This window comes from Niallia oryzisoli (assembly GCF_036670025.1).
GTDB classification, from domain to species: domain Bacteria; phylum Bacillota; class Bacilli; order Bacillales; family Cytobacillaceae; genus Bacillus_BD; species Bacillus_BD oryzisoli.
Window position 1 is genome coordinate 2,261,272 of record NZ_CP137640.1, and the last position, 115,343, is coordinate 2,376,614.

At 36.6% G+C, this 115,343-nt stretch carries 100 protein-coding genes, 6 pseudogenes and 2 riboswitches (1 of these 108 running past the window's edge); of the genes and pseudogenes, 74 read left to right on the top strand and 32 right to left on the bottom strand.

From position 1 onward, the window contains the following. Nucleotides 1–106: 106 nt before the first annotated feature. Both R4Z09_RS11415 and R4Z09_RS11420 read left to right on the top strand, forming a co-directional pair. Nucleotides 107–313, top strand: a complete 207-nt coding sequence (locus tag R4Z09_RS11415; protein ID WP_338452432.1) for a hypothetical protein — start codon at nucleotides 107–109, stop codon at nucleotides 311–313. An 817-nt stretch (nucleotides 314–1,130) separates the two neighbouring features. Beyond that, complete coding sequence (locus R4Z09_RS11420) at nucleotides 1,131–2,105, top strand: NAD(P)-dependent alcohol dehydrogenase (RefSeq protein ID WP_338452433.1); 975 nt, start codon at nucleotides 1,131–1,133, stop codon at nucleotides 2,103–2,105. A gap of 174 nt (nucleotides 2,106–2,279) precedes the next feature. Here the strand turns inward: R4Z09_RS11420 and R4Z09_RS11425 are convergent, their stop codons facing one another. Next, on the bottom strand, nucleotides 2,280–2,897 hold the full coding sequence (locus R4Z09_RS11425) for a TetR/AcrR family transcriptional regulator (protein WP_338452434.1): 618 nt from the start codon (nucleotides 2,895–2,897) through the stop codon (nucleotides 2,280–2,282). A gap of 169 nt (nucleotides 2,898–3,066) precedes the next feature. On the opposite strand from R4Z09_RS11425, the gene R4Z09_RS11430 reads away from it, so the two are divergent. Further along, nucleotides 3,067–4,260: a YhgE/Pip domain-containing protein gene (locus R4Z09_RS11430; RefSeq protein ID WP_338452435.1), complete on the top strand. Its 1,194-nt coding sequence runs from the start codon at nucleotides 3,067–3,069 to the stop codon at nucleotides 4,258–4,260. 248 nt (nucleotides 4,261–4,508) lie between these two features. On the opposite strand, the pseudogene R4Z09_RS11435 reads toward R4Z09_RS11430, so the two are convergent. After that, nucleotides 4,509–5,366: pseudogene (locus R4Z09_RS11435) on the bottom strand (alpha/beta fold hydrolase). Nucleotides 5,367–5,624: 258 nt separating this feature from the next. After that, a complete protein-coding gene (locus R4Z09_RS11440; protein WP_338452436.1) occupies nucleotides 5,625–5,765 on the bottom strand; it encodes a YvrJ family protein in 141 nt (46 codons plus the stop codon). Nucleotides 5,766–6,205: 440 nt separating this feature from the next. On the opposite strand from R4Z09_RS11440, the gene R4Z09_RS11445 reads away from it, so the two are divergent. Together R4Z09_RS11445 and R4Z09_RS11450 are read left to right on the top strand one after the other, a co-directional pair. Then, complete coding sequence (locus tag R4Z09_RS11445; protein WP_338452437.1) at nucleotides 6,206–8,572, top strand: bifunctional YncE family protein/alkaline phosphatase family protein; 2,367 nt, start codon at nucleotides 6,206–6,208, stop codon at nucleotides 8,570–8,572. A gap of 125 nt (nucleotides 8,573–8,697) precedes the next feature. After that, nucleotides 8,698–11,829 carry an efflux RND transporter permease subunit gene (locus R4Z09_RS11450; RefSeq protein WP_338452438.1) on the top strand — a complete coding sequence of 1,044 codons (3,132 nt, stop codon included), beginning with the start codon at nucleotides 8,698–8,700 and terminating at the stop codon, nucleotides 11,827–11,829. A gap of 1,004 nt (nucleotides 11,830–12,833) precedes the next feature. On the opposite strand, the gene R4Z09_RS31040 is transcribed toward R4Z09_RS11450, so the two are convergent. The 3 genes from R4Z09_RS31040 to R4Z09_RS11460 form a co-directional block, all read right to left on the bottom strand. Next, nucleotides 12,834–12,971 (bottom strand): YvrJ family protein, encoded by a 138-nt coding sequence (locus R4Z09_RS31040; protein WP_422392262.1) that lies wholly within the window; start codon nucleotides 12,969–12,971, stop codon nucleotides 12,834–12,836. An 85-nt stretch (nucleotides 12,972–13,056) separates the two neighbouring features. Further along, nucleotides 13,057–13,275 carry a DUF2922 domain-containing protein gene (locus tag R4Z09_RS11455; protein ID WP_338452439.1) on the bottom strand — a complete coding sequence of 73 codons (219 nt, stop codon included), beginning with the start codon at nucleotides 13,273–13,275 and terminating at the stop codon, nucleotides 13,057–13,059. 34 nt (nucleotides 13,276–13,309) lie between these two features. Further along, on the bottom strand, nucleotides 13,310–13,528 hold the full coding sequence (locus tag R4Z09_RS11460; RefSeq protein WP_338452440.1) for a DUF1659 domain-containing protein: 219 nt from the start codon (nucleotides 13,526–13,528) through the stop codon (nucleotides 13,310–13,312). Between the two features lie 349 nt (nucleotides 13,529–13,877). On the opposite strand from R4Z09_RS11460, the gene R4Z09_RS11465 reads away from it, so the two are divergent. Continuing rightward, a complete protein-coding gene (locus R4Z09_RS11465) occupies nucleotides 13,878–14,399 on the top strand; it encodes a hypothetical protein (protein ID WP_338452441.1) in 522 nt (173 codons plus the stop codon). A gap of 239 nt (nucleotides 14,400–14,638) precedes the next feature. Here R4Z09_RS11465 and R4Z09_RS11470 read toward each other — a convergent pair whose 3' ends face one another. Next, nucleotides 14,639–16,072 carry a purine-cytosine permease family protein gene (locus tag R4Z09_RS11470; RefSeq protein ID WP_338452442.1) on the bottom strand — a complete coding sequence of 478 codons (1,434 nt, stop codon included), beginning with the start codon at nucleotides 16,070–16,072 and terminating at the stop codon, nucleotides 14,639–14,641. Between the two features lie 981 nt (nucleotides 16,073–17,053). On the opposite strand from R4Z09_RS11470, the gene R4Z09_RS11475 reads away from it, so the two are divergent. The 6 genes from R4Z09_RS11475 (at nucleotide 17,054) to R4Z09_RS11500 (ending at nucleotide 21,769) form a co-directional block, all read left to right on the top strand. Beyond that, entirely contained in the window at nucleotides 17,054–18,310 is a 1,257-nt protein-coding gene (locus R4Z09_RS11475; RefSeq protein ID WP_338452443.1) for a HAMP domain-containing sensor histidine kinase, read from the top strand. A gap of 373 nt (nucleotides 18,311–18,683) precedes the next feature. Then, entirely contained in the window at nucleotides 18,684–19,142 is a 459-nt protein-coding gene (locus R4Z09_RS11480; protein ID WP_338452444.1) for an NAD(P)H-dependent oxidoreductase, read from the top strand. 265 nt (nucleotides 19,143–19,407) lie between these two features. After that, nucleotides 19,408–19,656, top strand: coding sequence for an amidohydrolase family protein (locus R4Z09_RS11485; protein WP_338452445.1), 249 nt, complete (start codon nucleotides 19,408–19,410; stop codon nucleotides 19,654–19,656). A gap of 185 nt (nucleotides 19,657–19,841) precedes the next feature. Then, nucleotides 19,842–20,810 carry an aldo/keto reductase gene (locus R4Z09_RS11490; RefSeq protein ID WP_338452446.1) on the top strand — a complete coding sequence of 323 codons (969 nt, stop codon included), beginning with the start codon at nucleotides 19,842–19,844 and terminating at the stop codon, nucleotides 20,808–20,810. Between the two features lie 91 nt (nucleotides 20,811–20,901). After that, entirely contained in the window at nucleotides 20,902–21,507 is a 606-nt protein-coding gene (locus R4Z09_RS11495) for a substrate-binding domain-containing protein (protein ID WP_338453254.1), read from the top strand. Nucleotides 21,508–21,553: 46 nt separating this feature from the next. Further along, nucleotides 21,554–21,769 (top strand): hypothetical protein, encoded by a 216-nt coding sequence (locus R4Z09_RS11500; RefSeq protein WP_338452447.1) that lies wholly within the window; start codon nucleotides 21,554–21,556, stop codon nucleotides 21,767–21,769. Between the two features lie 17 nt (nucleotides 21,770–21,786). On the opposite strand, the gene R4Z09_RS31045 is transcribed toward R4Z09_RS11500, so the two are convergent. Beyond that, complete coding sequence (locus tag R4Z09_RS31045) at nucleotides 21,787–22,287, bottom strand: IS3 family transposase (RefSeq protein WP_422392263.1); 501 nt, start codon at nucleotides 22,285–22,287, stop codon at nucleotides 21,787–21,789. 665 nt (nucleotides 22,288–22,952) lie between these two features. On the opposite strand from R4Z09_RS31045, the gene R4Z09_RS11505 reads away from it, so the two are divergent. The 9 genes from R4Z09_RS11505 (at nucleotide 22,953) to R4Z09_RS11545 (ending at nucleotide 32,078) form a co-directional block, all read left to right on the top strand. Then, a complete protein-coding gene (locus R4Z09_RS11505) occupies nucleotides 22,953–23,960 on the top strand; it encodes a LacI family DNA-binding transcriptional regulator (protein WP_338452448.1) in 1,008 nt (335 codons plus the stop codon). Nucleotides 23,961–24,423: 463 nt separating this feature from the next. Continuing rightward, nucleotides 24,424–25,602: a Gfo/Idh/MocA family oxidoreductase gene (locus R4Z09_RS11510; RefSeq protein ID WP_338452449.1), complete on the top strand. Its 1,179-nt coding sequence runs from the start codon at nucleotides 24,424–24,426 to the stop codon at nucleotides 25,600–25,602. Then, a complete protein-coding gene (locus R4Z09_RS11515; RefSeq protein ID WP_338452450.1) occupies nucleotides 25,599–26,570 on the top strand; it encodes a sugar phosphate isomerase/epimerase in 972 nt (323 codons plus the stop codon). Before R4Z09_RS11510 ends, R4Z09_RS11515 begins: the two co-directional genes overlap by 4 nt. Nucleotides 26,571–26,654: 84 nt before the next feature. Further along, a complete protein-coding gene (locus tag R4Z09_RS11520) occupies nucleotides 26,655–27,977 on the top strand; it encodes an MFS transporter (protein ID WP_338452451.1) in 1,323 nt (440 codons plus the stop codon). Further along, complete coding sequence (locus R4Z09_RS11525; RefSeq protein ID WP_338452452.1) at nucleotides 27,974–28,267, top strand: putative quinol monooxygenase; 294 nt, start codon at nucleotides 27,974–27,976, stop codon at nucleotides 28,265–28,267. Before R4Z09_RS11520 ends, R4Z09_RS11525 begins: the two co-directional genes overlap by 4 nt. 86 nt (nucleotides 28,268–28,353) lie before the next feature. Continuing rightward, on the top strand, nucleotides 28,354–28,533 hold the full coding sequence (locus R4Z09_RS31050; protein ID WP_422392264.1) for a hypothetical protein: 180 nt from the start codon (nucleotides 28,354–28,356) through the stop codon (nucleotides 28,531–28,533). A 338-nt stretch (nucleotides 28,534–28,871) separates the two neighbouring features. Next, on the top strand, nucleotides 28,872–29,693 hold the full coding sequence (locus R4Z09_RS11535; RefSeq protein ID WP_338452453.1) for a sugar phosphate isomerase/epimerase: 822 nt from the start codon (nucleotides 28,872–28,874) through the stop codon (nucleotides 29,691–29,693). A gap of 66 nt (nucleotides 29,694–29,759) precedes the next feature. Further along, entirely contained in the window at nucleotides 29,760–30,947 is a 1,188-nt protein-coding gene (locus R4Z09_RS11540) for a Gfo/Idh/MocA family oxidoreductase (protein WP_338452454.1), read from the top strand. 147 nt (nucleotides 30,948–31,094) lie between these two features. Next, nucleotides 31,095–32,078, top strand: coding sequence for an ROK family glucokinase (locus tag R4Z09_RS11545; RefSeq protein WP_338452455.1), 984 nt, complete (start codon nucleotides 31,095–31,097; stop codon nucleotides 32,076–32,078). Nucleotides 32,079–33,004: 926 nt separating this feature from the next. Here the strand turns inward: R4Z09_RS11545 and R4Z09_RS11550 are convergent. Then, a pseudogene (locus R4Z09_RS11550) lies at nucleotides 33,005–33,922 on the bottom strand (DMT family transporter). A 441-nt stretch (nucleotides 33,923–34,363) separates the two neighbouring features. Between R4Z09_RS11550 and R4Z09_RS11555 the strand changes: the two are divergent. From R4Z09_RS11555 to R4Z09_RS11580, 6 genes are read left to right on the top strand one after another with little or no spacing between them, the layout of a single operon-like run. Next, nucleotides 34,364–35,452: a long-chain fatty acid--CoA ligase gene (locus R4Z09_RS11555; RefSeq protein WP_338452456.1), complete on the top strand. Its 1,089-nt coding sequence runs from the start codon at nucleotides 34,364–34,366 to the stop codon at nucleotides 35,450–35,452. After that, nucleotides 35,449–36,885: an acyl-CoA reductase gene (locus tag R4Z09_RS11560; RefSeq protein ID WP_338452457.1), complete on the top strand. Its 1,437-nt coding sequence runs from the start codon at nucleotides 35,449–35,451 to the stop codon at nucleotides 36,883–36,885. The genes R4Z09_RS11555 and R4Z09_RS11560 overlap by 4 nt, the downstream gene beginning before the upstream one ends. Before the next feature lie 12 nt (nucleotides 36,886–36,897). Continuing rightward, the gene (locus tag R4Z09_RS11565; protein ID WP_338452458.1) at nucleotides 36,898–37,644 is read left to right on the top strand and encodes an ABC transporter ATP-binding protein; all 747 of its coding nucleotides are present in this window, start codon (nucleotides 36,898–36,900) and stop codon (nucleotides 37,642–37,644) included. Beyond that, entirely contained in the window at nucleotides 37,641–38,390 is a 750-nt protein-coding gene (locus R4Z09_RS11570) for an ABC transporter permease (RefSeq protein WP_338452459.1), read from the top strand. The genes R4Z09_RS11565 and R4Z09_RS11570 overlap by 4 nt, the downstream gene beginning before the upstream one ends. A 2-nt stretch (nucleotides 38,391–38,392) precedes the next feature. Then, nucleotides 38,393–39,406 (top strand): ABC transporter substrate-binding protein, encoded by a 1,014-nt coding sequence (locus tag R4Z09_RS11575; protein WP_338452460.1) that lies wholly within the window; start codon nucleotides 38,393–38,395, stop codon nucleotides 39,404–39,406. After that, nucleotides 39,403–40,170 (top strand): SDR family oxidoreductase, encoded by a 768-nt coding sequence (locus R4Z09_RS11580; RefSeq protein WP_338452461.1) that lies wholly within the window; start codon nucleotides 39,403–39,405, stop codon nucleotides 40,168–40,170. The genes R4Z09_RS11575 and R4Z09_RS11580 overlap by 4 nt, the downstream gene beginning before the upstream one ends. Before the next feature lie 1,014 nt (nucleotides 40,171–41,184). Here the strand turns inward: R4Z09_RS11580 and R4Z09_RS11585 are convergent. From R4Z09_RS11585 to R4Z09_RS11595, 3 genes are all read right to left on the bottom strand, one after another. Continuing rightward, nucleotides 41,185–41,343, bottom strand: coding sequence for a DUF1540 domain-containing protein (locus R4Z09_RS11585; protein WP_338452462.1), 159 nt, complete (start codon nucleotides 41,341–41,343; stop codon nucleotides 41,185–41,187). Between the two features lie 279 nt (nucleotides 41,344–41,622). Beyond that, nucleotides 41,623–42,264, bottom strand: coding sequence for an isochorismate family cysteine hydrolase YcaC (ycaC, locus tag R4Z09_RS11590; RefSeq protein ID WP_338452463.1), 642 nt, complete (start codon nucleotides 42,262–42,264; stop codon nucleotides 41,623–41,625). A gap of 187 nt (nucleotides 42,265–42,451) precedes the next feature. Beyond that, the gene (locus tag R4Z09_RS11595) at nucleotides 42,452–43,009 is read right to left on the bottom strand and encodes an NADPH-dependent FMN reductase (RefSeq protein WP_338452464.1); all 558 of its coding nucleotides are present in this window, start codon (nucleotides 43,007–43,009) and stop codon (nucleotides 42,452–42,454) included. Between the two features lie 264 nt (nucleotides 43,010–43,273). On the opposite strand from R4Z09_RS11595, the gene R4Z09_RS11600 reads away from it, so the two are divergent. From R4Z09_RS11600 to R4Z09_RS11675, 17 genes and pseudogenes are all read left to right on the top strand, one after another. Then, a complete protein-coding gene (locus R4Z09_RS11600) occupies nucleotides 43,274–44,410 on the top strand; it encodes a low temperature requirement protein A (protein ID WP_338452465.1) in 1,137 nt (378 codons plus the stop codon). A gap of 441 nt (nucleotides 44,411–44,851) precedes the next feature. Further along, the gene (locus R4Z09_RS11605) at nucleotides 44,852–45,133 is read left to right on the top strand and encodes a hypothetical protein (RefSeq protein WP_422392265.1); all 282 of its coding nucleotides are present in this window, start codon (nucleotides 44,852–44,854) and stop codon (nucleotides 45,131–45,133) included. Between the two features lie 628 nt (nucleotides 45,134–45,761). Beyond that, entirely contained in the window at nucleotides 45,762–45,848 is an 87-nt protein-coding gene (locus R4Z09_RS11610) for a nucleotidyltransferase domain-containing protein (protein WP_338453255.1), read from the top strand. Nucleotides 45,849–46,011: 163 nt separating this feature from the next. Further along, nucleotides 46,012–46,215: riboswitch (cobalamin riboswitch) on the top strand. Nucleotides 46,216–46,394: 179 nt separating this feature from the next. Continuing rightward, nucleotides 46,395–47,396 carry an ABC transporter substrate-binding protein gene (locus R4Z09_RS11615; protein WP_338452466.1) on the top strand — a complete coding sequence of 334 codons (1,002 nt, stop codon included), beginning with the start codon at nucleotides 46,395–46,397 and terminating at the stop codon, nucleotides 47,394–47,396. Then, complete coding sequence (locus tag R4Z09_RS11620) at nucleotides 47,359–48,429, top strand: iron ABC transporter permease (protein ID WP_338452467.1); 1,071 nt, start codon at nucleotides 47,359–47,361, stop codon at nucleotides 48,427–48,429. Before R4Z09_RS11615 ends, R4Z09_RS11620 begins: the two co-directional genes overlap by 38 nt. Beyond that, nucleotides 48,426–49,895: an adenosylcobinamide amidohydrolase gene (locus tag R4Z09_RS11625; protein ID WP_338452468.1), complete on the top strand. Its 1,470-nt coding sequence runs from the start codon at nucleotides 48,426–48,428 to the stop codon at nucleotides 49,893–49,895. Before R4Z09_RS11620 ends, R4Z09_RS11625 begins: the two co-directional genes overlap by 4 nt. A 200-nt stretch (nucleotides 49,896–50,095) precedes the next feature. Continuing rightward, nucleotides 50,096–50,932, top strand: coding sequence for a cobalamin-binding protein (locus tag R4Z09_RS11630; RefSeq protein WP_338452469.1), 837 nt, complete (start codon nucleotides 50,096–50,098; stop codon nucleotides 50,930–50,932). Between the two features lie 589 nt (nucleotides 50,933–51,521). Next, nucleotides 51,522–51,647 (top strand): annotated as a pseudogene (locus tag R4Z09_RS11635) (IS1595 family transposase); the annotation flags it as partial. A gap of 87 nt (nucleotides 51,648–51,734) precedes the next feature. After that, nucleotides 51,735–52,172 (top strand): VOC family protein, encoded by a 438-nt coding sequence (locus R4Z09_RS11640; protein ID WP_338452470.1) that lies wholly within the window; start codon nucleotides 51,735–51,737, stop codon nucleotides 52,170–52,172. A 946-nt stretch (nucleotides 52,173–53,118) separates the two neighbouring features. After that, on the top strand, nucleotides 53,119–53,478 hold the full coding sequence (locus R4Z09_RS11645; protein WP_338452471.1) for a hypothetical protein: 360 nt from the start codon (nucleotides 53,119–53,121) through the stop codon (nucleotides 53,476–53,478). Between the two features lie 214 nt (nucleotides 53,479–53,692). Then, nucleotides 53,693–53,818: a hypothetical protein gene (locus R4Z09_RS31055; protein WP_422392297.1), complete on the top strand. Its 126-nt coding sequence runs from the start codon at nucleotides 53,693–53,695 to the stop codon at nucleotides 53,816–53,818. A gap of 28 nt (nucleotides 53,819–53,846) precedes the next feature. Further along, nucleotides 53,847–54,338 carry a thermonuclease family protein gene (locus R4Z09_RS11650; RefSeq protein ID WP_338452472.1) on the top strand — a complete coding sequence of 164 codons (492 nt, stop codon included), beginning with the start codon at nucleotides 53,847–53,849 and terminating at the stop codon, nucleotides 54,336–54,338. 438 nt (nucleotides 54,339–54,776) lie between these two features. Then, a complete protein-coding gene (locus R4Z09_RS11655; protein WP_338452473.1) occupies nucleotides 54,777–55,334 on the top strand; it encodes a glycosyl hydrolase family 18 protein in 558 nt (185 codons plus the stop codon). Nucleotides 55,335–55,872: 538 nt separating this feature from the next. After that, a complete protein-coding gene (locus tag R4Z09_RS11660) occupies nucleotides 55,873–56,892 on the top strand; it encodes a hypothetical protein (protein WP_338452474.1) in 1,020 nt (339 codons plus the stop codon). 885 nt (nucleotides 56,893–57,777) lie between these two features. Further along, nucleotides 57,778–57,921 carry a hypothetical protein gene (locus R4Z09_RS11665; RefSeq protein ID WP_338452475.1) on the top strand — a complete coding sequence of 48 codons (144 nt, stop codon included), beginning with the start codon at nucleotides 57,778–57,780 and terminating at the stop codon, nucleotides 57,919–57,921. 748 nt (nucleotides 57,922–58,669) lie between these two features. Beyond that, the gene (locus R4Z09_RS11670) at nucleotides 58,670–58,924 is read left to right on the top strand and encodes a DUF1292 domain-containing protein (RefSeq protein ID WP_338452476.1); all 255 of its coding nucleotides are present in this window, start codon (nucleotides 58,670–58,672) and stop codon (nucleotides 58,922–58,924) included. Nucleotides 58,925–59,186: 262 nt separating this feature from the next. Then, complete coding sequence (locus tag R4Z09_RS11675; RefSeq protein ID WP_338452477.1) at nucleotides 59,187–59,423, top strand: hypothetical protein; 237 nt, start codon at nucleotides 59,187–59,189, stop codon at nucleotides 59,421–59,423. A 637-nt stretch (nucleotides 59,424–60,060) separates the two neighbouring features. On the opposite strand, the gene R4Z09_RS11680 is transcribed toward R4Z09_RS11675, so the two are convergent. Beyond that, nucleotides 60,061–60,873, bottom strand: a complete 813-nt coding sequence (locus R4Z09_RS11680; RefSeq protein WP_338452478.1) for a DUF6161 domain-containing protein — start codon at nucleotides 60,871–60,873, stop codon at nucleotides 60,061–60,063. A 119-nt stretch (nucleotides 60,874–60,992) separates the two neighbouring features. Here R4Z09_RS11680 and R4Z09_RS11685 point away from each other — a divergent pair, with 119 nt between their 5' ends. Beyond that, the gene (locus R4Z09_RS11685) at nucleotides 60,993–61,181 is read left to right on the top strand and encodes a hypothetical protein (RefSeq protein WP_338452479.1); all 189 of its coding nucleotides are present in this window, start codon (nucleotides 60,993–60,995) and stop codon (nucleotides 61,179–61,181) included. A 1,052-nt stretch (nucleotides 61,182–62,233) separates the two neighbouring features. Here the strand turns inward: R4Z09_RS11685 and R4Z09_RS11690 are convergent. Both R4Z09_RS11690 and R4Z09_RS11695 read right to left on the bottom strand, forming a co-directional pair. Continuing rightward, nucleotides 62,234–63,508: an IS110 family transposase gene (locus R4Z09_RS11690; RefSeq protein ID WP_338452480.1), complete on the bottom strand. Its 1,275-nt coding sequence runs from the start codon at nucleotides 63,506–63,508 to the stop codon at nucleotides 62,234–62,236. 213 nt (nucleotides 63,509–63,721) lie between these two features. Beyond that, entirely contained in the window at nucleotides 63,722–64,183 is a 462-nt protein-coding gene (locus R4Z09_RS11695; RefSeq protein WP_338452481.1) for a GNAT family N-acetyltransferase, read from the bottom strand. 829 nt (nucleotides 64,184–65,012) lie between these two features. Here R4Z09_RS11695 and R4Z09_RS11700 point away from each other — a divergent pair. The 3 genes from R4Z09_RS11700 to ltrA (R4Z09_RS11710) all read left to right on the top strand — a co-directional run bounded on the left by R4Z09_RS11700 (nucleotide 65,013) and on the right by ltrA (R4Z09_RS11710) (nucleotide 67,562). After that, nucleotides 65,013–65,354, top strand: a complete 342-nt coding sequence (locus R4Z09_RS11700; protein WP_338452482.1) for a hypothetical protein — start codon at nucleotides 65,013–65,015, stop codon at nucleotides 65,352–65,354. Continuing rightward, on the top strand, nucleotides 65,297–65,800 hold the full coding sequence (locus tag R4Z09_RS11705; RefSeq protein ID WP_338452483.1) for a reverse transcriptase domain-containing protein: 504 nt from the start codon (nucleotides 65,297–65,299) through the stop codon (nucleotides 65,798–65,800). Before R4Z09_RS11700 ends, R4Z09_RS11705 begins: the two co-directional genes overlap by 58 nt. A gap of 517 nt (nucleotides 65,801–66,317) precedes the next feature. Beyond that, entirely contained in the window at nucleotides 66,318–67,562 is a 1,245-nt protein-coding gene (ltrA, locus tag R4Z09_RS11710; RefSeq protein ID WP_338452180.1) for a group II intron reverse transcriptase/maturase, read from the top strand. A 1,417-nt stretch (nucleotides 67,563–68,979) separates the two neighbouring features. On the opposite strand, the gene R4Z09_RS11715 is transcribed toward ltrA (R4Z09_RS11710), so the two are convergent. After that, complete coding sequence (locus R4Z09_RS11715; RefSeq protein WP_338452484.1) at nucleotides 68,980–70,152, bottom strand: ABC transporter permease; 1,173 nt, start codon at nucleotides 70,150–70,152, stop codon at nucleotides 68,980–68,982. A gap of 197 nt (nucleotides 70,153–70,349) precedes the next feature. On the opposite strand from R4Z09_RS11715, the gene R4Z09_RS11720 reads away from it, so the two are divergent. The 3 genes and pseudogenes from R4Z09_RS11720 to R4Z09_RS11730 all read left to right on the top strand — a co-directional run bounded on the left by R4Z09_RS11720 (nucleotide 70,350) and on the right by R4Z09_RS11730 (nucleotide 73,277). After that, on the top strand, nucleotides 70,350–70,955 hold the full coding sequence (locus tag R4Z09_RS11720; RefSeq protein ID WP_338452485.1) for a TetR/AcrR family transcriptional regulator: 606 nt from the start codon (nucleotides 70,350–70,352) through the stop codon (nucleotides 70,953–70,955). A 476-nt stretch (nucleotides 70,956–71,431) separates the two neighbouring features. Further along, a complete protein-coding gene (locus tag R4Z09_RS11725; RefSeq protein ID WP_338452486.1) occupies nucleotides 71,432–71,821 on the top strand; it encodes a VOC family protein in 390 nt (129 codons plus the stop codon). A gap of 173 nt (nucleotides 71,822–71,994) precedes the next feature. Continuing rightward, a pseudogene (locus R4Z09_RS11730) lies at nucleotides 71,995–73,277 on the top strand (IS110 family transposase). Between the two features lie 713 nt (nucleotides 73,278–73,990). On the opposite strand, the gene R4Z09_RS11735 reads toward R4Z09_RS11730, so the two are convergent. Further along, entirely contained in the window at nucleotides 73,991–74,500 is a 510-nt protein-coding gene (locus R4Z09_RS11735; protein WP_338452487.1) for a hypothetical protein, read from the bottom strand. 292 nt (nucleotides 74,501–74,792) lie between these two features. Between R4Z09_RS11735 and R4Z09_RS11740 the strand changes: the two genes are divergently transcribed. Beyond that, nucleotides 74,793–74,948 (top strand): hypothetical protein, encoded by a 156-nt coding sequence (locus tag R4Z09_RS11740; protein WP_338452488.1) that lies wholly within the window; start codon nucleotides 74,793–74,795, stop codon nucleotides 74,946–74,948. A gap of 557 nt (nucleotides 74,949–75,505) precedes the next feature. Here R4Z09_RS11740 and R4Z09_RS11745 read toward each other — a convergent pair. Beyond that, nucleotides 75,506–76,780 (bottom strand): IS110 family transposase, encoded by a 1,275-nt coding sequence (locus tag R4Z09_RS11745; RefSeq protein WP_338452480.1) that lies wholly within the window; start codon nucleotides 76,778–76,780, stop codon nucleotides 75,506–75,508. A gap of 235 nt (nucleotides 76,781–77,015) precedes the next feature. Here R4Z09_RS11745 and R4Z09_RS11750 point away from each other — a divergent pair, with 235 nt between their 5' ends. The 5 genes from R4Z09_RS11750 (at nucleotide 77,016) to R4Z09_RS11770 (ending at nucleotide 83,007) form a co-directional block, all read left to right on the top strand. Continuing rightward, the gene (locus tag R4Z09_RS11750) at nucleotides 77,016–78,311 is read left to right on the top strand and encodes an IS110 family transposase (protein WP_338452489.1); all 1,296 of its coding nucleotides are present in this window, start codon (nucleotides 77,016–77,018) and stop codon (nucleotides 78,309–78,311) included. Between the two features lie 507 nt (nucleotides 78,312–78,818). Continuing rightward, nucleotides 78,819–79,136: a hypothetical protein gene (locus R4Z09_RS11755; protein ID WP_338452490.1), complete on the top strand. Its 318-nt coding sequence runs from the start codon at nucleotides 78,819–78,821 to the stop codon at nucleotides 79,134–79,136. 86 nt (nucleotides 79,137–79,222) lie between these two features. Continuing rightward, nucleotides 79,223–79,864 (top strand): 5,6-dimethylbenzimidazole synthase, encoded by a 642-nt coding sequence (gene bluB / locus R4Z09_RS11760; protein WP_338452491.1) that lies wholly within the window; start codon nucleotides 79,223–79,225, stop codon nucleotides 79,862–79,864. A 187-nt stretch (nucleotides 79,865–80,051) separates the two neighbouring features. After that, nucleotides 80,052–81,338, top strand: a complete 1,287-nt coding sequence (locus tag R4Z09_RS11765) for an IS110 family transposase (protein ID WP_338452492.1) — start codon at nucleotides 80,052–80,054, stop codon at nucleotides 81,336–81,338. 524 nt (nucleotides 81,339–81,862) lie between these two features. Further along, a riboswitch (cobalamin riboswitch) is annotated at nucleotides 81,863–82,052 on the top strand. 154 nt (nucleotides 82,053–82,206) lie between these two features. Further along, nucleotides 82,207–83,007, top strand: coding sequence for a sodium:proton antiporter (locus R4Z09_RS11770; RefSeq protein ID WP_338452493.1), 801 nt, complete (start codon nucleotides 82,207–82,209; stop codon nucleotides 83,005–83,007). 435 nt (nucleotides 83,008–83,442) lie between these two features. Here the strand turns inward: R4Z09_RS11770 and R4Z09_RS11775 are convergent, their stop codons facing one another. From R4Z09_RS11775 to R4Z09_RS11785, 3 genes are all read right to left on the bottom strand, one after another. After that, nucleotides 83,443–83,652 (bottom strand): hypothetical protein, encoded by a 210-nt coding sequence (locus R4Z09_RS11775; protein WP_338452494.1) that lies wholly within the window; start codon nucleotides 83,650–83,652, stop codon nucleotides 83,443–83,445. 108 nt (nucleotides 83,653–83,760) lie between these two features. Next, nucleotides 83,761–83,970: a hypothetical protein gene (locus R4Z09_RS11780; protein ID WP_338452495.1), complete on the bottom strand. Its 210-nt coding sequence runs from the start codon at nucleotides 83,968–83,970 to the stop codon at nucleotides 83,761–83,763. 571 nt (nucleotides 83,971–84,541) lie between these two features. Then, nucleotides 84,542–85,816, bottom strand: a complete 1,275-nt coding sequence (locus tag R4Z09_RS11785) for an IS110 family transposase (protein ID WP_338452496.1) — start codon at nucleotides 85,814–85,816, stop codon at nucleotides 84,542–84,544. Between the two features lie 696 nt (nucleotides 85,817–86,512). Here R4Z09_RS11785 and R4Z09_RS11790 point away from each other — a divergent pair. The 5 genes from R4Z09_RS11790 (at nucleotide 86,513) to R4Z09_RS11810 (ending at nucleotide 90,698) form a co-directional block, all read left to right on the top strand. Next, the gene (locus tag R4Z09_RS11790; RefSeq protein WP_338452497.1) at nucleotides 86,513–86,722 is read left to right on the top strand and encodes a hypothetical protein; all 210 of its coding nucleotides are present in this window, start codon (nucleotides 86,513–86,515) and stop codon (nucleotides 86,720–86,722) included. Nucleotides 86,723–86,727: 5 nt separating this feature from the next. Then, a complete protein-coding gene (locus tag R4Z09_RS11795; protein ID WP_338452498.1) occupies nucleotides 86,728–87,270 on the top strand; it encodes a reverse transcriptase domain-containing protein in 543 nt (180 codons plus the stop codon). 518 nt (nucleotides 87,271–87,788) lie between these two features. Beyond that, nucleotides 87,789–89,033 carry a group II intron reverse transcriptase/maturase gene (gene ltrA / locus R4Z09_RS11800; RefSeq protein WP_338447887.1) on the top strand — a complete coding sequence of 415 codons (1,245 nt, stop codon included), beginning with the start codon at nucleotides 87,789–87,791 and terminating at the stop codon, nucleotides 89,031–89,033. A gap of 304 nt (nucleotides 89,034–89,337) precedes the next feature. Then, nucleotides 89,338–89,682, top strand: a complete 345-nt coding sequence (locus tag R4Z09_RS11805; protein WP_338453256.1) for a group II intron maturase-specific domain-containing protein — start codon at nucleotides 89,338–89,340, stop codon at nucleotides 89,680–89,682. Between the two features lie 743 nt (nucleotides 89,683–90,425). After that, the gene (locus R4Z09_RS11810) at nucleotides 90,426–90,698 is read left to right on the top strand and encodes a stage V sporulation protein S (RefSeq protein ID WP_338452499.1); all 273 of its coding nucleotides are present in this window, start codon (nucleotides 90,426–90,428) and stop codon (nucleotides 90,696–90,698) included. A 263-nt stretch (nucleotides 90,699–90,961) separates the two neighbouring features. On the opposite strand, the gene R4Z09_RS11815 is transcribed toward R4Z09_RS11810, so the two are convergent. The 5 genes from R4Z09_RS11815 to R4Z09_RS11835 all read right to left on the bottom strand — a co-directional run bounded on the left by R4Z09_RS11815 (nucleotide 90,962) and on the right by R4Z09_RS11835 (nucleotide 96,366). Next, nucleotides 90,962–91,963 carry a DUF3231 family protein gene (locus R4Z09_RS11815; RefSeq protein ID WP_338453257.1) on the bottom strand — a complete coding sequence of 334 codons (1,002 nt, stop codon included), beginning with the start codon at nucleotides 91,961–91,963 and terminating at the stop codon, nucleotides 90,962–90,964. A gap of 50 nt (nucleotides 91,964–92,013) precedes the next feature. After that, nucleotides 92,014–92,469, bottom strand: a complete 456-nt coding sequence (locus R4Z09_RS11820) for a hypothetical protein (RefSeq protein ID WP_338452500.1) — start codon at nucleotides 92,467–92,469, stop codon at nucleotides 92,014–92,016. A gap of 153 nt (nucleotides 92,470–92,622) precedes the next feature. After that, complete coding sequence (locus R4Z09_RS11825) at nucleotides 92,623–93,462, bottom strand: tyrosine-type recombinase/integrase (protein ID WP_338452501.1); 840 nt, start codon at nucleotides 93,460–93,462, stop codon at nucleotides 92,623–92,625. 302 nt (nucleotides 93,463–93,764) lie between these two features. Continuing rightward, a complete protein-coding gene (locus tag R4Z09_RS11830) occupies nucleotides 93,765–94,760 on the bottom strand; it encodes a DUF3231 family protein (protein WP_338452502.1) in 996 nt (331 codons plus the stop codon). Between the two features lie 370 nt (nucleotides 94,761–95,130). Next, the gene (locus tag R4Z09_RS11835; protein WP_338453258.1) at nucleotides 95,131–96,366 is read right to left on the bottom strand and encodes an IS110 family transposase; all 1,236 of its coding nucleotides are present in this window, start codon (nucleotides 96,364–96,366) and stop codon (nucleotides 95,131–95,133) included. A 368-nt stretch (nucleotides 96,367–96,734) separates the two neighbouring features. On the opposite strand from R4Z09_RS11835, the gene R4Z09_RS11840 reads away from it, so the two are divergent. Beyond that, nucleotides 96,735–96,923 (top strand): hypothetical protein, encoded by a 189-nt coding sequence (locus R4Z09_RS11840; protein ID WP_088087141.1) that lies wholly within the window; start codon nucleotides 96,735–96,737, stop codon nucleotides 96,921–96,923. 316 nt (nucleotides 96,924–97,239) lie between these two features. Further along, the gene (locus tag R4Z09_RS11845) at nucleotides 97,240–97,827 is read left to right on the top strand and encodes a GrpB family protein (protein WP_338452503.1); all 588 of its coding nucleotides are present in this window, start codon (nucleotides 97,240–97,242) and stop codon (nucleotides 97,825–97,827) included. 205 nt (nucleotides 97,828–98,032) lie between these two features. Here the strand turns inward: R4Z09_RS11845 and R4Z09_RS11850 are convergent, their stop codons facing one another. Next, nucleotides 98,033–98,800 carry a hypothetical protein gene (locus R4Z09_RS11850; RefSeq protein WP_338452504.1) on the bottom strand — a complete coding sequence of 256 codons (768 nt, stop codon included), beginning with the start codon at nucleotides 98,798–98,800 and terminating at the stop codon, nucleotides 98,033–98,035. A gap of 1,143 nt (nucleotides 98,801–99,943) precedes the next feature. On the opposite strand from R4Z09_RS11850, the gene R4Z09_RS11855 reads away from it, so the two are divergent. Beyond that, nucleotides 99,944–101,446 (top strand): phospholipase D-like domain-containing protein, encoded by a 1,503-nt coding sequence (locus tag R4Z09_RS11855; protein ID WP_338452505.1) that lies wholly within the window; start codon nucleotides 99,944–99,946, stop codon nucleotides 101,444–101,446. A 744-nt stretch (nucleotides 101,447–102,190) separates the two neighbouring features. Here R4Z09_RS11855 and R4Z09_RS11860 read toward each other — a convergent pair. Beyond that, nucleotides 102,191–103,465: an IS110 family transposase gene (locus R4Z09_RS11860; protein WP_338452506.1), complete on the bottom strand. Its 1,275-nt coding sequence runs from the start codon at nucleotides 103,463–103,465 to the stop codon at nucleotides 102,191–102,193. A gap of 166 nt (nucleotides 103,466–103,631) precedes the next feature. Between R4Z09_RS11860 and R4Z09_RS11865 the strand changes: the two genes are divergently transcribed. The 6 genes and pseudogenes from R4Z09_RS11865 to R4Z09_RS11890 all read left to right on the top strand — a co-directional run bounded on the left by R4Z09_RS11865 (nucleotide 103,632) and on the right by R4Z09_RS11890 (nucleotide 108,979). Further along, the gene (locus R4Z09_RS11865) at nucleotides 103,632–104,270 is read left to right on the top strand and encodes a DUF3885 domain-containing protein (RefSeq protein WP_338452507.1); all 639 of its coding nucleotides are present in this window, start codon (nucleotides 103,632–103,634) and stop codon (nucleotides 104,268–104,270) included. A gap of 305 nt (nucleotides 104,271–104,575) precedes the next feature. Next, complete coding sequence (locus tag R4Z09_RS11870; protein ID WP_338452508.1) at nucleotides 104,576–105,058, top strand: DUF2975 domain-containing protein; 483 nt, start codon at nucleotides 104,576–104,578, stop codon at nucleotides 105,056–105,058. Between the two features lie 11 nt (nucleotides 105,059–105,069). After that, the gene (locus R4Z09_RS11875; protein WP_017153334.1) at nucleotides 105,070–105,285 is read left to right on the top strand and encodes a helix-turn-helix domain-containing protein; all 216 of its coding nucleotides are present in this window, start codon (nucleotides 105,070–105,072) and stop codon (nucleotides 105,283–105,285) included. 48 nt (nucleotides 105,286–105,333) lie between these two features. Further along, entirely contained in the window at nucleotides 105,334–106,581 is a 1,248-nt protein-coding gene (locus tag R4Z09_RS11880; RefSeq protein ID WP_338452509.1) for a DUF4153 domain-containing protein, read from the top strand. 222 nt (nucleotides 106,582–106,803) lie between these two features. Further along, a pseudogene (locus R4Z09_RS11885) lies at nucleotides 106,804–107,484 on the top strand (IS607 family transposase). Further along, nucleotides 107,426–108,979 (top strand): IS200/IS605 family accessory protein TnpB-related protein, encoded by a 1,554-nt coding sequence (locus tag R4Z09_RS11890; RefSeq protein WP_338452510.1) that lies wholly within the window; start codon nucleotides 107,426–107,428, stop codon nucleotides 108,977–108,979. The pseudogene R4Z09_RS11885 and the gene R4Z09_RS11890 overlap by 59 nt, the downstream one beginning before the upstream one ends. Nucleotides 108,980–109,623: 644 nt before the next feature. Here R4Z09_RS11890 and R4Z09_RS11895 read toward each other — a convergent pair. The 4 genes from R4Z09_RS11895 to R4Z09_RS11910 all read right to left on the bottom strand — a co-directional run bounded on the left by R4Z09_RS11895 (nucleotide 109,624) and on the right by R4Z09_RS11910 (nucleotide 112,124). After that, nucleotides 109,624–109,824, bottom strand: a complete 201-nt coding sequence (locus tag R4Z09_RS11895) for a cold-shock protein (protein WP_150442733.1) — start codon at nucleotides 109,822–109,824, stop codon at nucleotides 109,624–109,626. A gap of 1,083 nt (nucleotides 109,825–110,907) precedes the next feature. Next, nucleotides 110,908–111,117 (bottom strand): hypothetical protein, encoded by a 210-nt coding sequence (locus R4Z09_RS11900; protein WP_338452511.1) that lies wholly within the window; start codon nucleotides 111,115–111,117, stop codon nucleotides 110,908–110,910. 113 nt (nucleotides 111,118–111,230) lie between these two features. Further along, nucleotides 111,231–111,440: a hypothetical protein gene (locus R4Z09_RS11905; RefSeq protein ID WP_338452512.1), complete on the bottom strand. Its 210-nt coding sequence runs from the start codon at nucleotides 111,438–111,440 to the stop codon at nucleotides 111,231–111,233. A gap of 474 nt (nucleotides 111,441–111,914) precedes the next feature. Next, complete coding sequence (locus R4Z09_RS11910; protein WP_338452513.1) at nucleotides 111,915–112,124, bottom strand: hypothetical protein; 210 nt, start codon at nucleotides 112,122–112,124, stop codon at nucleotides 111,915–111,917. A gap of 636 nt (nucleotides 112,125–112,760) precedes the next feature. Here R4Z09_RS11910 and R4Z09_RS11915 point away from each other — a divergent pair. The 3 genes and pseudogenes from R4Z09_RS11915 to R4Z09_RS11925 all read left to right on the top strand — a co-directional run. Continuing rightward, complete coding sequence (locus R4Z09_RS11915) at nucleotides 112,761–113,351, top strand: molybdopterin-dependent oxidoreductase (RefSeq protein ID WP_338452514.1); 591 nt, start codon at nucleotides 112,761–112,763, stop codon at nucleotides 113,349–113,351. A 686-nt stretch (nucleotides 113,352–114,037) separates the two neighbouring features. Continuing rightward, entirely contained in the window at nucleotides 114,038–114,460 is a 423-nt protein-coding gene (locus R4Z09_RS11920) for a hypothetical protein (RefSeq protein ID WP_338452515.1), read from the top strand. A 403-nt stretch (nucleotides 114,461–114,863) separates the two neighbouring features. Continuing rightward, a pseudogene (locus R4Z09_RS11925) lies at nucleotides 114,864–115,343 on the top strand (IS110 family transposase) (it continues 808 nt past the right edge of the window).

Sequence of the window (115,343 nt, forward strand, 5' to 3'; positions counted from 1 at the left end):
TTCACATACTTGTCAGCATACAAGGATTTTTTCGTTCATATATTATATCAATGTGTATAAGGAGTAACAATCGTGAATGAAGTATAGACAAATCGGGGGTATATAATTGAATAACAGGGAAAATAATTCTAAAGGCACTACCGAAAACAAGAACGATATAAATATTAATAACAACTTTAGTCTATCTATTAATTTTGGTGATTCACTAAACTTATTTGCCTTAATTGTAGGTTTCTTTATCATTAAAAGAATTTCTAAACAATACAAAATAAACAAGAAATTGCTGAAAGAGAATAAAGAAAAGAATGATTAATGGAGGAACAGATAAAATCTGTTCTTTTAGCCGTTTTAGCGCTTGATATTTCTTTATATTTGACATAAAAGAAAGATAGCTTTTTCGTAGTCTATGTAATTCCCTCTTTCACTATCTTGCTTCTTTATTTCAATAAAAAGAACTTTTCTCCTTCTTTTCTAAATTGAATCAAAAAAAATAAGAATACGAATGTGGTAATAATATATGAATAAGTTTAAGAGGGAAAGACTAATAATGTGGAAATTCAAATCCATAAATAAACGAACGGGTGCGATTGTTTTATGAGCAATCGCTTCTTGTGCTAAAGACGCAGTATAGTTTAAGAACATTTATTGGACTGTCGGTCTACTAATTCGTAATATTCGTATGATATTAAGGATTGAACTACTCCACCTTAATTTTCTAACGAAAATTTGAAGATGGAGATTCCTGCGAACACCGAGGTATCCCTCAGTTATTTAGCAGGCTATCCCCGTCGCACCGACGGTTAGCAGTACAAGTGGCGTGAGCCTCCTGCAAGTGTTGCAAACTTGTACGTTGAATTCGCCACGCACCCTACTTTAGCTTGGTTTTCGCAACTTCGGTGTGCGTGGAGGCGAATGGTGCTTGGATATTTTACAGTGAGAAGCCTTTCTCGCACTAACCCTTTATATCCAGTTTTCAAAGAACAACTAACAGGAATGTTATACCATACGAACAAGTGTTTTTACTATCGCCAACCGACATTCATCTTCGACTTATTTTTGGGCTACGCCCTGCACAAAATTGAAGTGTGAGTCTTCTGTAGGAAAAAGATAAAACTAATTTGAGGTGGATAATGAAAACCATTGTGTACAGAAGGTATGGTCCCCCCGATGTTCTTAAATTGAAAGAGGTAGAAAAACCTATTCCAAAAGAAAATGAAATCTTAGTTAAAGTAAAAGCCACAACCGTAACAGTAGCAGATATTCGGTCACGGAGTTTTACAGTGCCTCTTGCTTTTTGGCTGCCTGCGCGTATAACACTTGGTTTGATACAACCAAAAAAAGAGATATTAGGAATGGAGTTAGCTGGAGAAGTGGAGTCAGTTGGAAAAAATGTAAAAAGGTTTAAGCAAGGAGACCAAGTTTTTGCAGCATCCTTGACTGGATTTGGTGCTTATGCCGAATATAAGTGTTTGGAGGAAGATGGACCTGTAGCTATTATGCCTTCCAATATAACTTATGGAGAAGCTGCTGCCATTCCTATTGGCGCTCGTACAGCATTGTATTTTCTTAGGAAAGCAGGTATAAAGAGTGGTCAATCGGTTTTAGTCTATGGTGCTTCCGGAAGTGTAGGAAGTTATGCAGTTCAGATCGCCAAATATCTCGGAGCAAACGTAACAGGGGTATGCAGTACCAAAAATTTGGAATTAGTTAAATCTCTGGGAGCTGATAAAGTAATTGATTATACAGCAGAGAATTTTTCTAGTACAGACGAAACATATGATGTCATCTTTGAAGCGGTAAACAAGAGTTCCTTTTCAGCTTGTATGAAATTGTTAAAGAACAAGGGTACCTATATAAATGTTACTGAACCGCTACCAAGTGTTCAAATGCTATGGACTCTATTAACGAGTAGCAAGAAACTCATATTGAGCCGAAATCCACCTGAAACTTCAGAAGCATTAAATTTCCTGAAAGAACTTGTTGAGATGGGGAAATTAAAAGTGGTCATTGACAGATCTTATTCGTTTGATGAGATTGTGGAAGCTCATAGATATGTCGAGAAAGGACACAAGAAGGGAAATGTAGTTATAAATGTAGAAACATAACAACTAATATAAGATGTCTAAATAGATACCTCCTGGAAGAATGAATTTGTTCGAGTCAAATAATGTATCACCCTATTATTATGTAAAGTTACTGAAATAATGTACTTAAAGAGTAGTGTTTCTGAATAATCATAATAAAGGGACGGTTTTTTAGGTACTGTCCCTTTTACTAATTTATTTTTTTAATCCAGCAGCAAAGAAGGGACCATTAACTGTAATAGTCGATAGAATTCGTGCCATTTCTTGAGGAGATTCTTTCCTGCCACTATCCAACCATTGTTGAATTACTCCTATATGTGCAGATGCAATGTAGGAAGTTAAATATTGTCCTGGAACAAGTAAATTCTCCTTCTTTAAAAGTGCATCTGTGTTATTTCCAAACATTACTTTCCAAATAAAATCTTTCAGCCTTGCTTGAAATGATAAATCTCCTTTTGGACCTAACACTGCTTTCATAAAACCACTATTTTCATTTAGATATTCAAAAATTGAAACTGCAAAGGGAAATGGTGTTAAAGTCGGAGAATTGGTTTCAAGTATGGCAATAACTCCAGGGATGTTCTGTTTTGCAATTCTGTACATCTCAAGCATAATTTCGTCTTCACATTTAGTTATTAAATCGAACTTGTCTTGATAGTGTGCATAAAATGTTCCTCGATTAATCCTCGCTCTGGTTGTTATGTCTTTAACTGTAATTGCCTCAAACCCTTTTTCATTGATTAATTCTACTAGGGCATCTCGGATGGATTCTTTTGTTCGAATGACCCGTAAATCCGTATTACTTTCACGCAAGGTACTTACCCCCTAACTTTTATCCAACACATTTATAAAAAGTGTTCCGTAACCAACACATCCGACATTTTTGATTATTGAGCAGAAAAGAGTTCAATTATAAAATCAGAAATATAATAAACAACGGGTTGTTTATTATCATAACAAAAAAAGAGGGAGGAATAAATATATGTTCAAGAACAAACTGTTATTAGTTTCACCAATCATTGCATTGGCAGTTACTTTTATTTTCTCACTTACATTATTTCCATCGGTCCAGCCACAACCTAAAAACCTGCCGATTGCAATCGTAAATGAGGATGAAGGAGTGGAAATTCCTAATCAGCCAAAACTGAATATGGGTCAAACGATTGTTGAAATGATGCAAAAAAATACAAAAGCAACAAAAGATGAAGATCCTGCTGTGAAATGGGTTGAAGTAAAAACAGCAGAAGATGCACAAAAAGGAATGAATAACCAAAAATATTATGCAACATTGGTCATTCCGAAAGATTTCAGTGCTAAACAGGCATCATTAAGGACACCAGCACCTTCTTCTCCTGAAGTTCAAATATATATCAATCAGGGAATGAATACAGCAGCTTCAACAATGGCAGGACAGGTATTGAATGGGATAGTTGACAATATGAACAACAATGTCCGTAAAGAACTCCTTGATGGTTTTGAAAAACAAGGAGCAACCCTAACAGCAAAACAAGCTGCAAGCTTAGCAACTCCAATTACAAAAACAATTACCAATGTGAATGAAATTGGTACTAATAGTGCAAACGGCAATTCTCCTATTTCCTTATTCCAGCCACTTTGGATTGCAAGCTTAGCTAGTGCAGCTATTATCTTTATTGCTGTTAGCAAATTACCAATTGCTAATCGAAAAGAGAACCTTGCTACAAAGGCAGTACAAATTTTAATGGGGGCAATTGTTTCACTTGTAGTCGGATTTGGATTAACGTGGTTAGCAGATGGAATGGTAGGATTAAATATTCCGCAATTTACGGATACAGCTTTATTTCTAACGATTACATCCTTTAGCTTTTTCCTAATGATTTTAGCTGTATTTTCGTTGTTAGGCATTAGAAGTATCGCTGTTTTTGCCTTGATGCTCTTCTTTGGCGCACCATTGCTTGCGATGGCTCCAGAAATGATGTCCCCATTTTATCGAGAGTGGATTTATTCTTGGTTGCCAATGCGTTTTATGATAGAAGGTTTGCGTGAATTGTTCTTCTTCGGAAAGGGACTATCTTGGAGTTCACCTTTATCTACCCTTGTATGGATTGGAGTAGTCAGTATGGTAATCATACTAGCTTCTGCTTTAAAACTTAATTCACTAAAAGAGAAAACACAAACCGAAAAATTAGAGATATAACAATAAACAAGCCGTTTCCTTATGGGATAACGGCTTGTTTTAGAAAAAGATTGTGAACAAACGTACTTAAACTTCCTCAGATAGATACACTTTACTCTTGAATGGTCGCTGACAGGGTGCTAGAGTTAAACCAGTTAAGGCTGTTTGGCAGCCTTTTTCATAAATACATTAAATAAGACGCTATCCTTGTTCTGGATAAGCGCCATATTCTTGAATAAAAGTAATCCAATGTGACTAAATTAAGAGTTTTAATAAGATCGTAGAAAATTAATAAGATTATGGTTAGTTTCATTAGACGATCTGCCGAGCCAAATCAAATGTCCCCACGAGTCTATCAGGCAAAGCTTTGAAGAGGGAATGTTTTCTTTCGCAAAATACGCATGTTCTATAGGCACCGAACGATCATAATTACTTTGCATGATAAGAGTAGGACATGATACAGCTTTTAGATCTTCAATTGTTATTTCATTGAACTGTTCCAGATCTATATAGAACCCATAACCAGACCTTTGACGATCGTTCATTTTTCTAATGGCTTCTATATCATAGCTATCTATTTTACTTTTTGCCTCGCTATATTTTAAAGTACTGAATGAAGAAAACATCTGTTTAAAAATAAACAAAGGAAATCTATTATTCATAGTAGAAATTAGTTTCCATGTAATTTTCTCGAATCTTGGATGAAATAAAATCTTTGCCATTCTATATTCTTTATCCTTGGGGGTAAGCCATTCTGTTGTAACTGCTGATTGTAAAATGAGTGTTTTAACGTGATCCGGATAGTTAGCTGCAAAAATAATTCCACTGGGACCTCCCGCAGAAATGGCTAGAATGTGAGCTTTTTCGATGTTTAATTGGTTTAATAATTTTGCATAATATTAACACTCTATTGGAAGACTTTCCCCAACTTCTTTTGATGTTTTTCCATAGCCCGGCCTTGAAGGTGTAATTATTGAAAAACTATTTTCAAAAAGAAAATCGTACCCAAATTCTTCATAACAATTTGAATGACCACCGTGCATGACTAATATTGGTTTCCCTTTACCGATTATCGAATATTCAATTGTAATACCTTCTGTTGAAAAGACTTTTATTTTTCTTTCCATAAAACAGCCCCATTTTAATGTACTGAATTCTTTCTATCTATTACTAAAAGAATTAAATACTACTTCTGTCTCCTAAAGAAAATTTCCTGCTTATCCAACAATATGGCTCGATTGTTCAATAAGCACAGTGTAACATAATTTGTATAAATATTAATTGCCAGAAAATAGTCTAGTTTTCGTTCATGTTAACTGCTTTTGTTGGTTCAGCTGAGCTTTGATATTTTAATAGAATTTGAATAAAAGAGATCACATCGGTACCTATTTTCCGTTTAAGCGTTCCTGAAGGCTTTGGATCGATTGAACAACGCTATCCAGTTTTGCTTCAATTCGATAAAGCAAGAACAGGGTAACGGCATTCGGAAAGCCGACCTCACTTATGAGGGGAATGAATTCTTCCACGATGGTCACCTCATTTCTTGATTAATAGTAGAAAGGGCTGCCTCCTAAAGGAAAGCAGCCCTTATGTTTTCAACGTTTATTAAATAAAGGTGCCAGGCACCTTGTCTAGTGGAGACGAAAAAAGGATTTCTAAAAGAAATCCCATGTACTAACTTGTGTTTCACTTCTCCAAATTAGCTAATAATCTATTAGAATTATAAATATAAAAAAATTAAAAAGTTGGAAATTCAATTTCCGGGATAAGAACCCTAGTCGTTTTCTCCTAAAATAGTCTATTTTCTGTTAAAAATCTCTCCTGTTTACTCCTAATAATTGAAAAATTCAACCCTTATATATTCCTAATATTGTTAATATTAATTTATTTAATCTTTACTGACAATTTACATAATAGGAGTAATATTATTTTTGCAATTAATCTATATGTAAAAGGGGATATCTTAATGAAACGGAAAAAGGTAATTGCGGCAGTTTCACTTGCAACAGTTCTTCTTGGATCAACAACTGGGTATGCTGCCTACACAAACTTAGTTGGACCTAAAGGAGATGGAACGGCTGTTACACCACATGGTTGGACAGTTACTCCTACTGGTGATCAAGTAACACTTGGAGATTTTCCAATGGGAGGTGTATTAAGCCCTGATCATCGGTATCTTATTGTTTCAAATAATGGACAAGGTGAGCAATCTCTTCAAGTTGTGGATGTTGACAGTCAAGAGGTTGTCCAAACGATTCCTTACAAATCACCAGAAGCACTTTATTTTGGAGTTGCATTCTCTCCAGATGGAAAAACGGTCTATGCATCAGCAGGGGGCAACAACAAAATCCGGGTTTATGGATTTGAAAACGGAAAACTGACTGAACAAGCACCAATATTGCTAACAAATGCAAGCAAAACGAATTTTTACCCAGCTGGAGTTTCAGTTTCAAAGGATGGAAAATCTCTTTTTGTAGCTAATAATTTAAACCATTCTATTTCAAAAATTGATCTTGCTTCCAATCAAATTGTCAAAACAATGGCTGTGGGTAAACACCCTTACGCAACGGTTTTGAGTAATGATGGAGGCTCACTTTATGTCAGTAACTGGGGCGAAAGTAGTATTAGTGTAATTGATCCAGAAACATTGGCAGTCAAAAGTACCATTGCTGTAGGTCTCCACCCGAACGCAATCGTGGAAAACCCTGCAAACGGAACGATCTATGTATCCAATTCCGACAGTGACTCCATTTCTGTTGTAGATCCAAAGCTAGGAAGAGAAATCAAAACGATTTCATTAATTCCTAATGAAGATGGACTTACAGGAAGCCAGCCAAATGCCCTTTCGTTAAGCGCTGATGGTAAAACATTATATGTTGCTAATGGTGGAAATAACGATGTGTCTGTTATTGATCTGACAACAGGTGAAGTCAAAGGATTGATCCCAACTGCTTGGTATCCAAGTGGTATCTACTTAGATGAAGACAAACTAATGGTTCTTAACGGGAAGGGACTAGGTGCGGGCTCGAATCGGGAAGGCCAGTATATTGGGAATATGATTAAAGGAACCATGTCATTTATCGATGTTCCTAATGAAAAACAGCTGAAAGACTATACAAAACAAGTAGAAAAGAATAATGAAGTCTATAAGCCAACCGGTTTCAGTGCAAGCGAAAAATTTCCAATTCCTCGCTTTGAAGGAGAGGAATCACCAATCAAACATGTGATCTATGTGATCAAAGAAAACCGAACATATGACCAAGTTTTTGGTGATATGGAAAAAGGAAATGGTGACCCAGAATTGACGATTTTTGGTGAAGATATTACTCCAAATCTCCATAAGCTGTCCGATCAATTTGTATTATTGGATAACTTTTATGCGAACGCTGAAATCAGTGCACAAGGACATAACTGGTCAACAGCAGCTCAAGCTAACGATTATGTAGAGAAAAACTGGTTTGCAAACTACTCAGGTCGAAACCGCGGCTATGATTTTGAAGGAGGAAATGAAGCAGCCTATCCAAAAGCAGGATTCTTATGGACAAACGCAGCTCGCTCAGGAGTATCCTTCAGAAGCTATGGAGAATTCACGCAATATGACAAAAATACAGGGAAATATGTGGCCACTGAAGCTAGTTTAGGAAATAATTATGACCCTGACTTTCCTTCTTATAATCTCAAAATTTCTGATCTCACCCGCTATGATGCATGGGAAGAAGAATTTAAGCAATATGTAGAGAATGAGAATCTTCCTCAGCTGCAAATTGTTCGTCTGCCTAACGACCACACACTAGGAACAAAAACGGGAGAACTAACTCCACAAGCGATGGTGGCACAAAATGATTATGCACTAGGAAAACTTGTTGAGACGGTAAGTAATTCTCCATATTGGAAAGAAACGGCTATTTTTGTAACAGAAGATGATGCCCAAAATGGATGGGATTCTGTCGATGCTCACCGTACAACATCACTTGTGATTAGCCCATATACACAAACAGGAAAAGTAGATAGCACACTCTACGATACAACGTCTATGCTACGTACAATGGAAATGATCTTAGGAATGAAGCCAATGACACAATATGATGCTTCTGCAGTTCCAATGGTTAATTCTTTCACCCATAAACCTAACTATAAACCATTTAAGGTGGAAGAACCAAGATATCCGCTTGATCGAAAAAATGGGGAAAATGCACCAATGGCAATGGAATCTGAAAAACTAGATTTCACAGGAGTTGACCATGCTGATTCTGATAAATTAAACAAGATACTTTGGAAATCTGCAAAAGGAGATAAACCTTATCCAGGTAAAAATAATAACTCAAATAAATAATTAAAAACGGGGGGGACAATAGTATACCTCATGCCTGAAAAATATTTATATTTTTTCACTAGAGACACTATTGGCCACCCTTTTCTTATACGAACTCATCTTATTTAAAAGGCAGGTTTTCAAAAATGATGCGATTGATTGAGGGAACAATGAAACGATCAGTTTTAATCCTGACGTGTGTTGTTCTCATTTTAACATGGGGTGCCATGTCTGCATTTCAAATGCAAAGAGATTATCTTCCACCTATTAATAACACTGCACTTATGATTACCATTCAAGCAGATACATATCAAGCTGAACAGGTTAAGCAAATCATTACAGCTAAAGTGGAAGAAGCTGTAGGAACTGTTGATAATCTTAACTATATTGAAGCAAACTCATTTGACGGCGGTTTAATGGCGAGCCTTTATTTTCCTGGGCATACCAATCTGGAAAAAGCGGAAAATGATGTAAAAGCTGTCATGGAAAAAATGAAATGGCCTGACGGTGTGAAAACACCTCAGATCACTCGTGTCAGTACCAACTCGTTTCCAATCATGAGGTTAAGTTTGACGAGCGGTTCAAATGACATAAATGAAAATCAACTGCGCACAACATTACAAGAAAAAGTAGCAAATGAAATAAAGCATGTTCCAGGTGTAAGGGAAGTGCGTGTCACCGGGGCAGGAAAAAATGGATACCTTTTGACACTCAATGACGATGCCCTAAGCCAATATGGCTTAACGATAAAAGATGTGCAAAATGCACTTTCTTCTATACATCCAATCATGCCTCAAGGAACCATCCAGGAAAACGGGGGACCTGAAGGGAAAGTAACTATGCCGATCCGCGTGACAGATTGGCCCATTAATAGTGTCGACCTGAAAAGTGTACAAATTCCTACTAAAGACGGCGGGACTGTAAGTGTAAAAGAGGTTGCGAAAATTGACAATAGCATGATTGACTTACAAACCATTTCTAGAACAGGTGGACAACCAAGTGTTATTCTCGATGTTTTAAAAACTCCTTCATCAAACATTACAGATGTGACGGAACGGATAAATGAACGAATCAAAGCTATACCGGAAATCCAATCAGAAACGATCAAGCTTTCTGTGTTATTGGACCAGGGTGATGAAATTAGTTCTGCCTTAAAAGGCCTAATAAAAGAAGGGTTAATTGGGATTGTTTTTTCGATCCTTTGTGTATTTTTGTTTTTCAGGAATGTTCGTTCCACATTGATCATTGCCTTGTCTTTGCCCATTTGCCTTCTTTCAACTACCGCAATCCTAAATGCAATGAATGTAAGTTTAAATATCTTAACCATTTCTGGACTAATTGTGGCAATGGGTCGTGTGGTCGATGATTCCATAGTTGTCATCGATAATATGTATAGAAAGCTACTGAAAGAATCAGGCGGCCAAGTGACCAAGCAGCAGTTGGCAGAAGGAGTAGTAGAAATGATCCCTGCTATTTCTTCCTCCACTGCAACCACTGTGGCTGTGTTTTTGCCAATTTCAATTATCGGGGGAATGATTAGCTCTGCTTTTTCCGGATTTGCCTGGTCTGTTGTCATTGCCCTTATCACTTCACTTGCGGTTTCGATCTTTGTTGTGCCAACATTGGCCTATATACTTTGGAGAAAAAAACCTGTTACCAAGTCAGTTGAAATAGAGACGAAAGCGAGGCACATACTTGAAAAGGTCTTTGTAAAGAAAAAAACGATTGCCATTCTGGCTGTGGCTTTGTTTGGGATTACGGTTGCTCAAGCTGTGTTTTTACCAGTAAACTTTTTTCCAAGAGGAAATGTGAAAGATGTAGCGATCCAGGTTGAGCTGCCAGAGCAAGCACAGCTTTCAGATGTAGATGCTGAAGTGAAAAATATTGAAACCATCTTAAAGGACATTCCTGAGGTGAACACATTTTCTTCCACACTTGGATCGTCATTTACACCGATGTTTGATGACGTTTTTGATGAAGGCGGAGGCTGGATGCAGAAGCAAAATATCGCAAATATTTCGGTTGGAATTAATGATCAAAACGATATCGACTTATTTGTGGAACAATTGCGTAATCAGCTGGGCTCATTATCAACAAACGCTGTTTACACGGTGTCCAATCAAAATATTTCTGGAGATGATTCCAAGTTAAAAGTCATTTTAACCGGAGCAGACCAAAGGGAACTTGCAGCTGCTGCCATTTCAGTAAGGAGTAAACTTCAAATGATTCCAGGTCTAAGTATTGAAGGGACAGCGAATGATGCGGATGCACCCGTCAAACACTATCTCTCACTCAATCAGGAAAAAATCCAGAGCTTAGGTATCAATGTCGATGAGGTTCTCAACCGAATCAATGGTTATTTACCTCAACACGTCAGAATGGATATTTCTGCCAAATACTATATCACCCCTGTTGTACTTCAGATGAATGAACAGGAACGTTTTGAATTAGCCGGAGATCTACAGCCGGAAAAGACCATTTTATCAAAAATAGGAAATGAAACATTTAAAGCACAGGATGGGTCACAAGTGTCATTAGCCGAAATATCATCATTGGAGACAAGCACCCAGACTGTGATCAGTGAAAGAGATGGACTTCCATTTGCTGCTGTAACAGGAAATATTATTACAAGAGATATCGGAAAGGTAACAAGCCAGGTGAAAGACACAATGGAGAATTTGGACCTGCCTCCAGGTGTTGAATATTCTATCGGGGGGATCTCCCAGCAGGTAAAACAAATGGTGATGGAAATGGGCCTTGCTCTATCCTTGTCCTTTCTCCTTGTCCTCATGATTGTTAGTGCCGTATTTCGCGGCTGGTATGCACCGATTGCTGTATTGATTTGTATTCCAATGGCATTAATTGGATCCGTGTGGAGTATGTCTATTTTAAGAATGGAGTGGAATCTGGCAGCATTGATTGGATTATTAATGCTCACTGGTATTGTTGTCACGAACGGAATTGTGCTCGTTGATAAAATTGAAAGAAATCTTGCAGAAGGAATAGAAACAAAACAGGCCATTCTACTTGGAACCGCAACAAGGGTTAGACCAGTGTTAATGACAGCGGGAACGACCATCTTAACCTTACTTCCACTTACATTCTCAAATAACGGAAACACGCTTGTTTCTCAAACACTTGGTGTTGTCGTGATAGGTGGAATGATAAGTTCCACGCTTATCTGCCTCATAGTCATTCCCATCATCTATCAATGGCTGAGTGGAAAAGCGACGAAGACAAAAACAAAAACTACTGTACAAAAGGAAGTATCTGCTTAATGGGGCAGAGGAATAGGTTTATTTCACAATTAAATACGAAGAAAAGCTACTGGCATGTTGCCGGTAGCTTTATCAATGTTAAAGAATCAGGTAATGCCTATGATTAATATTATTAATATTTGTACGATAAATTATAAAACTAGTAATAATTTTTTCTGATTTGTACTCTTTTATTCCTAAACTGATTGTGATAGAAATTTGCTTATAATGATAAAAAAACTCTGATTCTTCTACGGCTTTACGAATGCGTTCAGCAAAAGTTTTACCCGTTCAAATAATTAGTTCGGGGTTAAAAATATGTTGTTTAGTTTTTGATGTAAGATACTTCTCTATGATAAAAAATATGACAATAAAGTCCTTTGAAAATCTAAGTTTTATTTAACAATAGCTTCCTTTAATGGAATAAATAAAATATGATCCGAACCTAAAAAACCAATTAATTCTTCTTTCACTAGAGCACCCCGTTTGTTTAAGTACATTTCTGCACAAACTTGTCCCTAGTCATCACTTTAAAGAAATTTATTCTTTCTTTTTGAAAACTTATCAAAACAATTTATTATCAATGACACAAACTGGATTATTAAGCCAATACAAAAAAGTACACGAATGTATATTATCTCTATGACCCAGATACCGAAAACAATGAGGACTATAACTGTTAAATTAATGTACCAAGGAATTTTCAATTTTCCCACTCCATAAACTATTTGATTACATTATACCATTAATAGTGAATATTAAAGGCAACTCAATTTTTGGGAGAAACTATGCTTATTTCTTCGATTAACTTGCCCGTTAACTTAAGTAGATTTTTTCACAATCTTTTCGGTATACAATCTAAATTATTATTCAATAAGCACAGTGTAGCAAAATTTATATAAATATTAATTACCAGACACATCTAGTTTTCATTCATTCATGTTACCTGCTTTTTTTGTTCAGCTGAGCTTTGATATGTTTATGGAACTTGAATAAAAGAGATCACATCGTTATCTATTTTCCGCTTAAGCGTTCCGGAAGGCTTTGATTCGATTGAACACGCTATCGAGTTTTGCTTCAATTTGATAAAGTAAGAACAGGGTAACGGCAATCGGAAAGCCGACCTCACTTATGAGGGGAATGAATTGTTCCACGATGGTCACCTCATTTCTTCATTAATAGTAGAAAGGGCTGCCTCCTAAAGGAAAGCAGCCCTTTTGTTTTCAACGTTTATGAAGGGAGATACACTTACACAATCTCGTAATCTGTTACGTTATGCTCGACAAGACGTGCTTCTTTTGCACTGACAAAGCTTTGATTGCCACCACCGAAAATGTTGGCTGCAATAATCAAATCCATCACCTGTTTTACAGCTGCTTTATCGACCGGCTCCTTCGGAAAGTCAATCGTCAGCTTTGAAGTTTTCCCCAAACCAGTTGTAAAATGCAATTCGAGTGTTTTTGCCATATCCGTCATCCTCTCCTATTAACTTCGTTCTTTCTTAGGCAAGTACTTCATACAAACCATTCTTTTCGACTGTTGCAAGCGGATGGATCGAAAGGGAAGCCAGTGCCTGCCCAATCTGGTAAAGCTGATCAGCCGTAGCCGATTCCACCACACCACTATAGGTCTTCGTCTTGAAAATTGGTTTCCCGCCTTCGTCAATCCCTGTCTCATAAGTCAAACGCAGTTTCATAGATTTGATCAATGTCTGTGCCATCTTCATCATCCTCTCCTTTCATACTCTTTATATAGAGAAAGGGGTTAAAAGTGTCCCATGAATTTAACATTTTTTCGAATCTGTTACTGCTTTTTGAAACGTGGTGGCGGTTCTCGCATTTCTACTATTGAGGATCATGGGTGTGGTTTAAGATTATCTTGAAGAAACAAAAAAGCCTTATCTAGAATAAACGCCACAGAGAGATTAATTGATTGAATGATAGAAACGACAGGACCATCCTGGTGATTTCCAAATGCAGTACATGTACAAAAACAAACATAAGAGTAGAAAAAGCAAGAAATAGAAGATATGCTTAAAAGTGAACAGCCTAAGAAAAGGAGAAAGAAACATGAACACATCAGAAATAGAAAATTTACAGAATGAGGTTTTTACTAAAAATATTCAGCACATGCATCCGCAATCTAGGGAAACCTTAATGGCTGAAATATCAGCCTTAGAGAAAGATAAAAATGCAGATGAAAAAGCAAAGCAATATTTGAAATGGGTAGCTAAACAAACAGAGTTCAACTTTTATTTAGCATTGCTTCCGAAAGGGAATGGATTAATCTTATTAAAGCAAAATTTAAAAGCTGCCTTAGTTATTGGATTTAATCGACCAAATGAGAATTTGAAGCAATTCTTTGAAGGTCATAATCTTATTCTAGAAATACTAAACCTTCATTCGATGCAAAAAGGGGAAGGATATAAGATCATGCAAAAGGTTATTCTTTTATCCAAAAAGATAGATTCTCCTATCTGCTTATGGGCAGAAACAGAAGAGAACGTACAATACTTTGAGCGTTATGGATTTGAAAATTATGGGGCATTAGGGGAAAATAATGAAATTATGATGGTTTTGCAAAACAAATAAAGGAATTGATTAAAGGCAGCTATTCTAGCTGCTTTTTTGTTAGGATTACGTCAGGAAATAATTCTATGTTGCAACCTAAAATGACCATTGCTGTATGGAATGTCGATCGATTTATTTGGATAAATTGGAAAATGTTCATTTCCTTGGAAAAGGGAAATGACCCATTGCTGAATAAAAAAAGGTCCTGCTTATCAATGCAGGATCTTTGATTATACCAGTATCATTTGCCATTACTTGCATTATTCAACTGGTACTTCTTTTGTGTATGCTGACATTTTTCTTTCTTTTTCTTTTTTTCGTTGTATACTTATTTCTTTAACTTCTTTACTGTAGTATTTACCCTTCGTATAGAAAGCTACTACAATGGTCAGGATTGAAGCTAATATGGCCGCAAAGAAAGTGGCTGTATTTTGTAGGAACGTCCCCATGTATCCTAATCCAGCAATCGTTCCAAGGACACTTGAGATAATTAAGGGTGCAACCCCAGCGGGATTCCATTTATATAATTTTTCTTGTCTTGCTTCATATTCCATCGGTACAATTTTCAACAACTTCTTCACGACTAAAGCATCTGTCACTAAAATAGCAGCCCATGCCATTAAGAGAACCCCTTGGAATGTCATCGCACTACCTAAATAATCTAAAATACCGCCAAGCATTAGTACGATCGATACGACGCCTGAGACAACCACCCAGAAGCGACGATCGGGTTTGAAATGAAATACATTCTCAAAAAAGTTGGACAATGATAGGGAAGCACTATAAATATTTGTAACGTTAATACGTAATTGTGTTAACATCGTAAATAAAACTCCGCCTAGTCCAAGAATTGTGACAATATATACCCCCGGATTCGATTCAGCAAACCGGACACCAAACCATATTCCAAGTAAGCCCATGACACCAAAACAGAAAATTTGCGGAATAAATCCGATCATAATGGATCCGATTTTAATATCTTTGGGTTTAAGGAAACGAGCATAATCTGACGCAATTAAAGCGGTTAATCCCATAATCCCGTGCTGCATTCCTATACATAAGAGTAAAGCTGTTCCACCTATCTGTACACCTTTTGGCATATAGTTCCAAAAGTGTCCATCAAATTGAGACGGCATATTGGCTGCGACCATTATGATGGCAATTAAAAAGATAAAGAAGATGGGTAAAGACCATTTTTGTAATTTATCGAGTTGTTTGATCCCAAACCAATTTAGCGGGATGACGATAGATCCGAATACGATAATTAAAAGCCATAGTGGAATTGAGGGGAAAAATGCATGTATTGCAGAAACGAGAATCATGCCTTCAAAGGCGCAATACATGATGAAATTCGATGCGTATATCAATGAAGTTAACGAAGCACCAATATACCCAAACCCCTGTCTAGACATGAGGTTTACGTTCATTCCTGACTTCGCGGATAAATAGGCAATCACTGTACCTAAGACTCCAGCAATAATGATGGCATAAATTGCTGAAATAATCGCGTTCATCGCGCCATACTGAAGGGCCATTACACTGCCTGTTTGAAAATAAAAAATCGCTGTGGCAATACCAAACGTGATGTTGGTTACACTAAACCATCCCATGTTCCGTTTTTCTACCGGAACCTTATCAAATGAATAATCGTCTTTTTCTTCTTCTTGGAGATCTTTAGTTTGATCTACATTCATGTAATCATCCTTTCATGAGCTCCTCACATCCTGCCCCCTTCCTGCGTTCATTTTCACATTCAATTTACACCCGTTCAAGATTGAATGCTTGTTTGGGTACAGCAGAATGTGTAGTTTTGAGCAAATTTTATTTTGAGAAAAAGAAAAATATATGATCCTTCGCAGACTGTATCTGTCCGCCACTATTATATTATATGCATAGTTAGTTAACATAATCAAGGATCTGAGAGAAAGTAGGCATTAATCAACCTTTAAAAAGGTGGGTTTTGCCTTGATTTTACACATTAGTCCCATACATCTGGCTGAATAAAAATCCAACTGGCAGATAACAATGAAAATTAATTATAAGAACAAGTTTCTACTTAAAGGAAAAACGCAGACAAACTATAAACTGGTTTAAAAGGAAAAAGAGCGCTAATCCAGGATTGCGCCCAATTGCTGAAAATATAAAATAAAAGAGAAAACTATACTTAACTATCTTTTTGTAATACACTTCGTTGAAAGGAAAATTCCTAAAAGTTAAGAAACCTTTTTCTCAAGTCCTTATTCTCTAAAATTTTCATGAAAATAAATACTAAAGAAAGCTCAATAAATATATCAGTTTTGAAAGCTTTCATTGGTGACTACATCTCGTTTTGTCTTCATCTTTTTTGCAAAGTGGGAAAATAAATAACAACCTGTTATGACAATGATACTACCAATTCCTTGTAACCAAGCCAGTTGTTCACCTAAAAAGAGAAAGGCTTTCAATGTTATAGCTAAAAAAGAAAAAGATATTACTAGCCTTTACCATTTAGTTTGACACCTAACCAAACCTAATCTTGACTTTATAAAAAACGAAGTATAATGCTAATTTTTGTTTAAATAGTAGGTTAATATCAATCTTTGGGAATTTTTCACATAAATAAAAAAAGCTCTCTTTTAAAGGACTTTTCTTTTATAATAGAAAATGCTAATAAATTTTGACAAAGGATATTTATTATGGACTTCATTTATATTAATCAAAATGTTTTAGATAACTTGTTTTACATCTTAGTAAGTATTTTTGTTTTCTTCGTTTTAATTGATAATTTAAAAACGTCGCTTAAAAATTATCAAAAAATCCTTATGACAGCATGCATGAGTTTACCAAGTATTTTATGTATGAAATTCCCTATTTATATTGATGAATATTGTATCCATGATTTAAGGCAAATTCCTTTTCTAATTGGTATCCTTTATGGCGGATGGCCTGTCGGGGTTGCTTTGTTGATTATTTTGTTGACAACTAGATTTTTTATTTATGGATTTAACTCTCTAACTCTTATTGTTTATATCGTGATCTTTATTATCACGGCACTTTTTTCAAAGAAGTTCAGCATGTTCAATAGAAAAAATAAACTTATTTTCTCCGTTCTGTTATCTTTGTTTCTTGGAATACTAACAACTTCTATCGCTGTTATCATGTCTGATTCATTTAGGGTGACGGAAGCTTACATGTTTTATTTTATTTTCCTTCCTCCAGTAGTGATGTTTTTCGTTGTATATATAATAGAAATATTAAGTGAGGCAATTAATCTAAGGTCAAAAATAACAAAGCTAGAAAAAATGGAAGTTGTTAGCCAGTTAGCTGCAAGTATTTCCCACGAAGTTAGAAATCCTTTAACCGTTGTAAAAGGGTTTATTGATCTTCTAAAAGATCCTGACCTTTCTCCAGAAGATAGAGAACGGTACTTACAACATGTGGTAAGAGAGCTTAAATCTGCAGAGACCATTATTAATGATTACTTAACATATGCAAAACCTACAACCGAAGATATAGGCATTATTTTCATAGATCGTGAAATAAGAAGTATTATTGAAATGACGAAACCAATGGCCAATATGAATTCGGTGAAGATATCAGAAGAGTTAGCGCCAGGAATTACACGAGGAAATATTCAACATTTCAAGCAATGTCTTTTAAATCTGATAAAAAATAGTATAGAGGCAATGCCAAACGGTGGGGAGTTTAGTGTAGTTACAACAGTAAGTAAATTCGATATCATAATTGAAATAAGTGATACCGGTGTTGGCATGAGCAAAGAACAAATAAGCCGTTTTGGCGAACCTTATTACAGTACTAAAGAAAAGGGGACTGGATTAGGTTCAATGGTTATTGTAAAAACAATAGAGACAATGAATGGGAAAATTAAGATAGATAGTGTTTTAAATAAAGGAACAACGATAAGAATAACCCTTCCTAGTTATACTTCATGAACAAGGTGTCAGGCGCCATTTCAATATTGGATGATGCCTGGCACCTGTATTATGAATTGGTTTGTCGGAAAGTCAAAAGGCTATTGGGGAAAAATTCAAAGCGATGTTCTATACTTAAAGTGATTGTCGAAACTTGTATTATGGAAAACTTTAAAAATAAACACGCTTTTCTATATACTTAAAAACAGATGGATGGCAAGTGTGCCCATCTTGGTATAAAGTGTTGGGGCCAATACTACATTCTCTAAGCGCAAGAACCGTCCCACTTGAATTATTGTGGTAAAATAATAATAAATGCTTGCAAGTCTAGCAAGTTAAACTAGAAATTTGTCGAATTAAGAAGTGTTAAAAAAATAGAAAGATGTTGGTTTGCTTGAGTGATGCTTATCCAGATTACGATCATTTGTGGAAAGATATCATAACAGATTTATTTGAAGAGTTTCTTCTGTTTTTTTCACCTGAATTATATGAACAAGTTGATTTTACAATCCCTCCTGAATTCCTCGAACAAAAGCTTCATACCATTATTCCTGAATCACTAAGTAATAAGCGTTTTTCCGATAAGTTGGTAATACTAAAACTGAAAAATGGTGATGAACAATGGGTGTATGTTCATGTTGAAGTTTTAACATATGGATGGGCTTACGGAAGTGATGGAACAAAACTAAATGGAAAATCATTCATGTTAGCCATTTCAACTGGAAGTGCAATGACCGCTTATAAAGCTGGCGGAAAGAATCAATTTTCCATAGATGAGTTAACAAAGCCATTTCAAGCTATGAGTAACTTAGTTGGAATGAAATTTTTGCCTTCCTTTGTTTTTATGTTCTAAATAATAGCACACGTGAAGATGTTGAAAAGAGTATTCCATTATACTTGGACCATATTAAAGAACACTGCATTGAAAAGAATCTTTTCAACAAGAATTAAAATAAATAATAATACTTTTTTGAAAATTAGCCTCTGTTATAATGTGACTAATAAATTTAACATTATTTCTGAGGTTTTTTATGATTCCTCATATTTGCGATGATGAAATATACATATCCAAATCTCTTACATTTTCTATGTTACATTCTGGACTCATAGATGAATAGATGGCTATGACCGCATATGGAATGACACCATATGAAGCATTACGTACTGCCACATATTACCCAGCGAAAAAGATGGGTGTTGAGGATGATCTAGGTACCATTGAGGAGGGGAAGATTGCGGATATTGTTTTCGTGAAGGGGAACCCATTAGAAGAAATAAAAGATACCGTTAACGTCCAAATGGTTATGAAAGATGGGAAAATATATTTAATCGATGACATTATCACTCCATTTATGAAACAAAATTAGATTAAGCTTGATTTTTTATGTGCCAGACATGTTCATCAACTTGGCGGTGTGAGCTTTGGATTGTTCCTCGCACTTAAGCTAAATACTTGATGAAAAACATATTTTGTGTTTAAATTTGTAAGACTCTGAATTTTTGGACTATATTAGAGTTCCATAGCATTAATTAATAGACGAGGAGGACCATCATGAACTATCGTACAGTAGGTAAGACAGGGGTTCAAGTTTCAAATTTATGTTTCGGAACGATGTCATTTGGTGGAAACGCTGATGAAGAAACATCAAAAGCTATGTTTAAGCGCTGTCGTGAAGCAGGCATTAACTTCTTCGATACGGCAAATGTATATAGCGATGGACGGGCCGAAGAAATTTTAGGAGAATGTATAGCTGACTGCAGGGATGAAATCATACTCACTTCTAAAGTCTATTTTCCGAGGGGAAAAGATATTAATGCGAGAGGTCTGTCTCGCCGTCATATCATTCTTGAAGTTGAAAACAGCTTACGGCGCTTAAAAACAGATCGTATTGATTTTTACTTTGTACATATGTTTGATGAGAATACACCAATAGAAGAAACGTTGCGTGCACTTGATCAACTTCAGGCTCAAGGGAAAATTCTATATCCTGCCGTTAGCAACTGGGCAGCCTGGCAAATAGCCAAAGCATTAGGGGTTTCTGCAAAAGAACAGCTTGCACGTTTTGAATTAATCCAGCCAATGTATAACCTGGTTAAACGACAAGCTGAAGTAGAGATATTACCTCTTGCCGTATCCGAACAAATGGGAGTCATTCCTTATAGTCCTTTAGGTGCTGGGCTTCTTACCGGAAAATACGGGGTGAATAAACGACCTGAGCAAGGCAGAATCGTTGAAGAAAAAAGATATACGGATCGTTATGCAGATGAAATGCATTATGTTGTAGCCGACCGATTTACTGCATATGCTTCCGAACAGGGCGTTCATCCAGCAACACTTGCCGTTGCATGGGTAATGTCCAATCCAGCAATAACAGCACCGATTATCGGGGCAAGAAATGTAGAGCAGCTTGAGTATTCACTTGCTGCCGTTGATGTGAAGATGACACCGGAATGGCGCAGTGAAATTTCTTCCCTCTCTATTACTCCTTCACCGGCCACAGACCGTTCTGAAATGTTTTAGCAATAAGGGTGCCAAGTACAACCATTTTCTGGATGGTACCTGGCACCTTAATGTTTTTTACAGCTGCAATAGCAATGGGATTACTTAGGTGATGATTGGTCCGCCCAACAACTCGCAGGGCTTAAATCAGAATTTTAAAAAACTAGGTATAAAAGTTGTTGCTGAAACAAATGCAAACTTCAAGGACACAACTCAAATCTCTGATCTTGAAACAATAAAGGCAAAGAAACCTAATATTCTTATCAGCATTCCCCTAAATGCACAAACGACAACGAGAACCTATAAAGCCATTGCTGACTCTGGAACAAAAATTGTTTTTATGGACCAACCCGCAGAAGGTATGAAAGCAGGGAAAGATTATGTATCTGTTGTTTCTGCTGATAGCTTCGGCCTTGGTATGAATATTGCTGATGAATTAGCAAGGGCTATTGGTGGTAAAGGAGACGTGGCAGCACTTTACTATGCTCCTGACTTTTATGTAACAAATCAGCGATATGAAGGATTCGTCGCGCGATTTAAAGCAAAATATCCCGATATTAATCTTATAGCTGTTCAAGGATTCCAGGATCCGAATAAATCTCAAGAAGTAGCAGGTGCTTTATTAACCAGATACCCTAAATTGAAAGGAATGTATGCTAGCTGGGATGTTCCTGCAATGGGTGCTTTAGCGGCAGCAAGGGCGAAAATCACCAGATGAATTTAAGGTTGTCAACGAAAATTTAGGTAATGAAGTTGCACTTGCCATGGCTAATAATGACTTTATAGCTGGAATTGGCTCCCAACGGCCTTTTGATCAAGGTGTTGCAGAGGCTAGACAAGCTGCTTTGGCAATAATCAGCGCTGAAACGCATCCATATGTTGCGGTACCATCATTGGCGGTAAACAGATCCAATCTGGAAAAATCATATCAGGAGATCTACCATAAAGATGCGAAAATACTGAAGGCATTAAAAAAATAATTTTAAATTCTCTAGTTTCATATTTTAAAGAACGTACTGAATGGACTTGCTTTTATTAACTCTTCCTCTGTTTTACAATCAGTTTGATTCAAAATTTCTGTTTTAAAGTGGGAAAAGAACGATTCAACACAGGCATTATCCAGGCAGTTTCCTTTGCGAGAGTGGCTGCCCTTTATGCCATATTTGTTTAGTCGTTTGTTGTATTTTTTAGACGTGTATTGGAATCCGTGATCCGAATGAAGGATGGTTCTGTGCACGCTTCTTTTTTTATTCAGGTCCTCCACAGTATCCAAAACTAATTTCATATTATCCCAATCTGATAACTTCCACGCAACAATTTCGTTATTATTGATATCCTGAATAACAGATAGGTAATAAAGACGATTTTGAAAGGGGATGCACGTGATGTCAGTTACTAGGACTTCATTTTCCTTTCTCTCTTTGAATTCCCTGTTGACCAGGTTAGGGAACACTTTGGAACCTTTTTTGCCATGGTATCTCCACTTCTTTCTGATCACCGATGTCCATTACCTTCATTAATCGGTAAACCTTGTTATGGTTGACCTCGCCCCCTCTTCCTTAAGGGCAATCACCATGCTAGGATAGCCATACTCCTTGTGTTTGAGATGGATGGAAAGCATCTGATTCATTAATCCCTGATCCAGTTCCTTTTTTCTTCTCACGGACCTCAATTGTCTTAATCCATTTGTAATAGCCTGATTGCACCTCAGTAATTTCAGTTAACCAGGTAATGGGGTATGCCCCTTTCAGCTCATGAATAATCTCAAATCTTATTGATTTTCTGATTTCACCTCCCCGTGAAGATTTGGATACTGCTTTTTTAGGTAGTCAACCTGAGCCTTATAGTAATCCCGTTTTTCTTCTGCAGTTTTGAACTTTGTTTTTGGCCGTCCTTTAAGGGGGTTATCAGTAGAAGGTTTTCCCCATTGATCAGTAAGCTGATTGCCTTCCTCAAACTTTCTTACCCAATTTTTTTTTTACAATGCAGATGTTTATGTTGTGCAAGCCCAATTTTTATAGTCTAATTCACATTTAATTTCAGGTTGTTGGAGAAAATGTTTTTAAATGATACCGTTTTATGGCTGATTTACGCAAATTATTGTAATTCTCAATGTAATCGATTACAATATATGTAAACGAACACTGAAAGGGAAAGAGATAAATGGTCAGAATTGCGGATGTTGCAAAAATGGCAAATGTTTCAACGGCCACAGTATCCCGAGTCATAAGTAATACAGGGACTGTAAAAAAAGAAACAGCTGAAAAAGTTTTAGAAGCGATAAAAAAATTAAATTACCAACCTAATATGCTGGCAAGACAATTGAGAAGATCTGAAACCAAAACAATTCTTGTGGTGGTTCCTGATATAACCAATACTTTCTTTTCTGCGGTGCTGCGCGGAATTGAATCCGTTGCCATCGAAAACGGATATCAAGTACTTCTAGGAGATGCGCGAAACGATGTCGAAAGCGAAACTAGTTTTTTAACGATATTAGGTCAGAAAAAAGCAGATGGGTTGATATTATTAACGGCAAGGACCGATCAAAAAATATTAGAAGATTTGTCCCAGGATTACCCTGTAGTATTGGCGTGTGAATACTATGAGGGTTCCAAGCTGCCTACGGTCTCCATTGATAATGTTAGCAGTGCAAGAAAGGCAACTGAATATTTAATTAGCTTAAACCACAAGAGAATTGGACATATTTGCGGACCCTTGAATATTGTCGTTGGACGAGATCGATGTAGGGGGTTTCATCAAGCAATGGCGCAACACGGCCTGTCTGTGGATCCAAGTTTGGTACAGGAAGGCGAATTCTCTTTTGAAAGTGGATTTAATTTAATGATGAAATTTTTGTCACTAGAGAATCCTCCTACAGCCCTTTTTGCCGGTAATGATGAAATGGCTATGGGTGCCATTAAAGCCGCTAAATCTAAAGGTTTAAGAGTTCCAGAAGATTTATCTGTTGTTGGCTTTGATGATATTAAATTTGCATCAATTTTTGAACCTGCTCTAACAACCGTGGCACAACCAACGTTTGAAATGGGTCAAAAAGCGATGCTTTTACTGTTAAAATTAATTAAAGATGAAGAATTAGAGAAAGATCAATTTATTCTTCCTGATAAACTCATTGTCCGTGAATCATGCAAAGAACTTACCATAGAAGAGTAGTTTAGCCTATTCCTGTTAGAATTAAAATAATGAAAAACAAAAGGGGAGTGAACTTAATAATGGTTCACTCCTTTTTATCATTATTAGAGGACCAGCGATTCTATTGGTTCCAGAACAGTTTTTTCATTCTGATTAATGAAGAATCGAGGAAGTTTTAAAAAAATATTGAATTCTATACTGTAATCGATTACAATAAGGGTGTCGAAAAAAAAGAGTAAAATATTTTAGTGCTAAGTGAAAATGTATTTTATTCGGAAAGGTTATTTCTTAATTTAAAAGTATGAATAAATTCAAATTTTTTTTCGGCAAAAATGTAATCCATTACATTTTTAAGGATAGGTAAATTATTTATTTCTTGGACTAAACATATATTTTTTTTTCGAGTTTGTGTAATCGATTACACTAAATAACTTCTACTCATTCTTGGGTGAATCGAAAAGTTCGATTGGAGGACGGAAAACAAATGGAAAAAATAAAAGTAGGAATTATCGGGACAGGGTTTATCGGACCAACACATATTGAAGCAATCAGAAGACTTGGATTCGTAGAAGTTGTGGCCTTAGCTGAGACTAGCCAAGTACAAGCAGAACAAAAGGCTGAAGAATTGGGTATTCCAAAAGCCTATGGCGATTACCGCGAAATGCTTCGTGATAGCGAAATTCAAGTTGTTCATAACTGTACGCCAAACCATGTGCATTTCGCGATCAATAAAGAAATTATTTTAGCAGGTAAACATGTCGTTTCAGAGAAACCGCTTGCTATGAACAGCGAGCAATCAGCTGAACTGTTAGAATTGGCTAAAAAGCAAGGTGTTGTACATGGGGTAAATTTTAATTACAGACAGCATGCTAGTGTGCAAAATTTAAGAGCGAAAATTGCTAACGGTGACCTCGGAAAAGTAAATCTAGTTCACGGAAGCTATTTGCAGGATTGGCTGCTATATGAAACTGATTTCAACTGGCGTTTAGCGCCGGAAGTTGGCGGAAAATCACGCGCGGTGGCAGATATCGGTTCGCATTGGTGTGACACCGTTCAATTTGTTACCGGCAAAAAGATTGTGGAAGTGTTTGCCGATTTGGCAACGGTGATTCCAGTGAGAAAGAAAGCAAAAGGCAATGTGGCGACATTTAGCTCACAAACCGCAGAAGATGTTGAGTATGAAGATGTTCCTATCAATACAGAGGATTATGCATCGGTCCTTGTTCGATTCGAGGATGGATCAAGAGGAGTATTTACGGTTTCACAAGTAAGCGCAGGACGAAAAAATCGATTAAGCTTTGAAATCGATGGCAGTAAGAGCTCTGCCTACTGGAATCAAGAAGAGCCTGAAAAACTATGGATGGGGCACAGGGATAAGCCGAATGAAATCCTTCTAGCCGATCCGGCACTGTTCGCACCTGAAGCAAGATCAGCCATCCATCATCCAGGAGGACATAACGAAGGCTGGCCAGATGCACTGAAAAATATGATGTTAAATTATTATTCCTTCATACGTGATCGCAAAGATCCTTTAAAGGATCAATCTAATTTTGCTACATTCGAGGACGGTCATATTTCAATGGCTATTACCGATGCCATTTTAGAAAGCCATGAACAGCAAAAATGGGTCAAGGTTCAGGTGAAAAAGGAGGTTTTAGTATGAAACTAGGTGTGTTTACAGTTCTATATCAAAATCTTCCTTTCGAAGGGATGCTCGATAAATTAGCTGAAATGGGCGTAGAGGCGGTTGAGTTAGGGACCGGTAACTATCCCGGAAATAGTCATTGTAATCCGGAAGAATTGTTAGGGAATCCGGATAAAATCAGATCGTTCAAACGGGCGATTGAAAGCAGGGGATTAACCATCAGCGGACTAAGCTGTCATGGGAACCCGCTTCATCCAAATGTAAAGGCTGCCAAAGACGCCCATGACGTATGGAGAAAAACGGTCTTACTGGCTGAGCAGTTAGAGGTGCCGGTTATCAATGGATTTGCCGGATGTCCAGGAGATCATCCGGGTGCCAAGTTCCCAAACTGGGTGACGTGCTCTTGGCCTCCTGAATATACAGAAGTTTTAGAATGGCAATGGAATGATGTGGTTATCCCGTATTGGAAAGAAGAAGCAAAGTTCGCGGAAAAGCATGGGATTCACCAAATCGCTTTCGAAATGCATCCTGGCTTTGTTGTGTATAATCCGGAAACCTTACTCAAACTAAGAGAATATGCAGGACCAAACATCGGGGCAAACTTCGACCCAAGTCATTTGGTATGGCAAGGCATCGATCCGGTAGAAGCGATTAAAAAATTAGGCAGAGAAAATGCGATCTTCCATTTTCATGCTAAAGATACCTATTTAGACCAAGCCAATATCAAGGTGAATGGTGTTCTCGATACGAAGCATTACAGTCAAGTATTGGATCGCTCATGGACCTTCCGCTCAGTTGGCTATGGCCATAACGAAAAAATGTGGAAAGATATGATCAGTACACTTCGTTCGGTAGGGTATGATTACGTGGTATCCATTGAACATGAAGATATGTTGGCGTCTATCGATGAAGGCTTAATGAAAGCAATCACACTGTTAAAAGGAACGTTGTTTAAAGAGCAAGTATCGGAAATGTGGTGGGCTTAGGGAAGCACAGGGACGGTTCTCATGCTTCGGAAGCATGAGAACCGTCCCCATCCACCCAATTAATAAAAAATAGGGGTGTTAAAAATGAAAACGCTTGTAGGTCAAGAACGTACTTTAGGCGGTCTTCCAATGGGAGTGGTTTGGGGGTTTGTTGCAACGTTAATTTTTATGGCTGGTGACGGTCTTGAGCATGCATGGTTGTCTCCCTATCTGATTGAAAAGGGATTGACCGTTCAACAATCAGCCACTCTTTTTGCTGTTTATGGAGCGATCTTAGCTATCGCGTCTTATTTTTCTGGTGTACTCACCGAGATGTGGGGACCGAGGAAGGTAATGGTTATCGGTCTTGTTACTTGGTTAATCGGTCAGGTACTATTCATTGAATATGGTTTGAAGTTAAACAATTACGCTATTATGCTCCCGACTTATGGGATTCGTGGTTTAGGTTATCCTTTATTCTGCTACTCTTTCTTAGTGTGGGTTACTTATCGCAGTCCAGAGCGGATTCTGGCAACAGCTATAGGATTGTTCTGGGCAGCGTGGAGCGGCGGACTTTATGTTGTAGGAAGTTATTTTCCAGCTTACATGCTTCCGAAGATCGGATATATCGGTTTATTGTGGAGTGCTGTAGCTTGGGTGTTAGTCGGAGGAATTGTTGGTCTTATTGTAGTAAAAGGTGATGTAAAAAAGGAACAAAAGGGAGATCCAAAGGAAAAGCTAAAGAGCTTAATGAGTGGATTTACCATTTGTGTCGAACAGCCGAAAGTGGCGATCGGCGGCGTGGTTCGGATTATCAATTCAACAGGGATCGGTTCACTGCCAATCTTTTTCCCAATGTACTTGAAGTCCAATTACGGATTCACAACTGAACAGTTTTTACAAATGTGGGGAACCATGTGGTTTGCAAATATAATCTTTAACCTAATCATTCCTTACATCAGTGATAAATGGTTGGGCTGGAGGAAAACCATTCAATGGCTTGGCAGCTTCGGTATGGGCGTTATGTTACTCGTCTTACTTTACACACCTGAAGTATTTGGCAGCAGTTTCTTGGCTTTAAATATTGCTGGTATTTTTATGGGAATTGTTCTTTGTGGTTTCGTTCCGCTTTCAGCATTGGTAGCATCACTTGCTCCTGAGAAAAAAGGATCGGCGATGGCGATTGTAAGCTTTGGTGCAGGAATGTCTTACTTTATCGCACCGGCAATCGTTGGGCTATTTATCGGACTTATCGGTGCAAAAGGGGTTATTTGGATTTTCGCAGGCACGTATTTCCTTGGTGCTTATTTAATGAAGTTTATGAAGCTTCCTTCCGAAGAAAATAATAAAAAAGAAATCGTATTAGAAAAACACGCAGGTAAGTTTTTTAGAAATGCGACCAATCAAATTAAGGGGGATGTACCATGATTATCATTCACGCAAACATAAAGGTGAATGAGCCTTATCGTGAAATATTCTTGGAAGAGGCAAGACTTGTAACAAAACAGTCACAAGCGGAGTCTGGAAATATTAGTTACCAATATTATGAAAATCCTGAAGAGGTGAACAGCTTTATCTTTGTTGAGAAATGGAATGATGAAGAAGCGATTCAACTGCATGAGGAAACCTCTCATTTTAAGAGATTTATTAATGTAGTTGAACCCATTGTTGCTGAACCTATCCATGCAGAATTATTTGAGGCTTCAATAAAAAGATAATATTGAACAAACATAAGGTTTAACTCCGATCAATGTATCAGCTAAGGAAGCTTATCAGGTTAGTAAAGAAAGGTATGGATGAAAAAATGAATCTGGAATTAAAAAATAAAACCGCACTTGTGACTGGTAAAGGTATTGGGAAAGCAATTGCCATGGCGTTTGCGGAAGAAGGTGCCAACGTTGTCATACATGTTGATAGTTCGCAAGGAAAGGGAACTATATTTACAATTTCCTTTCCTCCTACGCTTATCGTGAACAAATTGTGACAATCGAATTTGGGTTGTTGCAAATTTATGTGTAATCGATTACAATAAATCTTGTAAGCGATACAACATCTATTTTCTTGTCAGATAGTGAAGTCTAGTTATAGATAGGGATAATTCATTACTCTCTTATAGGAAACAGTATTTCATCTGTAAACAAAAAATGTAATGGATTACATTAGGATTTTTTATTACTTTGCTTAAATATTAATATTATTGATGGTGAAGAGTAATGATTTTAGAGAAAATGTAATCGATTACTAACTTTGAAGAGCGTTTGCCTCGGTTTTTCTATGATGAAATATGGCACACTAAATTCCAAAAGATATGGAGGTAATTAAATGAAATTAGGTTATCAAACAAATACTTGGGGCGGCGTAGTTGGTCATCCAGCGGGTGTTACTTCTGTTAAGGATTCTTACTACCTTGCTTACGGATCAACAGAAGAGGCATTAAAGGATATTTCCGAAGCTGGCTATGATGGCTTTGAAATCTTCGATGGCAACTTGATGGAATATAAAGATAAAAAAGATGAGTTTTTAAAATTGATGAACGAGCATTCTTTAACTTTGGTTGGTGTTTATACAGGCGGGAACTTTATTTTCCCTGATATTTTAGAAGAAGAATTAATAAAAATTGAAAGTGTAGCGTCATTCGCATCAGAAGTAGGTGCAGAGCATCTTGTGATCGGCGGCGGAGCAGTACGTGCAAACGGGATTCTTGAAAGTGATTATACCGCTCTTGGTAATGCGCTTAATAAAGTAGTAGAAATTGCTGAAAAATATCATCTTGTTGCAAGTTATCACCCTCATTTAGGAACGAATGTTCAGGCTCCTGAACAACTAGATAAATTAATGCCATTAACTAAAATTAATCTTTGCCCAGACACAGCTCATATCGAAGCAGGCGGTGGAGATCCTGTGGCTGTCATTAGAAAATATGTGGATCGTATCAAGTATGTGCATTTCAAAGATTATGCCAATGGAGATTTTTTACCATTAGGTGAAGGGCATCAAAAATTTGATGAAATGGTTAAAGCATTAGAAGCGGCAAACTATGATGGCTGGATTACGGTTGAGTTAGACAGCTACCCAGATCCAAAACAAGGGGCTAAAATCAGCCGCAGCTATTTAAATCAATTTGATAAAGTAAATCAAGCATAAACGCTTCATCAATTAGGAATATCAAACTATTTAAAAATAAGAAGATAATAGTGGGAGGATACTAAGATGAAAAAATTAAACGTAGGTATGATCGGCGGAGGATTTATGGGTAAGGCGCATTCACTTGCATATGCAGGAATGCCAATGTTTTTCTGGCCAGCACCAGCAATTCCTCATCGCCATACAGTAGTTGACGTTAACGAAGGATTGGCTAAAGATGCGGCAGCAAGATTAGGCTTTGACAACTATGCTACAGATTGGAGAGAAGTTGTTAACAATCCGGAAATAGATGTGATTGATATCGTAACTCCAAATAATACTCACGCAGAGATTGCGATTGCAGCTGCAAAAGCTGGAAAGCACATTATCTGTGAAAAGCCATTAGCATTAGGTGCTGAACAAGCGAAAGAAATGTTAGAAGCAGTAAAAGCAGCAGGTGTGAAACACGCGGTTGCGTTCAACTACAGAAGAACACCAGCTGTTGCCCTTGCAAAGAAATATATTGAAGAAGGAAGAATTGGTAAAGTTCTTAGCTTCCGTGGAACATACTTACAAGACTGGTCAGCTGATCCGAACTCTCCATTATCATGGCGCTTCCAAAAGAAAATCGCTGGGTCAGGTGCTCTAGGTGATATTGGTACACACGTAGTTGATTATGCCCGTTACCTTGTTGGCGAAATCACAGATGTAAATGCGATCACAAAAACATGGATTCCTGAAAGACCGATTCAAACTGGCGGCATTGACAAGTTAGGTACAGTAAAAGCCGGTGGCGACGATGTACCTAAAGCAGCTGTAGACGTTGATGATGAATTTATTACGATGGTTAAATTTGATAATGGTGCAATCGGAACGATTGAAGCAACACGTAATGCGCATGGCCGCAACAACTTCCTAACTTTTGAGATTCATGGTGAAAAAGGTTCTTTATACTTTAACTATGAGCGCCGTGACGAACTTCAAGTTTGCTTCGCTGATGATCCAAGTGATGCAAAAGGATTTAGAACGGTTTACTCAGGACCAACTACTCCTTACGGTGAAGGGTTATGGCCAATCCCTGCTCTAGGTATCGGTTACGGCGAAACAAAGATCATTGAAACTTATGATTTCTTTAAAGCGATCACGGAAGGTACTGAATTCTCACCTAACTTCAATGATGGCTACCAGATTGAATTAATCGCAGATGCGATTCTTGAATCAGCCGATAAGGGTCAATGGATTAATCTTGAAAAAACAGCTGCAGCTGTAAAATAATGAGAAAAAAGCGAATGCCCGCTCCTAGCTGGCTCTAGCTACACACACAACTCAAACTACGAAAAGAGGCTTCTCAATTGAGGAGCCTCTTTTGTAAAGATGCCGCTTTTCGGAGCAGGAAAACATGAAGGAAATGAGTGAATCGTTATGGGAGAAAATTGGCTAGTAGGTGTTGATATAGGTGGCACCACGATTAAAATGGCATTTATTAGTTTGTCTGGTGACATTATTTGTAGTTGGGAGATCGATACTAACATTAGTAATAAAGGCAAACACATACCCGCATCCATTGCGAAATCTATTGACGAAAAGTTGAAAGAATTCAATCAAACCAAAAATCAGTTAGTTGCAATCGGAGTTGGTGCGCCAGGCCCAGTGAATGAGGAGGACGGCTCCGTTGAAGTGGCAGTGAACCTGGGCTGGGAACGATTCCAATTACAGACTATCCTCGAGAGGGAAACATCTCTGCCGGTTGTTGTCGACAACGATGCAAATATAGCAGCAATCGGTGAAATGTGGAAAGGTGCGGGTAAAGGGGTTAAAAACTTAATTTGTGTTACTTTAGGAACAGGTGTTGGTGGCGGAATTATCGTTAATGGCGAGGTTGTACATGGGGTAAATGGAGCCGGTGGTGAAATTGGCCATATGACTTCCGTACCGAAAAACGGAGCACCATGTAACTGCGGGAAATTAGGATGTCTGGAAACGGTAGCGTCAGCGACAGGAATGGTCCGCTTGGCAAGAGAAGAATTAGTTTCTTCAAATGAGAGTAGCTGTTTACGACATTATAAGATACATCAAACCTTGTCCGCCAAGCACGTTTTTGATGCGGCGAAGGAGGGGGATGTACTTGCTAACCGAGTCGTTGAACAGGTTGCCTTTCATTTAGGATTCGCTCTTTCAAATTTAGCGAATGGCTTAAATCCTGAAACAATTGTGATTGGAGGCGGGGTTTCAAAAGCTGATGATACCTTGCTGCGACCGTTGAAGGAGCAGTTTGTTCAATTTGCTTTTCCGAGAGTGGCACAAGGTGTCGAGATTGTGACTGCTACACTAGGTAATAACGCAGGGGTTATTGGTGGAGCTTGGCTGGCGAAGGAAAAAATGATCAATCAGCCTGTATTTCAATGATAATTCTTTTAAAAAGACAAAGGCGAAAACACAGTCTTCGCCTTTGTTCTATTTACCATTTTCATTGTATATTTGAAATTACAAAAGTGAGAGTGCAGATTTATTCGTGATTTTAAAAAGACTTCTTTATTACTACGTGTGTAAGGATCCTATATTATTTATACCGATTTGATGGCTTACTTAGTTTCTTTAGAAGTACTTCCGCTGCTATTTGAAATGGGTTGCTAAACAAACAGAGTTCAACTTTTATTTAGCTTTGCTTCCGAAAGGGAATGGATTAATCCTACTTAAGCAAAATTTACAAGCTGCCTTAAATTGGATTGAATCGACCAAATGAGAATTTGAAGCAATTCTTTGAAGGTCATCATCTTATTTTAGAGATCCTAAACCTTCATTCGATGCAAAAAGGAGAAGGATATAAGATCATGCAGAAGGTTATAAGTTTATCAAAAAAATAGATTCTCCTATCTGCTTATGGGCAGAAACAGAAGAGAACCTACAATACTTTGAGCGTTATGGATTTGAAAATTATGGGGCGTTAGGGGAAAATAATGAAATTTTAATGGTTTTGCATAACAAATAAAGGGATTGATTGAAGGCAGCTATTTAGCTGCTTTTTATTGTTTGCATTAAATTAGGAAATAAATTTATGTTGCATCCTAGATTGTTGAATAAAAGTTGCTTTAACTGATTTTTGCTATAAGAATGTACCGCTTCCTTATGTTTTTTTAAAGCGTTTGTCACCTTTGCCACCTTATTCACCAATTTGAGAGAAATGGATTTACAACATGAAGGATTTTGAGAGATAAAAAAAGTCTAATTCCCTCCACATTTTTACCGAGGAATTAGACAAATGGTCTTCAACAATCGTGCCCGATTTCATGAAAATAAATACTTATTAATACTAAGAGAGTTCCATCAGTATATCAGTTTTGAAAGCTTTCATTGACGACTACATCTCGTTTTGTCTTCCTCTTTTTTGCAAAGTAAGAGAATAAATAACAACCTGTTATGACAATGATACTACCAATTCCTTGTAACCAAGCCAGTTGTTCACCTAAAAAGAGAAAGGCTAAAATCGCAGTAAATATTGGATTAAAATTTAGAAAAAACTCCTGATGTAGTTGAACCAAAATTTTGAACGCAAATATTCCAAAGTAGCATACAGACCACTGTTGAGATGACTCCTATAAAAATAAGCGCACTTAAGAAAGAAGGAATTATATTCGAAACTGTGAAACTAGGGACGCTGGAAGGTAGGAGAACAATCAGTCCAAAAATAGCAGAGTAAAAAGTAGACATCAAAGCTGACGTTTTGGTCATAGCCCATTTGCTGCAAATAGTATATATACCCCATACACATACAGCAGCAATCATCTATAAATCACCTGTATTAAAATCCCGTGAAAGCAAGTAGTCTATTTTACCCTTTGAGAGTACAAGAATGACACCAAAAAAGGAAAAAATCATTGAGAAAATTTGTAGCCTATTAATTTTTTCTTTCAAAAATATAGCTGAACAAACAGCAATAGAAATCATATTTAACGTAGATAGTAATCCAACATTTGTGGCGGTTGTCTGCTCTATTGCTAAAAATTGCATAAGGTTAAATAGAACAACACCAGTTAACCCCATTAAAAACAAAGGAAGTATAGCATTTCGTGCGGTAGAATCCTTTTTTCCTTCCACCCTAAAAGAGGTAAAAGGCAAACAACTGCAATAATCCATCTTATGGTAGTTAAGGTGATTGGAGAAGCATATACAACAAGAAATTTACTAACAACAAAATTCTCTGCCCAAAATAAATAGGTTAAAAGCAGCAAGACATAATATTTAATCGACATTTCCTTCTAGTCCCTTCTTCCAATATCACTGATCAAAGTGCTATACCTTTTAGCCTTTTTCCAGTGGTATATATCATTCACCTTAAATAATTTTAACCTTTCTATCCCAAAACAGCGTTTGTTTCTGTTAATTAAATAATTCCAGGCACCTTTTCACCATGCTATCTTGGGTCAAGGTGCCTGTCCCTCCGACCCTTTTGGAAAATGGGATTGCATTCTTTTGGAAGAAGGAGTAGACTTTTTAATAATATAATATTTAAGTATCGGGAGTCTGAGGTATCAGGCTGAGAGTACGGCTAATCTGCCGTAGACCGTTTGAACCTGTTGGGTAATGCCAGCGTAGGAAAAGTGACGAAAGTCTAATCAATGCACTTTGCTTACGCAGAGTGCATTTTTATTATGTTCAGAAATTTTACTATGTTCGGAAAGGATTTGAAGCAGATGAATCAGCAGCAGGACATTATTCAGAATCTTACTAGTTTTATAGAAAATAATCCTTCCTCAGATGAGGATTTCAATGATTTGGCCTTACAGATTTTCTCTTATCAATATCAAAATAACCTACCTTATCAGGCCTTTTGCAGGCAAAAAGGGAAGACTCCAAGACTTGTAAAAACATGGAGAGACATTCCCTTTGTACCGATTAATGCGTTTAAAGAGGTGCCATTAAGCAGTACGGATCCAGAAGCCGCGGAAGCTGTTTTCATGACAAGCGGTACGACCAAAGGGATTAGAGGCAAGCATTACCACCCAACGCTAGAAATATATGATTTATCCATGACGGTAAATTTCAAGAAAAGATTTATGAAAGAAACAGAGAACATTCGAATGGGTGTCCTTTTTCCAACCGAAAAAGAATTGCCGAATTCATCCTTGGCCCATTATTTAGCGCTTGCTGTCCAAGAATTTGGAACGGAAGACAGCCATTATTTATTAACTGAGAGCGGATTGGATTTGGACCGATTGCTAGGTGAACTGACCCATGCTGAGGAAATAGGAGAACCATATGCTTTAATTGGAGCAAGCTATAGTTTTGTCCATCTGTTCGAAGAATTAGAGAAAGTGGGTAAGACGTTTTCGTTGCCGAAAGGAAGTAGAATACTAGATACCGGCGGCTATAAAAATCAATCAAAAGAATTAGAATTAAACGAATTCTATCAACTGCTGTCGACTTTTTTAGGGGTGGACAGGAGAGATTGTATCAATATGTATGGAGTGACGGAGCTAAGCACGCAATTTTATGATGATGGAAATGATGTCGTTCCTTCTGTTAAGTCAGGACCAAACTGGATCAAAACGAGAGTCATCAATCCTTTAACAGGAGAAGAGGTTGAAAAGGGTGAGCGCGGCGTTCTTGTCCATTGTGATTTAGCCAACTTCAATTCTGTGACAACGATCCTTACAGAGGATCTTGGCGTACAAACGGATGATGGATTCCTTCTATTAGGAAGAGTGAAAGGAGCAGAAGCAAGAGGATGTTCCATTGCGGTTGAGGAGTTTATTCAGTTTACGAGAGGGTCTGCAAAATGAAGGAAGTAGCTGGGTATATTCCAGATATCGGAGAAGAGGAGTTCGAATGGAAGGTTTTGCAGTTCGGAGATTTAGAAGTAAGGATCCCGCTGCTTACTGAGGAGCAAATGAATCTGGTCATCGAAACGGTTAAAAAGGGAAGTGAGGAGATATTAAAATCCCTTACAATTTCAGAGATTGTAAATATCATTGACAGGGTAACAGACTGTTTACTAGACCGAAATTCATCCTATCGCCAAAAAGCGGAAAAGCTGCTTCCGATTGTAACAGGCTATGATGAAGAAATGATTCGGCTTGGACTTACTTCTTACTTAAAGTCCTTTCGCAAGCATGAGCTCCAGCGTTTTCTTGTAGAGGATCTGGGCAATCCTTTATTGCTTGATGATTTTCAGCCGCGAGTGAAAGGCGGGTTTTCAAAAGCAGTAGGCCCGGACTTAATCACACATGTTTGGGCAGGGAATGTTCCAGCCTTGCCGCTATGGAGCTTTGTTTCAGGCCTCTTGGTAAAAGCAGGAAACATTGGAAAAGTGTCGAGCGGTGAGCCCCTTTTTGCAAGCTGGTTTGCTCAGCTTTTAGTGGAAGTGGAGCCGAGACTAGCTAATTGCTTCGCAGTCGTGTGGTGGAAAGGCGGCGACGAAGAGCGGGAGAAATCTTTATTCCGACAATCTGACCTTGTCATTGGGTACGGCGGGAATCATTCGTTGGAGTCACTTCAAAGTCGGATTCCGATTACAACCCGTTTCTTACCTTTTGGACATAAAATCAGTTTTGGGCTTGTTTTACATTCGGCACTTGATTCGCAAAAAGCATGGCGAACGGCCCATCAAGCGGCACTTGATGTAGTCCGCTATGACCAGCAAGGCTGTTATTCACCACATCTCTTTTATGTGCAAACTGGCGGAAATGTATCACCAAAGGAATTTGCACGGTATATGGCTGGGGAGTTGGAGAATTTTTCTAAAAGGTATCCGCGAAGAAGGCTTTCAATGGAAGAATCATCGTCAGTCACCGCATGGCGGCAAAAGGAAGAAATGAGCCTTTTTTCAAATCAGAATAAAGAGGTACTGGGGAACTCGGCCAATCACTGGAGTGTTGTTTATGAAGAGGATGGGGTGTTTGCTCCCAGCCCTTTAAATCGAGTCATTCGTGTCATTGCTTTTGAAAAAGTGGAAGATATTCTGCCGTCGATGAAGCCTTACCGGTCATTTCTGCAAACTGCTGGAATTGCTGCCTGTCCAAAGGAACTGTTTAGGTGTGCAGAGATTCTCGGCCGTATAGGGGTGACACGTATGACGGCTTTAGGAAGGATGACCGCTCCAGAACCAGGCTGGCATCATGATGGGCGGTTTAATATCACGGATTTGATTCATATGGTAGACATCGAATCCTCAGCGGAAGAAGCTAGTGAAATATATGCTCCTTATGAGGATTAGGAGGTTTTTAGCATGAGTTTTTTAACGATAGAAGATGTGTCCTATAGTTATCAGGGGAAGAAGCCTGTGATCGATAAAGTAAACTGGAAAATTGAAAAAGGGGAGTTTCATTGTTTGCTAGGAAAAAGCGGCTGCGGCAAAACGACCCTATTAAAGCTCGCTGCGGGTTTGCTTCATTCTGATAATGGAAGGATTATTCTTCAGGGAAGTGAAGTGGAAAAACCTTCTCCAGAATGCGGGTTTGTGTTTCAATCCCCGACCCTTTTGGAGTGGAAAAGTGTCATTGATAATGTGCTGCTTCCTGTTACGCTTAAACGAAAAAGAACGAAGGAAGATTGGAACCAGGCTATGGAGTTATTGGAGCTTGTTGGATTGTCAGATTATCATGACCGATATCCTTCAGAATTATCAGGCGGACAGCAAAGCCGCGTCGCGATTGCTAGGGCTCTTGTTCAAAAACCGTCCCTGTTGTTTTTAGATGAACCTTTTGCAGCACTGGATGCCATTACAAGAGAAGAGCTTCAAGATGACCTTTTACGACTGTGCAGTTTACACAATACAACCGTTCTTTTTATTACGCATGATCTTTCTGAGGCTGTGTATTTAGGTGATGTAGTAGCTGTCATGGAAAAAGGAGAAATTGTCTTTCAATCAAGAGTAGAGCTTGAAAGGCCAAGAACGATGAGAATGAGATATGATCCCTATTTTAATGAACTTTGTTTAACGTTACGACAAGTGATGGGCGGGGAACGTGTATGAAAAAAATGCCCTTGTATTCATTCTTATTGTTAATTCTACTGCTTGTCATATGGGAAATCGCAGCTGGGACAATGTCAGAGCTTGTGCTGCCGGCACCATCTGTGATAGGGTTTACCCTTTTAGATGGAATAAAGAGCGGGTATTTCACCGAGCATATCATTCGAACCTCATCAGAGGTTTTGCTTGGGCTGCTTTTTGGCGGTCTCTCAGGGCTTATCATTGGGATTCTCATGGGCGAGATCACGTTTTTACGAAAGCTTCTTTTTCCTTATATTATTGCTAGTCAAGCCGTTCCGAAACTCGCATTAGCCCCTCTTTTCATTCTATGGTTTGGGTTTGGAATGACGTCGAAAGTGGTCATCACGGCATTAGTTTGTTTTTTTCCGTTACTGGAGAGCACCGTTACTGCTATTCAATCAAGCGATAAGCAAAAACTAGAACTGTTCACAATGCTTAATGCGTCACGGCTGCAAACATTGATCCATTTAAAAATCCCTGCCGGAATGCCGGGAATATTAGCCGGATTGCGTGTTTCCGTTGTATTAGCAGTAGTGGGAGCCGTTGTCGGGGAGTTTATTGGTGGAAGTGAAGGATTAGGAGCGCTCATTATTGCTTCTCAAGGAATGATGGATACACCGCTAATGTTCGCTACGTTAATTTTATTAACCCTGATGGGGATGATTCTCTATCAGATGATTGCTTTGTTAGAGAAAAAGTGGTCAAAGCCATATAAAAAGGAGATTTAACTATGAAATTGAAAGCTTTATTAGTGTTTGCGGCTCTTCTCTTATTTGTCACTGCTTGCGGTGCAAAAGAAGAGGAAGGCACGGCACAGAAAAAAGAAGAAATGCTGCCGATTACAGTGGCAAACTGGAGTCAGCTGATTACTGAACAAACGAATTTGTTAGTTGATGAACAAAAAGGTTTTTTTAAAGAGAAAGGACTTGATGTTAAGGTAGTTCCTGGCGCCGGCGGCGGAGATGCTATTAAAAATATTCTCTCTGGACAAGCCGACATTGCCTTTACTGATCCAGGTTCGCTGTACTTCGCGTTAGACCAGGGGGAAAAGTTAAAAGTGATTTATAATATTTACCCTCAGAATGTATTTAATGTGGTGTCGCTAAAAGAAAGCAACATTACGAAGCCGGAAGATTTAAAAGGGAAAACGATTGGTGTCTATAGCTTGTCTAGTGGAACACGTCAAAATTTATTAGTCCTTTTGCACAAGGCGGGCCTCACTGAGAAGGATGTCAACATTGTTGAAGTAGGCATCTCGAATTTTGCCCCGTTAATGCAAGGACAAGTAGATGCCACGGCGGCCACCGATACAGGGTTATTCATGGCTAAACAAAAAGGGTTGGGCGATGTGAACGTAATGGATGTAAAAGATTATTTAAACATCCCAAGTGACGTATTCGTTGTCACAGAGAAAACCTATGAAGAAAAAAAGGATGAACTTCAAAGATTTATAGAGGCTTACCGAAATAGTGCCCAGTGGATGCTGGAAAATCCAAAGGAAGCGGCAACTATTGCGAAAGAAGTTGCGATTGATGGCAAAGATGAAAAAGTAAATGCAGAGATCATAAAATTGCGAAATGCTTCGAGCGTTTCGGCTGATACAAATGAGGAGAACTTAGGAGCGCTGAATGCCGCCATTTTACAGGAAGGGGCGGACACGTACCAACAATTAGGATTAGTAAAGAACAAGCTTGAATTGGAAAAGGTTGTAACAGAGGAATTTACGGGGGAAGAAAGGCAATGATGAAATTTCAAGGAAAAGTTGTCATCGTCACTGGTGCCAGCCGCGGAATTGGAGCTGCCATCTCCCGTGCTTTTGCAAGGGAAGGGGCTTTTGTCATCATTAATTATCTTCAAAATAAAGAGATGGCAGAGCAAGTGGCAGCAGAGTGTATCGAGCTTGGCGGCGATGGCTGGGCCGTCCAGGGAGATGTCACCTCAGAATCGGCCGTCAATCAATTAATCGAACAAGTATCATTGGAAACCGGAAGAATAGACGTTGTAGTCAATAATGCATTTAAACCGTTCAAATTTGATCCAGAGCAGAGAAAATTGGCATGGGAGCTAAAGTGGGAGGATTATCAAGCACAAATTGATGGAGCTGTTCGCTCGACACATTATATGTGTCAAGCAGTTCTTCCCATAATGAAAAAACAATCCCAAGGAAGCATTGTTAATGTGATTAGTAACTTAGTAGAAAGACCCATCGTTCCGTATCATGAATATAATACGGCCAAAACGGCTTTAATGGGCTACAGCCGAAATTTAGCTGCAGAACTCGGATCCTTTGGAATCAGGGTGAATTGCGTCGCACCCGGCCTGGTGTATCCAACAGATGCCAGCAGAACGACAAAAGAAGAGCTGAAGGAACTGATCATTGCCCAAACACCATTAAGAAGAATTGCTTCTCCAGAGGATATTGCAGGTCCCGTGATGTTCTTAGCCTCTGATTGGAGTCAATTTATGACAGGGCAGACTTTGTATGTCGATGGTGGATTTGTGATGTGAAATCAAGGTGTGAGGAGCCATCCGTTTTTGGATGGCTTTTGGTGCTAAGCTTTTTTGCTTCCCTTTTTCCACCCATTCCACAAAGTAGTCCTGCACCATAAGGGAAAAATGGTATGATTAAACTATATAGGGCGAATATAGCAAATATACTACTAATCGAAAAATCACGACATCGTAACATGAAAAGAGGAATCCAAATGGTTAAGCAAGGTATCTACGAGCAAATCATCAATCACAAATTAAAAACCAAACTGGCCTTGTTAAATTGAATATCAAGGAGTAAAACATCATGAAGCTGTTGATATTTTTGGTGGAGAAGAAGCAATTAAAATACTAGTAAAAAAAGATAAAATAAAAAAGATAGATTTTAACAAAATAATATACCACTTCTTGTTATAGATTACTGGGATTTTGATAATATTGAGGATATATTGACCAAAGAACTATTGTCATAAAATTTTTAAAAAAACAACTAAAAAAATTTACTTAACTTTAGAATTATAAAAAAAGCTATGTGTTTTTAACGCGTTCTCATTAGGGAAGCGTATTTTTTATGCTCAAATTTCATAAAGGATTACAAATATGCCTCTTATTTTTTAACATCTATAATATCTTTTTTATAAAGCTAATGGTACAAAATATTAAAAAGTAAATTTGTGAATCCTTTATAGATTCATATGGTATTTATCGGTAATTAGATAATTATACCATTTTACTGAAATAGGGACCAATCTATGTCCTTTTAGTTTTGATTTATAAAAGAAACAAAAAAAATAGCAGCGAAGTAATCCATATGAAAATACAACACTGCTTAATTACTTTTTGAAATAAATTATGGAGGAGATTTTAAAAATTTTTGATCGTTAATAAATATTTACAATTGGAAATAGTTTATGTATTAATATTAGTTAATCCATTACCTTCTTTGATTTAAAATATTTATTGATAATGATTTTCATTATTGGTTATACTGATAAAAGAGAAGGCAACCAAAAGAAGTTGCCTTCAAATGAATTAGATTTTTGGTTCAAAAGTTTTGCAATCTGTTTCTGCAGAAGTAGAAGCATGATGTTCTTTAGAACGATTTACAACATAAATAGAAGACGCATTACATAGGTTTCCTGCTCCCCAATAATTACAGCTATTCACTTCACATTTTACATCCTTTGCCACATTAAACACCTCCCTTTATATCTAATTATTTTCAAAGGAAGGTGTTTTAATACTGTTTTTTTAAAAACTATCACTTAATTAAAATTGTTATTAATCAATATGGCCCGATTGTTCAATAGTAAGTTATTCTCTAGATTATCTAAAGGAATGTCTCAATTTTGGAGACATTCCTTTTTTCTAACCAATAATATTTAAATCCTTCTTAAACAAATGGGCTCTTTTCTTGAACAAGCCAGTAGCTTTATATTGGAAAAAGTGAGTTATAAATAAGCTGCTATTCTAGTTAGGCTGCTTGAAATCTCTCTGAGCTCCCCTATAGCTTCCAATAAGATTTTGATAACCAGGAAGATGGCTAGAAATTAAAGTGCCAAAACCTTCAACATCATTGCGCCAATCACGTTGTAATTCGCACGCTATGCTAAACCAGTTCAGAAGTTGCACCCCACCATGGGCCATACGCGTTAATGCCGCATCCGCTACTTGTTTACTGAATGTTCCAGAAGCATCAGTAGCAACAAATACTTCATAACCAGCGTTCACAGCAGAAAGTGCAGGAAATGCAACACAAACATCTGTTACTACGCCCGCAATGATCAGTTGTTTTTTTCCAGTTTCTTCGATTGCTTTGACAAAATCTTCATTATCCCATGCGTTAATTTGTCCAGGACGAGCTATTTTTGGGGCATGAGGAAAAAGTTCAACCAATTCTTGCATGAGTGGCCCGTTAGGCCCATTTTCAAAGCTTGTTGTTAAAATAACTGGTAAATCAAAAAATTTAGCAGTGTTAGCAAGAGCCATAACATTGTTCTTGAATTCATCAACACCATAATCACGCACAAGACCGGAGATAAGGCCGGTTTGATGATCAACTAAAAGAACCACAGCATCATCTTTATTTATACAAGAATAGAAATCAGACATTTTTTTGTCCTCCCTTTAATTAAGTATAAGTATTCGAATGAAGATTAATAGAATCGAAAATGAAAGTTTAACTCCTTCGTTATTCCAATGTAATAGTATGGATTACTGGTATTCATTTTTTATAAACTCATTATGTATCAGTAGTATTTATAAAAAACAAATCATTGATAATGCTTGATCTCGGCAATTAATCTAGAACTGGAGTGTGATCAATCCAGTGAATAAATTGGTGTAAATATTGTTGAAGATAACGTTTGGTTTGTTCGTCTGTCAGGACTTTCTGATCAGAATCAATCTTTTTATGTACTTGGGAAATCAACATTTTTTGAAATGGAAGAACATGAACCTGCATAGCCTCTAGTACTTGTTTGATTTGCAATTGAGCAAAGACAGTACCTAATCCTCCAGGAGTTGCACCAATTAAACCAACCGGTTTTCTGCTAATAACAGCGGATTCCAGAGGTCTTGATGCCCAGTCCAATGCATTCTTTAATACACCTGGGATTCCAGAATTGTACTCTGGACTTACAATAATGATACCGTCAACGTCCTGGATAGCAGATTTAAATGATGTTACTGTTTCTAAAATACTTATTTCTAAGTCTTCGTTGAACAAAGGCAGATCATTAATCTCGATCCAACGAAATTGATGCGAATCATCCAGCTCTGTTAATGATTGAGCAATGATTCGATTATAAGAGTTTTTTCGTAAACTTCCACAAATAAGGCCGATGATCTTGGTCATACATTTCCTCCTTGTTTTTAATCTTTTTACGTTACCATAATATACCAAAAGAGAAAAAATGATATTATTCCTAATTTTCAGTTTATTAATTCAATAAAGTGTTTATTACAAAAAATCTAGATGTAAGGAATTCTTTTTAGTTTTCTATTATTTTGCTCGTGTTTTGCAAGCTATGGCAAATGGTCTATGTCAAAATTTTCTTCCAATTACTAAATATTTCTAGCATACTGGTAACTATAAAGAATTGGGGAGGGAGTGCAGCAAATGGAAGAAAAGAAAGTGACGTGGTTAGAACTCTTCTATGATTTGTTATTTGTGGCAGCGGTTGCTGCTGCGACTCATGTTTTACTTCATGTTGAAGATAGTCATATCCATACAGAGTATTTAGTCAAGTTTGTATTAATTTTTATTCCTATTTGGTGGGCTTGGGTAGGTCAAACCATCTTTGTTAACCGGTTTGGAAAAGATTTATTTCATCAAAGAATCTTTTTGATCCTGCAAATGTTTTTTGTCCTAATTATGACATCAAGCTTATCAGCTGATTTTGATCCTAATTATCTTTCATTTTTAATTGGTTATATTGGCTTAAGAGCCATGACTGCGATCCAATATCTTATTGTCCAGCGAATAGAAACGGGAGTTCGAAAGTTAGCAGCCCTCTTTTTGGGAAGGTATTTTTGGATTGGAATCGTCATTTCATTATTTTCTGTCTTTTTTGATTCTTGGGTTCGATATGCTGTGTTGTATTCGGGCATTCTTATCGATATCATAGTCCCAATTTTAGGACGAAAGTGCTTAGAAAAAGTTCCCCCAAATACGGCACACTTATTAGAGCGATTTGGTTTATTTACCATTATTCTTTTTGGGGAAGCGCTTATTAGCACTCTTGCGGTCATTCAGCCTACACAAGGAAATTGGAATTCAATAAACTTTGCGATCATTTCATTTATCCTCATTATTTCGATGTGGTGGCAATATTTCGATAACATGGAGAAGAAACTAGACAAGTCTTTACAAACATCCGGCCAAATCATTATTTATGGTCATCTGTTTATTTTAATGTCTTTGAGCATGATTGCAGCATCTATCAGACTATTGTTTTTACATGAGGTCAATTACTCATTTATCCTATTTTTTGTTTTTAGTTCTGTATTGCTCTATTTTCTGTCAACTAGCTTTGTTTTCCATCAATATAGATATGTGCACCACCGATTGAAAATTTATCATTTAGGGTTATTATTAGGAATTTTAGCCGCCTTTTTTATTATTGATTTGGTTATTGTAGTACCAAATATTTTAATAATAGCTGAATTAACCTTGTTTTTTATTATCTTAACTAAACTAACTACTTCTAATAAAAAGCAAACGTTGGAGAATCATCCAAGTATAAAAGATGTTTAATAGGGGTTACTGCCAAAAAGCATACTTTATGACATGTTGGAAATCATGTATTATTTCCGTGTCAAAAAGTGTGTTCTTTAATTTTGAAATATTTATTATTGTTGATTAACTTTTTGAGATAGTTTAATAGTTTTTCAGAAGAAGTTGATATTAAATGAAATTACTAATTGTGGTCTCTAACTCATCTTGAATGATTATCTTTTTATCGTAAGGATCAATTTTTGTGACGGGTCCAATCTTTGTTGTAAAAAAAGCCATTTTTCCATGTAGTGATTTCTAATAAGGTATTGATTTGGAGACTTTCAGAAGATACTGGTACCGCTATTTTTATCAGGTGCTATTGCCTTGGCACTAATGGGTTTTACTACCAGCACATTTTTTAGCCTTCGTATATATTGCGATTATCGGAGCCTCATCAGTCGGTTTACAGAGTTTATATTCGTGTCACAGTACTACCCTAGCAGTATGCGAGCAACTGCAGTAGGAAGTACAATGGGATTTGGACGTATTGGAGGTATAGTAGCATCTACATTTATTGGAATATTGCTTACCTTAAACTTACTGCCACAATATAATTTTGCTGCAATTGGTATTGCTGCATTAGTTGGAGGGGTTGCCATGCTCTTCGTTCAGGAAAGACATGCCGAGTATAACAAAGAAGGAAAAATCGAAACCACTGTAAACAAGGATATGGTTTCAGAGATTAAGACTACTTTAACATAAGTGTATCCTTTTGTTTCAAACTAATGAATCATATCTAAATTAAATGAAATAAATCCAGGGTTTGCTGATGTATGTCAGCAGACCCTGTTTTTTGACCATTTTAAAGCTACCAAATATCTTGATAATTACTTTGCTTGATTCGGGAAAACTAATGCGGTTTTTGAAGCCAATAAACCTCTGACGAACGATGGTATATGAAAAAGGTTATCAAATAGCAAATATCTTAACCGCACATGCGCCTGAGATTCTTGATTGGAAATTAAGTTGGTTTAAACGGAGGATGAAACAGATAGCTGAATCATTAAGAAAAGATGGTGATATTGCTCAACTTTATGATTGGTAAAGGATATGGCTGCAGTAGATAAAAGGAATGACCAAAGCCGTTGAGAATATTAATAAAAATCTCCATAAAACTATGGAGGTTTTTTGTTGTCTTCAATCCAACAATTCTCAAAGAAGCCCAACTCTATTAGTTAAGATATCGAATACTGATTATAGATAATGATACAATGGAAAATATCCAATAAGTAAAAATGGCGGTGATAATTGATGTTATCGCAACAGGAGATCCTTGAATTTTTTTCTAAAAAACTTAAAAATTTGGCAAAAGAAATATGGTGTAAAACGGATGGCTCTTTTCGGATCTTACGCTCGTGGTGAACAAAATAATGCCAGTGATATTGATGTGTTAGTTGAATTTGGGATAATTTTATGACATTTGACAACTATATGGATTTTAAGTTTGATACGGATGAACAGGCTGAAGGACAATGCCATTTTTGTAATGAAAACTACCAATATACTATAGAAGAATTTAAAACATTATTTAAAAATAGGTTTACAAAGATGGGAAACTTTACTATAATTCGTTTAGAATAAATGAATACTAGACAATAGGTTTCTTAAATGTTCTTAAACAAGATTCATTTAAGATGAAGAGGGAAGTTGGTGAAAGTCCAACACGGTCCCGCCACTGTAAACGAGTAGGAAGGTTAGAAAAATTCACTGTGTTTTTAACATGGGAAGGATTAACCGACCAATGATGCGTAAGTCAGGAGACCTGCCTATTTGATGTTTAAGCTTCTTCGAGGAAAGGAATGTTTAAAGTGCAGGTAATCCTATGTAAATATTTATTATTTATTATGAGATTGCAAGTTATTATATTGTCTACAAGACGAATGATTATATAGCTGCCTTTTTACTTTACGCTTTCCACAGGAAGAGCGTATTTTTTTTGTTTAAAAAAAGGAGGAATTGAGGAATGAAGAAGATTATAAAAAAATGGGGGCTTTTCAGTGTTGTTCTTCTGTTAAGCATGATTATGATGATAGGCTGCGGTGCACAAGAACAAACCATGAAAGATAAATCTGGAGCTGCTTCCAATGACAAGACGGAAGAGGCAGCTGATAACAATGGAAAGTCATTTCCTGTCACGATCACAGACGACGCGAATCGAAAGATTACGATTGATAAGGAACCTGAAACCATTGTTTCCATTCAAGCTAGTAATACAGAAATAGCCTTTGCCCTTGGGTTAGGAGATAAAATCATTGGAAGATCGGATTATGATAACTATCCAGAGGAAGCACTCAAAATACAGTCAGTGGGTGCACAAGATATTAATGCAGAGCTAGTTCTTTCTCTTCTTCCAGATATAGCCCTTGTAACAGATTATCACTACAAGACACATCCAGATGTATTACAAAAGTTCGAAGAAGCTGGGATCGATGTCATTGTGGTTGGAAGTGCTTCATCCTTTGAGGATGCCTATCGCAACATTGAGATGATCGGTAAGGCTACCGGAAGAAAGACGGAGGCAGATGAAATCGTAGCAGATATGAAAGACCGTCTTCAAGACATCAAAGACAAAGCTGCAGCGTCTGTCACGGATAAAAAGAAAGTGTGGGTAGAAGTTTCACCGGGTCCAGATATTTTTACGACAGGAAAAAACACCTTCATGCATGAAATGCTGGAGTCCATTCAAGCCATTAATGCTGCAGAGGATCAAGATGGCTGGGTTAAAATGAGTGAGGAAGAAATCGTCAAATTGAACCCTGATGTAATTATTACCACGTATGGCTACTATGTAGAAAATCCAACAAATGAGGTGCTAAGTCGTGAAGGATGGGCAGAAGTACCGGCAGTAAAAAATGGAAACGTATTTGATGTTGATAGCGATACGGTGACAAGACCTGGTCCTCGTTTAATTGAAGGAGTCGAGACACTTGCGGAACTCATTTATCCGGAAATTTTTAAGCAATAAAATAGTCTGGCTATATATTCTAAGCGGAGGGCTTTTACTTAGTATAAGCCTTCTCGGCTTATTTTATAGCAGCGTCACTGTACCGGTCCCTACGATAATTCATATTATTTTAGAAAAAATGTTTCATATAGGTTTACTTGAAGAAGTAGCAAAAAATGAAGAAATGATTATTTGGAATATCCGTTTGCCAAGGATTCTTCTTGCCTTTTGTGTAGGTGCCTCTCTTGCATTAGCGGGTGCCGCTTTTCAAGGTCTGCTACGTAACCCGCTAGCAGACCCCTATACCATTGGGGTATCATCAGGAGCATCTTTAGGGGCCGTTCTTATATTATTTTTCAATATATCCATTGTTGGATTAGGAAGCTTCACGCTGCCAATCGTATCTATTATCGGTGGATTTATCACATTACTCATTGTTTTCGGCCTCGTTCGATTAAGCAGCCGTAGTTTAGCGATTGAAACGATTATATTGGCTGGAATCATAGTTAGCTCCTTTATAAGTGCGGTTGTTTCCCTCCTTATTTCATTAGGTAATCGAGATGCGATGACCCAAATTATCTACTGGTTATATGGAAGTGTTGGAATGAGAGGATGGAATTATGTGGAACTAATCTTCCCATTTATGATCATCGGTGCATGCATATTGTTCTATCACCATCGTGAATTAAATGCGATGGCACTTGGAGAAGAAGCCGCCGATCAGATTGGCGTGGATGTCAAAAAAGGAAAAACCCTCATTCTCATTGGTGCCTCTTTATTAACGGGAGCATCCGTTGCTGTTTCAGGTTCAATCGGCTTTGTAGGGCTTGTGATTCCACACCTGGTCCGTCTAATAACCGGTCCAAATCACTGCTATGTCCTTCCACTATCCATGTTAACAGGTGGATCTTTTCTTATTTTAACGGATTTAATAGCTCGAACGATTATTGCCCCGCAAGAATTGCCGATTGGTGTGATTACCGCCTTAATTGGCGCACCAGTATTTGCGCTTTTATTAATTAGAGAAAGATTGGGGAAGGGGAATAGCAGATGATCAGCATTCATAACTTGTCAGGTGGATACACAAGTTCCCCCATAATTAATGGCTTGGATTTAGACATTCTGAAAGGAGAGTTTTTTGCCCTTCTAGGTAAAAACGGAAGTGGGAAAACGACACTTTTTAAACTCGTGACAGGGCAGCTACCGATTAAGAGCGGCAACGTTTTAGTATCTGGTAAAGATATTCAATCTCTCTCAAAACTTGAGAAGGCTAAAAAAATGGCGGTTCTAACACAGGAAGTGCATGTATCGTTCGATTATACAGTAGAAGAAATCATTAGTCTTGGTCGTTATCCTTATCAACGAGGATTCTTTAAGCACATGTCGAAAAAAGATTGGAAAGTCATTGAAGAGGTTATGGAACTAACCAATGTAACAGATCTTCGGAAAGCTCCTTTCCGGATGATTAGCGGCGGAGAAAAGCAAAGAGTCTTATTGGCCAAAGCTTTAGCACAGGAGCCTGAGATATTACTTTTAGATGAGCCTACCAATCATCTTGATATTAAACATACTTTCCATTTGCTGGACCTGTTAAAAGACAGACAACAAATGATGGGATTAACCATTTTTGCTATCCTGCATGATTTGAATGTGGCTTCTCTATACGCGGATCGTATTGCCTTACTTCATGATGGCAGCTTTTTAGAGGTAGGAGATGTGGACAGGTTAAGAAAAGTAGATCAATTGAAGAAGGTTTATGAGGTAAAAGTAAACTCCCAATCACACCCCATCGTGCCGAAACCGCAGTTTCTCATGACACCAAATTACGCTGCTTCAAGAGAGTTTTATCGTTTTGAAGATTCTTATCAATTGAAAAGAAGTGATGAATATCTTCATGTTCAATTTGATCAACCATTACGGACCATATCCAATGGGGTTATGGGAGCGGGGCTCCAGTGGTTAAAACATTTTTGTGCTTTTCATGTTGAGAAAGATTATGACAATCCTTCCCCTGAAAGAGATTTACAGAATTGGATGGAAAAATATTCAATTCCATATGAACAGGCTGTCGGAATGATCACTACTGCAAAACCAGTAGATACAGTTGTGATTACGGAAACAATTGAAAATATTGAAATGATGATTATTCTAACTTTAGAGACAGGGAATGCCGTCGACATCACAAAAAGGTCAGGCTCTGAGGCAGACCAAGTGATTAGCTGTATGAACATGATGCTATTTATAGATGCCGATTTTACAGATGGTGCCCTTGTAAGTGGATATATGTCTGCTGTTGAGGCAAAGACGAAAGCATTGCAAAATCAACCTCTTTCAGATCCACATTCTCATACGGTGGCTGCCGATACACCACCAGATGTAATGGTTCTTGCTTTGACACAGCAGGGGATGAAAATATCTAATGCTGGCAACAGAACGATGATTGGAAAAGGAATGGCACAACTGGTGAATCGTGCCTTCAAGGAAGTCCTTAATAAACATTTACTGAAGGTTCCACAATAGAATTACTGCAACATTTAGTAGCCGGGTACACTCATTTTCATTTTGTCTCCTATCAAAGATGGTGGAGAACTGGATGAGTAAATGCCTAGACCATAAAGGAAAGGGATAGAACAGCTCATTTATTCCATTCGAAAAAGGGAATGAAGGGAATGAAAAATAGAAAAAGTCAGTAATAGATCAAGATAAAAGGAGGCAGGGGCATGAGTCAAAAAAGTCCAAAATTAATATCCATTTGTCCTAGTAATACAGAATTATTAGGTTACTTAGGGTTAACTTCTTTGTTAGTAGGAATCGACGACTACTCCGATTGGCCAGAGAATATACAAACATTGCCAAGATTAGGTTCAGATTTGAACATAGATATGGACAAAGTGGAGGAATTACATCCTGACTTAGTATTAGCCTCTCTCTCTGTACCTGGAATGGAACAAAATATCGCAGAGTTGGAAAAACGGAAAATACCGTATGTGATTGTCCCTAATCCTAAGACCTTAACCGAGGTAGGGGAAAGTTTGTTATTTGTTGGAGAAGCTACGAATACTATGGACAAAGCGGAACAGGTTTACAAGAAATTCACTCTGATACTTGAAAAATATAAATATTTAAGGGAGCAAGTAAAAAAGACACCTACAATTTATTGGGAATGGTGGGCTAAACCCATTTTTACACCCGGAGCGAACAATTGGATAACAGAATTAAGCCAACTCGCTGGGGCAAGAAACGTATTTGAAGATCAGGCTCAAGCAAGTGTGAAAACAGATTGGGATGAGGTCAGACAAAGAAATCCCGATGTTATTTGTCTGATTTGGGTGGGTGTACAGAAGGAAAAGGTTAATCCAAAGGTAATCTTAAAACGCCCTGGGGCGGAACAGTTGGATGCCATAAAAAATTCTCAATTGTTTATCTTAGAAGAGCCATTATTTTGCAGACCCTCTCCTAGATTATTGCATGGATTAAATAAGATAGCGAGTATCCTTCATCCTGATATTTATCCTCCATTTGATGAAAATAAAGACCCCCTATTAAATGATGAATAGTGTAATTAAAATTCTAGATAGGGATGCGTCTGCTTACATGGTCAACGCATGATAAACACTTAACCGGCTTTTTACTTTCAGTGATTTTAGCAGTGATACCTTCAACAGAGGTCGACACAGAATTTGACGAAATGAAAGAGACCTTGAATGCTGAGCTTAAATAAGAGAAATATTTAGTGAAAAGCCATCGGAATCGTAAAATGACCCTGCAGAGAAGACACGTAAAAAGTCTTCCTGTAGGGTTATTTTTTTGTTTTATATCGAGTGACGGCAAGAACGCCAAAAAAATACGTCTCAAATGGGTAACGATAAAATATGAAAAAACATAAAATTATCATTTAATAAATTCTTTCACATGTTGTATGACTTGAATAAAATAAAATAAAAATTAAACCATTTAATCAGATCGAGGTGAAAAAAAAAGAACAAGACAGCTATTAAAAACGTTAGCTGTCTTGTTTTATTAATCTACCTACTTTTTCTTCACAACTGATTCCCTTATATAATTAATATAGGAACAAGTATATGGGGTGGTCATAAGGATGGACAAGGCGTTTAGCAATTTATTAAATCCATTGATAAATTAACCCTGTTTGTCGATAGCCGCAGTAACGAAAACACAAAGCACAATATTAAAGATTTTCTATTATCATTATTTGTCTTTAAAATGACAGATACTTACGATAGTTTACGCTTATCAAAATTCGCTGTATAGTGCTTATTTAACAATCGTGACAGGAATTTGCAATAAGTTTGTTGAATAATTCTGCGATGAGCACTTGATCTCAAGGAGGTATGAGATATGAAGATCAATAGAATAGATCATGTGAGTATAAACGTAAATGATCTTTCAGAGGCTAAAGCGTTTTTTCTTGATTTAGGACTTGAAGTGCAAGCGGAATGGGAATTGGATGGAGAACAGTTGGACCGAATAGTTGGGCTTAATGATGTTAAAACGGCATGTGTAGGATTGGGGATGCCAGATGGTCAGGCGTGGATAGAGCTAGTCAAATTTTATACGCCGTCAGATGAAAAAGATATTCAGCAACCTTTTGCAAATACGCTGGGTATCCGACATATTTGCTTTGCTGTTGAAGATATTGAAGCTATTGTTGCAAAATTGAAAAAGAAGGGCACGGAAATCTTTAGTGAAATACAGCAATATGAAGAAAGTTATAAGTTATGCTACGTTCGTGGTCCAGAGGTAATTATTTTAGAGTTGGCGGAGAAAATCAAATAAACAGACGATATGCTGACATATATATAGATCACTTTCGCTTAACTAAACACACTGATATTTCAGACTGGACGGCTGTCTTTTTTAGGGGCAGTCGTTCTTTCCCCTTGTTGGACAAACGGGGGCATTAGCTAAAAAAATGGGGAACCTTTACAAATGAAGGTTCCCCTATTTTATTATATAAAAAATCAACATTATAATTTAACAGAGCCTTTTCAATAAATAATTACATAAAGATGAAAAACGAGGGGAACATCCTGGAGTTTCAATTAATACCTCCATGAACCTCTCATGACTAAAAGTCACGAGTTTCCGGGTTGATGCTTACGCACATTGACCACAAGTGGCGGGGAACACACCGCCGCTATCCCGTTGGCAAAAGCCTTTGGGACTACTTTTTTGACTACTTTTCGGCTACTAAGTTCAAACGGTTTCCCCCTTTTCGGGCGGACCCTCCTTTTCTTCGCCGAAGTAGTTTACGCTTTAACGCTTGAACATTTTACGTGACAAAGCACTTCTTATCACAACCTCATATGTTCAGTTTTCAAAGAACAATTGCCCAATTAGTACAAGTATATTATAGCACGTTTGTTCGGGGTGTTCAGCAATTTTGGCTAAAGCCAACCAAAAATTCATCCCATGTCTAAAGACGGGCTCACATCCTGCACGGGTGTTCTTTTCGGAAAACCGTAAAAATGTTTGGAGGTTTTTCGTTTTCCTACCAATCCACAAAGAAGTTAGACTCCTTACTATCTAGATGCCAGGCATCAGCCATTCATTGAATCACGGAAATTCCCAGGAACATGATTTAATAACATAGAAAAAATTTAAGTAACTGGAACGATGCCCCCTCCGACCCTTCACAAAACTGTAAAAAATTCCCTAAATTGATGGGACATTCTGACCCACTTTGTCTATATAACAATAGTGAAAGGGTGGTGCAGGAGCCATGAAAATTACATCAGGCGCAATTGACCAACTTGAACATTTTTCACAATTTAAAACAGTTGAGGATTTCCAGAGGCATGTGAAGAAGATTCTTGTGGATTACAACAATGTGTTTATAAATGGGGATCAGATGGCATTACAAATGCTTGCGCTTTTTTCTCATGAAATTCCAGGCGTGTCGAATCCATCGATTGCATCGGTGGTGAAGGCAAGCAATGAATATGTTTGCCTGAAGCCAATTTCGCGGTCTACTTTTAAGCGGATGATTCAGAAGGCAAAAGCATTTGGGCTTCTCACTGTTTTTGAGACGGAAAAGGAAAACGGCTACCAGTTAAGTAATCTATACATCTTCAATAAATAAAAAAGATACTCAAAACGGACAAAACCAAGTGGTAAACGATCGTTTATGAAAAGCTTGAAGTATTGGGGTCTGATGAACAGAGCAATTCGGCCTCCTCGACAGGTCAAATTGACGTGAACAGCGGATCAAATTGGCCTATGGAAGAGCTCATCGTGACCCAAGCAATACCAGAGAGAATAAAAACCTTATCCCTTTTTCCGAAATCATCACGTACTTGAACGACAAGACGCATTCATCCTACAAGCCGGGAACAAAGAAAACAAAAGATCTAATCTCTATACGCTGGAACGAAAGATTTCTGCTTAAGGATTTATGGATCAAGTGGTTTATGCATTTGTAAAAAAAACAATAAAGGGCTGGTGGGTGTTATGGATAAAGCGGTAAATCAGATCGATGCAGCCTACAAAATGAGGATGACGAAAGAAGCAGAAAAGGGAATTAAAAAAATCAACGCAATGGTTCTGTTCATTCCAGACGGTGATACCTTAACGGTCAGACTGGATGGGAAAAAGGAAACCATTCGCCTGCTGCTCGTGGATTCACCAGAGAGTGTTCATCCCGAAAAACAGGTGCAGCCATACGGCAAAGCATCGTGCTTCTTTGTCAGGAATCTCGCTCCAATTGGAAAAGAAATTCAAGTTGAATTGGACGTATGTGAACGGGATAAATATGGACGACTGCTTGCGTATGTGTATATTGAAGGGAAAATGCTCAATGAGCTATTGCTTGAAAAGGGATTTGCACGGGTGGCATATGTGTATCCACCGAATACACGGTATGTGGAGAGATTCAGGAAGATTGAAAGAAGTGCTCAGAAGCAAGGAGTGGGGATTTGGGCGTGGGTAGATAACATAACTTAAAAAGGCGGGATGATTTTATATTTTGATAAATTTATTGGGGAAAGTCAATTCGTGAATAAGTTACAACTTTTATTATCAACTTAAGAAAAAACAAATGAGAAGAAGGTGTATTATGGCGAAAAATTGTTATCGGTCATTCACCATCATTGCTTTAAGCATGGCATTATTACTAATGTCATCCTGTAGTCAGGTACAAAAAAAGAGGAACCTAATCAGAATAAAACTCCTCGTGAAGTTTTAGGTTTCTACACAGAACAGGAAGGAACGTATCCAGGGTCTCAACCTACAGTTGACTCGCACTTCTCCAGTTTAAGCATCATTGCACCTTTTTGGTATAAGCTTGATGATAAGCGTCCAGGCAGTCTTATAGAATCCGTTACAGCAGATCATAAAAGAAAGGTTATTCAGAGTGCTCATGAAAAACACCTAAAGGTATATATGGTTGTACATAATCTCTTTTATGAAACTTTGGAGAAGGGGAAGCAGGTAGCGAGTAATGTACTCGCTAACGATAAAACCCGCGATGTTTTCATTCAGAACTTACGCAATGAAATGAATCAGTTTAAATATGACGGAATTAATATTGACATGGAAAATTTGTATTTGACTGACCGGGATTCCTTTAGCCAGTTGATAAAAGAATTGTCTGATGCAGTAAATCGTGATGGAAAAGTAGTTACGGTTTCAGTCCCGGCAAACACAGGTGATTCCCGTGCTAATCCCTGGTCTCCGTGGTTTGATTACGAAAAGCTTGCAATATTTTCAGATGGGCTTATGATTATGACATACGATGAACCAAACCCAAGAACCAAACCCGGCTCAACAGCATCAGTCGATTGGACAGAAGCAACGATTCGTTATGCTTTGAAACATGAAGTACCACCATCAAAAATTTTACTCGGTATCGCTGGTTATGGATGGGATTGGGATACAACAGCAGGTGATGCCAAGTATAGCTCCTATGAAGAGTTAATGGGTCAGAAAGCAAAATATTAAGCTAAAGTTCTATGGGACTCCGATTCGAAAACACCTCATTTCAGTTACGTAGATGAAGAACAACATAGCCACCAGGTTTGGTTTGAGAATAGTGATAGTCTGCGGTATAAGCTAGACCTTGTAGAGAAATATAACTTACGAGGAATCGGGATTTGGCGGCTCGGTTTGGAAGACCCAATGTACTGGACGACTATACCCGAGAAAATAAAAGTAAAAAAGTAATGGATTCGTCCTCCAAATCCTGTTGGGATGGCTGCGGCGAACCCTTTTTTATTATTGCAATGAACGAGCAGTTTAGTTGAAGAATCGTATTTAGCTCTTATTCCACAATCGGGCCAGATTCTTGAATAAAATATATGATTGTGCTGATTTGTACTTAAAGGTGCAGTTTAATTGGAAAAGGGAGAAAAAACTTAACTATCTTAACATTCAAGGTATTTTACAAATATGTTAATTATTAAATACCTAGAAGGTATCCGATCCCTTTGTAAAGAATGAGAGATAAGATCCAAATTTTTTCAATTGGGAGTGGTTCACTATGTTAGCTTTAGCTCTACAAGGCATTGGGGGAATGAACTCATTTGCGGCTGGGGTACTTCAAACGCTTCGAAAAGAGGGGGTTAAGCCAGATTTGATTTCAGCTACCAGCGGTGCTATATTGTCAGCATATTATTTTTTGCAAAAAGACACTAATGTTATTGAAAAACATTATGATGAGTATTTTAAATCCGAAGAAAATGGAATCCCAACTTTTTTCAAATTCATGCAATACGCATACTTGGGCGTCCCTAACAAATTTTCTCCTAATTACCTCAACATTATTGAAAGATTGTCTGACAATTGGCCTTTCTTGAAATCGGAGGAATGGATTAACTTCTGCTTCCCTAACAAAATTTACAAATCTGAATTTCCTCAACAATTTTTTGATGATATCGCCAATTGTTTTTCTTCCAATGAGGAGGTGGGAATTATTATGAATGCCTATAATGTTAATAACGATCAGGCAGTTTTGTATGTGAACGAACGTGCTTGGGATACAATGGAATTAACTAAGAGGGGAAATTTTGAGGTCAAACCAATAACTCCGGATGGTGTGAGAGCATGTTTGCAGCTACTTCAATATGGAGACTTTAAGGGGGAGTATGATGGAGCTTATCAATATAATCCGGTTTTGTCTCCGTTGGTAGTAGCCGACGAGATTATTTTGGTGACAGTAGCGCCACTAGGCAAATCTTTGGACCCAATCGATAACTTCTTTGATATCGAAGACTTTAAATTGAAGATGTTATTTAAAAATGCCCTTTATGCAGAGCTTAATGATATTTCTCGGATCAATAAACTTATTGAATACGGAAATAAGCTGGTTCGTCCAGAATCAGAAAATAAACCTTATAAAGAGTACAAACCGATTAAAGTGCAAACAATTCAGCCTACAATTCATCGTGGATTATTTGAATATTTTGTGGAAACCCGTGAATTTTACGAGGATGGTGTGTCTCAAGCGAAAAAGTTTATTGATGATAGTCTAAATAAGCAGACACTGATTGAACTCGGATAAATCCCTCGTATCAATGTTTTAAAGGGTGATACTTTTGTATGGGGTAGATGTTTTTATCAGTAATTTTACACTTTGATTATCTTTGTGAAATAGTGAACCTAAACTACCATGAAAATAAACTTCTGTAACTGATAAAAAAGACAATACCAAAGAAGACCCATCTCATTCGTTTAAAAAAATGAAGAGGGCGACCAAATCACAGATCTATGGATTAAATTGATTGGATTAAGACCAGTATTGACAGTTCCTTATATTTTCATTTTCTGTGATGAAGCACTGATTTTTGTGCTTCATGGATGGCTATCGGGTGCTTTAGCAAAAAATAATTAGTTGTCATTTTAGCAGTTTTTTGCATTTACCAGTATTCAGCAATCGGGCGCATTTGTAGCATAACACACAGGAGCTGATCAACCAGTTCCTGTTTAATTATTTGGTAAAAAAATCTGAAGAGTAAATAGCGTAGTGATAGCAAAGGGGTCGGAAAACAATGCAATTAAGACCATGGTAATATTTAAAATCCTTTGAACCTTTATTGACATTCATTAACATCCTTTTCCTATATAGGCTAACTAATCCTTTTTTGTTAAGGTACCCAAAAATTGAACTTGTATGCAATTCCTGATAAGCTAACGTACTTTTCTGTAAAAGCGAGGTACACTTTTAATACTAACGGGAGGTTAGTTGAAGAGTGTTGTTTATAACTCGTGTTCAACAATCGGGCCATATTGTGAAATAAAACATTGTGAAGAAAAGTACCTAATCTAAATAAGTAGTTTGGGAAGAAGGAATAAATGAGTTAGGTATAGAATAAATTTTTCTAAGAGATCAAAGTTCCTATCTCTCTTATGTCGTATTTGACAACAACTGCGAAATGGGAGGTGTCTTATGAACTTAGAAAAATTAACAAATGAAGAATTACTGAAAACCTATGAAAGATTGACAAAAAGTCTTGAAAATCACCTAACTGATAAAGATGCTGATTATAAAGAAAAGGTAAAAAAAGAACTTTTAAAAAGGGTAAGTTATTGAACAGTTAGTCAAACAAAGGCGTTTCTTGTTCCAAAATCACATAAGTAAAAAGGGCAAATATACCATTTGATCAGTCACATAAATTACACCTAACAAGAAAATATTAGGAGTAATTTTATATGAGGAGATGGATTAAATGGTTTATGGTTATAAGACAATAAGACAAATTCTAAATGGTGATTTTATGCTAAATGTAAGCCTGATTATGATAATACCAATTATGAGCCTTTTAAAAATCCGTTAATACATAAACAAATAGATGGAACTGTAATAATTCCACTCAATCAGGAAAGACTATGGGGAAGAAGCTAACTCCCTTTGCTATAAGAAGCTGATCCTTTAACTTTAGAGGATCGGCTTTTTACTGGTAAAAAACGGTGTTAAATAGTTCAGAACTGATTCTTCTTTCGCTTAACGTAAAGCAGGTTAGTGAAAGAAGAAAGTTTTAATTTATCGGGATTTTGAAAGTTTATTTTATAAAGGACTACAAGTTTGTGAAGCTATATTCTTAAATTAAAGGCGCTATTCTTCAAGAAGGAGAATAGCTATTTTTTATTGGACTAAAGAGGCAGGTTAGTGGTAGTTTGAATCTTCAGATAATTTGGTTATATATTAATAATAGTATGTTTAATGTTTAAATCTGGGTTTCCTGCATGAATCTAGTCTACTTTGGAAATAAAATGATTATGAATCCTTCTAAACGATCATTTGTGCAAGACAATTTTTCAAAAAGGAGAGGGGCTATCTCATGGAAAACATTGAAGTAGGCGAAATCTTTACAAATGACCAGGGCGAGGAAATTGAAGTGCTGGCAGTGGTAAATATGGAAGGGACAGAATACGTTGCAGTCGGCTTTGTGGAGGATCTTCAAGAAGAAATCGAGGAAGACATTGATATTTTCTTTTTAAAGGTCAACCAGGATGGAGACTTCACAGCCATTGAAAGCGACGAGGAATTCGAAAGAGTTTCTTCAGCTTTTGATGAAATAATGAAAGAAGACTAATACTTTACAGGACAAAAAAGTGAAAACCTTGCTCACGCAGGGTTTTTTGTTGATCAGCAATCGCAATCGTGCACCATTCTTTAATAAGAAGGCGTTCTTCTTGATAGGTCTAGACTTTTAAATAACATATTTAAAAGGAGCTGGATATTTATATTAAAGTATGGAAGAGATTGTGAAGGTTTCTACTTAAACTATAGGTGCAGGTTACTTAAATAAATGGTAAAATTTTGATAGATAAAATAACTACTGGGGAGGTTTAGTAATGGGAAAGGTGAAATTATTGCCAATTATAGTATTTTTATTAAGTTTTTTTTCATTGCTTATTTCGCTTAAATTATTTTGGAATTTAGGAGTTTTTGTTGATGAGTATGGTTTAAGTGCTGATATTGTTAATGGCGGAGACCTTTGGCTTTCAATGGATTGGTTAAGATTATTATTACTGTTATTGTTGTGTATTGTATCTGGTATGAGTATTTTCAAAGGTGAACAGAATAAGTGATTTATTCATATAATTGATACGTGGATTCTACAAATAGAAATTACGTAGTTTATGTCCATGTACAAGTTCGTGAAAGAATGTACTTGAACGAGCAGAATAGTTTAATAAGAGGAAGAGTGCAAGAAAGCCTTTCTTCGAATTAGACAAAAAGTGTACAGTAAATATATGAGAGGTAAAGTTGAAAATCATGTTATTAATTTATTAAGTTTATGTATAGAAAGCACTGAGATTCCTATCCCAGTGTAGAAAGAAATATAAGATCAATGGCTTACCAACCAAATCTTATTGGTTAAATAATAACAAAAAACCATTTGGGAATCTATTGGTAATTGTCGGTATTTGTCGAATTATGAAGAAAGATGAATTAAGTAAAAAGCATTTGTTGCATAGCTCGAACATCATATGCAATAAAAAATGTAGTTGTTGAACTAACGAGGGCGATTGCAAATAAGAGCAGTCGTTTTTTTACAAACAAAACAGCATTCCTGTAATAAATGAACTGTAAAAAGGATAAGTTTGTGAATAAACGCACTTAAACTAAAGGGTGCGATAGTCAAGATGGATCGCTGCGGCGATCTTTTTTGCTTCTAACGGTGCAGGTTAATGTAACAAAAAAGAGAAGCAACATGCATATATATCATAAACATAAAAAGGACCTTAACTGGTCCTTTTTATTTACTAATCCATTGTCTGGAATTGTAGGTGAGCTATCGCCTTTAAGTAGTCCGGTATCTGCTCTACTAAATAATGACTGCAAAACAATTGACCGTTCCTCAGTAGTTACTCCTTTTTCATTTAATAATGCTAAATATAAGTGCGTTAATTGTAATCTTTCATTGGCATCCCTTGATAAGTGGAACGCACTGATTGCTAGTTTAATTAAGAAATTGACAAGAAAAATTCCTACAGAAATAAAAACGGTTATTAATATTCCAAATTTTAATGTATCAAAGTTTACTGTTTTAACGGCCTTCAATACAGATTCCTGCTTTTCGATTTTGAAAATCAAATTGCTGATTACCCCTAAAAAAGCAGCGGTAATAAGAATTGCCAAACCTGTCCAAATTAAACCTGTTTTTTGATAACTACTTTTATTAGTCTTCCAGTATTCTGCAGGGGCTGAAAGTCTTAGTTTCTCGGTATAAAGATCTTCTAACTCTTTAATTTTTACCTCGGCATCAGTCAATAATTTATCTGTTTCGGTTTTAAACGTAGCTTGTACTTCTTGAATCTTTGTTGTTTCAACTCCGGAAAGCTCCTTTACTCTTTGTGTCTCATCGGATATTCCAGCCATTGTCTGATTAACCAATTCTTGTAGTGAATCAATAGAACCTTGTCTTGCATCTTTTTCATCATCTGTTAATGTGTTCGAAACCTCAGGATTTTCCAATGCAAAACCATAAAAAACTCCAGTCAGCATCTCTTTGTCATTAAAGTTTACGCCGGACATTGGAGGATAACCCTGTTTTGGCGCAGATTATTCACTAACTAAAAAATTCTTATTGAACAAACGTGGCAGGATAGTTGAAGAAAAAATGGTAATATGAAGATAAAAGGAGGTTATTTTTTGTGGTAATTCAATCAAATATGACTTCAAAGGCTATAACCGAAGTGTGGGAAGAAACAGTTGAGGTTTTTCAAAAATACAATGTTCCAATTACAGAAAAGACATTGCAAGTATTAGTTAACGACAACCTTTTTCAATTATTATTAATTGAATTAAACAATGTAGTGGGAATTTCAATACAACTTGCGTAGAGGGTGGCTGACAAATGCCATCTAAAAGAGAGTAGGTTACTCCTTGGATACATATTTGCATCAAGTAAATAGGTGCGGTCACTTTAATAAAGAATTTTATTATCGGGGGTATTTATAGGTTATTGCGAAAATATGAGAGAAATGATTGGGAATTCTCCACTAATAATTGTTCGACCAAGTGTAGCTATCATTAATCGTTGAAATTTTATTAAGTAGATATTCAGAAGCAACTTGGGGGATTCCTGGTGGAATAATGCAATTAAATGAGTCAGTTGAAGAGTGTATTACACGAAATGTCTAAGAAGAAATAAGGCATCAAGATAAAGGCGTTAAAATTATTTGGTGTCTATTCAGGCAAGGAATTAATAAATCGTGTCGAGGAAAGTGGAGATGAGTATCAAACGGTTGCGATTGGTTATTTATGTACCGAGTACGAGGGAGAAATAACTCCTGATAGTAATCAAGGAATAGAAGCCCAATTTTTTAAATTAGATCAATTACCTGAAGAAATCGATCCTTTTATTGAACACAAGTTAGTTGAATTAAAAGGACAACTAAAAAATCTACGTACCCTTCTTAAGCTAAAGGGTGCTAGAGTTTAAGAAGGGGACTGCTGCGGCAATGGCACTCCCTTTTTTTCTTATTGTACTCCCTCAGTAAGATGCGATTATCTCTCAAATACTCACTAATTCGCAGGATTTCAAATCACTTGAAATGACCATATGGGATTGATTGAATGAGATTTTGACATGAAGGCTGGATGAAGGCGTACTTAAATAAAGGATTCAGTAATAAATCCAATGATTTCCATATAATGCACGTATTCTCCACGCTACCCCTGGAGGTTTTCACTCCCATGTCTCAACGGGTCAATGCCCTCTCATTCCTTCGTTACACCTATCCAAGTGGTAGAGGCCGGTCTTTCTAACGGAACGGGTCTGAGCCCTTTTGCACAATAAATCCGGTACTCGTACTTTCTTTGAAATCCTACGAATAAGCCAATATTCGAAAGGTATTAAACTTAAAGTAATTATTTATTTATCAATTTAACATTAGGCAGCTATTGACATAATAGGTTGTACCTTCTCAGGATGATAGGAATCATTCTTTCTGGCCATTCCTACTAATACTCTTGCGAGTTTATGAATTAATTTCATAATTGATTTCATTTTCTTCATCTTTTTCACTTTAACATTGTTAGCGTGCAGCTCTTTAAAATCAGGGTTGTTCATGACAAGACTCATAGTCGCTAAATACAAGAAGCGCCGTAAACGAGATCTCCCACGTTTGGAGAGGACAATTTGACCTTTCCATTTACCTGAACTTGCCTCTGCAAGATGCAATCCAGCATGACGCAATAAAGAATTCCCGTGTGCAAATCCACTTAGATCTCCTGATTCTCCTAAAATGCCTGCAAGGGCAATTTCGCTAATCCCTTTAATGGCAAGTAACTTTCTTGCGAAAGGTATTCGTTTAAGGACTTCAGTGACTTCCTTTTCAACTCGCTCAAGTTGCGCGGTTGCTAGATCAAACTCTTCAATTAATTGTTCCAGATGGAGTTTATAAGCATCAAGTGCTTGTCGAGTTCCGACTGAATGCATAGCTAATTCAATTAATACTTGTGCTTTTCTTAACCCAGGTTGTCTCTTCATTTGGGTTTTCCAGCCTACAACGATATCTGGTGCTTTCATTGAACGTAGTTCAAGTGGTGTAGGGAATAAGCGTAGAGTTGCCATTGCCCCTTTGCCTTTAACATCTTTGAATACCTGCCGAAGTTCGGGGAAAACAATATCGACCCAACGGTTTATTTGATTGACAGCACTGACATATCGTTTAACCGTCATGTCACGGTTAGACATTAAAACTCTTAGTTTTTCAAAGGCCTCAGAAGTAGGACGAATAAAGGAATAGTAACCATTCTTGACCATATCAGCGATAACAAGAGCATCTTTTTTATCACTTTTAGATCGGCTATTATCACGGTTTTCCTTATTCTTTTTTACGAGGTGTGGGTTAACAGTTACTGCTTCAATATCTTGGTCATATAGCCATTTTGATAGGTTAACCCAGTAATGTCCTGTAGGTTCCATGCCGATAATAGTAGAGGCAAAACCTTTTAAGGTTTTTAACTGGTTAATCCATTGAAGTAATCTAGCAAAACCCTCTTCATTATTTTCAAATGTAAGAGGATCACCGACTATTATTCCACGGAAATTTACAGCTCTAGCTACGTGTAATTCTTGGGCGATATCCACACCAACCACAAGGTGTTTATCTGAAATTCTCTCAATTAGTTGATTTTGTTTGTCTTGCATCTTAAACTTCATATTAGGGTTCCTCCTTAAGGTTTTGAGTTAGAGTGGTGTCTATACTCATATCTTACTAAGGGACCTAATTTTTTTCAAAGTTGATAATTAGCTGTCTACAGGAATTCTGACGAAGCAGTTTAGTTAATGATTTCGTGATTTATTGTGAACTTTTACGAATAGGGACTTTATTTTTGAGAATATCAATTTTAATAAAAGGAGCCTTAAAAAACGTTAAAGAATCTTTTCATAATTAATAAGAGTTAAGTATTCGTTAATTTGTTGCTCCCCTGTTTTTTTATAGCCAAATTTTTCATAAAAATGGCGATTTCTACGGTTGTCCTTGGGTGTATCAAGTGTCCACTTTTTAACTTTAGGGAATTGCCTTTCTAAATCCTGTAAAATTTTTGATCCCAATCCTTTATTTTGAAATTCAGAGCCAAGGAAAATTCGATACAAATAATTATGATCTTTTGTTTGCTTTACAAGACAAATTCCGCCTGCAAGCCTGCCCTCAACGAAAATAGAATAGTGCAAAGAATTTTGCATTCTAAAAAAAAAGTAATCCAATGACTCAGTTGCAGGACTTGTATGATAATCCTTATATTTGATTAAATCTGAATGAAACGCTTCTTTTTGAATCTTTAACAATTCCTTTGCTTCCGCAAGCTTTGATGGTATTATCTTAAATTCCAATTTCCCCACCTCTTACGTCATTTCTGTCATTATATGAACATCTGCCACATTGTTTAATTAAATGATAAAGTTTCTCAGCTATCAAAAATAAGGACTTACGCTCGAAAAATGTGCTTCTCTTTTTATATTAATTCTTCTTTAACTACCATGAAAATAAGTTTCCTTCAGATATGAAAAAAGGCAATACTTAAGAAGACCCTGCTCAATCGTCAAAAAAAAGAGGAGGGCGTGACTGGATTATGGTCAATATCAGTATTGACAGTTCTTAACCATTTTCATTTTTTGTGGTGCAGTTCGGCTGCATGGATGGCTAACGGTGCAGTTGTGCGGCCGAGCATAGGTCGTATCATATAACGGGTGGGATTCCCGTCGAGCAAGAACTAGCCATTCACTCGTAGCGAGTCTTGGAGGGCTAAAGGTAACTTTAGTCTTTAAGCGTAGACAGTTAGGTAATGGGCCGAAAGCCATATGGTTGAAGGGATTGAGCCCCATAATGTTAGTAAATCGAGAGGGCTGATGTTTTAACTGCGACAGAAAGCAACATTTCATTATTCGTAATGGCAAGAAGAATGGAACCTCTCTGGGGTCAGAGACCTTGGCACGTTACACATTGATATGATACGGCAACTCGGGAGACCCTATCGGTCTTTTCTTGTTAGAAGAGTATGGTGTACAAGCGATACAAAGTAAGGAAACCAAATGCCGATTAGGGAGTCGGATAGCAGCGTAGTACCAATGAAGTTGGGTAATGCCAATGGAGGAAAGGCTAGCTACCAGTTATCACCCTTACTAGGGACACATTTACTACACACAGAGGTAGGGATAATAAATGGAAACAAAACTACTAAGGATAGCAGAATTTGCAAAATCTGATCCTAAAATGAAATTTACATCTCTTGCGCATTTATTAAATGAGCAATCACTAATTCAATGTCATCATGAGTTACCTAACAAAAAGGCAACTGGGGTTAATGGTACAACTAAAGAGCAATACAGTGAAAATCTTAAAGAAAACATAGAGGATTTAGTAAATAGGCTTAAAAGCAAAAGTTATCGTCCTGTTCCAGTAAGGAGAATTATATTCCAAAGCTCAATTCAGACAAAAAAAGACCATTGGGAATACCAGAACATGAAGATAAAGTTGTACAAAAAGGCATTACAAAGATACTAAATACGATCTATGAGAATGATTTTCTAGACTGTTCCTTTGGATTCCGTCCAAACCGTAATTGCCATGATGCTTTGAAAATACTGAACTATTACATTGAAAAGAGATCAGTAAATTATATAGTAGATGTAGATATCAAAGGATTCTTCGACAACGTTGACCACACATGGATGATGGAGTTCTTAAAACTGCGAATCTCTGACCCTAACCTCCTAAGATTAATTGGTAGGTTTCTTAAAGGCGGATATATGGAGGAAGGAAAGAAATACAAGACAGATAATGGCACACCGCAAGGTGGAGTAATATCTCCGATATTAGCTAACGTTTACCTCCATTACGTCCTAGATCTATGGTTTGAGAAAAGGGTAAGAAAACAGTGCAAAGGACAAGCATACATAGTGAGATATGCAGATGATTGTGTGCCACGAAAGCAAGGAAAGTGTGCCTAACGGCACACCAAATAAGCTATGCTGCACTTGAGATGAGAGTAGGCCTCTCGCAATCGCTATACAGGTAGAGATTGCAAACCACCCTATGGTGCTGTAGTCAAAAGCTATGGTATTGAGCGTTAGGGAAAAGGCAGAGCAAGACTCTGTCAGGTACGTATTAAGGAGACGAAAACCACTGAACCGCTGAAGAAGTATCGAAAGCGTAAGGATGTCATCAAAACTGAGGGGGAGTCGTTAACTCGGGATAAGTTCGGAGGGAACCTGTTTACTGTCCGTTCGGTGACCGGTATAAAGGCGGCGTGAACTTAATATAGGCTTGAGTGTGGAACGTGGGAACCTACGACATGGATGCCAAGGGAGAGATTTAAGTGGAAGCCCCACAAGAATCAAAGTACCAATGCCATGTATAGGGGCGGAATAACTCGTAGTAGCTATGAAACCTCCTAACGGAGATGGAGCAAAGGGGTTATGTTATTCAGTTTTATTAACAGGTCAACCATTAAATTGGGAGGAACTTATGAATAAGACAAAGTCGTACAATATATCCAAAAAGGCAGTTTATGAAGCCTTTCTTAGAGTAAAAGCAAACAAGGGGTCAGCTGGAATTGATCATGAGTCAATAGAGGAATTTGAAGTGAATCTAAAGGATAATCTCTACAAACTGTGGAACAGAATGTCCTCAGGAAGTTACTTTCCACCAGCAGTTAAAGCTGTAGAGATTCCTAAGAAAGCTGGTGGCACTAGGACACTAGGAATTCCAACTGTTACAGATAGAATTGCACAAATGGTTGTGAAACTGTATTTTGAACCCTCAGTGGAACCTTTCTTTCATGAGGACTCTTTTGGTTATAGACCAAATAAAAGTCCCATTCAAGCATTGGAAATAACTCGTAAAAGATGTTGGAGATACAATTGGGTTCTGGAATTTGATATTAAGGGCTTATTCGACAACATTGATCATGGGTTATTAATGAAAGCAGTGGAAAAACACACAAGTATTAAATGGGTGAAGCTATACATTGAAAGATGGCTAAAGGCACCTTTTCAAACAAAAGAAGGAGTAAAAGAACGTACTTCTGGCACACCGCAAGGTGGAGTCATAAGTCCAGTTCTTGCGAACCTATTTCTACACTACACATTTGATAAATGGATGACAATTAACCATCCTAATAATCAATTTGCGAGATATGCAGATGATGCTGTCATTCACTGCAAGTCAGAAGCTGAGGCAATAAGACTGCTTGAATCATTAAGTAATAGGATGAACGAATGTAAACTTGAACTACATCCAAATAAAACAAGAATTGTATATTGTAAAGACTCAGATAGGAAAGAATATCACGAAAATATTTCGTTTGATTTTCTAGGATATACGTTCAGGCCAAGACGTTCTAAGAATAGATGGGGAAAGCATTTTATTAACTTCACACCAGCGATTAGTAGCAAATCTAAGAAATCAATTCGACAAAAAGTAAGGGATTGGAAGCTACAGTTAAAAGCTGATAAGGACCTTACTGACCTATCAAATATGTTTAACTCAAAGATAATAGGATGGATAAATTTCTATGGAAAATTCTACAAATCAGAAATGTACCCAACATTAAGGCACATCAACAAAGCCTTAATAATGTGGGCAAGAAAGAAATACAAAAGGTTAGCTCGTCACAAGAAAAGAGCAGAACATTTCTTAGGTAGAATTGCAAATCAGAATCCCAAGTTATTTAAACATTGGGAAATAGGCATTAAACCTACGGCTGAATAATGGGAGCCGGATGAGCTGAGAGGTTCACGTCCGGTTCTGAGAGGGGCTACTGGGGAGGTTCCAGTGGTCTACTTGCCTTGTTTGTTGTTTTCAATCTAAAAGTGAAGCTGAACAATTCTTTGAATCATTAAAATTGAGACTAAAGAAATTTAACTTAGAAATAGCTGAGGATAAAACTAAAATTATTCCTTTCGGAAGGTTTGCGGAGAAAGATGCAAAACAAAAGGGAAACAGTAAACCCTCAACCTTTGAATTCCTAGGTTTTACACACTATTGTGGGAAAAGCAAACAAGGTAAGTTCCGAGTGAAACGGAAGTCAAGTAGGAAGAAAGTCCAAGGCAAACTCAAAGAATCTAAGCAATGGTTGAAGATTAATAGAAATAAAGATATTCATATCATTATGGATAGATTTAGACGCTCTCTTATAGGTTATTACAATTATTATTGCATCACAGATAATACCCAAAGTGTAAACAAATTCAGAGACAAAATCGGATACTTACTGTATAAATGGCTCAATAGAAGAAGTCAAAGGAAATCATTTAATTGGGATAAATTCAGACTCTTTCTTAATAAATACCCATTACCTTACGCAAAATTAAGGTTAACATATATGACTTAAGAAAAGAGATTAGCTACATTATGTGAATGATAACTAGGAGGAGCCGTGTGCGTTAATTGCGCAAGCACGGTTCTGTGAGGGAAGAGGAATACAATCTACCGTGAGGTAGAGAGATTCCCTTCTACTCGACTAGCAGAATAAGGGAATTATCATTTAGGAAGAATAGTCCAGAGGTGGTAATAGTTCGTGAAAAGAATAGTCATAGTGTTTGTTGGATTACTCTTGGTAGTATGGAATGGAGTTCCCAAAAATGAATTGCTTGAAGAAACATTATATACAAGATACCATTCTTATCTCGACCAAACCTATTCGGATTTTATCCTGTGTCCCAAAATAGATAAAATCGAAAGAATAGAAGGTGATACTCGCAGACATATCGTTAATGCAGGTGCGTTAAATTACTGTAGAGTGACAATAAAGTTATTTAATTTTAAAACCTCAAACACGTATACCCCCGTCCTAAAATTAGGACGGGGGTAAAACAAAGTTGTTTAATTTTTGATAAAAAATACTTCACCAAACGAAAAAATAACAATAAAGTCGTTTAAAAATCTAAGTTTTATTCCATAATAGCGCTCTATAATGGAATAACTAAAACATAATCCAAATTTTAAAAATCAATTAATTCTTCTTTCACTAAAGCTACCCGTTAGATGTGTTGTTCAATTATATGACCCAATGAAAATAAGCGCTATCCTTTAAACATAATAAGTATTTGAGCTTTTTTCTCGTGAAACAAGAATAATCAAGAAGTATCAGGCACCATAATAGGCGTGCATTTTGAACCGATTCCTGCTACATTTTTTCAGAGGCACCCACATGACGTTTCTTAACAGGCTTAAGGATGGCAAATCCCATTAAACATAAAGAAATTAGCCCAATCACTCCAATCGTCCCTATTCCATTTTCAAACAAACCCTTATCAAAAAACAACAGATCCATAAAACTTTCTAAGCTAAAACGAAATGGAACCCATGTATAAAGATAGTCCCTAGTTACATTAGGTAGCAGCTCAGGTGCCATCGTTAAAATCGGTGTGGAAAAGAAGAACAATAAGATAATGAGCGGTGCAGCCGGATAGCCTATCCAGTTCAATAAAGTATTCTGAATAAAGAAGAAACAAAGGCCGATAAAGACCAACATGATAAACAATTCCCCTTCATTCGAAACGCTGACCTCCAACACCCTTATTGTTAGGAGAAAAATAACACCACTGATGAACACTACATATAGAACACCGGCAATAATTTGGCTCGCAAAACTCTTTAACGTCCAACTGCCTTCCGTTCCTTTTTTTAGGAGGGTAAACAAAATCATCGAACTGATAAAGGTTGCCATCCACAATATTTGAGTGAACAGAGCAGGTGTATTCCCATTCGCGCTGTTGGAACCAACCGGATTTATTTTTTCCGTTTCAACGCTAACTGGGTTAGAGATTATTTTTGCCATATCAAGCGAAATGGGTACCTTCATTTCAGCGATTTGTGTATATAATTGCGCTTCGATTTGTTGGTTGAATGTTATTAATACGCTATTGGCAATTTGTAATGCCAGGTTTGCCCCGCCGAGATTCATTCCTTCATTAATAATTATCGTTGTCGATGGTTTAGTTGGATTGATGGTTAATAGAGAGAATATATTCTTTGATAAGTCCCGGGGCAAAACAATGGCAGCGTACACTTCTTTCTCATTCATTGCTTCCAATGCTGCCACTTTTGTCTTCAGTATTTTCCACTTAACACTTGAAGTATCTCTTTTTTGAATTTCCTTAGCGAAAGTTGCGCCTAAATTGAAATTCTCCCCATTTGGTAGCTTAGCTCCCTCATCTTCCACTACTACCGCTATCGGAAGTTCTTTTGGAGTTGGATTTACCATAGAGCCCATGAAAGCGAAAGTAAATATACTAGCCACAAGAATGTTAATTCCTAAGCCTATCCAAAGCATTTTATTTTTGAAAAAACGTCCCATTTAATGTCCCCCTTTTTATTGACACTGTATTGAATATTTAATACAGTGTTGTATATTTAATACAGTGTTGTATATAATGCCATTATAGAAAATAACGTCAGCTATTCAATGAGCAAAATAAGTTGAGCTGTTAATTAAACGACAGACCTTTAGAAATTGTTGATTATTTTACATGAAACATTAAGGGAAGTGGAAAAATGGGGAAAAAGACGGACCTTCGAGTGCTGAGAACAAAAAAAATAATTAAAGAAGCATTCCTGACACTAATTCAGAAAAAAGGATTCGGTGCCATTACCATACAGGATATTGCTGATGAGGCTTTTATTAATAGAGCTACATTTTATTTGCATTACCAGGATAAATATGACTTACTCGACCAAGTTTGTGACACTTATTTAAAGGAGTTAATCACGAAAATCCATAACCCTTTTCACCTCAAAAATAAAGAGCTCGATGGAAAAAGGATTGAGTTAACATTAATAAGTGTCTTTGAAAATATTGAAAAGAACCTTGATTTTTACAAGATTATGTTTGGTCCAAATGGGATACCTAATTTCTCTCACGGAGTGGAAAAGCTTCTTTTTGATAAATTTAAAGCAAATTTTACCGCCTTCGTTGGAGATTTAAATACATTAGAGATACCTGCAGATTTTCTCATAAAATACATTAGTTCTGCGTATATCGGAGTTATAGAATGGTGGCTTAATACAGAAAATCGATATTCCCCAGAGTATATGGCGGAGAATCTGAAAAAAATCATAACCAAGGGGCCACTAAGTATGATTGGGTATAGAATCGTTTAAACAATGTAGGTTTGGTTCATTTGCCTGACAAAATAGAAAATGTAAAGGCACAACCACTTCCTAAAACGTCCCGATTGTTGAATAACATGACTGGCGTTTTTTAAACAACTTTATTATCTCAGTACAATTACGACGGGCATCATGGAGATGTTCCCTATGATAGAATTCATATCACATTGACTGACCCTCCTCAAAAGGGTGTTGAAATCAATAAAGTTACAATACAAAAAGGTATTTCTGAAAAGGAAAGTCTTAAACTATAGGGGTGCGTTTGTTCAACAGTGGGGGTTGCTGCTGCATTTAGCTAGAGGAGCGGTAAAGGTGGAAAAGGGATTATGTATCTAGTTGTCGAATTGTTTAATTTACATAATCAAGCTGTTCATTCAAAGTGCTTCGTTTGCGGTCCGAGTTGTTCATCTTAGTCGGAAACGACTAAAGTGAAAATTAAATAAATTGAAATGAAAGAAGTGAAGGTTTTGATTAAATATAAATGCCTCCATCATGTAAGTCTTACCGTCACAAATTTGAAAAGAGCAAAAGATTTCTATGGGAATACTTTATGTTTAAAAGAAATACCTCGTCCTGATTTTGATTTTGCGGGTGCCTGGTATGAAATAGAGGGAAAGCAAATCCACTTGATAGTCGATCCCTCTTCACAGACGATTCGGGAGGATAAAAGCATATCCAGTAGAGAAGGTCACTTTGCTCTTAGAGTCGAGAACTACTATGACACTCTTACATGGTTAAAACAAAATGAAGTTGAAATCATTGAAAAACCGTACGGAAAAAGTGGATTCGCTCAAATTTTCTGTGCAGATCCAGATGGTAATTTGATTGAACTAAATGTTGACCAGAAAGATTTATAAATAAAAAGATAAAAGGCTTCCAATACGGGAGGCTTTTCTTATTGAAGTAACGGGCAGCATTCCTGTAATGAAGAAATATTGGGTTTGAACATAAAAAAGCCCCTTGGTAAGATATGAGTGTCCCAAGCTTGGCGGCAAAAAGGACATAAACATACTACCAGGAGGCTATTTAAATGAATTATAACCAAAATAAAAAAATTGCTCAAATTACTTCTCAAACATTAATTATAGGTGTTGATATTGCTAAATACAAGCATGTGGCAAGAGCCCAAGACATTAGGGGTTTAGAATTCTCAGCACCCTTATACTTTGAAAATACTAAATCTAGCTTTAACGGTTTCATAGAGTGGGTTAAAAACTTAATGGACCAAAACAAAATGGAAAAAGTGATCGTAGGAATGGAGCCGACAGGTCATTATTGGCTTAATTTAGCCTACTTTCTTAAGGAAAATAATATCAAGTTTGTAGTCGTAAATCCTATGCATGTAAAGAAGAGTAAAGAGTTAGATGATACTTCTCCAACTAAAAATGATGTAAAGGATGCAAGAGTTATTGCACAGTTGGTCAAAGACGGGAGATATGCTGAACCTAATATACCACAAGGAGTTTACGCAGAACTTCGAGTGGCTCGAAAAATACGTGATCTCTTGATTGTTGATCTTCAAGCAGTTCAAGGGCAAATCCATAATTGGATAGACCGCTATTTTCCTGAATTCCTAACCGTTTTTAAAGATTGGGAAGGTAAGGCTGCAATACAATTATTAAAATTAAATTTATTGCCACATGAAATAGTGAATCTTTCGGAACAAGAGATGCTTGAACATCTTCGAAAAGCTGTTAAACGTGCAGTGGGACTCAGTAAAATAAAAGAACTAAAGCAGGTGGCAATGGTTTCTATTGGCATTCGTGAAGGTTCTGATATGGCTAAATTAGAGCTTCGCGCGTTAATAGACAAATATGAACTAATCATTAAAAAGTTCGAAGAACTTGAATCAAATATAGATAAACTTCTTGAACAGATTCCAGGTGTTGAACAAATGTTGGCGATTAAGGGAATAGGGAAAGACACAATTGCAGGGTTTTTCTCAGAGGTAGGAGATTTAACTTACTACTCACACCCAAGACAAATTATCAAATTAGCTGGGCTTAGTCTAAAGCCTCTGGAAAGCATAAAGGGCAAACCAAAATTACAAAGAGAGGAAGGAAGACCTTAAGAGCTCTCCTTTTTCGAGTAGCAATGCCTTTGGTGGCTAAAAATACTGCGTTTAAAGCCTTACATGAGTATTTTACAAAACGCCCAAATAACCCTTTGAAGAAGATGCAATCTCTAATCGCAATTTGTAATAAGCTCATACGGATTCTGTTCACGATCGGTAAAAAACAGTGTGAATTTAGTGAGGAACGTATGTTAAGGGACATTCCTCATATGGTGGCATTACAGAAAGCAGCAGCTTAATTTTCTTTTCATCGGGATTATTTAGTAGGTTAATTGTTATAAACTTTTGAAGCACGGATTAGTCAGTAAAACAACTAAAGTACGGGCAAAGACCCTGTCGGGCAGCATGACTGACATCCACCTCATGGAAAGGTTGGACGAAGGAATTTTGGAGCAAAGACTCTGTGAGAAATGGGAGGGTTGACCTCCATGAGAAATGTGGAGATCCACCAGTGCGACCATTCTTTACCTATATATCCACCTTTAGGATAAGGTTGGTTTGGTAACTATTAATTGTTTTTTCACTTTGCCCCCAAAATTATCCTTTAGTACACAACTCTTCCAATATTCAAATAAATTTTCAAACAGACTACTGCGTAATTCGGAGAAAACAAGAGAAATTGAGATATTCTCCTTTCTATATAGAGGGAGATTAGTGGAATAAGAAAAATTGATATTTTGGTAATTGAAATCTAAGGATATAAATTCCAGATGAATGAAGAATAATATAAAACCGTCACTGATAATAATGACGGCTTTATATTCAACAAAATCTAAAAAGATTTTATAATGTTACTGTTAGCTAAACGTAGTATGGGGAGATAATGTTGAAAGTAACTAAAATTTTATTATACGTTTTTGTATTGTTTAATATTTTAGGGTTACTTTATTGGATTGGTACAATCATTAAATAAAAATCGACTTTATGAGTTAATAGATATTCTTTCTTTATTTTATGGCATTAAGACGTTTTTTTCTCTTTTGTTTCGCTTCAGGTGCGATAGAGTAGATAAATTAAAATACTTATCGAGACTTAAGTGATATACATCTGTCCTGAAAATAATTAGTGAAAATGCACTTGTATAAAGAATAAGACTTATCAGGTTCATATTTCCAGAAAGGATAAAGTTAATGTGCATAAAGAGACAAGCAAGGATAGAAGGTATGGTAAATAAACCTGCTATGAGGAATATGCCAAGTATAATCTGGACTATTGGGATAACGTAGTTCAAAACCATCAAATGTTCTAAAGTTATATTTTCTATGAAAATTTTATAAAAGGTTGGGACATGCGGGAGTTGTAATGAATTTATTAGATAATCATTCAAAAATAAACCTGGTTCTTTAAACCATAACTTTTCGGTGATTTTGGTCACTCCTGCTAACAACCAACCTAATCCGAAAAGAACACGCATTAAAACAATAAGAGATGGAAACAATCTTATATCTTTCATTACTTTCATTTAAAAAGTCCTCCTTAGTTTCTTTTTCCCTCGAAAAAATTTTTACCTTAGGCAAACTTTTGACTAAAAAAATTCACTTAAGTTATTTAGGTATTTTCCTAATTAATCGTATGCAGTACTGAATAAAATGTTTCCTTCGCGAACAAAAGTTTACCGCAGGAAACAAATATTATGAATATATATTTATATAAGAACTATTGAAATAATGGTGAAATCACCCCACTTATTCGTATAACGGTTCAGGTTAAGTTGAATAATGAAATGATGAAATAAAGAAAAAGGAGGATGCTAAATGGTCATACATTCTAACATGTCACCAGAAGTAATTGTTGAAGTTTGGGAAGTTAAGGCAGATATTTTCAAAGAATATAAAATTCCACTTATAAAACAGACATTAGATATTCACTGGTTGAAGACAAACAAATTATTTCACTTCTTCAAGAATTAAATTCTGCTGTTGGAATTTCTATTGTAACTTGTATAGAAGGTGGTTGATAGATAACATGCAAAAAGGGGTAGGTTAGTTACTCCTTATAAAAATTCTTGTTCAAGTAACGGGGTGCTATTCTTCAAGAAGGAGAATAGCTCTTTTTTTATTGAACTCCCTCAGTAAGATGCGATTATCTCTCAAATACTCACTAATTCGCAGGATTTCAAATCACTTGAAATGACCATATGGGATTGATTGAATGAGATTTTGACATGAAGGCTGGATGAAGGCGTACTTAAATAAAGGATTCAGTAATAAATCCAATGATTTCCATATAATGCACGTATTCTCCACGCTACCCCTGGAGGTTTTCACTCCCATGTCTCAACGGGTCAATGCCCTCTCATTCCTTCGTTACACCTATCCAAGTGGTAGAGGCCGGTCTTTCTAACGGAACGGGTCTGAGCCCTTTTGCACAATAAATCCGGTACTCGTACTTTCTTTGAAATCCTACGAATAAGCCAATATTCGAAAGGTATTAAACTTAAAGTAATTATTTATTTATCAATTTAACATTAGGCAGCTATTGACATAATAGGTTGTACCTTCTCAGGATGATAGGAATCATTCTTTCTGGCCATTCCTACTAATACTCTTGCGAGTTTATGAATTAATTTCATAATTGATTTCATTTTCTTCATCTTTTTCACTTTAACATTGTTAGCGTGCAGCTCTTTAAAATCAGGGTTGTTCATGACAAGACTCATAGTCGCTAAATACAAGAAGCGCCGTAAACGAGATCTCCCACGTTTGGAGAGGACAATTTGACCTTTCCATTTACCTGAACTTGCCTCTGCAAGATGCAATCCAGCATGACGCAATAAAGAATTCCCGTGTGCAAATCCACTTAGATCTCCTGATTCTCCTAAAATGCCTGCAAGGGCAATTTCGCTAATCCCTTTAATGGCAAGTAACTTTCTTGCGAAAGGTATTCGTTTAAGGACTTCAGTGACTTCCTTTTCAACTCGCTCAAGTTGCGCGGTTGCTAGATCAAACTCTTCAATTAATTGTTCCAGATGGAGTTTATAAGCATCAAGTGCTTGTCGAGTTCCGACTGAATGCATAGCTAATTCAATTAATACTTGTGCTTTTCTTAACCCAGGTTGTCTCTTCATTTGGGTTTTCCAGCCTACAACGATATCTGGTGCTTTCATTGAACGTAGTTCAAGTGGTGTAGGGAATAAGCGTAGAGTTGCCATTGCCCCTTTGCCTTTAACATCTTTGAATACCTGCCGAAGTTCGGGGAAAACAATATCGACCCAACGGTTTATTTGATTGACAGCACTGACATATCGTTTAACCGTCATGTCACGGTTAGACATTAAAACTCTTAGTTTTTCAAAGGCCTCAGAAGTAGGACGAATAAAGGAATAGTAACCATTCTTGACCATATCAGCGATAACAAGAGCATCTTTTTTATCACTTTTAGATCGGCTATTATCACGGTTTTCCTTATTCTTTTTTACGAGGTGTGGGTTAACAGTTACTGCTTCAATATCTTGGTCATATAGCCATTTTGATAGGTTAACCCAGTAATGTCCTGTAGGTTCCATGCCGATAATAGTAGAGGCAAAACCTTTTAAGGTTTTTAACTGGTTAATCCATTGAAGTAATCTAGCAAAACCCTCTTCATTATTTTCAAATGTAAGAGGATCACCGACTATTATTCCACGGAAATTTACAGCTCTAGCTACGTGTAATTCTTGGGCGATATCCACACCAACCACAAGGTGTTTATCTGAAATTCTCTCAATTAGTTGATTTTGTTTGTCTTGCATCTTAAACTTCATATTAGGGTTCCTCCTTAAGGTTTTGAGTTAGAGTGGTGTCTATACTCATATCTTACTAAGGGACCTAATTTTTTTCAAAGTTGATAATTAGCTGTCTACAGGAATTCTAAAGGAGCAGCATTCCTGTAATGAAGGGAAATGGAGTTTGAACAAAAAAATAACCTCTTGGTAGAATGAGAGAGTCCTAAAGCCGGCACGCAAAAAGGACAAACTCAATTACCAGGAGGCCTATAAAATGAATTATAACCAAAATGAAAAGATTGCTCAAATTACTTCTCTGACTCTTATTATAGGTGTAGATATTGGGAAGTTCAAGCATGTGGCACGAGCACAGGACTTCCGAGGAATAGAATTTGGATCTCCTTGTTCTTTTGAGAATTCAAAGGAGGGATTTCAGATATTTCTGGAGTGGATCCTCAAAATAAAAGAAGAACAACACATGAATAAAGTGGTTGTTGGTATGGAACCTACGGGCCACTATTGGTTAAACCTAGCCCACATTCTAAAAGCAAACGATATAAAATTTGTGGCAGTAAACCCGTTACATGTAAAGAAAAGTAAGGAACTCGACGATAACTCACCGACTAAAAACGATGTGAAAGACGCTAAAGTTATCGCACAGCTGGTCAAGGACGGGAGATATGCTGAACCAACAATTCCACAAGGTGTTTATGCAGAACTCCGTGTGGCGAAAAAAATACGTGATCTCCTAACTGATGACCTTCAAACGGTACAAGGCCAGATTCACAACTGGCTAGACCGCTATTTTCCTGAGTTTTTAACTGTCTTTAAGAGTTGGGAAGGGAAAGCAGCCTTGCAGTTTTTAAGGCTAGGGGCCTTACCGCATGAACTGATCCGTTTCTCTGATCAATACTTATTGGATCATTTATGGAAAGCAGTTAGTCGCAGTGTAGGACTAAACAAAATACAAGAGTTAAAAAAAGCAGCTAAAGAGTCCATCGGACTTTGTCAAGGTTCTGGTATGGCCAAATTAGAACTGGCCACTCTGCTTGATAAATATGACTTGATACAAGAGAAGTTCGAAGAACTGGATCAGAAGATAGATAACTTGATTGAACATATCCCAGGTGTCCAGCAAATGTTAGCCATCAAGGGAGTGGGAAGAGATACTGTTGCCGGCTTCTTTGCAGAAGTGGGAGATCTACAAGAGTATTCGCACCCTAGACAAATCATAAAGTTAGCTGGATTAAGCTTGAAAGAGAACACTTCTGGTAAGCATAAAGGGCGAACAAAGATCACAAAAAGGGGAAGAAAGAAGCTAAGGGCTCTCCTCTTCAGGGTATGTATGATTATGGTCGCGAAGAACTCGGCCTTTAAAGCTCTGCATGCCTATTACACGCAGCGTCCGGACAATCCTCTAAAGAAAATGCAGTCTCTGATTGCCTTGTGTAATAAACTAATACGCATACTCTTTGCGATTGGAAAGAAACAATTTGAGTTTAGTGAAGAGAGAATGTTAAAGGATATCCCTCATATGAGAGCAAAAATAGAAGTTGAAAAAGCAGCTTAATTCAGTAGGAAAAGTAGAGTAGAAAAGGATTTTTAGTGTTATAAGTCTCGTACATTTGAAGCACGGATTAGTCAGCAAAGCAACTAAACTTCGGGCAAGGACCCTGTGGGGCAGCATGACTGACATCCACCTCGTGGAAAGGTTGGACGAAGGAATTTGAGAGCAAAGACTCTGTGAGGCATGGGAGGGTTGACCTCCATGAGATATGTGGAGATCCACCAGTGCGATCATATTTTAACTCATCCACCATTTATTGTAAGTGTGTGGCTAGTGAGCGATCAGTCTTTTCGCTTCAATGGCCCAAATTTATCCTTAAAAGATAAATCCAACCACGACGGCGAGAGTGTAACATCAAAATAACATTTTATAAAATACTGAGAATACTGGAGAAAACACGAGTTTTCACTTTGTTTATTGAGGGAGTTTAGTTGAAGAAGCTAAGCTTCATATGAATGAAGTTAATGTTATAATTCTCCATATACCCTATCCATTGGAGGAAGTGACCGTATGTTTTTAGAAGAAGAGGTTTACGGAATGTTGAATTGGGGATTTGGTAGTGTAATGTTAGTTCAATTACTTTTTGTAATTCGTCTTTGGATGAGACAAAAATTTGATACAGGTTCTTTTATTTATGTTTTAATTCATATTATCTTATTCTCCTTTGCGGGATATAACTTGCTCATTGCAATAAATACCTTTGATTATGAAACAGGTATGGATTCAGAAGAAGCTTCAGTGAGTATAGCGATTGCAGGAATATTGTGGGCATTAAGCGTCTTCTTTTTATTAAAAGGTGGCTCTCGTCTTGTTAAGACTAAAAAATAGATTCTTGTTGAACTAACGAGCAGGATAGCGAAAAATGATTTATATTAAAATAGATATTTTTAATAAAGTAGAGGGAGAGAGCTTTTATGTTTTCTAATGAAGAAAGAGATTCTATTTATAAAGTTATTTATAACAGGAGAGATATTCGAAGTTTTTTGTCAACTCCTATCCCCGAAAACACGATACATAAAATATTAAACGCAGCCCATCATGCACCTTCAGTGGGATTTATGCAACCTTGGAACTTTATTTTAATTTCCTCTGACGAAGTTAAAGAAAAATTAGCTTGGGCGGCAGAAAAAGAAAGACAAGCATTAGCTATCCATTATGATGGGGAAAAAGAAATGAAATTTCTTGATTTAAAAATTGAGGGTTTAAAAGAAGCTCCTATAACTATTTGTGTAACATGCGACCCTACAAGAGGAGGCTCCCATGTATTAGGACGAAATTCAATTCCAGAAACAGATATTTTATCAACAGCCTGTGCTATTCAAAATATGTGGTTAGCATCTTGTGCTGAAGGATTGGCGATGGGATGGGTAAGTTTTTATAAAAAGAATGATATTCGAGATATTTTAGAAATACCACCACATATTGACCCTATTGCTCTTATATCTATTGGTTATACTAATGACTACCCAGAAAAACCTATTTTGGAATTAGCTAATTGGGAAAAAAGACGTTCTTTAGAACATCTTATTTTCGAAAATAAATGGGGAAGAAACTAAAGGTTTATTAGAGTAACGGGGTGCATTACTGGAACAACGGTAATGCTTTTTCTTATTGAAGTAACGGGCAGCATTCCTGTAATGAAGAAATATTGGGTTTGAACATAAAAAAGCCCCTTGGTAAGATATGAGTGTCCCAAGCTTGGCGGCAAAAAGGACATAAACATACTACCAGGAGGCTATTTAAATGAATTATAACCAAAATAAAAAAATTGCTCAAATTACTTCTCAAACATTAATAATAAGTGTTGATATTGCTAAATACAAGCATGTGGAAAGAGCCCAAGACTTTAGGGGTTTAGAATTCTCAGCACCCTTATACTTTGAAAATACTAAATCTAGCTTTAACGGTTTCATAGAGTGGGTTAAAAACTTAATGGACCAAAACAAAATGGAAAAAGTGATCGTAGGAATGGAGCCGACAGGTCATTATTGGCTTAATTTAGCCCACTTTCTTAAGGAAAATAATATCAAGTTTGTAGTCGTAAATCCTATGCATGTAAAGAAGAGTAAAGAGTTAGATGATAATTCTCCAACTAAAAATGATGTAAAGGATGCAAGAGTTATTGCACAGTTGGTCAAAGACGGGAGATATGCTGAACCTAATATACCACAAGGAGTTTACGCAGAACTTCGAGTGGCTCGAAAAATACGTGATCTCTTGTTTGTTGATCTTCAAGCAGTTCAAGGGCAGATCCATAATTGGATAGACCGCTATTTTCCTGAATTCCTAACCGTTTTTAAAGATTGGGAAGGTAAGGCTGCAATACAATTATTAAAATTAAATTTATTGCCACATGAAATAGTGAATCTTTCGGAACAAGAGATGCTTGAACATCTTCGAAAAGCTGTTAAACGTGCAGTGGGACTCAGTAAAATAAAAGAACTAAAGCAGGTGGCAATGGTTTCTATTGGCATTCGTGAAGGTTCTGATATGGCTAAATTAGAGCTTCGCGCGTTAATAGACAAATATGAACTAATCATTAAAAAGTTCGAAGAACTTGAATCAAATATAGATAAACTTCTTGAACAGATTCCAGGTGTTGAACAAATGTTGGCGATTAAAGGAATAGGGAAAGATACTGTTGCAGGCTTTTTTTCAGAGGTAGAAGACCTAAGTTACTATTCCCACCCGAGACAGATTATTAAATTAGCTGGGCTTAGTCTAAAGGAAAATACATCAGGTAAGCACAAAGGACAAACCAAAATTACCAAGAGAGGAAGGAAGACTTTAAGAGCTCTCCTCTTCCGTGTTGCAATGCCTTTGGTGGCTAAGAATACCGCTTTTAAAGCTTTACATGAGTATTTTACAAAACGCCCAAATAATCCATTGAAAAAGATGCAATCGCTGATTGCAATATGTAACAAGCTTATAAGAATTCTGTTTACCATCGGTAAAAAGCAATGTGAATTTAGTGAAGAACGTATGTTAAGGGACATTCCTCATATGGCGGTATTACAGAAAGTAGCTTAAATTTCTTTTGATTGAAATTATAGTAGAGTGATTGTTTTAAACATTTGAAGCACGGATTAGTCAGTAAATCAACTAAACTACGGGCAAGGACCCTGTCGGGCAGCATGACTGACATCCACCTCATGGAAAGGTTGGACGAAGGAATTTTGGAGCAAAGACTCTGTGAGATATGGGAGGGTTGACCCCCATGAGAAATGTGGAGATCCACCAGCGCAACCATACTTTTACTTGTTATCCATCTTTTGGGTAAGGATTGTTTGGTAGCCATTAGTTGTTTTTTACATTGCATCCAAAATTATCCTCGAATACACCTTTATTCCAGGCTGCAAATAAATAATAAATCAGACTACTACGTAATTTGGAGAAAACAAGAGAAATCGAGAGATTTCCCTTTCTATATAGAGGGAGGTTTGTTGAACATGAAACATTTTCCGTTTTTTGTTTAATACAACTTCAAATATATACATTAGAAAAAATTTAGATGGTAGATGTTGAAGATTTCAAGTATAATCAAGTTTGAAGATTAAATTGTAAGCAAACTAGGTGCCCGTGTGAAATCATGGGGTAACAGGGAATCGGGTGAAAATCCTGAGCGGTCCCGCCACTGTAATTGAGGAGCTCTCTATCATTATGTCACTCAACTATGTAGTTGGGGAAGACGATAGAGCGTGATGATTCAAAAGCCAGGAGACCTACCTAGGTTGAAACACCAAAACAGCCTTCGCGGAAAGGAGAGGTGTACGAAGATGAAATGACAATTGTATTCTGCCAGTTTGTCGTCTATTTGCACGTACCCATAAATCCTCAATCTGTCAAAGGTTGAGGATTTTTTATGTTGTAACTGTTTATAAAAGGGAGGAATTTTTAAATGGAAACTGTATCACTGTTTTTACTTGTTTTTGTATTGGGGCTTCGACATGGGTTGGATGCGGATCATCTTGCCTTTATTGATGGACAAACCCGTTATAATTGGCGAATGGGCAGTTCGTTTGCACGTTGGGTGGGAACATTATTTTCATTGGGTCACGGAGGAATGGTAGCTGTGATAGCCGGTATTTTAGGAATGGTGATAGAGAATTTTTCATTCCCAGCTTATTTTGATAATATTGCATCATGGGTTTCGATTATTTCTTTATTCCTTATTGGAACCTTAAATACGTATAATCTGTTACGCACTAGAAACAATCATGAGGAGTTTCAATTGAGCGGGCTAAAGGGGAAGTTTATTCCAAAAATTGCGAAGGGTACAACAAATCCTTTTCTTATTATTTTAGTAGGGGCTTTGTTTGCCATGGCTGCCGAGACGGTAAGTCAAACTGCTGTATGGTCATTGGCGGCAGGAAATGCAGATGAATATACCCCTTTATTTTTAGGTCTAGTTTTTATGTTTGGCATGATGATTACAGATACAATTGATTCGTTGATTGTCTATAAAATGGTAAATGAGTCCAGTAAAATCGGTCAAGCTGCGTCAAGAATAATGGGTTGGGTGATTGTCGTCTTGGCATACGGGGTTTCCTTCTATCTGGCATTTACTTTCTTTAACCCTTGGGCAGAACTAGATTTCGAAATCGTAGGAGTCATTCTTTTCCTTTTCTTAGTCGCTTCATTTATCTTTATAAGCTTTTACTCTAAGAGACAAAATCATGAAATAAATACTACGAATTAACTAAAAAAGCGTGACAATTTTATAGTGTCAGAGCTCTTTTTTTCATATTATTATACACGTCCCTGATTTCGCATTTATGTTGACAATGAATCTTCAATCTTCTTCAGGTTTTATATTTGCAACAAGTGCTTCTGTGTCCCGTTTGCATACAAAATTTATGTTCACTTCGGTAATATGGAAATAATAACATTGTGAACTTATTCGCTTAAAGTAACGGGTGCAAGAGTTGAACAACGGGGATTGCTGCGGCGATCCATTTGCTTATTCGACTAACGAAGCGGGTTAATTTAAGAAAATAGACCAAGGGATTTATTGGCTCTATGGGTTATGAAGGTCCACAATTTCTAAAATCTCATAAAAATTCTATGCCCATCTTGGCTTACTGTATAACTTGAAGACCCCTATGGTGAATCACCCCAAAAAAAAAGCATCCGATTATTCGGATGCATACTTAATTATTCCATGTAAGTAAACTGAGTATTCTCTCTGTACATATTCTCTTAATTTAATTTTTTTTTCTGTTTCTAATACTCTAACCAATTCTTGAATCTTTTTTTCATTTTCTTTAGTAGTAGGAATCTCTAATGAAAACAAATTACCTCGACTACTATTTAGTAATTTTTTTAATAACTCAACTTTATTCATTGGATAATCCCCTTTATATACTATATTCGACATAAAGGCGATTTTTTCCTTGGAACATCTTATATAGTTTCATGTTTTACCTACTTTCCACTAAAAAAATTACAGGTACTATGACAGGAATGGGGTAGCTTTTTCATTAGCTTTTTTATAACTACCTTCTACCAATCTAATCATATCACGACCTGATATCTTTTCTGTTTCATGATAACCTTCTTCATCACGCAAACTCAAGTACCAGCTGCTATCGTTATCTTCATTTAACCTATATAACTTATTGGTAAAAACATTTGTATAAAAATCTCCATTTCTTAGCCTCATACTATCCCCCTCTCAAATGTATATAAACTGTATTATGCCCAAGATAATGACCTGGAGCCATTAGACATATACAGTCCAAAAATCCTGGATATACAGGGAAAGAAGTGAAAATCAGCGGTAGAGACAGAGCATGGATAGTTGTATAAACGGAATTTTTCCTTATTCAGCTCCCTCAGTAAGATGCGATTATCTCTCAAATACTCACTAATTCGCAGGATTTCAAATCACTTGAAATGACCATATGGGATTGATTGAATGAGATTTTAACATGAAGGCTGGATGAAGGCGTACTTAAATAAAGGATTCAGTAATAAATCCAATGATTTCCATATAATGTACGTATTCTCCACGCTACCCCTGGAGGTTTTCACTCCCATGTCTCAACGGGTCAATGCCCTCTCATTCCTTCGTTACACCTATCCAAGTGGTAGAGGCCGGTCTTTCTAACGGAACGGGTCTGAGCCCTTTTGCACAATAAATCAGGTACTCGTACTTTCTTTGAAATCCTACGAATAAGCCAATATTCGAAAGGTATTAAACTTAAAGTAATTATTTATTTATCAATTTAACATTAGGCAGCTATTGACATAATAGGTTGTACCTTCTCAGGACGATAGGAATCATTCTTTCTGGCCATTCCTACTAATACTCTTGCGAGTTTATGAATTAATTTCATAATTGATTTCATTTTCTTCATCTTTTTCACTTTAACATTGTTAGCGTGCAGCTCTTTAAAATCAGGGGTGTTCATGACAAGACTCATAGTCGCTAAATACAAGAAGCGCCGTAAACGAGATCTCCCACGTTTGGAGAGGACAATTTGACCTTTCCATTTACCTGAACTTGCCTCTGCAAGATGCAATCCAGCATGACGCAATAAAGAATTCCCGTGTGCAAATCCACTTAGATCTCCTGATTCTCCTAAAATGCCCGCAAGGGCAATTTCGCTAATCCCTTTAATGGCAAGTAACTTTCTTGCGAAAGGTATTCGTTTAAGGACTTTAGTGACTTCCTTTTCAACTCGCTCAAGTTGCGCGGTTGCTAGATCAAACTCTTCAATCAATTGTTCCAGATGGAGTTTATAAGCATCAAGTGCTTGTCGAGTTCCGACTGAATGCATAGCTAATTCAATTAATACTTGTGCTTTTCTTAACCCAGGTTGTCTCTTCATTTGGGTTTTCCAGCCTACAACGATATCTGGTGCTTTCATTGAACGTAGTTCAAGTGGTGTAGGGAATAAGCGTAGAGTTGCCATTGCCCCTTTGCCTTTAACATCTTTGAATACCTGCCGAAGTTCGGGGAAAACAATATCGACCCAACGGTTTATTTGATTGACAGCACTGACATATCGTTTAACCGTCATGTCACGGTTAGACATTAAAACTCTTAGTTTTTCAAAGGCCTCTGAAGTAGGACGAATAAAGGAATAGTAACCATTCTTGACCATATCAGCGATAACAAGAGCATCTTTTTTATCACTTTTAGATCGGCTATTATCACGGTTTTCCTTATTCTTTTTTACGAGGTGGGGGTTAACAGTTACTGCTTCAATATCTTGGTCATATAGCCATTTTGATAGGTTAACCCAGTAATGTCCTGTAGGTTCCATGCCGATTATAGTAGAGGCAAAACCTTTTAAGGTTTTTAACTGGTTAATCCATTGTAGTAATCTAGCAAAACCCTCTTCATTATTTTCAAATGTAAGAGGATCACCGACTATTATTCCACGGAAATTTACAGCTCTAGCTACGTGTAATTCTTGGGCGATATCCACACCAACCACAAGGTGTTTATCTGAAATTCTCTCAATTAGTTGATTTTGTTTGTCTTGCATCTTAAACTTCATATTAGGGTTCCTCCTTAAGGTTTTGAGTTAGAGTGGTGTCTATACTCATATCTTACTGAGGGACCTAATTTTTTTCAAAGTTGATAAATAGCTGTCTACAGGAATTCTAACGGGTGCTAGAGTTTAAGAAGGGGACTGCTGCGGCAATGGCACTCCCTTTTTTTCGTATTGTACTGACGAAGCAGTTGTGCGGCCGAGCATAGGTCGTATCATATAACGGGTGGGATTCCCGTCGAGCAAGAACTAGCCATTCACTCGTAGCAAAGTCTTGGAGGGCTAAAGGTAACTTTAGTCTTTAAGCGTAGACAGTTAGGTAATGGGCCGAAAGCCATATGGTTGAAGGGATTGAGCCCCATAATGTTAGTAAATCGAGAGGGCTGATGTTTTAACTGCGACAGAAAGCAACATTTCATTATTCGTAATGGCAAGAAGAATGGAACCTCTCTGGGGTCAGAGACCTTGGCACGTTACACATTGATATGATACGGCAACTCGGGAGACCCTATCGGTCTTTTCTTGTTAGAAGAGTATGGTGTACAAGCGATACAAAGTAAGGAAACCAAATGCCGATTAGGGAGTCGGATAGCAGCGTAGTACCAATGAAGTTGGGTAATGCCGATGGAGGAAAGGCTAGCTACCAGTTATCACCCTTACTAGAGACACATTTACTACACACAGAGGTAGGGATAATAATAAATGGAAACAAAACTACTAAGGATAGCAGAATTAGCAAAATCTGATCCTAAAATGAAATTTACATCTCTTGCACATTTATTAAATGAGCAATCACTAGGTCAATGTCATCATGAGTTACCTAACAGAAAGGCAACAGGGGTTAAGGGTACAACTAAAGAACAATACAGTGAAAATCTAAATAAAGTAAAAGCTATCGTCCTGTTCCAGTAAGGAGAATGTATATTCCAAAGCTCAATTCAAACAAGAAAAGACCATTGGGAATACCGGAACACGAAGATAAAATTGTTCAAAGAAGTATTACGAAAATACTAAATACCATCTATGAAAATGATTTTCTAGACTGCTCATTTGGATTCCGTCCAAATCGTAATTGCCATGATGCCTTGAAAATACTGAACCATTATATTGAAAAGAGGTCAGTAAATTATGTAGTAGATGTAGATATTAAAGGATTCTTTGATAACGTTGACCACACATGGATGATGGAGTTCTTAAAACTGCGAATCTCTGACCCTAATTTACTAAGAATTATTGGTAGGTTTCTTAAAGGTGGATATATGGAGGAAGGTAAGAAACACAAAACAGATTATGGTACACCGCAAGGTGGAGTGATTTCTCCAGTATTAGCCAATGTATACCTCCATTATGTTCTCGACCTTTGGTTCGAGAAAAGGGTTAGAAAACAGTGCAAAGGACAAGCATACATAGTGAGATATGCAGATGATTGTGTGCCACGAAAGCAAGGAAAGTGTGCCTAACGGCACCCCCAATAAGCTATGCTGCACTTGAGATGAGAGTAGGCCTCTCGCAATCGCTATACAGGTAGAGATTGCAAACCACCCTAAGGTGCTGTAGTCAAAAGCTATGGTATTGAGCGTTAGGGAAAAGGCAGAGCAAGACTCTGTCAGGTACGTATTAAGGAGACGAAAACCACTGAACCGCTGAAGAAGTATCGAAAGCGTAAGGATGTCATCAAAACTGAGGGGGAGTCGTTAACTCAGGATAAGTTCGGAGGAAACCTGTTTACTGTCCGTTCGGTGACCGGTATAAAGGCGGCGTGAACTTAATATAGGCTTGGGTGTGGAACGTGGGAACCTACGACATGGATGCTAAGGGAGAGATTTCAAGTGGGAGCCCCACAAGAATCAGAGTACCAATGCCATGTATAGGGGCGGAATAACTCGTAGTAGCTATGAAACCTTCTAACGGAGATGGAGCAAAGGGGTTATGTTATTCAGTTTTATTAACAGGTCAACCATTAAATTGGGAGGAACTTATGAATAAGACAAAGCCGTACAATATATCCAAAAAGGCAGTTTATGAAGCCTTTCTTAGAGTTAAAGCAAACAAGGGGTCAGCTGGAATTGATCATGAGTCAATAGAGGAATTTGAAGTGAACCTAAAGGATAATCTCTACAAACTGTGGAACAGAATGTCCTCAGGTAGTTACTTTCCACCAGCAGTTAAAGCTGTAGAGATTCCAAAGAAAGCTGGTGGCACTAGGACATTAGGAATTCCAACTGTTACAGATAGAATTGCACAAATGGTTGTGAAACTGTATTTTGAACCCTCAGTGGAACCTTTCTTTCATGAGGACTCTTATGGTTATAGACCAAATAAAAGTCCCATCCAAGCATTGGAAATAACTCGTAAAAGATGTTGGAGATACAATTGGGTTCTGGAATTTGATATTAAGGGCTTATTCGACAACATTGATCATGGGTTATTAATGAAAGCAGTGGAAAAACACACAAGTATTAAATGGGTGAAGCTATACATTGAAAGATGGCTAAAGGCACCTTTTCAAACAAAAGAAGGAGTAAAAGAACGTACTTCTGGCACACCGCAAGGTGGAGTCATAAGTCCAGTTCTTGCGAACCTATTTCTACACTACACATTTGATAAATGGATGACAATTAACCATCCTAATAATCCATTTGCGAGATATGCAGATGATGCTGTCATTCACTGCAAGTCAGAAGCTGAGGCAATAAGACTGCTTGAATCATTAAGCATTAGGATGAACGAATGTAAACTTGAACTACATCCAACTAAAACAAGAATTGTATATTGTAAAGATGCAGTTAGGAAAGAATATCACGAAAATATTTCGTTTGATTTTCTAGGATATACGTTCAGGCCAAGACGTTCTAAGAATAGATGGGGAAAGCATTTTATTAACTTTACACCAGCGATTAGTAACAAATCTAAGAAATCAATTCGGCAAAAAGTAAGGGATTGGAAGCTACAGTTAAAAGCTGATAAGGACCTTACTGACCTATCAAATATGTTTAACTCAAAGATAATAGGCTGGATAAATTTCTATGGGAAATTCTACAAATCAGAAATGTACCCAACATTAAGGCACATCAACAAAGCCTTAATAATGTGGGCAAGAAAGAAATACAAAAGGTTAGCTCGTCACAAGAAAAGAGCAGAACATTTCTTAGGTAGAATTGCAAATCAGAATCCCAAGTTATTTAAACATTGGGAAATAGGTATTAAACCTACGGCTGAATAATGGGAGCCGGATGAGCTGAGAGGTTCACGTCCGGTTCTGAGAGGGGCTACTGGGGAGGTTCCAGTGGTCTACTTGCCTTGTTTGTTGTTTTCAATCTAAAAGTGAAGCTGAACAATTCTTCGAATCATTAAAATTGAGATTAAAGAAATTTAACTTAGAAATAGCTGAGGATAAAACTAAAATTATTCCCTTTGGAAGGTTTGCGGAGAAAGATGCAAAACAAAAGGGAAACAGTAAACCAGCAACCTTTGATTTCCTAGGTTTTACACACTATTGTGGGAAAAGTAAACAAGGTAATTTCCGAGTGAAACGGAAGTCAAGCAGGAAGAAAGTCCAAGGCAAACTCAAAGAATCTAAGGAATGGTTGAAGATTAATAGAAATAAAGATATTCATATAATTATGGATAGATTTAGACGCTCTCTTATAGGTTATTACAATTATTATTGCATCACAGATAATACCCAAAGTGTAAACAAATTCAGAGACAAAATCGGATACTTACTGTTTAAATGGCTCAATAGAAGAAGTCAAAGGAAATCATTTACTTGGGATAAATTCAGACTCTTTCTTAATAAATCCCCATTACCTTACGCAAGAATTAAGGTTAACATATATGACTTAAGAAAAGAGATTAGCTACATTATGTGAATGGTAACTAGGAGGAGCCGTGTGCGTTAATTGCGCAAGCACGGTTCTGTGAGGGGGGAGGAATACAATCTACCGTGAGGTAGAGAGATTCCCTTCTACTCGACTAGTTTAATAAGAAGAACATGTCTAATTAGTATTTGACCAAAACTGTTTGGCAAGAGGGAGCTATTTTCAAATAAACATAAGATAATACGTAATAAAAAATGTAGTTGTTGAACTAACGGGAGCAAGAGTGGAAGAAAGGGTTGCTGCGGCACCCCTTTTTCTTGTTCCGCTAATGGGCAGTATAGTGGAAGAAGGAATATAGTTAAACTGCTGTGAAACACTAAAAAATCATATTTCATAAGTTCCTAAGTAGGTGTTTATGATGTCTTTTTCAGAACTTTATACAAACCTTGTTGTTTCTCCTTTGTATATTATTGTTTTAGTTATGAGTATCGGGTATTTAGTTTTCAACATGAAAGAAAAAGGCTTCTTTTCTACTGTGTATAAGATTTATTCATTATTTATTATAGTTAATTATTTTATTGCACTTTATTTTCGTTTTTTTCACTAACGGGCGTATTCCTTTAACAAGGGATGCTTAATTTTTATTCCAGCACAGGTTCAGGATAACACAAAAAGTATCAAAGGAATAATTTCACTAGTTCTGTTTGATTTGAATTTGAATATTATTAAAGATACGTAATTACATTCTTTCCAGCGATCATAACAAGCGATTAAATAACGGGGGAAAAATTTATATGGATAATGTATTAAAAGTATCATCAAAATCAAATCCGAATTCAGTTGCAGGTGCAATTGCAGGCGTATTAAGTGAAAGAGGAAATATAGAAATTCAAGTGATTGGAGCTGGTGCTTTAAATCAAGCGATTAAAGCGATTGCGATTGCAAGAGGATTTGTAGCTCCTAGCGGTGTTAATCTGGTTTTTGTTCCTGCATTTACTGATGTTTTAATCAACAATGAAAATAGAACAGCAATCAAATTAATTGTAGGTCCTAGAAAAAAAAGATAGATTTTCGTTGAGAAGATCAATAAAAGAATTATTTAACAAACATTCCCCTAATGTTATATTAGATTGTTGTGCTATCGGGTGCTTTACTTTAACAGGAGTAAAGCCTTTTTCTTATTCAAGTAACGGTCAGTTTAGTGTAAGAAGGAGTAAAAATAAAGTATTTAAGATAAACGAACCCCTAATCAATATTTTTTATAAGTAAAATAATAAAGCTCTCCTAAATAGTAAGGAGAGCTTGTATTATTTCAGTAATCGCATCTTGATTATTTAGTTAAATCGTTCCTATCCTGCATTTGAGGTGGTTCTTCAAGCCAACCATTTTTCGCCATAAGTTTTCCACCCTCCTGCCCATAAGTTAATATGTCTTTTGCTTCACTAATCATTTTTAATGGGAGGTCACTTCGTAAACTAAATGCTGTTCCTAATGCATTGCTTCCTAAACCAAAGCTACAAAACAGGCTGGTACAGTACATCATCAGTTTATCTGAAAAAGGAGATACTTTTGAGTCTGTTGCATTTGCCCCCCATGTTGAAGGTGGTTGAATATCACTTTGAAGAAATAATTGCGTATTATCAGTCACAATTTTTTTAGCTAATTCTTTTCCTTTTATGAAGTATTTTTTTACTTCGGGTTCATTTGCCACTTGTGCGAACCCCGTTATCAGCTGCATGCCAATAATATTTGATTCAATTGCGTGATATAAATGTGCTACTTCAACTGTATTCAATGCACGTTTTTCAGAAAACAAGTTAAAACCACTCATATAATTCGTTCCCTCTACAAACTCCACAGACTTTGGCATAGTTACAGCAGGAGGACGTGGTAAAACATCTTTGTCTTGCAAATAGTCCACACATTCATCGTAACCACTTTGGGTAAACTCAGTTAATTTTTTATAAAGAAGAATAATATCTTTGCGATATGACATATTTAGATGAAGTGTATGTAATCCCATGCTTATTTCTTGAAGAAGACGAAGAAACATAATATCAAACATGTTGTCATACAGCTTGGGTACGCCAGTATTAACATCTTGCTCTGTGAATCCGACAGGAATAACAGCACCTTCATTTTCAAAGATAGCTTTTATATCTTCAATATAGTTAGTAATTTTCATATGAGTATTTTGCATAATTTCTTTAGCTTGATTGTCATCTGCTTGTTCTATAAAATATTCAAGCATTCTTTGTATCATTGTTTTTTCTTGATAGGTCATCCACAATGTTCCTAATTCACTTGAACTTAAAGCCTGTTTTTGAGTCATCATATAATCCTCCATTTTTCATATTTACTTACAAATAATAAGCACTTTCATTAAACTTTAAATCGAATTAACAGACACTTTATAAAATTCCCAACCAATAATCCTGGGATTAAAGACAAAATTGGAAGCCACACAGGTCCAATTAAAATTTGTCCTAATTTAAATGAAGGAGAGTAAATAAGCCCAATTGTTACAAAATAAGCTCCAAATACAAAAGGAAGATATGAATAAGGGGGAGTTTCTCCTTTGGCATCTTTATAAGCATCCCACATAGCAAACATATATAGACAGGGGTAGAACATTAGCCATTGGTAATTTGTTGCTTCGATTGCTCCCCTAATGTTTCCTTGAAAGCTATATAAAATCACCATGTTAAAATGACTATTAACATTAACAAGGAACTCTAAAAAAATTAAAACTATTCCTTTCAAAAATTTTCTGTTTAATAACTGAGCAAAGCCTGGGAGAGCTATACTCCATAGAATAGCTTCTAACTTATCAGTCATAATCATATTATCCTTATAATTTGTAATAGTTTTAGTATTTCTCACGGGAGATAAACTATGCAGTAGAGGAAGTTATGTGTCTTTCCTTATTCAATTAACGGGTGCAAGAGTGAAATAAAGCAACGCATTCGAGATGCGCTGCTTTATTTATTTTTAAAAATACTTCATATATAATTGCTGCCTGATGCTTCCGCTTAACTGGGCATATATCCGGGTGGTTTCACTTTTTTCATGACCTAATAGGCTTTGAATAACATCTAGAGGTGCTCCATTATTTAATAAGTGGGTTGCATAGCTGTGCCTTAGTTGGTGTGGATGAATGTCTTTGTTAATGCTGGCGCGGTTTGAAATCAGCTTAATAATGTATCGCATTTGGGCAATGCTCATTCGATGAGGATCCCGTTCCGTGACAAAAATATCAGTGTCCCTGTCTTCACGATTATCTAGGTATCGTTTTAACCAAATTTCGCAGCGGATATTGAAATAGACTTCCCGTTCCTTATCACCTTTACCTCTGATAATAGCGGATCGGTTCGACCAATTAATTCTACCTCTATCTAATGAAACAATTTCTCCTATTCGGCATCCAGTGGAGAACATCAATTCAAACAGAGCATTTTCCATTGGGGAACAACATGCTTCTCGTAAATGTTCTATTTCCATTTCGGTCAAATATTTAGGAATTCGTTTCCCGGTCTTAGGTTCTTTTATTTTAGCTGCTGGGTTTTTGGGAATATGCCCTTCTTCATGAGACCATCGAAATAATGATTTCATAAAACGAATTCTATGAGCCAAACTTGCAGGCTTAAGGCTTTCACTTGATTTTGCTAAATAAGCTTTTAATTGATCCGTAGTGATCGTATCAAGTTTAACATCATTAAAAAAGCGAATAAGTAAGCTGGACTGTAGTTTATATGCTTTTAATGTTTGCGGGGAAAAGCCTTCAATGCGTTTATCAGATTCATACTTTTCCCATGCCTGAGATAATAACAAGTTCATCTCTCCCCAAAAAATTCTTTTTTCAGGAATTATTGACCTGTTTCACAAAATTGAAACGGCTGTTCTTATTAAGCTAAAGAAGCAGTTTACTTGAAGAACGGGGATTAAGCATTTAATAAAAAACCACCCTATAAGGATGGTTAAGGAAAATGGACATGAATTTTTTATATAATAGCATTTCTCTAGTGAGAAATATGTTTATCCAATTTTATATTTAGACAATTTTAAAATGACGAAAATTCCGAACGTCACATACCTAACAAAGGGAAAACAAAATTAGAGAGCACGTCGGCTCTCTATTTGTATGTAGGAGCTTCGGGCATACGTTCCATCCATCCGTTTTCAACCAGCAGGTTGCCGGCTTCCTGAACAAAAAGTCCGACGGTCATAAAAGTCTTAAAGTATGATGCGGCGAGATCATGCCTACCGTTCACAGCTATCGAATTACCGAAGTCGCGGATGCGAATGGAAAAATGGTTCACTTCGTGAAAGAGCATGAGTTTATCAGAAAATGGCGAAAGGTCGTTAAGGGTCACTAAATGATCAAACAATGGTGGGCATTGCAAATGGCACTCCATCAAATAATGTGAATAGGTTTCAATTGCTTTCGTTGAGAACTCCAAACCCCGTTTGAACAATTGCCCGATTTTTTCAGCTTGGGCGACGCGTGAAAAGGCGTAGAGCAGAGCATGCCCGACAGAGTTGGAAGTGATATTATCGTAAAGGTGGGCGATCTCCAGCGCGTGAAGCGGTCGGACTTCCCCGATAAAACCGCGAAAATAACTTTTCTTCTTTACGAAATCGATTTGATTCGGAATAGGTATCGCTGGAGGTGCAGGCGAAGATTGCGCTTTGTTTTCGAGCAATTCGTTCAGCCTGACGACCAGTTTCATCGATTCATCTACTGCATAAATAAAAAATTCACGGATGTCCTTTCTGGTCACAAGAGGAACAGCCACTCCATATACGCTGATACCCGAACGAATCGCATTCCTTAGATAATGAAGGTAAAATTCGTCCTTAAATAATCTCGGTGCTTCCAAATTCACATCTTCATCAGTGAATCCTATCGGAATGGGATGACCAACGCTTTTATAAATATTCTCTACCCTCTTTACAAAATCCTGACACAAGCGAAGGGAAAATCCGATTACATCCCGAATTTCAGAATCCTCTACATGCTGAAAAAAGTGGAGGAGGACTTTCTCGGACATGCTGTTTCCTATGTAGGTTGCCCACAATTTCCCAATTTCTGCAGAAGTTAGCGGACTGTTATTTGGATTATTTTTCATACAACGCCTCCAAAAAGATACTATTTCTATTATTCCCTGTTTTTACAAAAAATTAGAAAGAAATTGTGAGCCAATATAATGAATAACCCCACCATTAGGTAGGAGATTCAATTTAATCAATATATTTTTTACCTCTTCTACCGATTTTAGTAGTAAACATCATGGTTTAACTCAAAAAATAAGAGATGAGTCTTTTTTATTTAATCGAGTTTGTGAAGTATTACACTTAAACTAAACCAGCTAATAGTTTGTCAATATTTTTCAATAAAAACTTAAAATATCTCATGCTATACTAAATTTATGCATACCAAATAAACTTTCCAATGTTTGGTGTTTGGAAAGTTTTAGTCTGTTTAGTTAAACTTTTAAATTAGGCCAGATCTTGGAAAGTTGATTTACTTTTTAAAAGTGCATAAATCCAATGTAAGAGTTTATTGGCACATGCAATTACAGCCACTTTATAGGGTTTTCCTTCTTCACGTTTTTTATCATAATATTCTCGTAATCGCTTGTTACGAGGAAGGATTTCGTCTGTCGTTTTCTGTTTACGGCAATCACGAATGGCACATTTAACGGCCATATACAGGGCATGTCGTAGTCTACTAGAACCTCTTTTGGTAATCCGATTTAAAGTGCCTTTGAATGTACCAGATTCAAAGACACTTGGATCAATTCCGGCAAATGCAACTAACTTTTTAGGGTGATTAAACCGATCAATTTCCCCAATCTCAGAAATAATCGTGGCAGCGATTTTTTCACCGATTCCAGGGATTGATTGGATAATTTTATATTCTTCAATACTTTTCGCTAAAGCATCTATCTCACTTTCAAGCTTAGATAGGTGCTTTTTGTATTCGAGAAGCATATTAATATACATACCCATGCTTAAAGAAAGGCTGTGGTATAAGGTTTTCTGAAACGGATTTTGAGCCGCGGCAGCTAATAGTTTTTCTGCTTGATTGTTTGCCCATTGTTGTGAACGACTTTTACATAACTCCTTTATTTTGTTAGTAATAGTTTCTTTGCCTTCTTTCAAGACTTTTTCTGAAGTAGGAAATGCTTGTAACGTTAGTAAAGAAACATCTGAATATAAGGTACCAAAAACCCCACAGTATTGAGGAAATACTTGATCCAGAACTGCCTGAAATTGAAGTTTAGTTTGTACAAACATGCCTGTAATATTTTCATGTTGTCTCGTCAGATTACGCAGGTTTAAAAGTTGGATTCCTCGTTGTTTATAAGGCTCCAAGTCTTCTTTATAGTACAGCTCGCAGAGGTGATAAGCATCAACGATATCTGTCTTTACTTTACGTAAACTAGAACTCTTAGCCCGATACGATATGAGGGGATTCACAATAATCAATAAATATCCTCTATCCTCAAAATATTGCACAATCGGTGTGTGATAATGTCCAGTGGATTCTAATACAATAGGAGGTCGTCCCTCTGATACATCCTCTACCTCTTTAATGAAATCTAGAAGACTACTTAATCCTTCAAGAGTATGCGCTACTTTAAAACTCTTTTTGTATGGCTGCTTTTTATCCAAGAATGCTTGAACCTGACTTTCACCTTTTGCCACATCCAGACCTATGACTGGATTCATCATTTATCTCCTCCTAAAATTCTATTAACCGGTAACCCCTATTCCTCCATGTAGTTTCATAGCTTCGCTTGTTATACGAGATCATTGTCCCAACCAGCCTCAATCATGTTTCTACAAGTAGGGGGCGAACTGTTTAATTGACGGGATCAAAGCCCCACGGGCGCTTACGTTCTACCCCGGCTACGGTTATCATATATCGATATAAATAAAGGTCAACCAGAAATATTTTCTTTTCTGATTGACCTTATAATACGAACGGGGGCTTTACTTGAAGAAGCCAAAAGGACCTAAATGGTCCTTTTATATTTGGTAATAAAATACGAATTTCATTTATTGTATTGGAAATACTATCTGTCGAGGTGAAATAAATGAGCAGATTTAAAGTTGTGTTTGAGAATACAATCCAAAGTGGTGGGTTTTCATTGGAGCAGTATTTGATAACATTACATCAAGAAAAAGATATGTTGGATTCATTTGATGGTCATGATGATTACGAGTTGGACATGAGGTTATTTGAAGGGGAGATTCAGAAAGTTAACCGATTGTTGGAGAGCTAAGGCTCTCTTTTTTATTTATAAAATAAAGATTTTATTTTCTTCTTCAACTACCATGAAAATAAGTTTCCTTCAGATATGAAAAAAGGCAATACTTAAGAAGACCCTGCTCAATCGTCAAAAAAAAGAGGAGGGCGTGACTGGATTAAGGTCAATATCAGTATTGACAGTTCTTAACCATTTTCATTCTTTGTGGTGCAGTTCGGCTGCATGGATGGCTAACGGGGCAGTATTCTTTAACAAGGTTTTTACATTAGTCAGTTCACATTCGTAGTAAAATGCGAAGTAGAGATTATTTGTAAAGGAGAGGATACTATATATGGCTAAAGAATTATCTGAAATGACGAAAGAAGAATTGTGGGAGTTATTCCCCATCATTTTGAAAGAACATAATACAGATTATAAAAAATGGTATCAAATTGAAAAACGGAAACTTTTAAGTTGTTTTGATGAAAAAAGTATTATGCGTATTAGTCATATAGGAAGTACAGCAGTTGAAGGACTGATTACCAAGCCAATAGTCGATATTTTATTAGAAATAGATAATAGATGTAATATTGAAAAATTAACAAATACTTTACTACATAATGGTTGGTTATTGATGTCATCCCAAAGTAATCCATGCATGAAAATGGCATTCAATAAAGGATATACAAAAGAAGGATTTGCAGAAAAGGTGTATCATCTACATGTTCGCTACTACCACAACTGGAATGAATTGTACTTTAGAGACTACCTTAGTGAACATGGAGAAGTTGCTAAAGAATATGCCAAACTCAAAATAGGACTTTTAGAAAAATACGAACATGACCAAGATAGATATACAGATGCTAAATCTGATTTTATTTTGAAATATACAGAAAAAGCAAAAGAGGAATATGCTAACAAATACAACTCCGAAAAATAAGTATAATCCAGGGTGAACTTATTGCACATTAAATTTTATGTATTAAAGATTGTGAAAGGGTGTACTGGGGCCTTTCTTCCATTTTTAAAATTTTATAAGCAGAAAATATACAAGTTTTTATTCACCACTTGTACATTTTCTGCTTATTTTCATTCAAAGAATATACTCCCATAACCAGCATTTTTTAATTGCCAAATAATAAATATTAAGCTGATTGATTTTGTTTTCTTCTTGCTCGACCTTCCTTTTTATTTGATTTTGATTTTGCTCTTGATTTAGACACTCTAAATAATAGTACAAATCCCGCACTCAACATTAAAGCCCATACAAGTGCGAATTTATTACCAGTTAAATATATACCTATAATAGGTATCAACAGAAGTAAGATACTTTTCAGGTAATAATTTACTTTAGGATTAATGACTATCAAAACTGATATCATAACAAGCAACGAAGTTTTGATATTATTCCCCACAAAGGAGTGATTAGTGTAATTTACGTAGAAGTAATACCCAAACGATCCTAAAATTGCAAATATGGAAAGATAAAGTCTCATAAACGAACTTTTATAAAACAGAATCCAAACGGCAATAAAATTAATACCTGCACATATTCCAAGTACAGATAATGTATGATAAAACGTAAAATTACCAATAGGATCTCCCATAAAGTTCCAAATGAAATTGAAATTGTAACAAACAGCTGCTACTACAAATATCTTAAAGACTAGTTTTAATGAGAACATTTCCCCTTTCTTTTTCTTATTTGACGATCTGGATCTGGATGGCGAATATACTCCCGCTTCTCCCTCTTCATTTACTTTTTTCCTTCCCATAATCCATCGTTTATATCCTCTTTCTTCCGGTTCCCTTTCTGCTTTTTGTCTAGTAGCAAAATCCCTTTCTTTATATTCTTTATATTCTTCATCATCAACTTTTTCTACTTGTTGGTCTGAATTTGAATAAAAATCCAATGCCTATTCACCTCAAAAATATTTTTAAATTATTATAACTTATTTAGATATAAGTAGTGATTTCTAAGCTCCGTGTATAATAGAACTTTACCTCAAGTGTACCACTATTAATTTAGTTTATCAGGTACATATTATGACTACTTAAATTTACTAGATGCCGTCGCCTTTTTTCTTCTTCAACTAAAGGCAGGATAGTTGAACAAGGAATTAACCAAAATAGGTGGAATTGCGGGAATTTGATAGTAATACAGTCTCAATCTCTCCTTGAAATGGATAAAAAGATTCCTTTAAAAGAAAATTTTCTCAACAAGTTTGTGTGATTAAAGACGTCATATAATATCCCTCTTTTAGGTGAATTTGAATTAATAAAATAGTATTTGGAAATTTTTATTTCCTATGTATTGGGTGATTTACCAATTTTAACAAAATGCAAAACCATCCTAAAAAAGGATGGTTAAAGAAAATGAGCAAATTTTATTTTATATCTTAATAAAATTGTACGCTAAATATTACTAGGAAATTAACACAATTTAGATTAGCATCAAAAAGCACCCAAAGGATGACTTATAAGAAATTAATAAATAAGGTATGGCGGATAATATGGATATGGATACCAGTAAACATATCTATAAGGACCATATAATGTACTAACCAATAGACCGCCCAATACTCCACCCAGTAATCCTGCTAGAAAGGGGTTTCCAAGATAGGGTCTCCAAAAAAATGGAGGTCTCCAGAAAATAGGAGGTCTCCAAAAAAAAGGTCTTAGAAAAGGCGGTCTAATGAAAATTGGTCTCCTTATAATTCGTTCATCTGTATTTGTTATATCTATTTGTTGTGGCATAACCTGTACTTCTGAATTCATAAAAACAGTCCTCATTTCTTTTTGCTATTAAGAATATGCGTTTACCTATCCCGTTTCTTGTGCTTATATCATTGTTTTTAATAATTCCAACCATTAATGTCAAGCCAAGTTTTCAATAAAACAAAGGACCACACGTTATTTTTATTGAGGTATTTAGAAACCCTTCAATATCAAAAAAGAGAAAAACATGGGTACCAATTGTTTTCGTTAATCCCAGGGTTATATGTTATAAACTTGTTACTATTTGCGCATTTTAAAAGGTAAAAGAGGGTGCTTATTTGGGATGGATTTTTGGACTTTATTTATTAAATACTGTTTTTATGATAATTATGGCGATTCGAGAGGTACGGCGACCAGCAGTGGCTTTAAATTGGATAACCATTAGTTTTATATTCCCTGTAATTGGATTTGGGCTTTATTTAATTACATCAAATCCCATACGTATGAAGCGCCGTAAAAAGCCGACTTCTACTTCTAACGAATCAGACACGCTGCCTGATTCCCTTGGCGGTTCAGCTCAGGTGATCGCACAAGCATTGAAACATTTGACCGTGGATGGATTGAAGACTGGTCATGTACAGGTGCTCATAAATGGGATTAAAACCTATGATATACTAATGGAATCTATACAGAACGCCAAAAAAACGATAGACCTGGAATATTACATATATAAAGACGACCAAATTGGAAGGCGTATTACGGACTTACTGATTGAACGGTCATTGGACGGTGTGAATATCCGTTTTATAAGAGACGGTTGGGGGAGCAGGAAATTATCTAAAACTCAGATTTTTCGGATGATGGATGCAGGAATAGAATGTCGGACTATTTTTCCTTTACGTCCCCCTTGGATTTTTTCAACTTTGAATAACCGGGATCATTGTAAGATTGTTCTAATCGACGGTAGGGAAGCTTTTACCGGCGGGATTAATATTGGGGATGAATATACCGGATTAAAGCCAAATGTAGGACACTGGCGTGACACTCATGTAAGAGTAGTGGGTGAAGCTTCATCTGATTTGAAAATGATCTTCGAAGACCATTGGAATATTGCTTCACCAGAACAAATAAATACAAAATCTAGAATGAAAACAAAAACTGGAAAAGATGGTTCCCCCATCACTCCTACAACCAGCTTATCAAACCCATTTACCATGTTGACAGAATGGAGCACCGAGTTGGGGACTATTGAAGAAACAAACGCGAATGAAGTTCCGACCAATGGGATGTACCAAGCCTATGTACAGACAGTGGAAGGCAATCCTGGTATTCCTACGCCAGTTATTAGGCAGGCTTACTTTATCGGGATAACACAAGCCACAATGACTGTTGATATCACCACACCCTACTTTGTACCAGATCAAGATATTATTATGGGACTTAAGACAGCAGTTGAACGTGGAGTACGTGTAAGACTGCTGGTTCCTCGTCAAGGGGATCAAAAAATCGTAGAACATGCAAGTTTTACTTATTACGGAGAGTTGTTGGAAGCAGGGGTTCATATCTACCTATATAACAAAGGCATGCTGCACGCGAAGTCGATGGTTATCGATGGGGAAGTAGCGGAAGTAGGAGCAGCAAACTATGATATGAGAAGTTTTCGCTTAAATTACGAAGTTTGTGAATTTTTTTACAGTAAAGACGTGGCAAAAGACCTTACAGAACAATTTGAGCTGGACCTACATGATTCTGTCTCTTTACAAATGGAGGATATATGTCAGCGCTCTCCTTTACAGAGGTTAATGCAGCAGGGTGCCCGTCTCCTTTTTCCGTTGTTGTAGCCATTAACATAGTATCAAATTTGGGAATACTGAAGAGAGATTACTGGTTTATTTTTAAGTTGTTATATAATAATTGTGAAAGGTTTCACTTAAACTACCATGAAAATAAGTTTCCTTCAGATATGAAAAAAGGCAATACTTAAGAAGACCCTACTCAATCGTCAAAAAAAAGAGGAGGGCGTGACTGGATTAAGGTCAATATCAGTATTGACAGTTCTTAACCATTTTCATTCTTTGTGGTGCAGTTCGGCTGCATGGATGGCTAACGGGAGCTTTACTTTAAGATCGTTGCTTCGGCAGCATTTTTCTTATTGTACTCCCTCAGTTAGATAAGATTAGCTCTCAAATACTCACTTATTCGCAGGATTTCAAATCACTTGAAATAACCTTAGGGGACGGATGAAAGGCGTTGTTAGCATTTTGGCTACATGAAGGCGTACTTAAATAAAGGAGGTAGTGGCATCTCCATTATTTTCCATATAATGTACGTATACTTCACGCCACCCCTGGAGGTTTTCGCTCCCATGTCTCAACGGGTCAAATGCCCTCTCATTCCTTCGTCATACCTATCCAAGTGGTAGATGCCGGTCTTTCTAACGGAACGGGTCAGAGCCCTTTTGCACAATAAATCCGGTACTTCGTACTTTCTTTGAAATCCTACGAATAAGCCAATATTCGAAAGTTATTAATCTTAAAGTAAATAATTATGATATTAATATAAAAAATATTTTTTAGTTTATTTAGTTAAGCAGCCATTGGTGCAATTAGTTTTACTTTGTGGGGACAATAAGATTCATTATTTCTGGCCATTCCAACTAAAACTCTTGCGAGTTTATTAATTAATTTCATAATTGATTTCATTTTCTTCATCTTTTTCACTTTAACATTGTTAGCGTGTAGTTCTTTAAAATCAGGGTTGTTCATGACAAGACTCATAGTCGCTAAATACAAGAAGCGCCGTAAACGAGATCTCCCACGTTTAGAGAGAACAATTTGACCTTTCCATTTTCCTGAACTTGCCTCTGCAAGATGCAATCCAGCATGACGCAATAAAGAATTGCCGTGTGCAAATCCACTTAGATCTCCTGATTCTCCAAGAATGCCTGCAAGGGAAATTTCGCTAATTCCTTTAATGCCAAGTACCTTTCTTGCGAAAGGTATATGTTTAAGGACATCAGTGACTTCCTTTTCAACTCGCTCAAGCTGCGGGGTTACTAGATCAAACTCTTGAATCAATTGTTCCAGGTGTAGCTTATAAGCGTCAAGTGCTTGTCGGGTTCCGACTGTATGCATAGCTAATTCAATTAATACCTGTGCTTTTCTTAAACCAGGTTGTCTCTTCATTTGGGTTTTCCAGCCTAAAACGATATCTTGTGCTTTCATTGAACGGAGTTCAAGTGGTGTAGGGAATAAGCGTAGAGTTGCTATTGCCCCTTTGCCTTTAACATCTTTGAATACCTGACGAAGTTCGGGAAAAACAATATCAACCCAACGGTTTATTTGATTAATAGCACTGACAAGTCGTTTAACCGATATGTCACGGTTAGACATTAAAACTCTTAGTTTTTCAAAGGCCTCAGAAGTAGGTCGAATAAAGGAATAGTAACCATTCTTGACCATATCAGCAATAACAAGAGCATCTTTTTTATCACTTTTTGAACGGCTATTATCACGGTTTTCCTTATTCTTTTTTACGAGGTGTGGGTTAACAGTTACTGCTTCAATATCTTGGTCATATAGCCATTTTGATAGTTTAACCCAGTAATGTCCTGTAGGTTCCATGCCGATTATAGTTGAAGTAAAATCTTTTAAGGTTTTTAACTGGTTAATCCATTGTAATAATCTAGCAAAACCCTCTTCATTATTTTCAAATGTAAGAGGATCGCCGACTATTATTCCACGGAAATTTACAGCTCTAGCTACGTGTAATTCTTGGGCTATATCCACACCAACCACGAGGTGTTTATCTGAAATTCTCTCAATTAGTTGATTTTGTTTGTCTTGCATTTTAAACTTCATATTAGGGTTCCTCCTTAAGGTTTTGAGTTAGAGTGGTATCTATACTCATATCTTACTGAGGGACCTAATTTTTTTCAAAGTTGATAATTAGCTGTCTACAGGAATTCTAACAAGGCAGGATAGTTCAAGAACGGTGATATTATGATAGTAAGAAAAGAGGTGCAAAATGCTTTTAAACAATTTTATGAATGAGAATTTTCCAAACTTAGAACTTAGACCACCCTTGTTTTATTGTTGGGATATGGGTATACGGTTTGAACTAGGGGTGGAGTGGAAAAGGGAGTATGACTACCCCAACAACCCCTATGTACTGGGGTGTTATAAAAGGGCAATTACATTATTTGAAGCTTTGCATTCTCCAATGGAAGATATTTTTGTCTTGATGGATGTAGATGATTTTGATAGGGGCAAAAACATTAGACATCAGTTAAAGAACTTTTCTCGCTATGTTGAAAAATCATTATTGTTTAGGCTGAAACATCAAGCAATACCTTATATATACCTAGAGGATGATGAAGAAGTTACATATAAAACTCATAGATTTTCTCTATGCTGCAAAACATCTGATTTTAAATACGTCCCATTATTAAAAGCAATTTGTAATCAAGACTTGGGGTTGAAACCGAGTATTTTCCATAGAGTTTACTTCATAAATATCAATAAGAAAACTATATTACACGTTTACGATGACAGAGGTTGTGACTTATTAGCGACATCGCCCGAAACAATTAGACATATTTATGAAGGACACAATGATTGGATTTTAGATTACGATAGGAATGAAATAGACAAGGTATTTAAATAAAGGAATTTAGTTTTTCTTTTGCTAACAGGTGCGAGAGTTCAAAAAGGAGTTGCGGCGGCAGCTCTTTTCTTATAAAAGTGCCAGACACCATCCATTTTTATTGCACTAACGGGCATTTTAGCTGTACAAGTTATAAATTTAATGGTTTAAAGTTATAGAGCATTTCTTTGAATGAGGAATGCTTTTTATTTTTGCTTAAACATAAACATACAATAAAAATGTTATTTAATTTAATAAAAATTTATTGTAAAACGATAAATTATATATTAAAATCAAAATCAGAATAAATAAGTGAGGTGCTTTTTATGGGAAAAGTAACAACGTTGTTTTTAAAAATAGCTGTTATTCTTTTAGGAGTCCCAGTTCTTGCTCTGTGCCTCTTTTTGGTGCCTGAGATGGCGAATCTTGCAGTAAAATTGCTTCCGGAGTTTGTTTTTATTAAATATCTCGTTTTCATCGCATTTGATGTATCGGCGATCCCTTTTTACTTTGCTTTATATCAGGCTTTCAAACTCTTATGCTATATTGACAAAAATAAAGCTTTCTCCGATTTATCTGTAAAAGCTTTAAAGAAAATCAAATACTGTGCCATCACAATCAGTATTTTGCAAGTGCTAGTTTGGCCGCTTTTCTTTATCTTTGCGGAAGTAGACGATGCACCAGGAGTTATCTTTGTCGGATTGGTTGTTCCTTTTGCTTCGATGGTTATCGCAGTCTTTGCTGCTGTTCTCCAAAAACTTTTACAAGAAGCAATTAATATCAAATCAGAAAATGATTTAACGGTCTGAGGTGAATAACAATGGCAATTATAATCAATATTGATGTGATGTTAGCAAAAAGGAAAATGAGCGTAACAGAACTTTCGGAGAAGGTTGGAATAACAATGGCGAACCTTTCTATATTGAAAAATGGAAAGGCAAAAGCGATTCGATTATCCACTTTAGAGGCAATTTGTAAGGCTTTAGAATGTCAGCCTGGAGATATTTTAGAATACAAAAGTGACGAAGACAGTTAAACATGGTGGAGGAAACTTAATATAACAATTATTAGGGGAGGTATAACTATGGACATTAACAATTTGATTATTGAAAATATCGCTAACCCTCATGAGCTGGAGAGAATGTATAGAAAAGACCCGAAAGCTTTTAAAAAGTCATTCGCACAAGCATGGGAACAAAATCCTGATTCTGAGGTTCTTGGTGTTTGGTATGAAAGATTGCATTTCAAGGAGACAGCAAATAGAGAAAAATCTTCCTTGCTTCAAAAAGGTTTCTTATTCATGGGCATATTAGCCATTATAGCCGGGATAAGCACCAGGATCATTTTCCATTTTGTCGAACAGGAAGCAATTGCCCCAATTAACCTGGCTTTTGGTATCATTCCCTTTATTGCTGCCTATTTTGTTTACAATAATACTCCGAAAAAAAGTGTGATTTATTCCCTTGCAGCGTTGTTCCTAATTTCCGGGTTTTATCTTAATATGCTGCCATTAAATGATAAAGACAGTATTATCCTTGTTTATTTACACCTTCCCATATTCTTATGGGTATTGGTAGGGCTTGCATTTACAGGAAATGAATATTCAAAAGGCAGTACAAGATTAGCCTATATTAAATTTAATTTGGAATATTGTATTCTCTACGCCAGTATAGCAGTTAGCGGAATGGTACTAGCAGCATTAACCATGCGGTTATTTAGCTTTGTTGGCTTAGATATAGAAGACTTCTATTTTAGTAATGTCGTTTTATTTGGTGCTGCCGCTCTCGCTATTATGGCTGCATACCTGGTATCAATGAATATTAAACTTGCTAAGAATATTACACCATATATAGCTAAAATTTTTAGTCCTCTTGTCCTGGTCACATTGTTAGTCTATCTTATAACGGTTATATGGGTCGGAAAAAATCCATTCTTGGACCGCAATTTCCTGATAGTCTTCAACGGAATACTCCTTGGTGTATTGGCAGTTACCATATTTTCCATTATCGAGAGCGACTCAGACGAGAAAAAGAACATTTCAGATTATATAAATTTTTCCTTAATTGTTCTTGCGCTTATCATTGATAGTGTGGCTTTGTCAGCCATCGTGTTCAGACTTTCTTCTTATGGGATTACGCCTAATAGACTTGCTGTTTTAGGAGTAAACATACTTATCTGGGCAAATCTAATTTGGATTATGCTCTCCTATATGCGTTTTCTACAAAATAAATCCGGACCTTCAACTATCCAAGATGCCGTTACAAAGTATTTGCCGGTCTACGGAATTTGGGCAGCTTTCGTTACATTTACTTTTCCTATAATTTTTAATTAGAATGGCTTTGTTAATGTAACGAAACGCTAATCTTCTATAACGTATAAAATCCTTAGTCCCGATAATATACAGCTTTTTATGCAGAGTTGCATATTATCGGCTTATTTTCATTAATAAAGTTAAAAAAAGGGTCAACAGCAGTTGACCTTCTTTGTAGAAAAAAGTAGAAATATGTATATGTTAATATTTGAATATTCGAATTAAAGATAATACAATTGATTCATGGATAAGTTAATGACAATGAAAGAAGCAAAAGAATTACTTGGAGTTTCAACCAAAACCATTCAGAATTAGGATAAAGCGGGTATCATTCATGTTTTGCGTACACCTGGGGGACGCAGAAGAATACCATTAAGTGAAATAGAAAGGATACGCGGGGGCTCAAGCGAATTCAGGAAGAAAAAATTGGCTATTTATGCCAGAGTCTCCTCAAATGAACAGAAACAAAAAGGTGATTTAGATAGACAAATCCATTTCATAAAAGAAAACTTAGATGAGGATGTTTTAATCATAGGTATCTTGTCTGACGTTGGTTCGGGATTAAATGATAGAAGAAAAGGACTTCATAAATTAATGAAATGGGCGAAAGAAAATGAGATTACGGATGTCGCTATTCGATATAAAGATAGACTAACAAGATTCGGCTATGGATATCTAGAAGAATATTTTAATAGTCATGGGGTAACTATTCATGTACTTGATAAAGAGGAAGTAACTAACACAGTTCAGGAAGAATTAGCTGATGATCTTATCAGTATTATCACTAGTTTCTCGGGGAAACTGTATGGTCTTCGTAGTAAAAAACACAAGGAATTACAAAAAACAGTGAAGGAGTCGATTATGGATGTTCAAAACCTATCAAACGAAGTTGAAGAACGACATAATCAATCTCAAGAATCATAGCACTATAGCAGTTTATGAATATTTCCATCAGAATGCAAAATACTTTGGAATGCTTGAAAGAAAGCTCTTTGTTGATTTATATGTGCGAAAGAAACCATCAGGTGATTTAAAGAAATTATATTGTGCTGCACATAAGATAACTGCTCGTCAATATAACAGCATTAAAAAACAATTAGATGGTCGAATGTCATCTAAGTTGGAATTATCGAAGCTATATAGGAAAGACATGAATGAAAAAGTTAAAAACACTACTAACCTCATCCGTTCAAAAGAAGAACAGAAAGTGAAACTTCAATCTAAACTCCTCAAAATGAAAGGGAATGAGGCAAATTTCCTCAAAAAGGTAATGCAATATCGGAATATAAAGAGATCCATTCATCAAAAGAAAAGAAAACTGTATTCCTTACTATTAAAACTAGAAAAATTAGAAGGTGACTTTAAACAAGAAAAGATAAGAATCTGTTTTGGCTCAAAGGACTTGTTCCAAAAACAGTTTCATCTTGAAGAAAACGGCATCACTTTTAGGCAGTGGAAAAAGGAATGGGAAGAAAAAAGAGCTGCCCAATTCACCCTAATTGGATCAAAGGACGAAACATTCGGGAATCAATCGTGCACATATGATGTAGAGAATAATCTTAGAATTCGAGTGTTTTCGAAGGATGAAGAAGTGTTTGGCAACTACGTTAACCTTACAAATGTTATGTTTGGTTACGGACAAGAAAATATAGATAAGGCAAAAATCCCCAGTATAGGTTATACAAAGGGTAAAATGAATCAAGTTATATACTATAGAGCGTTAACGTGGAAGTTTGTTCGTAAGAATGGCAATTGGTATGCTTACGTTACGGTTGATGTAGATATTCCTCCAATCATTTCATTGAAGAATAACGGAATTCTTTCGATTGATTATAACTATGGTTTCTTAGCTGTTTCAGATGTTGACCGATTTGGAAATCTCGTGCATTCCTTTCAAGTTCCCTATCAAACTACTCATTGCACAAGTGAACAAACAGAACAAAACCTCAGCGTGGCATTAAAAACAGTCATCCTCTATGCGATAGAAAAAGCAAAGCCGATTGGGTTTGAGAACTTAGATTTCAAAAAGAAAAAACAAAATTTAAAACGGATGTCGCCTAAACAAGCAAAAATGTTAAGTGGTTTTGCTTACTCAACTTATCAATCCATGTTACAGAGCAAATGTGAAGCAGCTGGTATTGAATGTATTTCAGTAAATCCTGCGTATACGAGTCAAATTGGACATCATAAATTTATGAAGAAGTACGGAATTAGTTCACATGAAAGCGCAGCACTTGTCATTGGAAGAAAATGTTTAAACTTCAAAAGAATCGAAAAGATCCCTCAACACCACATTTTAAATAAGAATAAGAAAGACTCGATCTTAAAAATGGACCGATTGAGTCAGTGGAAAGAAATTTGTACGCAGTGGAAGAAATATAGTTTTAACAATAAAATTTATTTATTAAACCGAATCTAGTTGCATTTACGGTGGCAATGCCATGTTGAACCTGTAAGGAAGAAAGCATGCCCATGAAATCGTAGCTTTAGATGCAACACTGCAAGACCTAGCAGGTATTGGATTACCCATCAAGGCAGTGGTACTGGTCCTCAGATGTCCTTGGTATCTGTGTGATGTGGCTTTATACCTTTGATGTAAGAGTGCAATTCTCTCATGCGAACCGTGAGGGGTTTATCGTTCTTGCCCTTGCGTTAAGTGGAATGATATTTATTTCTACTTAATTTCGAACGGTATTCTAACTAGAAGCCATAATATATTCTTGCAACTGGATTCTTTAAAATATGTCCAGTTTCATGTGCCCAATAAAAAAGGATTTCATGAAACGTATTGGATATGCTAAACTTGCAGGTTTTAAGTTTGAGTTTGATTTAGATTAAATCTGAAAAGATGTACTTACACGAACGGGTGCTTTAATGGAAGAATAATCATGAAATAATTAGACTTTTTTTATAAAGATTGATCTCGAAAAATACAAATTATAAACGAAATTATAAATTCATATACCAGCGAGACAAGAGAATGTCGGCAATGTGGAATGAAAGAGAATATATGATAAGAAAACAAAAAAGAGAAGGATTATCCTTCTCTTTAAATATGGTCAATTATAATTTACGTACGTTAGTAGCTTGAGGGCCACGTTGACCTTGCTCAATGTCAAATTCAACTTCTTGACCTTCATCTAGATTTTTAAAGCCTTCACTTTGAATAGCGCTGAAATGTACGAATACATCATCTCCGCCTTCTTGCTCAATAAATCCAAAACCTTTTTCACCGTTAAACCATTTAACTTTACCAGTTGCCATTAAAAAAATCCTCCTAAAATTTTATCGACCATTTTACAAATGACAAAATAAAAGTAAAAACTGTAACCTCTAAGAAGATTTAATTTTGCTATCTCCGTTGAAGTTACAGCTCCTTTAAATCTTTATCGTTAAAGTAAAATGGTTTAAAAGCACTATAGCATTTCACCAATCCAAAAGCAAATAATGGTTTAAAAGTAAGGATCTGTTAAACGATATTGTTGATTTTCTTCTTAAGTTAAACGAATGGATAATCTGCAATTTTTAACATGGTTTGAAAAATCGAGCAAAAGCTGACATGACTATGAATGAGTGGAGAGAATTCAAAAGGGAACAAATATAACGTCAAGTTGGCTTATTATTTTCCGAAAAGAACACCCGTGCAGGGCGTGAGCCCGTCTTTAGACATGGGATGAATTTTTGGTTGGCTTTAGCCAAAATTGCTGAACGTCCCGAACAAACGTGCTATAATAAACTTGTACTAATTGGGCAATTGTTCTTTGAAAACTGAACATATGAGGTTGTGACAAGAAGTGCTTTGTCACGTAAAATGTTCAAGCATTAAGGCGTAAACTACTTAGGCGAAGAAAAGGAGGGTCCGCCCGAAAAGGGGGGAAACCGTTTGAACTTAGTAGCCGAAAAGTAGTCAAAAAAGTAGTCCCAAAGGCTTTTGCTAACGGGATAGCGGCGGTGTGTTCCCCGCCACTTGTGGTCAATGTGCGTAAGCATCAACCCGGAAACTCGTGACTTTTAGTCATGAGAGGTTCATTGATGAAATAATAAATTATCATTAGAACTTCTAGTTAAATTCCCTTAATAAATGTAGTTTGAAAAGGTCAATTTTGTGAAGAAATATACTTAAAGTAACGGATTGCAAGAGTTGAACAACGGGGATTGCCGCGGCGATCCTTTTACTTATTCGACTATAGCAGAAGGTTAATTTAAGAAAATAGATCAAGGGATTTATTGGCTCTATAGGTTATGAAGGTCCACAATTTCTAAAATCTAATAATAATTCTATGCCCATCTTGGCTAACTGTATAACTTGAAGACCCCTATAGTTAATCACACAAAAAAAGCATCCGATTATTCGGATGCATACTTAATTATTCCATGTAAGTAAACTGAGTATTCTCTCTGTACATATTCTCTTAATTTAATTCTTTTTTCTGTTTCTAATACACTAACCAATTCTTGAATCTTTTTTTCATTTTCTTTTGTAGTAGGAATCTCTAATGAAAACATATTACCTCGACTACTATTTAGCATTTTTTTTAATAACTCAACTTTATTCATTGGATAATCCCCTTTATATACTATATTCGACATAAAGGCGAATTTTTCCTTGGAACTTCTTATATAGTCTCATGTTTTACCTACTTTCCACTAAAAAAATCTGATTACAGGTACTATGACAGGAATGGGGTAGCTTTTTCATTAGCTTTTTTATAACTACCTTCTACCAATCTAATCATATCACGACCTGATATCTTTTCTGTTTCATGATAACCTTCTTCATCACGCAAACTCATGTACCAGCTGCTATCGTTATCTTCATTTAACCTATATAACTTATTGGTAAAAACATTTGTATAAAAATCTCCATTTCTTAGCCTCATATTATCTCCCTCTCAAATGTATATAAACTGTATTATACCCAAGATAATGACCTGGAGCCATTAGACATATACAGTCCAAAAATCCTTGGAATGCAGGGGAAAAGTGTGAAAAATCAGCGGTAGGGACAGAGCTTGGATAGTTGTATAAATTGTATTTTTCCTTATTCAGCTAACGGGTAGCTTTCGTTTAATGAGTATCATTTGTAGCGATCAGAAGAGCGGAAGTAAACTGATACACACAAACAGCTTGAAAAAGGCGAGCACTATGATAAGTGCTGCCTTTTTTATTTATCCATTGTTTATGATAGGAGTTGGTCCTCCATTTGCGGCCGCTCCTCCAGCCTGCCTTGTTTCATCATGAATTTAACTCCCTCATGTGAACACAGAAATACATCTTTGGCTACTTTAGACTGTGAATCATCTCGGTCGTTTTAGGAATGGTCACATAAGGCGGCTCCGTTTTTATTCTCTTTTTTAACCCCCTGAATAGAAAACAGTATCCTTTACTTTTTTTACACCTTCCAATTTCTTAATTTCCTCTACTATTGAATCAGTTGGAGCTTCAATTTCAATAAAAGTAGTTCCGTCAGATGTATATGGTTCATTTTTTAGACCGAGACTGTTTAAATAATTTTGAACTTCTGCTTCCTTACCCATTTCAACTTGTGCTGTTTTATAGAGCATTTATATCTCCCTTTTTGTTTTATTGTCTTTGGTGCAAATTGATCCGCCGCCCACGTTTTGCGTAGTAGGAAACGTCCGTTTTTTATTTTTTTCCTAAATAATTATTTAAATCACAATTACTATTTTTTCTTTTTTGAACAAAAAAGGATAGGCTATAGGTCCAACCGCTTGAAAACAGTTGGAATAGAATATCTATTGCAATGGGGAATATAGCAACTGAAAAATAATAACTCTTAGCGAACATCCTTATTGTGTATTGGACGCACTTAATAATATTATTAATATTCAGCGATTGGGCGCTTTTCGAAATAAGGAAAGCGTCCGTGCCAAGGACTTCATGAAACGTATTTGATAGGCTAAACTTGCAGGTTTTAAGTTTGAGTTTGATTTAGATTAAATGTGAAAAGATGTACTTACAATAATGGGGGCGTTTCTGGAACAACTGAAAACGCCTTTTCTTATTTTGCTAAATGGCAGGATAGTGGAATAAGAAATTTATGGGAATATACTGGTTCCAAATTTTAGTTAAATCTCAAATAACGGATTTGACTACAGTATGCCTTCATTATTTTAAAGCATACTATACAAAGCACTGTGATTTAATTAGCGTTTAAGATGAAAAAGGGATGGTGTAAGATGAAAAAGCAGCTCCCACCTGGCCAATTCGAAACAGAAAAATGGCCAATACTGCACACAGGGGATGTTCCTGATTTTAATGATATCACATGGAATTTCAGACTTTTTGGTGAGGTGAAGGAAGAAAAGTCCTTATCCTATAAGGAAATCAGAGGGCTTCCAAAGACCATATCAACCGTTAATATGCATTGTGTTACCACCTGGTCTAAATTTGATACAACTTTTGAAGGAATTGCACTTAGAGAGTTATTGAAGTTTGTTGAAATTAATGAAGGTGTGAAATACATTAAAATTTACGGTTACTACAATGGGGACAGATTTGGTTATTCTGCAAACCTGCCACTAGAGCCTTTATTAGGGGACGATTCTTTGTTTGTATACCGTTGGAAGGATAAAAATCATGATTGGCATGATATTGATCAAAAACATGGTTATCCACTAAGGTTTATTCCACCAGAAGTATTTTATCTATGGAAAGGCTCAAAGTGGGTTTCAGGGATTGAGTTTATGAAAGTAGACGAGGCTGGTTTTTGGGAAGAGCTTGGCTATTCGATGACAGCAAATCCATTTAAAGAAGAGCGGTACCGTTAACACAGGCTATGAAACAAAAAGGAGGGTGGGAAGTACTTAAACTTTTGATACTTTGCTTCCAATAAAAAAGCAAGGCCATTTTTTTGTAACGGTGCAGGTTAATGGAATAGGAATGGATTCCATCTATTCCGAATGGAAGAACGACAAAAATGAAAACAGAAAGAAAAACCGTAGTATTTTTCTCATTGAGGATCTCTTTACATTGTGAGTAAAGGCTAATAGTTAATTCAAAGTCAACAGTGGACAGAAGTTAAAAGAAAACAACTCATTTTGTTCACAAACGGGTGCAATAATGTAAAATGAGCGATACTTAGAGGATCGCTTTTTTTAGTGTGCCAGGCACCATCCATTTTTATTGCACGAACGAGCAGTTTAGTTCAATAACTAATTATGATAAATGGCTCTTGTTACAGTATTCAGCATATTATAATGTTAAAACGACTTCAGCGTGACAATTTTATATTTGCTTTGTTTATGTAGTTTAATTCAATAGGAGGGTTACATAGAGAAGACTTTACATGTTCTGGGAATATGTGGCAAATTACGTAAAAAATCGTTTAGAAATTACTATAAAAATAAAATGCTTTTATATAGATTAAAACAACTTTTTGGTGAGGATATAATAAATTGAAGCAAGATAAGGTTTTTCGATTGTTAAAAATGTTTTTTAGGAAGGGTAAAGAAAAATGCTTTATATATGGGATATTGAGAAGATAATTATAAATACATTACAAGAGCTCAAACTTAAAATAAATGTTGAATCCAACAAAAAACTCACTGCACCGATGAGTTATAACGTTTCGACAAATACGATAAAGTTTAACTACATTCAAATTAACGGATATAACGCTAAAATTAACTTTAAAATGAAAGAAACAGATGAAAACTTTGTAAAAATTATTCTTTATCATCAGCTCGGTTATTACTTAGAATATAGGAAAAATCCACGAGTTTTAAAGACTCTCATTTACGGTAAAGAAGAAGAAAAGGAACAGCTTTTAGCAGAAATCGAAGAGAATTCTTGGGAATGTGGAAGAACACTGGTACCCGAATATCTATTAAAAGCATATGATCAAGTACGTGAATTGGATAAACTATGGGACAAATAGGTTTTCAAAATCATACAACTCTCGATTCGATTGAATCGCAGAATCTATAGGTGTGATGACTTTGGGGAAACGTAAACTTTAAATATAATCTCATGATATCCATCCATCGTAAATAAACATTCCCACGGGTGCGGCGTTCTACCCCGACTATCGATAAAATAAAACCATATAAAAAAAGGTCAACCAGAAATATCGAAATATCTGGCTAACCTTATATTATGAACGAGTACAGGAGTAGAAGAAAGGGTCCCTGCGACGATCCTATTTGTTATTGAGTTAACGGGCAGCATTCCTGTAATGAAGAAATATGAGGTTTGAATATAAAAAAGCCCCTTGGTAAGATATGAGTGTCCCAAGCTTGGCGGCAAAAAGGACATAAACATACTACCAGGAGGCTATTTAAATGAATTATAACCAAAATAAAAAAATTGCTCAAATTACTTCTCAAACATTAATTATAGGTGTTGATATTGCTAAATACAAGCATGTGGCAAGAGCCCAAGACTTTAGGGGTTTAGAATTCTCAGCACCCTTATACTTTGAAAATACTAAATCTAGCTTTAACGGTTTCATAGAGTGGGTTAAAAACTTAATGGATCAAAACAAAATGGAAAAAGTGATCGTAGGAATGGAGCCGACAGGTCATTATTGGCTTAATTTAGCTCACTTCCTTAAGGAACAAAATATTAAGTTTGTAGTGGTAAATCCTATGCATGTAAAGAAAAGTAAAGAGTTAGATGATAATTCTCCTACTAAAAATGACGTAAAGGATGCCAGAGTTATTGCACAGCTCGTCAAAGACGGGAGATATGCCGAACCTAATATTCCACAAGGAGTATATGCAGAACTTAGAGTGGCTCGAAAAATACGTGATCTCTTATCT

What these genes read in the sequence shown, in the direction of transcription:
- R4Z09_RS11770 (WP_338452493.1), top strand. Translation starts at nt 82,207, where the DNA reads ATGGAAACTGTATCACTGTTTTTACTTGTTTTTGTATTGGGGCTTCGA.
- R4Z09_RS11780 (WP_338452495.1), bottom strand. Translation starts at nt 83,970, where the DNA reads ATGAGGCTAAGAAATGGAGATTTTTATACAAATGTTTTTACCAATAAG.
- R4Z09_RS11880 (WP_338452509.1), top strand. Translation starts at nt 105,334, where the DNA reads ATGGACATTAACAATTTGATTATTGAAAATATCGCTAACCCTCATGAG.
- R4Z09_RS11525 (WP_338452452.1), top strand. Translation starts at nt 27,974, where the DNA reads ATGATTATCATTCACGCAAACATAAAGGTGAATGAGCCTTATCGTGAA.
- R4Z09_RS11890 (WP_338452510.1), top strand. Translation starts at nt 107,426, where the DNA reads ATGTTCAAAACCTATCAAACGAAGTTGAAGAACGACATAATCAATCTC.
- bluB (WP_338452491.1), top strand. Translation starts at nt 79,223, where the DNA reads ATGTTTTCTAATGAAGAAAGAGATTCTATTTATAAAGTTATTTATAAC.
- R4Z09_RS11895 (WP_150442733.1), bottom strand. Translation starts at nt 109,824, where the DNA reads ATGGCAACTGGTAAAGTTAAATGGTTTAACGGTGAAAAAGGTTTTGGA.
- R4Z09_RS11700 (WP_338452482.1), top strand. Translation starts at nt 65,013, where the DNA reads ATGGAAACAAAACTACTAAGGATAGCAGAATTTGCAAAATCTGATCCT.
- ltrA (WP_338452180.1), top strand. Translation starts at nt 66,318, where the DNA reads ATGAATAAGACAAAGTCGTACAATATATCCAAAAAGGCAGTTTATGAA.
- R4Z09_RS11790 (WP_338452497.1), top strand. Translation starts at nt 86,513, where the DNA reads ATGGAAACAAAACTACTAAGGATAGCAGAATTAGCAAAATCTGATCCT.
- R4Z09_RS11540 (WP_338452454.1), top strand. Translation starts at nt 29,760, where the DNA reads ATGAAAAAATTAAACGTAGGTATGATCGGCGGAGGATTTATGGGTAAG.
- R4Z09_RS11610 (WP_338453255.1), top strand. Translation starts at nt 45,762, where the DNA reads ATGGCTCTTTTCGGATCTTACGCTCGTGGTGAACAAAATAATGCCAGT.
- R4Z09_RS11820 (WP_338452500.1), bottom strand. Translation starts at nt 92,469, where the DNA reads ATGACTGATAAGTTAGAAGCTATTCTATGGAGTATAGCTCTCCCAGGC.
- R4Z09_RS11810 (WP_338452499.1), top strand. Translation starts at nt 90,426, where the DNA reads ATGGATAATGTATTAAAAGTATCATCAAAATCAAATCCGAATTCAGTT.
- R4Z09_RS11455 (WP_338452439.1), bottom strand. Translation starts at nt 13,275, where the DNA reads ATGGCAAAAACACTCGAATTGCATTTTACAACTGGTTTGGGGAAAACT.
- R4Z09_RS11420 (WP_338452433.1), top strand. Translation starts at nt 1,131, where the DNA reads ATGAAAACCATTGTGTACAGAAGGTATGGTCCCCCCGATGTTCTTAAA.
- ycaC (WP_338452463.1), bottom strand. Translation starts at nt 42,264, where the DNA reads ATGTCTGATTTCTATTCTTGTATAAATAAAGATGATGCTGTGGTTCTT.
- ltrA (WP_338447887.1), top strand. Translation starts at nt 87,789, where the DNA reads ATGAATAAGACAAAGCCGTACAATATATCCAAAAAGGCAGTTTATGAA.
- R4Z09_RS11680 (WP_338452478.1), bottom strand. Translation starts at nt 60,873, where the DNA reads ATGTCCGGCGTAAACTTTAATGACAAAGAGATGCTGACTGGAGTTTTT.
- R4Z09_RS11600 (WP_338452465.1), top strand. Translation starts at nt 43,274, where the DNA reads ATGGAAGAAAAGAAAGTGACGTGGTTAGAACTCTTCTATGATTTGTTA.
- R4Z09_RS11630 (WP_338452469.1), top strand. Translation starts at nt 50,096, where the DNA reads ATGAGTCAAAAAAGTCCAAAATTAATATCCATTTGTCCTAGTAATACA.
- R4Z09_RS11785 (WP_338452496.1), bottom strand. Translation starts at nt 85,816, where the DNA reads ATGAAGTTTAAGATGCAAGACAAACAAAATCAACTAATTGAGAGAATT.
- R4Z09_RS11445 (WP_338452437.1), top strand. Translation starts at nt 6,206, where the DNA reads ATGAAACGGAAAAAGGTAATTGCGGCAGTTTCACTTGCAACAGTTCTT.
- R4Z09_RS11715 (WP_338452484.1), bottom strand. Translation starts at nt 70,152, where the DNA reads ATGGGACGTTTTTTCAAAAATAAAATGCTTTGGATAGGCTTAGGAATT.
- R4Z09_RS11625 (WP_338452468.1), top strand. Translation starts at nt 48,426, where the DNA reads ATGATCAGCATTCATAACTTGTCAGGTGGATACACAAGTTCCCCCATA.
- R4Z09_RS11845 (WP_338452503.1), top strand. Translation starts at nt 97,240, where the DNA reads ATGGCTAAAGAATTATCTGAAATGACGAAAGAAGAATTGTGGGAGTTA.
- R4Z09_RS11500 (WP_338452447.1), top strand. Translation starts at nt 21,554, where the DNA reads ATGGCTAATAATGACTTTATAGCTGGAATTGGCTCCCAACGGCCTTTT.
- R4Z09_RS11595 (WP_338452464.1), bottom strand. Translation starts at nt 43,009, where the DNA reads ATGACCAAGATCATCGGCCTTATTTGTGGAAGTTTACGAAAAAACTCT.
- R4Z09_RS11535 (WP_338452453.1), top strand. Translation starts at nt 28,872, where the DNA reads ATGAAATTAGGTTATCAAACAAATACTTGGGGCGGCGTAGTTGGTCAT.
- R4Z09_RS11670 (WP_338452476.1), top strand. Translation starts at nt 58,670, where the DNA reads ATGGAAAACATTGAAGTAGGCGAAATCTTTACAAATGACCAGGGCGAG.
- R4Z09_RS11520 (WP_338452451.1), top strand. Translation starts at nt 26,655, where the DNA reads ATGAAAACGCTTGTAGGTCAAGAACGTACTTTAGGCGGTCTTCCAATG.
- R4Z09_RS11865 (WP_338452507.1), top strand. Translation starts at nt 103,632, where the DNA reads ATGCTTTTAAACAATTTTATGAATGAGAATTTTCCAAACTTAGAACTT.
- R4Z09_RS11775 (WP_338452494.1), bottom strand. Translation starts at nt 83,652, where the DNA reads ATGAATAAAGTTGAGTTATTAAAAAAATTACTAAATAGTAGTCGAGGT.
- R4Z09_RS11570 (WP_338452459.1), top strand. Translation starts at nt 37,641, where the DNA reads ATGAAAAAAATGCCCTTGTATTCATTCTTATTGTTAATTCTACTGCTT.
- R4Z09_RS11840 (WP_088087141.1), top strand. Translation starts at nt 96,735, where the DNA reads ATGAGCAGATTTAAAGTTGTGTTTGAGAATACAATCCAAAGTGGTGGG.
- R4Z09_RS11465 (WP_338452441.1), top strand. Translation starts at nt 13,878, where the DNA reads ATGAACACATCAGAAATAGAAAATTTACAGAATGAGGTTTTTACTAAA.
- R4Z09_RS11660 (WP_338452474.1), top strand. Translation starts at nt 55,873, where the DNA reads ATGTTAGCTTTAGCTCTACAAGGCATTGGGGGAATGAACTCATTTGCG.
- R4Z09_RS11875 (WP_017153334.1), top strand. Translation starts at nt 105,070, where the DNA reads ATGGCAATTATAATCAATATTGATGTGATGTTAGCAAAAAGGAAAATG.
- R4Z09_RS11870 (WP_338452508.1), top strand. Translation starts at nt 104,576, where the DNA reads ATGGGAAAAGTAACAACGTTGTTTTTAAAAATAGCTGTTATTCTTTTA.
- R4Z09_RS11665 (WP_338452475.1), top strand. Translation starts at nt 57,778, where the DNA reads ATGAACTTAGAAAAATTAACAAATGAAGAATTACTGAAAACCTATGAA.
- R4Z09_RS11675 (WP_338452477.1), top strand. Translation starts at nt 59,187, where the DNA reads ATGGGAAAGGTGAAATTATTGCCAATTATAGTATTTTTATTAAGTTTT.
- R4Z09_RS11460 (WP_338452440.1), bottom strand. Translation starts at nt 13,528, where the DNA reads ATGGCACAGACATTGATCAAATCTATGAAACTGCGTTTGACTTATGAG.
- R4Z09_RS11615 (WP_338452466.1), top strand. Translation starts at nt 46,395, where the DNA reads ATGAAGAAGATTATAAAAAAATGGGGGCTTTTCAGTGTTGTTCTTCTG.
- R4Z09_RS11510 (WP_338452449.1), top strand. Translation starts at nt 24,424, where the DNA reads ATGGAAAAAATAAAAGTAGGAATTATCGGGACAGGGTTTATCGGACCA.
- R4Z09_RS11735 (WP_338452487.1), bottom strand. Translation starts at nt 74,500, where the DNA reads ATGAAAGTAATGAAAGATATAAGATTGTTTCCATCTCTTATTGTTTTA.
- R4Z09_RS11505 (WP_338452448.1), top strand. Translation starts at nt 22,953, where the DNA reads ATGGTCAGAATTGCGGATGTTGCAAAAATGGCAAATGTTTCAACGGCC.
- R4Z09_RS11655 (WP_338452473.1), top strand. Translation starts at nt 54,777, where the DNA reads ATGGTTGTACATAATCTCTTTTATGAAACTTTGGAGAAGGGGAAGCAG.
- R4Z09_RS11915 (WP_338452514.1), top strand. Translation starts at nt 112,761, where the DNA reads ATGAAAAAGCAGCTCCCACCTGGCCAATTCGAAACAGAAAAATGGCCA.
- R4Z09_RS11545 (WP_338452455.1), top strand. Translation starts at nt 31,095, where the DNA reads ATGGGAGAAAATTGGCTAGTAGGTGTTGATATAGGTGGCACCACGATT.
- R4Z09_RS11580 (WP_338452461.1), top strand. Translation starts at nt 39,403, where the DNA reads ATGATGAAATTTCAAGGAAAAGTTGTCATCGTCACTGGTGCCAGCCGC.
- R4Z09_RS11740 (WP_338452488.1), top strand. Translation starts at nt 74,793, where the DNA reads ATGGTCATACATTCTAACATGTCACCAGAAGTAATTGTTGAAGTTTGG.
- R4Z09_RS11560 (WP_338452457.1), top strand. Translation starts at nt 35,449, where the DNA reads ATGAAGGAAGTAGCTGGGTATATTCCAGATATCGGAGAAGAGGAGTTC.
- R4Z09_RS11905 (WP_338452512.1), bottom strand. Translation starts at nt 111,440, where the DNA reads ATGAGGCTAAGAAATGGAGATTTTTATACAAATGTTTTTACCAATAAG.
- R4Z09_RS11450 (WP_338452438.1), top strand. Translation starts at nt 8,698, where the DNA reads ATGATGCGATTGATTGAGGGAACAATGAAACGATCAGTTTTAATCCTG.
- R4Z09_RS11565 (WP_338452458.1), top strand. Translation starts at nt 36,898, where the DNA reads ATGAGTTTTTTAACGATAGAAGATGTGTCCTATAGTTATCAGGGGAAG.
- R4Z09_RS11475 (WP_338452443.1), top strand. Translation starts at nt 17,054, where the DNA reads ATGGACTTCATTTATATTAATCAAAATGTTTTAGATAACTTGTTTTAC.
- R4Z09_RS11650 (WP_338452472.1), top strand. Translation starts at nt 53,847, where the DNA reads ATGGATAAAGCGGTAAATCAGATCGATGCAGCCTACAAAATGAGGATG.
- R4Z09_RS11575 (WP_338452460.1), top strand. Translation starts at nt 38,393, where the DNA reads ATGAAATTGAAAGCTTTATTAGTGTTTGCGGCTCTTCTCTTATTTGTC.
- R4Z09_RS11690 (WP_338452480.1), bottom strand. Translation starts at nt 63,508, where the DNA reads ATGAAGTTTAAGATGCAAGACAAACAAAATCAACTAATTGAGAGAATT.
- R4Z09_RS11860 (WP_338452506.1), bottom strand. Translation starts at nt 103,465, where the DNA reads ATGAAGTTTAAAATGCAAGACAAACAAAATCAACTAATTGAGAGAATT.
- R4Z09_RS11515 (WP_338452450.1), top strand. Translation starts at nt 25,599, where the DNA reads ATGAAACTAGGTGTGTTTACAGTTCTATATCAAAATCTTCCTTTCGAA.
- R4Z09_RS11430 (WP_338452435.1), top strand. Translation starts at nt 3,067, where the DNA reads ATGTTCAAGAACAAACTGTTATTAGTTTCACCAATCATTGCATTGGCA.
- R4Z09_RS11720 (WP_338452485.1), top strand. Translation starts at nt 70,350, where the DNA reads ATGGGGAAAAAGACGGACCTTCGAGTGCTGAGAACAAAAAAAATAATT.
- R4Z09_RS11755 (WP_338452490.1), top strand. Translation starts at nt 78,819, where the DNA reads ATGTTTTTAGAAGAAGAGGTTTACGGAATGTTGAATTGGGGATTTGGT.
- R4Z09_RS31050 (WP_422392264.1), top strand. Translation starts at nt 28,354, where the DNA reads ATGAATCTGGAATTAAAAAATAAAACCGCACTTGTGACTGGTAAAGGT.
- R4Z09_RS11920 (WP_338452515.1), top strand. Translation starts at nt 114,038, where the DNA reads ATGCTTTATATATGGGATATTGAGAAGATAATTATAAATACATTACAA.
- R4Z09_RS11765 (WP_338452492.1), top strand. Translation starts at nt 80,052, where the DNA reads ATGAATTATAACCAAAATAAAAAAATTGCTCAAATTACTTCTCAAACA.
- R4Z09_RS11495 (WP_338453254.1), top strand. Translation starts at nt 20,902, where the DNA reads ATGATTGGTCCGCCCAACAACTCGCAGGGCTTAAATCAGAATTTTAAA.
- R4Z09_RS11750 (WP_338452489.1), top strand. Translation starts at nt 77,016, where the DNA reads ATGAATTATAACCAAAATGAAAAGATTGCTCAAATTACTTCTCTGACT.
- R4Z09_RS11485 (WP_338452445.1), top strand. Translation starts at nt 19,408, where the DNA reads ATGGCTATGACCGCATATGGAATGACACCATATGAAGCATTACGTACT.
- R4Z09_RS11795 (WP_338452498.1), top strand. Translation starts at nt 86,728, where the DNA reads ATGTATATTCCAAAGCTCAATTCAAACAAGAAAAGACCATTGGGAATA.
- R4Z09_RS11745 (WP_338452480.1), bottom strand. Translation starts at nt 76,780, where the DNA reads ATGAAGTTTAAGATGCAAGACAAACAAAATCAACTAATTGAGAGAATT.
- R4Z09_RS11490 (WP_338452446.1), top strand. Translation starts at nt 19,842, where the DNA reads ATGAACTATCGTACAGTAGGTAAGACAGGGGTTCAAGTTTCAAATTTA.
- R4Z09_RS11640 (WP_338452470.1), top strand. Translation starts at nt 51,735, where the DNA reads ATGAAGATCAATAGAATAGATCATGTGAGTATAAACGTAAATGATCTT.
- R4Z09_RS11835 (WP_338453258.1), bottom strand. Translation starts at nt 96,366, where the DNA reads ATGAATCCAGTCATAGGTCTGGATGTGGCAAAAGGTGAAAGTCAGGTT.
- R4Z09_RS11830 (WP_338452502.1), bottom strand. Translation starts at nt 94,760, where the DNA reads ATGAAAAATAATCCAAATAACAGTCCGCTAACTTCTGCAGAAATTGGG.
- R4Z09_RS11470 (WP_338452442.1), bottom strand. Translation starts at nt 16,072, where the DNA reads ATGAATGTAGATCAAACTAAAGATCTCCAAGAAGAAGAAAAAGACGAT.
- R4Z09_RS11815 (WP_338453257.1), bottom strand. Translation starts at nt 91,963, where the DNA reads ATGACTCAAAAACAGGCTTTAAGTTCAAGTGAATTAGGAACATTGTGG.
- R4Z09_RS11555 (WP_338452456.1), top strand. Translation starts at nt 34,364, where the DNA reads ATGAATCAGCAGCAGGACATTATTCAGAATCTTACTAGTTTTATAGAA.
- R4Z09_RS11910 (WP_338452513.1), bottom strand. Translation starts at nt 112,124, where the DNA reads ATGCTCTATAAAACAGCACAAGTTGAAATGGGTAAGGAAGCAGAAGTT.
- R4Z09_RS11900 (WP_338452511.1), bottom strand. Translation starts at nt 111,117, where the DNA reads ATGAATAAAGTTGAGTTATTAAAAAAAATGCTAAATAGTAGTCGAGGT.
- R4Z09_RS11645 (WP_338452471.1), top strand. Translation starts at nt 53,119, where the DNA reads ATGAAAATTACATCAGGCGCAATTGACCAACTTGAACATTTTTCACAA.